Raw genomic sequence first — 115,343 nt, forward strand, 5'->3', positions numbered from 1 at the left:
TGTTCCTGCGGTCGCGCCTTCGCTACGCGCTTCTTTCAGCTTGGCCTCACGGCGTCCACCTTGCGTTTCACTACAGTTATCGTCACTCAGTCTGGCCACCGCTTTCAGGTGACTGATTTTGGCCCATGCCGGGCACACTGGGAGCGGGCGTTGCCCGCGATGGGGCCCTGAAAAGTCTCAGCTACGTTCGAGCGCGCTCACCAGGTCATGGAACGCCTCGCGGTTGGAGTCGTTCAGGCCCATGAGGATCTTGTGCGCCTCCAGCACCTTGGAACGCACCACCTCCTCGTCCTGGTCCTGCGATGGCAGGTCGGTCAGGCACTCGGGGCACGGAATCGGCCGATCGACGATGTTGAACACCTGGTCGAAGCCCATCGACTGCAGCAGACGGGTGATGTCGGCGTGGGTGGTGACCACGGTCGGCAGCAGGCCGACCTTCTGCCGCGACAGGATCGACAGCTTGGCCAGCAGGCCCAGGGTGGTGCTGTCGATGCTCTGGGTTTCCGTCAGGTCGATGACGATCGCCGAGAAATTCAGGGCGGTGAAGATCTTTTCAATAGTTGCATCCAGCGCCGAACACAGGGTCAGGCGCACTTCACCGACAAATTTCAGAACAAAGGTGCCGTTCTGTTCGGCGAACTGGATTCTACCGGTACTCATTGAAGGTTCCTGCTCAACACCAATAGGGCGATATCATCCGGCATCTCCCCAAGCGTAGCCAATTCGAATCGTTGCCGCAGGCCATCCAGGCTGCCGCCCGCGTCCCTGATGATTTCAGGCAGGGCCGCTTCTTTATCTTTGAGTGTCTCGCCGGGCAAAAGGTCAAGGATGCCGTCCGAGAGCAGGGTCAGGCTGAACTGCTCCGGCAGTTCCAGCACATGATCCTGGTAGGTGGCCTCGTCGAACAGGCCGACCGGCAGGCCACGCCCCTCCAGGTAACGACCCTGGCCCGGGGTGAACAGTACCGGCAGCGGCAGGTGGCCGCCGATGGAATAGGTCAGCAGGCCGGTGTCCTCGTCGATGACGCCACCGACCATGGTCACGTGCTTGCCCAGCTTGCAGTTGATCAGGCCGCGGTTGATGTGCCCCAGCACCTCCGACGGCTTGAAGTCGCGCAACGACCCGGCGCGCTTGAATTCGAACAGCAGCCGGGTGGTCATGAACTTCAGCAGCACCGTGACGAACGCCGACGAGGCGCCGTGACCGGAGACATCCGCCAGGTAGAAGGCGATACGCCGCTCGTCGACGCGGAAGTAGTCGGCGAAATCTCCGGACAGGTACAGCGACGGAATGATCTGGTGCTCGAAGGAAAAACCGCCACAGTGCCACGGGCTTTCCGGAAGCATGTTCATCTGCACCTGACGACCGGCGGTCTGGTCCTCCTGCAACAGGTGCAGGCTGGCTTCCAGTTCGCGGTTGGCGGTTTCGAGCTTTTCCCGGTAACGCTGGTTTTCCAGGACCAGGCGCGCACGATCCAGCGCACGGCGCACCGAGTGCTCCAGCACCGCGAGGTCTTCCAGGGGCTTGATCAGGTAATCGGCTGCACCGAGACGCAGGGCTTCGACGGCATCGTTCATCACGCCCGCACCGGAAACCACGATCACCGGCAAGTCGGGAGCGCGCTCGGTAACCTGGCGAATCAGCTCCAGCCCGCCCATTTGCGGCATGCGCAAATCGCAGATCACAAGGTCGGGTCGATCCTGTTCGAACACTTCGAGACCCTGCTGGCCATTGCTTGCCTGCAGGACGCTGAAACCGCTGTCTTCCAGGTAGGCGGCGAGGCTTTCACGCACCACGTCGTCGTCATCGATTATCAGCAGCGTTGCACTGGTTTTCTGCATGTGGGCAAACGGCGCCAGAAATAGGTTGGCGTAAGTGGCTCGACAGGCTAAAGCACACGTACTGGATTCTCTTCTAGCCACTCTGTCTATCTGAGTTGTAGGTCAGAAAAAGCTGACCGACAACCCGCAGAGGTGCCCTGTAAGGCGCAGACGGTACTCCCATCCGTCAGGCGTTTCAAGCATGCGGCAACGCTCACGCGCCGCTCTTTACAGCGCAAATCACCGGGAGTTATAAAAACCCGGTTTGTGGCAACTCAATGTAAGGATGAAGGTATGAGCCAGACGTTCGACGGCTACAGCGAGAAGCGTGATTTCATCCGGATGCGGGTCGACGCCGACGTCACCCTGATCCATGCCGACCAGGTGGTCGCGGCGGTCTGCCTGGACTTGTCCAGCAGTGGCATGCAGATCCAGGCGCCGCGCACCTTCCAGGTGGGTGATCAACTGCAGGTGCGCATCGATTCCGACCACCCGGCGCTCAAGGGCCTGGAGGCCACCACCCAGGTGGTCTGGATCGCCGACCAGGCGGACAACCAGCAGAAACTCGGCCTGCGCATCCTGGCGATGCACTGAACCCCTCCCCCACGAAAAAGGCGACCCGAAGGTCGCCTTTCGCATAGCCCGAAGAACCGATCAGAAATCGTCCTCGACCTGACCGTCCTTGACCTTGAACTCGCGGTTCTGCAGGTAGGCATTGCGGATGAAGATGTACTTGTCGCCCTGGATCATCTTCTCCGCCGACAGCAGGCTGGCACGGGTATCCACTACATCGACGGCGCGCAGGGTGTTGCGGGTCGGTACGTGGTCGATGTACTGGTAGGGCTCGGTGTAGGTGTCCGGGTACTTGCCGATGGCATCGCGCACGGTGCTCGGGCCGAGCAGCGGCAGCATCACGTACGGACCGCTAGCGACACCCCAGTAGCCGAGGGTCTGGCCGAAGTCTTCGTCGTTGCGCTGCAGGCCCATCCTGGTGCCGACGTCGAAGAAGCCGCCGAGACCGAAGGTGGTGTTGACGATCAGCCGCGCGGTATCGACACCCGCCGCGTGCGGCTTGAGCTGGAGGATGTTGTTGGCCAGGTTGGTCACGTCCCCCAGGTTGAGGAACATGTTGTGGATGCCATCCTCGAGGAATTGCGGGGTGATCCACTGGTAGCCCTGGGCGATGGGTTTCAGCGCGTAGGTATCGACCGTGTCGTTGAAGCGGAAGATTGGCCGGTTTACTGCTTCCCAAGGATCCTCCTCGGTGGCCGCCTGGGCCGCGAACGGTGCCAGCAACGCGGTCGCGCAGACACTGGCCCGGAACAAACGATCGAGCACTCCCGTACCGATCCCACGCATAACTTTCTCTCCTGGATGAACACTGAACGGAGCCCAGCTGGCCCCGCGCGAAATTGAACGAGTATAAAGCCTCGCAGCGCCGGCGTCGCAAATAGTTGACGCCCCGGCCTTCACCCAGGCGTCACCAAACCGTCATCGAGGCCCGGTAACGTCTCTGCTATTTCAGGGATGTCTGCCAATGCCAAACGCTCCCGCGTTCACTGCGCTGTTGTTCGGACTCCGGGGCTGCCTGGTCGATTTCGGTGGTCGCAGCCTGGAGGCTGCCCAGGATGTTCCGGTCCACCCTACCCCCGGCGCCCTCGACGTACTCGACTGGCTGCGACACCACGACGTGCCCTGTGCCTGGCTGGACGATGTCGCACCTGAGCACGGCAGACACCTGAGCAGGCCCTTGCCCGACTGGCTGCGGGCGGTCCATCACGGCGCGGCGAAACCCTGGCCGGCACCGGACGCCTGCTGGCAAGCGCTGATGCAGATCGAAGCCGGACGACTCGACGGTTGCGTGCTGATCAGCGGCGAGCCGCGCCTGCTCCAGGCGGGGCTCAACGCCGGCCTGTGGACCATCGGCCTGGCCGCCTGCGGACCGCTGTGCGGTCTGTCGGAAACGCAGTGGCAGGCGCTGGACGACAAGCAGCGCGAACAAAGACGCGGCAAGGCCACCCTGCAACTGTTCGGCCTGGGCGTGCATTCGGTGATCGATCATCTGCAGGAACTGGCGGACTGCCTGGCGGACATCGGCCAGCGCCGGCTCAAGGGCGAAAAGCCCTGACGGCCGCGCTTGATCCGGATCATGCAAAGCGCCAGCGGGTGGATTACTCTGTGAAGCGGGACATGGACCTTTCGCCACCGACCGGGGTCCATGGCTGTGCCTATCGAGATAAGGGAGATCACCATGCCTGCCCGCGAACTGCAACAGCAACTCGACACCCTGCGCGAGCAACTGGAGCAAGACCCGCCGCTGTCCCTGGAGGAACGCGAGCATCTGCAGCAACTGATGCAACAGATCGACGCCCAGATCAAACTGGAGGCCGCGACCCAGGACAACAGCCTGGTGGATGGCGTCAACCTCGCCGTCGAGCGCTTCGAAGTCGATCACCCAGGGCTGACCGCCACCTTGCGCAATATCGTTCAGAGCCTGCAGAGCATGGGGATCTGAGACTCGCCTGAAACGACAAAGCCCGTCGAATGACGGGCTTTGTCGTTCTGCAGCCTTACTGGCGCACCAGACGCCGGTTATCCACATCCACCGGCCCGGTACTGCGGTACGGATTGATGTCCAGCCCACCCCGCCGCACATAGCGCGCATACACCGTCAGATGCTCCGGATCCAGCAGACGCTTGAGATCCAGCCAGATCCGCTCCACGCACTGCTCATGGAAGTCCGCATGCTGGCGGAAGCTGATCAGGTAGGTGAGCAGGCTCGCCGCATCCAGCTCCGGCCCGCGGTACTCCACCACCACGCTGCCCCAGTCCGGCTGGCCGGTGACCGGACAGTTGGACTTGAGCAGATGACTGTGCAGCACCTGGTCAACTTGTTTCTCTTTATTGCAGCGCAGCAGTTCAGGCTGCGGCTGCTCGTAGTTGCTGATGCTGACATCCAGATCGTCGATGCACTGGCCCGGCAGACTGATCACACCCTCGCCCGTCACCTCGTCCAGACCGCGAATGCGCACGCCCACCGGCTTGCCGGCGGCGGCGCTCAGGTCCTTTTCCAGGCACGCCTGCAACGCGGCCGGCGACTCGAACACGGTCTGGTTCAGGGAGTTGAGATAGAGCTTGAACGACTTGGATTCGATGATGTTCGGCGAATCCGCGGGAATGGCGAACTCGCCGATGGCCACCACCGGTTTGCCCGACGACAGCAGCCAGGACAGCTCGAAGCAGTTCCAGAAATCGACGCCATGCCATGGCAGGCTGTCGCCGCTGACGCCCAGCTCGGCCCATTTCGCCAGGCGCGGGATGGGGAACAGCAGGGACGGCGTGTAGGTGGAAACGTATTCGCTGGATTTACCCAGCGGTGAATGTTCTGCAGCAGGGTGCATGGCTCAAACCTGAAGGACGAAATGCCCCTAGTCTATCGGGTTTGCGCCTCGCGTTGGTCACTGGGCGATGTTCAGCTTGCCGACCATTCCCGCCTGGTAATGCCCCGGCACGTTGCAGGCGAACTCGATGGGCGCGGACTTGCTGAAGGTCCAGGTCAGCTCGCCGCGCTGGCCGGGCTGGACCATGACCGTGTTCGGGTCGTCGTGGCTCATGCCGTGGTTCATACCGCCATGCCCCATCTTCGAATGATCCATCTGCGCCATGGCCAGCATTTCCTTCTGGTGCTCGGCATGCATGGCCGCGTCGCCCAGATTGAATTCGTGCGCCACCTGCCCCTTGTTGATCACCACGAAACGCACGGTTTCACCGGCCTTGACGTCGATGTTGCGGGGTTCGAAATACATCTCGCCCAGCGTCACTTCCACAGTGCGCGTGGCCTTGGCCGCCGCGGCCGGCTGGCCGAACGAGAAGCCGTGGTCGGGCGCGGCGATGACCGGCAGGCTGAACAGGGCGAGAGCGGCGGCGGCAAGTGCGGATTTCATGGGGGTACCTCGTTTCGATCGATTCATGACGCCATTGTGCGAGACCCGCGCTGGCGTCGACCTGACGAAAAGATTACAACTTTGTCAGCTTTGCCCTGCCCGCTCGCCGGACAGGTATAACGTCACCGTCGCCAACCTCCGAGAGCCCCATGAAACTGCTGATCGTCGAAGACCAGGCCAAGACCGGCCAGTACCTGCGCCAGGGCCTCAGCGAGGCCGGATTCAGTACCGAGCTGGCCTGCGATGGCGAGACCGGCCAGTTCATGGCCCTGACCGGCGACTACGACCTGCTGATTCTCGATGTGATGCTGCCCGGCCGCGACGGCTGGCAGATTCTCCAGGCGGTGCGCGAAGCCGGGCAGAACGTGCCGGTGCTGTTCCTGACCGCCCGTGACGCCGTCGAGGATCGGGTCCATGGCCTGGAACTGGGCGCCGACGATTATCTGGTGAAACCCTTCGCCTTCTCCGAACTGCTGGCCCGGGTGCGCACCCTGCTGCGCCGCGGTACCGCGCCGACCCAGGAAACCACCCTGGGACTGGCCGACCTGCGCCTCGACCTGATCCGCCGTCGCGTCGAACGCGCCGGCCAGCGCCTCGATCTCACCGCCAAGGAGTTCGCCCTGCTGGAGCTGCTGCTGCGTCGCCAGGGCGAGGTGCTGCCCAAGTCGCTGATCGCCTCGCAGGTCTGGGACATGAATTTCGACAGCGATACCAATGTCATCGAAGTCGCGATCCGCCGCCTGCGCCTGAAGATCGACGACGCCCACGACAACAAACTGATTCATACGGTGCGCGGCATGGGCTACGTGCTCGAAGAGCGGCCGGCCTGATGCCGCGCCTGTCCCTCGGTGCTCGTCTGGCCCTGCTGTTCGCCGCCTGTACCGCCGTGGTTTCGCTGCTGGCGGGGATTCTCTTCAGCCGCGCCAGCGAGAAGCACTTCATCGAACTGGACCAGCAACTGCTCGGCAGTCGCCTGCCAGTGCTGCAGCGCATGCTCACCGGGGTCGACAGCCCGAGCAGCCTGGCGCCACGCCTGGGCGAGCTGAAGGAAGAACTGGCGCATCAGACCGACCTGGCCCTGCGCCTGCGCGGCAATGACGGCCAGATCTGGTTCGACAGCCGCGCGGACCTGCCCGCCAGCGCCAACACGGCGGGGCTGACCACCCTGCACGACGAGCAGGTCGCCTGGCGCGGGCTCACCGTGCAGTTGCCGGCGCTGCAACTGACCCTGTTTCTCGATATCACCCACCACCAGCATTTCCTCCAGCGCATGCAGCACCTGATCTGGCTGACCGTCGGTCTCAGCGCCCTGGCCACCGCGCTGCTCGGCATCTGGGCCGCGCGCAGCGGCTTGCGGCCGCTACGCCAGATGGGCGAGATCGCCGCCAGCGTCTCGGCGCGCTCGCTGACCACGCGCCTGCCCGAGGAACAGATGCCGGTGGAGCTGGCGGAACTGGCCGCCACGGTCAACGCCATGCTCGAACGCCTCGACGATGCCTTCCAGCGCCTCTCGGCGTTTTCCGCGGACATCGCCCATGAATTGCGCACTCCGTTGTCGAACCTGCTGACCCACACCCAGGTCACCCTCACCCGCCCACGCAGTCTCGACGAATACCGCGAGGCCCTGCACGGCAACCTGGAGGAGCTGCAATGGATGGCGCAGATGGTCAACGACATGCTCTATCTGGCCAAGGCCGACCATGGCCTGCTGATGCCCAATCGCGAGCCGCTGGCCCTGGACCAGGAAGTGGATGCCTTGCTGGAGTACTACGCGCCGCTGGCCGAGGACGCCGGGGTCGCGTTGCAGCGCAGCGGCCAGGCCGCACTGGGCGGCGACCGTCACATGCTGCGCCGGGCCCTGTCCAACCTGCTGGACAACGCGCTGCGCTTCACCCCGCAGAACGGGGCAATCAGGGTAGGCATCGAGGAAAGTGGCGGAAAAATCCGCCTGGAAGTGGCCAATCGCGGTGAACCGATCGATGCGGCGCAGCTACCGCGTCTGTTCGACCGCTTCTACCGCGCCGACCCCGCACGCCGGGCCGGCAGCAGCGAACACGCCGGATTGGGCCTGGCGATCACCCAATCCATCGTCCGTGCCCATGGCGGGACCATTCGCGCCGAATCGGCGGCGGGCTGGACACGGTTCATCATCGACCTGCCCAGCCGCGAGGCTCACTCGTAACGCAGGGCCATCGCCGGCTCGACCTGCGAAGCACGCCAGGCCGGGTACAGGGTGGCGAGGAAGCTCATCACCAGGCCGGCCGTGCAGATCAACGCCACATCGCCCCATTGCAGCTCCGACGGCAGCGAGCTGATGAAGTACACGTCGGACGTGAAGATGTGCTGGCCACTGACCCGCTCGATCCAGCTGACCACGTCGCTGACGTTCAGCGCCAGGGCCACGCCGAGCACCCCGCCGATCAGGGTGCCGACCACGCCGATCAGGCTGCCCTGAACCATGAAGGTGCCCATGATCTGCCCAGGCGTCGCACCGATGGTGCGCAGGATGGCGATGTCCGCGCCCTTGTCGTTCACCACCATGATCAGGGTGGCGATGATGTTGAACGCCGCCACCGCGATGATCATCAGCAGCAACAGGCCGATCATGGTCTTTTCCATCTTCATGGCGCTGAACAGGCTGCCCTGGGTGTGGGTCCAGTCATCGGCGCGGTATTGCTCGCCCAGGCTCGAGACGATGGACGCCGACACCGCCGGCGCCGCGTACAGGTCCTTGAGCTTGAGGCGCACGCTCTGTACCTGGTTCGGCGCCCAGCGCTGCATTTCCGCGGCATCGGCAACGTGGATCATGGCCATGGAGCCGTCCAGCTCGGCACCGACCTTGAAGATGCCGACCACGTTCAGGCGCTGCATGCGCGGCGTGATGCCGCCCGGCTCGCTGCTCACCTCCGGGACGATCAGGGTCAGCTTGTCGCCGACGTTGAGACGGAAGCGCCGCGCGGTGATCTCGCCGATCACTACCCCGAACTCGCCGGGCTTGAGGTCTTCCAGACGGCCCTGGACGATATGCTCGGTGACGATGGAAACCTTGCCTTCCTGCGCCGGGTCGATGCCACTGACCTGGATCGGCTGCATCGAACCCTTGTAGGAGAGCATGCCTTCCATCTCGGTGAAGGGCACCGCGGCGATCACCTCGGGATTCTTCAGCGCGGCAGCGGCCACCGGCTGCCAGTCGTCCAGCGGGTTGACCCCGACGATCATGGCGTGGGGCACCATGCCGAGGATCCGCGAACTCATTTCGCGCTGGAAACCGTTCATCACCGACAACACCGTGATCATCGCCAGCACGCCCAGGGACAGGCCGATCATCGAGGTCATGGAAATGAACGAGATGAAATGGTTGCGGCGCTTGGCGCGGGTGTAGCGCGCGCCGATGAAGATTGACAGGGGTCTGAACATGAAGTGATGCACCCAGGCAAAGAAAACGACCAGGGCGCCCGGCGACGGCACGGGCGCCCGCCACGCGTCAGATCGAGACCAGTTGGCCCTCTTCCAGACGCAGCACGCGGTCCATCTGCCGCGCCAGGTTCAGATCGTGGGTCACGACCAGGAAGGCGGTCTGCGACGAGGTGCTCAACTCACGCATCAGATCCTGGATGCCCTGGGCGGTGTGCTGGTCGAGGTTGCCGGTGGGCTCGTCGAGCATCACCAGTCCCGGCCGGTTGACCAGCGCCCGGGCGATCGCCACGCGCTGACGCTCGCCGCCGGAAAGCTCCGCCGGCTTGTGGTTGAGCCGATGGCCGAGACCGACACGCTTGAGCAATGCCTCCGCGCGCTCGCGGGCTTCCGGAATCGCGGTGCGGCCGATCAGCAGCGGCATGCACACGTTCTCCAGGGCGGTGAACTCCGGCAACAGGTGGTGGAACTGGTAGACGAAGCCCAGCGCGCGGTTGCGCAACAGGCCACGGGCGCGCTCGCCGAGGGCCGACAGCTCCTCGCCGGCCAGCCAGACGCTGCCTTCGCTCGGCGTGTCGAGACCGCCCAGCAGGTTGAGCAAGGTACTCTTGCCCGACCCCGAGCTACCGACGATGGCCACCCGCTCTCCGGCGAACAGTTCCAGCTGCAGGTTCGACAGCACCTGCACCTTCTCCGGGCCTTCTTCATAAGACTTGCCCAGGCTGCGGCAACTCAGTACGGCTTTATCACTCATGCCCAACTCACTCATAACGTAGCGCCTCCGCGGGCTGGGTGCGTGCCGCACGCCAGGCCGGATACAGGGTGGCGAGGAAACTCAGGACCAGCGCCGCGCCGCAGACCATCCACACGTCCTCGGCCATGATCCGGGACGGCAGGTAGTCGATGAAATAGACGTCGGCGTTGAGGAATTTGTGGCCGATCAGGCGCTCCACGCCGGCAATGGCGGCGCTGACATTGAGCGCCGCGGCGATCCCGACGGCGGCGCCGATGGCCGTGCCGACCACGCCGATGATGGTGCCCTGGACCATGAAGATCGCCATGATCTGCCCCGGTGTCGAACCCAGGGTACGGAGGATGGCGATGTCGCCGCGCTTGTCGTTGACCACCATGACCAGGGTGGAAATGATGTTGAACGCCGCCACCGCGACGATCAGCAGCAGGAGCAGGCCGATCATCGCCTTCTCCATGCGGATCGCCTGGTACAGGTTGCCGTAGCTGCGGGTCCAGTCGCGCGCGTAGAACTCGCGGTCGCCCAGCTGGCGGGCGATGTTGTAGGCATTGCGCGGGGCCTGGAACAGGTCGTCGAACTTCAGGCGCAGGCCCTGGACCTGGTCGGCCTTCCAGCGATGCAGGCGCGACAGGTCGGAGAGATTGGTCAGGCCGAGGTAGCCGTCGATCTCGCCGGCGCCGACGTGAAAGATGCCGACCACGGTGAAACGCTTCATGCGCGGGAACATCCCGGCCGGAGTCACGGTGACTTCCGGGGCGACGAAGGTCAGCTTGTCGCCGATGCCGACCCCCAGCTTGGCCGCGGCCTTGTCGCCGATGAGGATGCCGAAGCTGCCTGGCGCAAGGTCCTCCAGGCGCCCCTGCTGGATGAAGTTGCCGATGATCGAAACCTTGCGTTCCTGCGCCGGGTCAATGCCGTTGAGCAGGACTTTCTGTACCTTGCCCTCGTGGGTCAGCAAACCCTGCATCTGGGTGAAGGGCGCCACGTCCAGCACCGACGGATTCTGCTTTACTTCAGCAGCGAGGGCCGGCCAGTCGTTGAGCGGCTGCCCGGTCTCCAGCGTGGCATGCGGGACCATGCCGAGGACGCGGGTACGCATCTCGTGGTCGAAGCCATTCATGACCGAAAGCACCACGATCATCACCACCACGCCCAGGGCGAGGCCGATCATCGAGGTCAGGGAAATGAACGAGACGAAGTGATTGCGGCGCTTGGCACGGGTGTAGCGCGTGCCGATGAATACGAAGAGAGGTCTGAACATGTCGGGGCTTGTTCGGATGAAAGAGGAACGTCCTTGTGGCGGGGGCAGGACAGCGGATTTACACTCAGACCACCGCCGTAACCATGGGTTCGCCATGTCGACATTAGATGAAGAAGATCGCCGCGAATACTATCGTATCGAGGACCGGATCGCACTGGAAATTAGCCCGCTGAGCACGGCGGACGCCCTTGGCACGGAGTTGTTGCAGGATGATTCACCGCTGTTCAACCTGCTCAGCGAACTGCACCTGAGCGAGTTCGAATCGCAGCACCTGCTGCGCCAGCTCAGCGAGAAGGATCGCACCCTGGCGGCCTTCCTCAAGGCCCAGAACAAGCGTATCGACCTGCTCAGCGCGGTGCTCGCGCAGACCCTGCTGGGACAGATCGGCGCCCCGCAGGCGGTGATCCTCTCCGAAGGCGGGGTCGAGTTCAGCAATCCCGAGGCCTTCGCCCCCGGTACCCGGGTGGCGGTGAAGATGGTCCTGATGCCCCGCGCCTCCGGCCTCCTGCTGCGCGCCCGCATCACCCACTGCGACAAGCTGGCCGACGGCCAATATGACATCGGCAGCGAATTCGTCGATATCAGCGACGCCCAGCGCCAGTTGCTGGCCCGCTATATCCTGCAACGTCAGCAACAGCAACGCCGCCAGGCCCTGGAACAGAACGACCCGCCAGTTTCCTGAGTTTCAGTTCTCAGTCTTACTTGAAGGAACAAACGTGACGCAGATTTACGGCCATCGTGGCGCCAAGGGCGAAGCCCCGGAAAACACCCTGACCAGCTTCCAGCAGTGCCTGCGACATGGCGTGCGGCGCTGTGAACTCGACCTGCACCTGTCGGCCGACAACGAGCTGATGGTGATCCATGACCCGACACTCAAGCGCACCACCGGCCGGCGCGGCAAGGTGGTGGAGCACAGCGCCGCCGAACTGGTCACCTACGACGCGCGCAAGGGCGGGCCGGGCTGGGTACAACCCTGCCCCGTTCCGCGCCTTGAGGAACTGTTCGAAAAGTGCGACTTCGAGCACTGGCAACTGGAAGTGAAGAGCGCCTCGCGTACCCGCGCAGCCACCACGGTGCTGGCGATCCGCGAGATGGCCCAGCGCTTCGGCCTGCTCGACAAGCTGACCATCACCTCCAGCTCGCGGGAAGTGCTCAGCGCGGCCCAGGAGCTGGTACCGGACATTTCCCGTGGACTGGTGGCGGAATACGCCTGGCTCGACCCGCTGAAGGTCGCGCAGAACTACGGCTGTGAATTGCTGGCGCTGAACTGGACGCACTGCAGTCCCGAGCGCCTGATCAAGGCCCAGCGCCAGGGACTGCATGTGTCGGTGTGGACGGTCAACGAACCGGCGCTGATGCGCCGGCTCGCCGACTTCGGCGTAGACAGCCTGATTACAGACTTTCCCGGTTTGGCCAGCGCCACTCTCGAGAATCGCTGAAATCGGTCTCCCCGGCCGGCTCAGGCCACCGGCCGGAGCGGCTCAAAAAAGCCGGTTGAGGCCATCGTACGCCGCTACCCGATAGGCTTCGGCCATGGTCGGGTAGTTGAAGGTGGTGTTGACGAAATACTTCAGCGTATTGCGCTCACCCGGCTGGTCCATGATGGCCTGGCCGATATGGACGATCTCCGAGGCCTGGTAGCCGAAGCAGTGCACGCCGAGGATTTCCAGGGTCTCGCGGTGGAACAGGATCTTCAGCATGCCTTGCGGCTCGCCGGCGATCTGCGCGCGGGCCATGCTCTTGAAGAAGGCCTTGCCCACTTCGTAGGGCACCTTGGCCTGGGTCAGTTCCTGCTCGTTCTTGCCGATCGAGCTGATCTCCGGAATGGTATAGATGCCGGTCGGCACGTCGTTGACGAAGCGCCAGCTGCCATTGTCGACGATGCTGCCGGCGGCCGAACGGCCCTGGTCGTGGGCGGCACTGGCCAGGCTCGGCCAGCCGATCACGTCACCGGCACCATAGATGTTCGGCACCTGGGTCCGATAGGCTTCGTCGACTTCGATCTGGCCACGGCTGTTGACCTTGATGCCGATGTTCTCCAGACCCAGCCGGTCGGTGTTGCCGGTACGGCCGTTGCACCACAGCAAGGCGTCGGCCTTGATCTTCTTGCCCGACTTCAGGTGCAGGATCACCCCGTTGTCCAGGCCTTCGACGCGCTCGTACTCTTCGTTGTGGCGCACGGTGATGTTGTTGTTGCTGAAGTGGTAGCTCAGGGCCTGGGAGATTTCCGAGTCGAGGAAGCTGAGCAGTTGACCACGGTTGTCCACCAGTTCCACCAGCACGCCGAGGCCGCTGAAGATCGAGGCGTATTCGCAACCGATCACCCCGGCGCCGTAGACGATCAGCTTGCGCGGGGTGTGCCCGAGGCTGAGGATGGTGTCGCTGTCGTAGATGCGCGGGTGATGGAAGTCGATATCGGCCGGGCGATACGGACGCGAACCGGTGGCGATGATGATGTGCTTGGCCACCAGCTTCTCGACCACGCCGTTGGCGCAGACCACTTCCACGGTCTGCTCGTCGGCGAAGCTGCCGGTGCCGAAGAACACGTCGACGCGGTTGCGCGCGTAGTAGCCGGTGCGCGAGGCGACCTGCTTGGAAATGACCTTCTCGGCGCTCTTCAGTACATCGGGGAACGAGAACCAGCGCGGCTCACCAATGGCCCGGAACATCGGGTTGGTGTTGAACTGCATGATCTGGCGCACCGAGTGACGCAGGGCCTTGGACGGGATGGTGCCCAGATGGGTGCAGTTGCCGCCGACCTGACGACGGCTATCGACCATCGCAACCTTGCGTCCTGCTTTGGCGGCATTCATTGCCGCCCCTTCTCCTGCGGGGCCGGAACCCAGCACCACTACGTCGTAGTTGTAGACAGCCATGCGTACTCCTTCAGAACAGGCCCGGGCGCCTGGCCGGCGTCCCGGGGCTACATCATGTGCCCGGCGGGCCCCATGAAAAAATTCGGGTGCAGTCTAATCAAGCTTCAGTGGCGCGCACATTAACCCTTGGTCGCGTCGTAGGCTATTTTTCTCTGCACTACATGCAAGACATCATTGTTTGTTTTCAGCCGCGCCTGTAGCGACGACCCGCGCGAAGGCCGGGGTCACACGGACGCTGAAACCGCTATCGGCACGCAGCACGAAAACCGCGGCCAGGTCCTGCGCCACGGCGAACTCCCAGCCCTGTTCCGGGCCAAGAATCAGCAACAGCGTGGAATACCCGTCGGCCACCAGCGCCGACGGATCGAACACCGTCACCGCCGCCAGGGCATGCGCCACCGGGCGGCCGAGACGGGCATCGAAGGTATGGGAAAAACGCTGGCCATTTTCCTCGAAATAGTTGCGGTAGTCACCTGACGTCGACACGCCGAGGCCATCGATGCCAAGGATCTGCTCGGCGATCTGGCGATCTTCCCTGGGCAGCTCCAGCGCCACGCGCCAGGCGCTGCCGTCGGGCTTGCGGCCAAGCGCCTTGAGCTCACCGGTGACCTCCACCAGCTGGTTGTCGATACCCAGCGCGCGCAGGCGCGCGGCGATCAGGTCGACGCCATGACCGGCGACGATACTGTCGAAGTCCAGCTCCAGGGCGATGTCCTTGCACAACTGGTCGCCGTCGATGCGCAGATACCCCTGACCGACGCGCTGGCGAGTCTCGGCCAGGCGTTGCGGGTCGGGGACCTTCTGTTCACGGGATTGCGGACCGAAGCCCCAGAGGTTCATCAGCGGCTCGACGCTCAGGTCGAAGGCACCACCGCTTTCGCGCCACAGGGTGTCGCCGAAGCGGACCAGGTCGAGCACGTCTTGCGGCATGACCTGGCAACTGCCGGCAGGCAGGTGGTTGAAGGCGCTGACCAGGGAATCGCCGCGGTAGGTGGAGAAGTGCTGGTCGAGGGTGGCGAGGATGTTTTCGATTTCCTGCCTGACCTGGCTGGCATCCGGGCCGTTGGCGGGCGGTACGTATTGCACGGTGTAGGTGCTGCCCATGGTCGGGCCGCTGATGCGCTCGACCGGGTCGGATTCTCCACAACCGGTCAGGGCAAGGGCACAGAAGACGCTCAGGAGTGCTTTCAAATCGGTCCACCTTTTATTCGGAGGCCGCTGCGCGCCCTTTCGCGGGCAAGCCACGCTCCTACGCAGGCTTGCGCGGACGCCCGTAGGAGCGTGGCTTGCCCGCGAAGGACCGCAAAGCGGTCCCGGAATGCAGGGCAAAAAAAACGGGAACCCTGAGGTTCCCGTTCTTTTCAACACACCAGCAAGCTTAGCGTGGGAACGCAGGCGGGTTCACACCAGCCATGTCTTCCATCACGCGCACGACCTGGCAGCTGTAACCGAATTCGTTGTCGTACCAGACGTACAGAACAACACGGTTGTCGTTGCAGATGGTGGCTTCGGCGTCGACCACACCGGCGTGGCGTGAACCGACGAAGTCGGTGGAGACCACTTCCTGGGAGCTCACGTAGTCGATCTGCTTGTGCAGTTCGGAATGCATGGCGGTCTGGCGCAGGTACTCGTTCAGCTCTTCGCGAGTAGTGGCCTTTTCCAGGTTCAGGTTGAGGATCGCCATGGAGACGTTCGGCGTCGGAACGCGGATGGCGTTGCCGGTCAGCTTGCCTTTCAGCACTGGCAGAGCCTTGGCGGCAGCGGTGGCGGCGCCGGTCTCGGTGATGACCATGTTCAGCGGCGCGGCGCGACCGCGACGGCTGCCCTTGTGGAAGTTGTCGATCAGGTTCTGGTCGTTGGTGAACGAGTGAACGGTTTCGACGTGGCCGTTGACGATGCCGTACTGGTCATTCAGCGCCTTCAGCACCGGCACGATGGCGTTGGTGGTGCAGGAAGCGGCGGAGATGATCTTGTCGTCGGCGGTGATGTCGCCGTGGTTGATGCCGTGAACGATGTTCTTCAGCGCGCCCTTGCCAGGTGCGGTGAGGATCACGCGAGCGGCGCCCGGGCAGGCCAGGTGCTGACCCAGACCCTCGGCGTCACGCCATACGCCGGTGTTGTCGACGATCAGGGCGTTGTCGATGCCGTACTGGGTGTAGTCGACTTCGCTCGGCGCCTTGGCGTAGATCACCTGGATCAGGTTGCCGTTGGCGGTGATGGTGTTGTTCTCTTCGTCGACGGTGATGGTGCCGTCGAACGGGCCGTGAACCGAGTCACGACGCAGCAGGCTGGCACGCTTGATCAGGTCGTTGGTCGCGCCCTTGCGCACGACGATGGCACGCAGGCGCAGGCCGTCGCCGCCACCGGTCTTCTCGATCAGGATGCGCGCCAGCAGGCGGCCGATGCGACCAAAGCCGTACAGGACGACGTCGGTGCCTTTGCGTGCGGAAGCGTTCTGCTGACCAACGACGTCAGCCAGCTCTTCACGAACGAACTGCTCGACGCTGCGGCCATTGCCTTCCAGCTTGAACTTGTTGGCCAGCTTGCCCAGGTCGACCGAAGCGGCGCCCAGTTTCAGCTCGCTCATGGCCTTGAGCAGTGGGAATGTCTCGTGGACGGACAGTTCGGTTTCGTCGGTCTGGCGATGGCGAGCAAAGCGGTGGGCCTTGAGGATCGCGATCACCGAACGGTTGATCAGGCTACGGCCATAGATCGAGCTCACCACGTTATTGTTGCGGTAGAGCTGACCGATAAGCGGGATCATCGCTTCGGCAAGTGCTTCACGATCGATCCACTCACCAAGACACTGGTCGGGCTTCTGAGTCACGGGAACCTTCCACATGTAGGGACAGAAAAAAGGGGCTACATTATGACGCCGAGCCGCGCTTCGAGCAATGAGCGCCTGTCGTCACCGTCCCTCCACGCCAATTTGCCCGGCACAAGCCTTACGGCACGGGCCTTCGCCCGGTACAATCGGTGTCTTTGTCGCAACGCTTGGAGCTCGACCTCCCGTGCCTGTTCTGCGTCTACCGCACCTGCCGGCCATCGCCGGCAAACAAACCTGGGGCAACCTGCCCGGCGCCGCCCTGAGCCTGGCCATCGCCGAGGCCGCCAGCGCCGCCAAACGCTTCACCCTGCTGCTCACCGCCGACAGCCAGAGCGCCGACCGGCTGGAGCAGGAGCTGCGCTTCTTCGCGCCGGAGCTGGCGGTACTGCCCTTCCCCGACTGGGAAACCCTGCCCTACGACCTGTTCTCGCCGCACCAGGACATCATCTCGCAGCGCATCGCCAGCCTCTACCGCCTGCCGGAGCTGGACCACGGCATCCTCGTCGTGCCGGTCACCACCGCCCTGCACCGCCTGGCGCCGACCAGTTTCCTGCTCGGCAGCAGCCTGGTCCTCGATGTCGGCCAGAAACTCGATGTCGAACAGATGCGCGCGCGCCTGGAAGCCAGCGGCTACCGCTGCGTCGACACTGTCTACGAACACGGCGAGTTCGCCGTGCGCGGCGCCCTGATCGACCTGTTCCCCATGGGCAGCAAGCTGCCCTACCGCATCGACCTGTTCGACGACGAGATCGAGACGCTGCGCACCTTCGACCCGGAAACCCAGCGCTCGATCGACAAGGTCGACTCGGTGCGCCTGCTGCCGGCACGGGAATTCCCCCTGCAGAAGGAGGCGGTGACCCGCTTCAAGGCGCGTTTCCGCGAGCGTTTCGACGTGGACTTCCGCCGCAGCCCGATCTTCCAGGACCTCACCAGCGGCATCATCCCCGCCGGCATCGAGTACTACCTGCCGCTGTTCTTCGAAGAAACCTCGACCCTGTTCGACTACCTGCCGCAGGACACCCAGGTGTTCTCCCTGCCGGGCGTGGAGCAGGCCGCCGAGCATTTCTGGAACGACGTGCGCGGGCGCTACGAAGAACGCCGCATCGATCCGAACCGGCCACTGCTGCCGCCGGCCGAGCTGTTCCTGCCGGTGGAGGACTGCTTCGCCAGGCTCAAGGGCTGGCCGCGGATCGTGGTCAGCACCGATGACCTCGACGCAGGCGTCGGCCGCGAGCGCTTCCCGGCGCAAAAATTGCCGAACCTGGCGATCGAGGCCAAGGCCAGCCAGCCGCTGGCGGCGCTCGCCGAGTTCCTCGACCAGTTCCCCGGCCGTGTACTGTTCACCGCCGAATCGGCGGGCCGCCGCGAAGTCCTCCTGGAGCTGCTCGAACGCCTGAAGCTGCGCCCGCAGACGGTGGAGAGCTGGCTCGACTTCGTCACCGGCAAGGAGCGCCTGGCGATCACCATCGCACCGCTCGATGACGGCCTGGTGCTGGAAGACCCGGCCCTGGCCCTGGTCGCCGAAAGCCCGCTGTTCGGCCAGCGCGTGATGCAGCGCCGACGCCGGGAGAAACGCAGCGACGCCAGCAACGACGCGGTCATCAAGAACCTCACCGAACTGCGCGAAGGCGCTCCGGTGGTGCATATCGACCACGGTGTCGGCCGCTACCTGGGCCTGGCGACCCTGGAAATCGACAACCAGGCCGCCGAATTCCTCACCCTCGAATACGCCGAGGGCGCCAAGCTCTACGTGCCGGTGGCCAACCTGCACCTGATCGCCCGCTACACCGGCAGCGACGACGCCCTCGCCCCGCTGCACCGGCTCGGCTCCGAGGCCTGGCAGAAGGCCAAGCGCAAGGCCGCCGAGCAGGTCCGCGACGTCGCCGCCGAACTCCTCGACATCTATGCGCGCCGTGCCGCGCGCAAGGGCTACGCCTTCGCCGACCCGGCCAGCGACTATGCCGCCTTCAGCGCCGGCTTCCCCTTCGAGGAAACCCCGGACCAGCAGGCCGCCATCGAGGCGGTGCGCGAGGACATGCTGGCGGCCAAGCCGATGGATCGCCTGGTCTGCGGCGACGTCGGCTTCGGCAAGACCGAAGTGGCCATGCGCGCGGCCTTCATCGCCGTGCACAGCGGCCGCCAGGTGGCGATCCTGGTGCCCACCACCCTGCTTGCCCAGCAGCACTACAACAGCTTCCGCGACCGCTTCGCCGACTGGCCGGTGAGCGTGGAAGTGATGAGCCGTTTCAAGTCGGCCAAGGAAGTCGGCACGGCCATGGCCGAGCTGAGCGAAGGCAAGATCGACATCGTCATCGGCACCCACAAGCTGTTGCAGGACGACGTCAAGTTCAAGGACCTGGGCCTGGTCATCATCGACGAGGAACACCGTTTCGGCGTGCGCCAGAAGGAGCAGTTGAAGGCGCTGCGCAGCGAAGTGGACATCCTCACCCTGACCGCCACGCCGATCCCGCGCACCCTGAACATGGCGGTGTCGGGCATGCGCGACCTGTCGATCATCGCCACCCCGCCGGCGCGGCGCCTGTCGGTGCGCACCTTCGTCATGGAGCAGAACAAGAGCACGATCAAGGAGGCGCTGCTGCGCGAGCTGCTGCGCGGCGGCCAGGTCTACTACCTGCACAACGATGTGAAAAGCATCGAGAAGTGCGCCAGCGACCTCGCCGAACTGGTACCCGAAGCGCGCATCGGCATCGGCCACGGGCAGATGCGCGAACGCGAACTCGAACAGGTGATGAGCGACTTCTACCACAAGCGCTTCAACGTGCTGATCGCCTCGACCATCATCGAGACCGGCATCGACGTGCCGAGCGCCAACACCATCATCATCGAGCGCGCCGACAAGTTCGGCCTGGCCCAGTTGCACCAGTTGCGCGGCCGGGTCGGACGCAGCCACCACCAGGCCTACGCCTACCTGCTGACACCGCCGCGGCAGCAGATCACCGCCGACGCGGAAAAACGCCTGGAAGCCATCGCCAACACCCAGGACCTCGGCGCCGGCTTCGTCCTCGCCACCAACGACCTGGAAATCCGCGGCGCCGGCGAACTGCTCGGCGAAGGCCAGAGCGGGCAGATCCAGGCAGTGGGCTTCACCCTGTACATGGAAATGCTCGAGCGCGCGGTCAAGGCCATTCGCAAGGGCACCCAGCCGAACCTCGACCAGCCGCTGGGCGGCGGCCCGGAAATCAACCTGCGCCTGCCGGCACTGATCCCCGAGGACTACCTGCCCGACGTGCATGCCCGCCTGATCCTGTACAAACGCATCGCCTCGGCGCTCGACGAAGACGGGCTGAACGACCTGCAGGTCGAGATGATCGACCGCTTCGGCCTGCTGCCCGAGCCGACCAAGAACCTGATCCGCCTGACCCTGCTCAAGCTGCAGGCGGAGAAGCTCGGAATCAAGAAGGTCGACGCCGGCCCGCAAGGCGGCAAGATCGAATTCGAAAGCGAGACCCCGGTGGACCCGCTGGTCCTCATCAAGCTGATCCAGGGCCAGCCCAAGCGCTACAAGTTCGAAGGCGCGACGCAATTCAGGTTCATGGTGCCCATGGAGCGCGCCGATGAACGTTTCTCGACACTGGAAGCGCTGCTCGAGCGCCTTACACCGCAAACCGCTTAAGGAAGACCCATGCGTGCCATTCGCAACCTGACCCTGCTGCTGGCGCTGATCGCCCCGGCCGCTTTCGCCGACACCCAGTACCTGGTGGAAATGATCCTGGTACGGCAGAACACCGTACCGGCCATCACCAGCCAGTTCGCCCCGGAAGACTGGAGCGGCGGCGGCGCGCCGATCGCCGAGTACGACGTGCGCCAGCCGATCCTCGACGACGAAGTCGAGCGTCTGTCCGCCGACAGCCAGTACACCGTGCTGCTGCGCAAGGCCTGGCAGCAGAATGTCGGCAGCGAAGCCTCCAGGGTCGTCTTCAGCGATGGCCAGGAGCAGTTCGGCCACTTCCCCATCGAAGGCAACCTGAGCCTGAAAGAGGGGCGTTTCCTCGATGTCGAGGCCAACCTGTGGGTCAACCAGTTCGACGGCAATGGCGCGGTGATGCAGAGCGAGCAGTTCCGCCAGGGCAACAGCAATGTGAAGAATGCCGAGCTGACCTTTCTGGATGGCGGACATCTGGCCCTGCTGCTGAAGATTCGCAAGGCGGGGGCGCCGGCGAGTGCAGCGCCTGATCCTGCATTGATGGAGCAGTAGCGGATGTCTGTCGTAATCGACCTGCTGCTGGACGATAACCGCTGGGAACGTCACTTCAGTCGCATGATTCTTGGCCGAGGTCGCGATTACGCAGCACAGCAGCGAGTCACCATCCAGAACATCGAGGATGCCGACGACATCGACGCCGGTGAGGTCAGCGAAATCGTTCACGCCACCTGCCAGGGCTCGGAAGGCAACCTCTACCGGCAGACCATAACGATCAGCCCGGGCCACCGCTGGATCTCCCTCGATTGCCAGTGCACCTGCCCGGTGCGCTCGGACTGCAAGCATTGCGCCGCCGTGATCTACCACCTGCAAGCCAATCAGGGCGCGGCTGCGAAGCCGACCCCGGAACGAATGCCCACCGACCTGCAGACCTGGCTGGACGGGCTGGAAAAACCGCCTGCCAGCGAAATCAAGCCTGACCGCCAGGGCCGCGGGCTCTACTACTTCATCCATTTCGACGAAGACATTTTCTGCCTCAAGCTCAAGAAAGGCACCCGGCAGGCCGACGACAGAATCCAGTTTGCCAAGCTGCAATCCGTTCCCGAGTTGCTGTACCAACCGCCAAAGTACATCACCGCGGAAGACCGCCAGATCCTCCTGCGCCTCAACCGCAAGCAGAACACCTGGTTGATGACCTTTCCGCTGGATGAGACGCACGACAGTGAAATCTTCCAGCAGGCCCTGGCCACAGGCCGCCTGATGTTCATGGAGGGCATGCCCGCGGTACAACAAGGTCCCGCGCGCCATGCCGATTTCCGCTGGGTCCGCCTCGACAATGGCAACTATCGCGGCGACTGGTACGCCGGCGACGCGCGGCTGGGCATGATCCTGCCGCTGCAACCGCTCTATTACTTCAATGGCGAGACCATGCAGGCCGGCCTGGTCGAGCATGACCTCGATCCCCATGTCGCCCAGCAACTGAGCCGCGCCCCGGATGTCCCGGAGCCGCTGGTGGCGCAGCTCAGCCACCGCCTCAGCGCCCTGGGCAAGCAGGTGCCGACGCCGACCCGGCTGCAGGAAGAAACCCTCGACCACCTGCGCCCGGTCGCCCACCTGATCCTCGCCAGTCACGAATTCAGTGCCTACGCCCCGAAAACCGGGCGCATGCAGCGTCAACTGCAACACCGCGCCGCCCTCTCCTTCAGCTACGAGGGCCTGCGCACCAGCGGCGCGGACAACAAGCCGCTGACCCGCCTCGCCGGCAGCACCCGCCAGACCATTCAGCGCGACAAGGCGGCGGAGCAGGCGCTGCGCAAGCCCCTGCAGCGCTGGGGCTTCAAGGTCGCCACCCGGCAGAGCAAGGCGCTGCCGGAAAGCGCCGGGGAAATGCTCCTGCTGGACACCGACCAGGAATGGCTGGCCTTCGCCCGCGAAGGCATTCCAGCACTGCGCGAGGCGGGCTGGGAAATCGAGATTCGTCCGGACTTCGCCTTCAACCTGCAGAACATCGACGCCTGGTACGCCGATATCGAAGAAGCCCCAGGGCACCAGTGGTTCGACCTGGAACTGGGCATCGAGGTCAATGGCGAGCGCCACAGCCTGCTGCCGATCCTCCTGCAGTTGCTGCGCAGCAATCCCGAACTGCTGCGCGCCAGCGAGCTGGCCAGGCGCGGTGACGACGAGCACCTGCTGATCGACCTCAATCGCCACCGCCATGACGTCGCCGCCGCGCGGGTTGCCCTGCCCTACGCGCGAATCAAACCGCTGATGGCGACACTCGGCGAGCTCTATCTGCACGAAAGCGATGGCCGCTCGCTACGCCTGGCGGCACCCGACGCGGCGCGCCTCAGCCACCTCGACGACATCCCGATGACCTGGCAGGGCGGCGAGCGCCTGCGCAATTTCGCCGCGCGCCTGAACAGTGCCCAGTACAGCGAAGTGCAGCCGCCCGCGGGCCTGAACGCGACGCTGCGCCCCTATCAGCTCGAAGGCCTGAGCTGGCTGCAGACCCTGCGCGACCTCGATGCCGGCGGCCTGCTCGGCGACGACATGGGCCTGGGCAAGACCCTGCAGACCCTCAGCCACCTGCTTACCGAGAAGAACGCCGGACGCCTGAAAACGCCGGCCCTGGCGGTCATGCCCACCAGCCTGATCCCCAACTGGCTGGACGAGGCCGAGCGTTTCACCCCGCAGTTGCGGGTGGTCGCCCTGCATGGCGGCGGACGCAGCAAGCACTTCGCCAACCTGCTCGACTACGACCTGGTGCTGACCACCTACGCCCTGCTGCCCCGCGATCTCGAGCACTTCACCCGGCATGCCTGGCACGTTCTGGTGCTCGACGAAGCGCAGAACATCAAGAACGCCACCAGCAAGGCCGCCCAGGCCGCGCGCGAGATCCAGGCCAACCAGCGCCTGTGCCTCACCGGCACGCCGATGGAAAACAACCTGGGCGAACTGTGGTCGATCTTCCATTTCCTCATGCCCGGCTGGCTTGGCGACAGCAAGAGCTTCAGCCGCGACTACCGCACCCCGATCGAACGCCACGGCGACAGCGAGCGCATGAGCCATCTGGCGGCGCGGATCCGCCCGTTCCTGCTGCGCCGGACCAAGGAGCAGGTGGCCACCGAGCTGCCGGCCAAGAGCGAAATCGTCCACTGGGTCGACCTCAGCGACGCCCAGCGCGACACCTATGAAACCGTGCGGGTAGCCATGGACAGCAAAGTCCGCGCGGAAATCACCCGCAACGGCGCGGCGCGCAGCCAGATCGTCATCCTCGACGCCCTGCTCAAGCTGCGCCAGGTCTGCTGCGACCTGCGCCTGGTGGCCAATGCCAGGGTGAAAGGCTCGCAATCCGACAAGGGCAAGCTCGGCAGCCTGATGGACATGCTCGACGACCTGCTCAGCGAGGGGCGCAAGATCCTGCTGTTTTCCCAGTTCACCTCGATGCTCGCCCTGATCGAGGAAGAGCTGGAGAAACGCAAGATCCGCTATAGCCTGCTGACCGGCGACACCAAGGACCGGCGCACACCGGTACAGGCATTCCAGAACGGCGAAACGCCGCTGTTCCTGATCAGCCTGAAAGCCGGCGGAACCGGCCTGAACCTGACAGCAGCGGACACGGTGATCCACTACGACCCCTGGTGGAACCCGGCAACGGAGAACCAGGCCACCGACCGCGCGTATCGCATCGGCCAGGACAAACCGGTGTTCGTCTACAAGCTGATCACCCGGGGAACGGTGGAAGAGAAGATCCAGCAGTTGCAGAAAGACAAGGCAGCGCTGGCGGCCGGCTTGCTGGCCGGGAATGAAGGTGCGCAGTGGAAGCTGGCATCGGATGATATCGAGGCGTTGTTTGCGCCACTGCCGGAGCAGCAGAAGACACGTTGAGTCGAGTCGCCCTCAATGGCCTCATCGCTGCGATGAGGCCATTGAGGCCAGCCAATCAATCCACCAGTTGCGCCTGCTTCAACGCGCCCAGTGCCTCCAGCCAGCGCGGCTGCTCACGATAATCGGTACGTGCGAAGCCGCGGCCACGCATCGCCGCAATCCTCGGCGAAGGCGCCACCTTCAAGCGCTGCGCCGCGCTCAGGGCCAGCTCCGCCGCCGCCCGGTCGTTGCACACCAGCCCCATATCGCAGCCCGCGCTCAGTGCCGCCTCGATACGACTGGCCGCGTCACCGACCACATGGGCGCCGGCCATGGACAGGTCATCGCTGAAGATCACCCCGGAGAAGCCCAGCTCACCGCGCAGGATGTCCTGCAGCCAGCGCCGCGAGAAACCCGCCGGCTGATCGTCGACCTGGGGATAGATGACGTGCGCCGGCATCACCGCGGCCAGTTGACCGCTCAAACGCGTGAACGGCACCAGGTCGGCAGCGCGAATCTGTTCGAGACTGCGCTCATCGGTGGGAATGGCCACATGGGAATCGGCCTCGGCCCAGCCATGCCCCGGGAAATGCTTGCCGCACGCCGCCATGCCAGCCGCGTTCATGCCGCGGATGAAGGCCCCGGCCAACGCCGTGGCGCGCTGCGGGTCGCCTTCGAAGGCGCGACTGCCGACCACCGCGCTGCGCTGGTGATCGAGGTCAAGCACCGGAGCGAAACTCAGGTCCAGGCCCACCGCAAGCACTTCGCTCGCCATCAGCCAGCCGCACTGCTCGGCAAGGTACTCGGCATTCTCGTTGTCGGCGATGGCGCGCATCGCCGGCAGACGCACGAAACCCTGGCGCAGACGCTGCACGCGCCCGCCTTCCTGGTCGACGGCGAGAATCAGATCCGGGCGAATGGCCCGGATCGACGCGGTCAGCTCGCGCACCTGGCGCGGGCTCTCGATATTGCGGGCAAAGATGATCAGGCCGGCCACTTCGGGCTGGCGCAGGAGATGACGGTCTTCGGCGGTCAGCCAGGTACCGACGATATCCACCATCAGGGAGCCTTGCAGGCTGGAGCTCATAAATGATCCTTCAGTTGAGGGGGGCACCGGCCCACTGTGGACAAGCCGCCTCTTCGATACGTACCGGGCAATGGGGCGGTACCTGGTCGAACAGCCCCGGAAGATCGGCATTGCGCAGGCGGATGCAGCCATGGGACAACGGCACGCCCATGGGTTCGCTATCCGGCGTGCCGTGCAGATAGATATAGCGACGGAAGGTATCTACCCGTCCCAGGCGATTGCGCCCGGGCTCACAACCACTGAGCCAGAGGATACGGGTGAGGATCCAGTCGCGACCGGGGAATTGTTCGTGCAGCTCGGGCGTCCAGGTTTCGCCTGTCCAACGCCTGCCACGCAGAACCGCGCCCACGGGCAGGCCTGCGCCGAGCTTCGCGCGCACCTGATGCAGACCGCGCGGCGTGCAGCCGGAGCCGTTGCGTTCACCTGGACCATTGAGCGCCGTGGAAACCGGCAGACGCACGACCAGACGACCCTGGGAAAACCCGTAGAGGCATTGATCGGCAAGGGAAATGTGCAGCAGATCGAGAGTAGACATGGGGCGCTAGCTTAGCCGAAGCCAGGCGCCGCGCCCAGTCGACAATCAGGCCTTGGCCGGCACCGGCGTGCTGCTCGACTTGCTCCGCGGACGCAACTGCGCGGCCGCCATCGCTTCATCGGTGACACCGCTGTCGGCACGCATGCCCGCGGCAAGGAACGGCACCATCAGGCGCATCACCTGCTCGATCGAGGTATTGATGCCGAAATCAGTCTCGGCGATCGCCCGCAGCGCCTTGATCCCGGACATGCTGAACGCCGCGGCGCCGAGCATGAAGTGCACGCGCCAGAACAGCTCGATGGGTGGAATGCGCGGCGCGGCGTCGTTGACCAGCAGCATGTAGCGACGGAACACCTTGCCGTACATATCTTCCAGATAACGCCGCAGATGCCCCTGGCTCTGGCTGAAGGCCAGGCCCAGCAGACGCATGAAGATGGACAGGTCGTTACCACTGCGCGGCTGTACCACCAGAGCCTGTTCGACCAGCATATCGAGGAGTTCCTCGAGGTTCGGTTTGTGCTCCGGGCGCGCCTGGCGGCGGTCCAGCTCACGCTCGAGACTCTGGCAGAACGGCCCGAGGAAGCGCGAGAAAACTGCCTGGATCAGCGCTTTCTTCGAACCGAAGTGATAATTGACGGCTGCCAGGTTGACCCCAGCCTTGCTGGTGATCAGCCGCAGCGAGGTTTCCGCGAAACCTTTTTCCGCGAACAGCTGCTCGGCAGCATCGAGGATGCGTTCGACGGTTTCCGATTGGGCCATGAGTAACCTACCTGACAAACAGTTGTTTGAAACATACGTTTCATCCTCATGACTGTCAAGTCAGGGCTGCTATTAGATCACAGCTGCAAGCTCCAGGCTGCAGGCGACAAGGCACAGCGCGGTGCTTTTTCATGCCGCCTGGAGCTTGAGGCTTGCAGCTCGCCATGCACTGTATATAATCCCAGTCACTGTATAAAAAGACAGAGCCATCGACATGCTAAAACTGACGCCACGCCAAGCTGAGATTCTGGCTTTTATCAAGCGCTGCCTGGAAGCCAACGGCTTCCCCCCGACCCGGGCCGAGATCGCCCAGGAGCTGGGCTTCAAGTCCCCCAACGCCGCCGAGGAACACCTCAAGGCGCTGGCGCGCAAGGGCGCGATCGAGATGACTCCAGGCGCCTCCCGCGGCATTCGCATTCCCGGCTTCGAAGCCAAGGCCCAGGATGAAAACTCGCTGCCGATCATCGGCCGTGTCGCCGCCGGCGCACCGATTCTCGCCGAGCAGCACATCGAGGAATCCTGTGCCATCAACCCGACCTTCTTCCACCCCCCTGCCGACTATCTGTTGCGCGTGCATGGCATGAGCATGAAGGACGTCGGCATCTTCGACGGTGATCTGCTGGCCGTACACACCTGCCGCGAGGCGCGCAATGGTCAGATCGTCGTAGCCCGACTGGGTGACGAAGTGACGGTCAAGCGCTTCAAACGTGAAGGCAGCAAGGTCTGGCTGATTGCGGAAAACCCCGAATTCGCACCCATCGAGGTCAACCTGAAAGAACAGGATCTGGTGATCGAGGGTTTGAGCGTCGGCGTCATTCGCCGGTAAACCAGGAGGCGTCATGCAGTATTCCCACGCACCACAGCAAGCACAGTTACCCCTGTTCGAGGCTTTTCTGGCCCAGCCGGTTCTGCCCAAGCTGAAAGCCGAAAAGCCCGCGCGCACCGGCAATGAACCGCAGGTGTTCAGCGAATTGTCTTTCCGTGGTGCCCTGGAGCACTGCCACAACCTGCTGGCGCCAGTCCTGCGCGAACTCAGCGAAGAAGAAGACGCTCGCTGGCTGACCCTGATCGCACCACCAGGAACCCTGACCCAGGCCTGGCTGCGCGACGCCGGCCTCAACCGCGAACGCATCCTGATCCTGCAACCGCGAGGCAATCAGAGCGCCCTGCAACTGGCTTGCGAGGCCCTGCGCCTGGGCCGCAGCCATACGGTGGTGAGCTGGTTGAGTCCGGTCAGCAACACCGCGCGGCAGCAACTGACCCGTGCCGCAAGCGCCGGAAGCGCGCAGAGCCTGAATATTCGTCTGGGCTGATACCGCATAACGCCGGAAATCCGGCTTCCTCATTGCGAGGAAGCCCGGCTGCTATCAATGCAGTACGCGTGGTCCTTCGTCTTCCCGCTCGATCTCGCCTTCCACCAGGCGACCCGCCATCTGTACACCAACGCTGAGCATGGCCTTGGCGACTTCGACGTGCTGACCCTGCAGGAACGCCTTGGCGTCTTCGGAGAAGTTCAGGGTCACCAGGGAACCCTCGTCCTCGGCACGGCGCAGCTCGATGCGACCGTCTGGCAATTCGACAATTTCTAGAAAGGACGTGGGCATATCAGGATTGTTCTCCAGGAAAGGCCGGCATTGTAACAGCGCAGGTCATGATCAGCACTCACTCAAGCCTTCACGGAAACGAACGGTCAGTTTCCTCAGGTTCTGCCGCCATTCTTCCAGTTCTTCCCGAGATAGAGGGGCTGCTTCAGGCTCGTCGAGGCTGACAGCGTGGATCAGCGGCTGGGTAACGTCCCCCTTGGGCGCTTTGATGGCGACCGGTGGTTTGAACAAATCGGAATAAGCTTTCAACAGACGCGCCAGCCAGGTTTCCGACTGCTGCGCCAGTTCCACCAGTTCAGCCATTTCCGGAATGGCGATGCTTTCCAGCACCTCAGGGGTCAGCAACAGTTCGGCACGCGATGCCGCGGCCTGCGGTAGACGGTAAAAGCCGGCAATCTCATGACACAGCCCCAGCAATGCCCCATAAAGATGGAACAGTGCCGACTCGCGCTCGGCCTGGATCAGCGCCTGGGCATTCATGGCCCGGCTTTCCTGCGCCTTGCCAAGACTTTCGAGAGCCAGGCCAGCGAAGAAAATTTTCTGATTGGTGCGGGTATAGAGTTCCTGGGCCATGAGGGCGCTCTCCAATAGGGCTGCGGGGCAAGTCTGTCAGTTTCGGGGAAGCATTGCCCGCACGCAAGCCGGAATCAAAAAGGCCGCGCCTGACATCGTCAGGCGCGGCCTTTTTGATTCCGTTCAAGGCTCAGCGCTTGTCTTCGACCTTCCACGCCTTGCCGTCATAGAACGCGCGCCAGCCAGTGGGTTTGCCGTCCACTTCGGTCTGCACGTACTGCTCCTTGGTCTTGCGACTGTAGCGAATCACCGCCGGGCGACCTTCCGGATCCTTCTGCGGCGCTTCACAGAGGAAATGGTACTTCGGATCGATCTCATGCTTGTGCGGGATGATCTCCTGCACCAGCGGCGCGCGGGTCTCACGGTTTTTCGGGAACTGGCTGGCAGCCAGGAACAGACCCGAGGCACCATCACGCAGCACGTAGGTGTCGTTGACCTTCTCGCACTTGAGCTCGGGCATGTCCACCTTGTCCATCTTCGGTGGCGCCGCCTCGCCGCTCTTCAGCAGCTTGCGGGTGTTCTTGCACTCGGCGTTGGTGCAACCGAAGAACTTGCCGAAACGGCCCGTCTTGAGCTGCATCTCGCTGCCGCACTTGTCGCACTCCAGGCTCGGACCTTCGTAACCCTTGATCCGGTAGTTGCCTTCCTCGATCTCGTAGCCCGCGCAATCCGGGTTGTTGCCGCAAATGTGCAGCTTGCGCTTCTCGTCCAGCAGATAGGCATCCATCGCCGTCGCGCAGATCGGGCAGCGGTGCTTGCCACGCAGCACGCGGGACTCGGACTCGCCCTCGTCGTCCGCGGCGATCTCGTCGCCCGGCACCAGGTTCACCGTGGCCTTGCAGCGCTCCTTCGGCGGCAGGCTGTAGCCCGAGCAGCCAAGGAAAACACCGGTGGAGGCGGTACGGATCATCATGGGTCGACCGCATTCCTTGCACGGAATGTCGGTTGGGGTCGGCTGGTTGGCACGCATGCCGTCTTCGCTGGACTCCGCGACCTGCAGCTTCTTGCTGAAATCGCCGTAGAACTCGTCGAGAACGTTCTTCCAGTCGCGCTCGCCCTGGGCCACGTCGTCGAGATTTTCTTCCATGCCGGCGGTGAAGCCGTAGTCCATCAGGTTGGAGAAACTCTCGGACAAGCGCTCGGTGACGATGTCGCCCATTTTCTCGGAATAGAAGCGGCGGTTGTGCAGCGTCACATAGCCGCGGTCCTGGATGGTGGAAATGATCGCCGCGTAGGTCGACGGACGGCCGATCCCGCGCTTCTCCATTTCCTTGACCAGACTGGCTTCGGAGTAGCGCGCCGGCGGCTTGGTGAAGTGCTGGCTCGGATCGAGCTGAATCAGCTTGAGCACTTCGCCCTGGTTCATTTCCGGCAAGACGTCGTCTTCGCCCGGCTTGCTCTGCTGCGGCAGCACTCGAGTGTAACCGTCGAACTTGAGGATGCGGCCCTTGGCGCGCAGTTCGAAAGCGCCGGCAGCGACGCTGACGGTAGTCGACAGGTACTGCGCCGGCGGCATCTGGCAAGCAAGGAACTGGCGCCAGATCAGTTCGTACAGGCGCTCGGCGTCACGTTCCATGCCGCTCAGCTTGCTCGGATGGGTGTTGACGTCGGACGGGCGGATCGCTTCGTGCGCTTCCTGGGCCCCTTCCTTGCTGCCGTAGACGATCGGTGCCTCGGGCAGGTACTTCTTGCCGAACTCGTTCTCGATGTAGCTGCGCGCCATCTCTACAGCGTCGGTCGACAGGTTGGTCGAGTCGGTACGCATGTAGGTGATGTAGCCGGCTTCGTAGAGCCGCTGTGCCATCATCATGGTCTTCTTCACGCCGAAGCCGAGACGATTGCTCGCCGCCTGCTGCAGGGTCGAAGTGATGAAGGGTGCCGACGGCTTGGAACTGGTCGGGCGATCCTCACGCTTGGCCACGCTGTAGCTGGAGGCCTTGAGCTTCTCCAGCGCCGCCATGGCCTGGGCTTCGTTCAGCGGTTTGAAGGCCTCGCCGTTCTCGCGGGCGACCTCGAAACGCACCTTGGCGTCCTTGGCGGTACCCAGGTCGGCGTGGACCTCCCAGTACTCTTCCGGAATGAAGGCGCGGATCTCGCGCTCGCGCTCGACCACCAGCTTGACCGCCACCGACTGCACCCGACCGGCCGACAGGCCACGGGCGATCTTCGACCACAGCAGCGGCGAGACCATGTAGCCAACCACGCGGTCGAGGAAACGCCGGGCCTGCTGCGCATTGACCCGGTCGATATCCAGGTCGCCTGGCTGGGAGAACGCTTCCTGGATGGCCTTCTTGGTGATTTCGTTGAACACCACGCGCTTGTAGCGGCTGTCGTCACCCCCGATGGCTTCCCGCAGGTGCCAGGCGATGGCCTCCCCTTCGCGGTCCAAGTCGGTTGCGAGATAGATGGTGTCGGCATCCTTGGCCAGGCGACGCAGTTCGTCGATGACCTTCTCCTTGCCCGGGAGAATTTCGTACTTGGCTTTCCAGCCGTGATCCGGATCGACCCCCATGCGCGCGACCAGTTGCTTGCGCGCCTTTTCCTTGGGCGACAGCGCTGGCGCTTCGCCGGCAGTCTTGCCGCGCTTGGCAGCGGGTTCCTTGGAGGCACTGGCCGAACCGCTGGTAGGCAGGTCTCGGATATGGCCGATACTCGACTTCACCACGTACTGGTTGCCCAGATACTTGTTGATGGTCTTGGCCTTAGCCGGGGATTCCACAATGACCAGCGATTTGCCCATGGATCGGAAAATTCCTGAATATCGAAAATAAAAACGCGACAGGTACCTGACGCGGCACCGCTATATATAGTGGCTATAGAATGAGGTCAAGCGCGGGAGTTCAGACGCCGTTGCCATCCGGGCGCGAAAACAGCGTTGCCTCGGCCTCGACCAAAGCAAAGCGTGGGACCTGCTCGCCGTCAACTTCCACCGACTCCTGAAACATCGACAGCGGCCGCACCCACAGGCCGTATTCGCCGTACAGCGCCTGGTAGAACACCACCCACTCTTCGCTTTCGGAATGCCGCGCAGTGCCAAATACACGGTACTCAGGCCCTTTGTAGTGCCGATAGACGCCTGGTTGTATCTGCATGTCGCTGGCCCTCTGAAAAAAATCCAAAAAAACAAAAACCGGGGCACCAGGCCCCGGTTTCGTCCACAACGCGATCAGACGCGTTCGAAGACCGTGGTGATCCCTTGGCCGAGGCCGACGCACATGGTCGACACGCCGAAAGTACCACCGTTCTGCTTCATGACGTTGAGCAGCGTGCCGGAGATCCGCGCGCCCGAGCAACCGAACGGGTGACCCAGGGCGATCGCGCCGCCGTGAAGGTTAACCTTCTCGTCCATCTTGTCGAGTACTTTCAGATCCTTCAGCACTGGCAGGGCCTGTGCGGCGAAGGCTTCGTTGAGCTCGATGAAGTCGATGTCGGCGATGCTCAGGCCAGCGCGCTTGAGCGCTTTCTGGGTCGCGGGTACCGGACCGTAGCCCATGATCGCCGGATCGACGCCAGCCACGGCCATGGAGCGGAGAACCGCCAACGGCTGGATGCCCAGGTCCTTGGCGCGCTGCGCCGACATCACGATCATGCACGAGGCACCATCGGTGATCTGCGACGAGGTGCCCGCGGTCACGGTGCCGCCTTTCGGGTTGAACGCGGGTTTCAACGCCGCCAGGCTTTCCAGGGTGGTGTCCGGACGAATGGTTTCATCGTAGTCGAAGACCTTGAGGAAGCCGTTCTCGTCGTATCCCTGCATCGGGATGATCTCGTCCTTGAACTTGCCTTCCACGGTCGCCTTGTGGGCCAGCTGGTGGGAGCGCAGGCCGAACAGGTCCTGCTGCTCGCGGCTGATGCCGTGCATCTTGCCGAGCATTTCCGCGGTCAGGCCCATCATGCCGGAGGCCTTGGCGGCGTGCAGGGACATGTGCGGGTTCGGGTCGACGCCGTGCATCATGCTGACGTGGCCCATGTGCTCGACACCACCGACGACGAAGACGTCGCCGTTGCCGGTCATGATCGCCTGGGCAGCAGTGTGCAGCGCGCTCATCGACGAGCCGCACAGGCGGCTGACGGTCTGGCCGGCGGCGGTGTGCGGGATCTGGGTCATCAGCGACGCCATGCGGGCGATGTTCCAGCCCTGCTCCAGGGTCTGGTTGACGCAGCCCCAGATCACATCCTCGACTTCCGCCGGATCGATCTTGGCGTTGCGCTCCAGGACCTTGCTGATCAGGTGCGCGGACATGTCTTCGGCGCGGGTATTGCGGTGCATGCCACCCTTGGAGCGGCCCATCGGCGTGCGACCGAAGTCGACAATCACCACGTCTCTTGGATTCAGGCTCATATATTTACTCTCGCTCTATACCGTTGGGCGCTTAACCGAAGAAGCGCTGGCCGTTCTTGGCCATCTCACGCAGCTTCGCGGTGGGGTGGTACAGCGGGCCCAGATCGGCGTACTTGTCTGCCAGGGCAACGAACTCGGCCACACCGATCGAGTCGATGTAGCGCAGCGCGCCGCCGCGGAAGGGAGGGAAACCGATGCCGTAGACCAGGCCCATGTCGGCCTCGGCCGCGGTCTCGACGATGCCGTCTTCCAGGCAGCGCACGGTTTCCAGGCACAGCGGCACCATCATCCAGTTGATGATGTCCTCGTCGCTGACCTCGCGTTGTTCGTAGACGACCGGCTTGAGCACTTCCAGGACCGAGGCGTCGGCGACTTTCTTCGGCTTGCCGCGCTTGTCGGTTTCGTAGGCGTAGAAGCCCTTGCCGTTCTTCTGGCCCAGGCGGTTGGCTTCGTAGAGCGCGTCGACGGCGGAACGACGATCGTCCTTCATGCGATCCGGGAAGCCTTCAGCCATCACGTCGCGACCATGGTGGCCAGTGTCGATGCCGACCACGTCCATCAGGTACGCCGGGCCCATCGGCCAGCCGAACTTTTCCATGACCTTGTCGATGCGGACGAAGTCGACACCGGCGCTGACCAGCTTGGCGAAGCCGCCGAAATACGGGAACAGCACGCGGTTGACCAGGAAGCCCGGGCAGTCGTTGACCACGATCGGGTTCTTGCCCATCTTCTTGGCGTAGGCAACGGTGGTGGCGACCGCCACGTCGCTGGACTTCTCGCCACGGATCACTTCCACCAGCGGCATCATGTGCACCGGGTTGAAGAAGTGCATGCCGACGAAGTTTTCCGGACGCTTCAGCGCCTTGGCCAGCAGGTTGATGGAGATGGTCGAGGTGTTGGAGGCGAGAATCGCGTTCTCCTTGACCTGGCCTTCCACTTCGGCCAGTACGGCCTGCTTGACTTTCGGGTTCTCGACCACGGCTTCGACGACGATGTCGACATTGCCGAAATCACCGTAGGACAGGGCCGGACGAATCGCGTTCAGCGCCTCGGCCATCTTCGCCGGGGTCAGACGACCTTTCTCGACACGCTTGCCGAGCAGCTTGGAGGCTTCGTTCAGGCCGAGCTGGATGGCTTCCTCGCGAATATCCTTCATCAGGATCGGAGTGCCCTTGACCGCGGACTGGTAGGCGATGCCGCCGCCCATGATGCCGGCGCCGAGAACGGCGGCCTGCTTCACGTCGTGGGCGATTTCATCATGGGCCTTGGCCTTGCGCTTCAGTTCCTGGTCGTTGAGGAACAGGCCGATGAGGCTTTCGGCAACCGAGGTCTTGGCCAGCTTGGCGAAGCCGGCGGCTTCGACATCCAGGGCCTTGTCACGGGTGAAGTTGGCGGCTTTCTGGATGGTCTTGATTGCTTCCACCGGTGCCGGGTAGTTCGGACCGGCCTGGCCGGCGACGAAGCCCTTGGCGGTTTCGAAAGCCATCATCTGCTCGATGGCGTTCAGCTTGAGCTTTTCCAGCTTCGGCTGACGCTTGGCCTTGTGGTCGAACTCGCCGCTGATGGCGCGTTTGACCAGGTCCAGCGCGGCTGCATGCAGCTTGTCGGGGGCGACCACGGCATCGACAGCGCCGACTTTCAGGGCGTCTTCGGCACGGTTTTCCTTGCCCGAAGCGATCCACTCGATCGCGTTGTCGGCACCGATCAGGCGCGGCAGACGCACGGTACCGCCGAAGCCCGGGTAGATGCCCAGCTTGACTTCCGGCAGACCGATCTTGGCGCTGCTGGACATGACCCGGTAGTCGGCCGCCAGGCACATTTCCAGGCCGCCACCCAGGGCGATGCCGTTGATGGCGACGACGGTCGGCACTTCAAGGTCTTCGAAGGCATTGAAAATGCGGTTGGCTTCCAGGTTGCCGGCGACCAGTTCGGCCTCGGGCAGCTTGAAATTGTCGACGAATTCGGTGATGTCCGCGCCGACGATGAAGACGTCCTTGCCACTGCTGACAATCACGCCCTTGATCGATGCGTCGGCCTTGATGGTGTCCACCGCCTGACGCAGTTCGTTCAGGGTAAGACGGTTGAATTTGTTGACGGACTCACCCTTGAGGTCGAACTGCAGTTCGACGATGCCGCTTTCAAGAGCCTTAACCGTGATGGCTTTACCTTCGTAAATCATCAACTGATCTCCACGATATGGAAGCTGAACTGTACACGCTGATCGCTGTTGCGCTGGCCGGCGCCCGCCGGACCCTCGCTTCAGACATACCCGTCAGCGCGATAGTCGGGGTTATGTACGAGCTTTCTGACAATACAAACGCTCAATTCATACGCCCGTTTGATTGGGGTGTGCACACATTCACTGAAAAGAATGCCTTTGTCAAACCCCCTCAAGCACGGGGAAAATGCGACTTTCCGGTCAGTTCTGTTCGGCTTTTGAGCAACACGGCATGACAGTGATCGACCATCATTCACGTAAGCGATAGACCTCTGCACGGCAAAAGGCGCCGACCGCCTAAACATCGTGGAGGAGAAAAAAGAAGGAAGTTTGACGCGCGGAAAAAACGTTTGCGCTCTACACTTCGAGCGATTGAAGCACTTCCCGGCCTGCCTGGCCTTTTTTCCAGTGTATGCAGTGCATTGCAGCCCAGCGCGTTTGCGCTGGGCTTTTTTCATTCCGCATCCGCCAGCAACCAGCCCACCACGACGGCTGCGCCAAGGGTAACGACGATCAGAAAGCGGATCAGCCAGCGGAAAGCCTCCCCATAGATGCCGAGCAGCGTATCGAGCCCGAGGTGCGAGAGTTGCTGCGCCGCGACCAGATCCCCCACCGCCAGATGTCGAGCCGCCTCGCTGTGACCTGGCAGGTGGAGTTCGATCGACAAGGTCAACAACGCGCCGACAACGGCAATCGCCACGCCCTCGCCCGCCACCCGGGTCGTACTGAAGATCCCCGCCGCCATGCCGGCGCGCTCCTTCGGCACGACGCTGACCGCCAGACCGTCCATGAGCCCCCAGGGCAATCCCGTGCCGATGCCGATGATCAGCAGCGGCCCGAGGAGCGACGCCCGGGAATCCGCCGGCTTGATCTCGCCGAGCCAGTACAGTCCGAACGCGGCGACAAAAAGCCCGAACGCCGAGATTCTGCCGGGCGAAACCCAGCGGGTCAGGCCAGCCGCGAGGCCCGGCACGATCAGCATGGGGATCGACAAGGCGATCATGTGCAAACCAGCGTCGACCTCGTCCAGGCCCTCCAGACCAATAAAGCGCAGCGGCAGCAACACCAGCAGGACCACATAGCAATAACAGGTAGCCACCGGCAGCAGTTGCACGCCCAGAAAGCGCGGATAGCGAAACAGCGACAGGTCCAGCATGGGCCTCGCCGCGCGCCTCTCCACGTGCAGAAACACGGCGCACGACAAGGCACCGCCCAGCAACACAGCCCAGGCCTGCCAGGCGCCCCAGCCACTGACTGGCAAGAGCAGAACGCCCCAGGTGAACAGACCGAGCGTGCTGCTGAACGCCGCGGCCCCGGCCCAGTCGAAGCCTGTCGCGACGGGATCGCGTGACTCGGGCATCCTCGACACCGCCAGGAGCAAGGCCAGCGCCCCCAGTATCGCGCTGGAGAAAAACACCGAGCGCCAGCCCAGATGCGCGATGATCGCCCCCGCGAGCACCGGACCAAAGGCCAATCCCGCGCCGAAGCACGTGCCCAACAGGCTGAACGCACGGGTCCGCGCCACGCCGTCGAAGGCCTGGGCCAGCGCCGCCGAGCCACCCGCCAGAGCCGCTGCCGCCGCGCCACCCTGCACCGCGCGCAACACATCGAGCCAGAGGATGTCCGGCACCCAGGCGATGACGATGGAAGCGAAGGCGAACAGCGACACACCACAGACGAACACACGCTTGCGACCAAAGGTATCCGCTGCCGCCCCGGCGGCCATCAGCAGGCTGCCGAAGCTCAGCATGAACGCGTTGGTGATCCAGCTGGAGGCCAGCGCGCCGGCGCCCAGGTCCCGACCGATCATGGGGGTCGCGACAACCGCGCCGGTAAAACTCAGGGGGAGTATCAGTGCCGCCAGGCACACCGCGGTGAGCAGCGCCAACCAAGGTTGCCGGCGCATGGGCAAGGAAGCAGCGATATTGGTGATTTCCACAGGCATCTCTCGTCCCGTCTGAGTTCATCGACGGCTTGGGGGTGATCGGATGCCGAACATGCTAGAAAATCATCAATCATTGAAAAATACGCATTCAATCCTCTATAAAATGACAAAAACTCACCAATCAAGGCAGCAATGGACAGTCTGAGTGGATTGATGGCGTTCGTCAGCGCCGCGCAGGCGAACAGCTTCGTGGCGGCGAGCGAGCGCCTGGGCGTCTCTCCTTCCGCGATCAGCAAGAGCGTGGCACGCCTGGAAAGCGAACTGGGTGTGCGCCTGTTCAACCGCAGCACGCGACGCCTGAGCCTGACAGAAGAAGGTGCGCTGTTCTTCGAACGCGGCCGGCGCATCGTCGAGGAAATCGCGGAGGCGCAAGCCGAGCTGGCGCGGTTGGCCGGCAGCCCCCGCGGCACGTTGCGCGTCAGCGTTCCTGCGATCGGCTATCGCCTGCTGATGCCCGTACTGGGCGAGTTCACGGCACGCTACCCGGAAATCAGGCTCGATCTCGACTTCAACGACAGGTTGGTGGACGTCATCGCCGATGGCGTGGATGCGGCCATCCGCAGCGGCGACATGGGCAACTCGCAACTCAAGGTGCGCAGCCTGGGCACGTACCGTTTCGCGCTGGTCGGCGCGCCCGCCTACTTCGCCCGCCGGAGCACCCCGCGAACCCCGGCGGACCTGATGGAGCACAGTTGCCTGCGCTACCGATTCCCCACGACGGGCCAGTTGCAGGCGTGGAAACTCGACACCCCGCACGACTTTGCCACCCCCAATGGCCACACGTTCAATAGCGTGGAGGCGCTGATCCAGGCTGCCACGCGCGGACTGGGAATCGCCTGGCTGCCGGACTTCGCTATCCGCGAGGCGCTGCAGACGGGCACGCTGGTGACCGTGCTGGATGATTTCGTGGCCGAAACCGGGCGTTTTTCCATCCTCTGGCCAGAGCATCGCGGCATGCCGCCCAGGCTCAGAGCCTTCATCGATTTCCTGGTGGACAAGCAGGTGCTGGGCAACTGAGCCCGTCAGGCCAGCGCCTTCAACACACCGGCGACATCCTGCAATGCAGCGCTATCCTCACGTTCGCCCCAGCACAGGGCAATCATCTGCGCGCTGGCCTCGACCTTGTACACGCTTTTCGGCAGGCGCTTGAGCTGTTCCAGCACCCGCTCGTCCGTGCATGGCTCGCGCCACTGGTTGAGCCAGACACCCGACTCGGTCTGCCAATAGCACCAGCTGTCCGTGCTGCCCTTGCGCCGCGCCTGGTGATATTGCGCGCAGGTGGCCGGCGGTTCTTCCGGCAGCCAGTGCGGCCAGGTCTGCGGCGCCAGCTGCATCGCCAGGCCCATGCGCCGGGCTTCCAGGCGCAGACTCATGCGCCCGCTCATGCGCCGCGACGGCAGCAGCCAGGCTAGAGGGCTGAGAATCAGCGCGAGGATTGACACTACTACCCAGACCGTCATATCTGTTATTCCTATCAAGACTTTACAAATGAGCTGGTTAGCCGCAACCGGATGCGATCAGCCTGAAACGGACCATACTTCTACTATTGCGATTGTCAGGAGAACCTCTCATGCCCTACGAACACATTCTGGTTGCCGTCGACCTGACCGAAGAATGCGACCCGGTGATCAAACGCGCCCGTGAGCTGGCGGGACCGAGCAACGCCAAGGTATCGCTGGTGCATATCGTCGAGCCGATGGCCATGGCCTTTGGCGGCGACGTGCCGATGGACCTGTCGCAACTGCAGCAGCAGCAGTTCGACCAGGCCAAGGAACGCATGGACCGTCTGTTCAACAAATACCCGGAAATCAACCGCGGCGATTCGCACCTGACCTACGGCCAGCCACGTCAGGAAATCCACCAGCTGGCCAAGGACCAGCAATGCGACCTGATCGTGGTCGGCAGCCATGGCCGTCACGGCCTGGCCCTGCTCCTGGGCTCCACAGCCAACGATGTGCTGCACGGTGCGCCGTGCGATGTGCTGGCGGTACGCCTGCAGAAGAAAGCCGAATAACCATCCGATCGGGGCCGCAAAGCGGCCCCTTTCATTGATCAGCCATCCAGTTCCGCCCAGCGCTCCACCAAGGTGTCCAGCTCGACCTGCATCGCTTCCAGATCGGCCAGGACCTTGCTGGTGTGGGCAGCCGGCTTCTGATAGAAGCCGGAATCGGAAATTTCCTGCTGCACCGCAGTGATCTTCCCTTCCAGTTCCTCGATCTGCCCCGGCAGAGCCTCCAGCTCGCGCTGCAGCTTGTAGCTGAGCTTCTTCTTCGCTTCCGGCGCCGCGGCAACCGGAGCGGCTGCGGGTTCGGCAACTGGCGCGGCAACCACTGCGCTGTTCAGCTCGGACTTGCCCGACTTGCTCTCGCTCACGCCCAGCAGGCGCGGCGAGCCGCCCTGGCGAATCCAGTCCTGATAACCACCGACGTACTCGCGTACCCGCCCCTCGCCTTCGAAGACCAGGGTGCTGGTCACCACGTTGTCGAGGAAGGCCCGGTCGTGGCTGACCATCAGCACGGTGCCCTTGTAGCCGGACAGGACCTCCTCCAGCAGTTCCAGCGTCTCCACGTCGAGGTCGTTGGTCGGTTCGTCGAGCACCAGCAGGTTGGCCGGCTTGCTGAACAGCTTGGCCAGCAGCAGGCGCGCGCGCTCGCCACCGGACAGCGCCTTGACCGGCGTACGCGCACGCTGCGGGCTGAACAGGAAGTCGCCGAGATAGCTCAGGACATGCCGGCTCTGCCCGTCGATGTCGATGAAGTCACGGCCTTCGGCGAGGTTGTCGATCACGGTCTTTTCCAGATCGAGCTGGTTGCGCAACTGGTCGAAATAGGCCACTTCCAGACGGGTGCCGGATTCCACCTTGCCGCTGGACGGCTGCAGATCGCCAAGCATCAGCTTGAGCAGCGTGGTCTTGCCGGTACCGTTGGCACCGAGCAGGCCGATGCGGTCCTCGCGCTGCAGGACCATGGAGAAATCCTTGACCAGGGCCGGACCGCCCGGATGAGCGAAGCTGACATTGTCGAGGACCATGACCTGCTTGCCGGACTTCTCCGCCGCCTCGATCTGGATATTCGCCTTGCCCTGGCGCTCCCGACGCTCACCGCGCTCCACCCGCAGCGCCTTCAGCGCCCGCACACGGCCTTCGTTGCGGGTCCGCCGGGCCTTGATGCCCTGGCGAATCCACACTTCTTCCTGGGCCAGGCGCTTGTCGAACAGCGCGTTGGCGGTTTCCTCGGCAGCCAGTTCCGCTTCCTTGTGCACCAGGAAGCTGGCGTAGTCGCCATTCCAGTCGATCAGGCCGCCGCGATCCAGTTCGAGGATGCGCGTGGCCAGGTTCTGCAGGAAGGACCGGTCGTGGGTGATGAACAGCACCGCACCGTTGAAACCGCTCAAGGCGTCTTCCAGCCAGGCGATGGCACCGATGTCCAGGTGGTTGGTCGGTTCGTCGAGCAGCAGCAGGTCCGGCTCCGACACCAGGGCCTGGGCCAGCAGCACGCGGCGACGCCAGCCACCGGAGAGTTCGGCGAGGGTCTTGTCGGCCGGCAGTTGCAGGCGGCTCAGGGTGCTGTCCACGAGTTGCTGCAGGCGCCAGCCGTCACGGGCTTCGAGGTCGTGCTGGACGTGCATGAGCTTTTCCAGATCGGCATCGCTGTGGATGTTCTGGCTCAGATGGTGGTACTCGGCGAGCAGGCGACCGACGCCCTGCAGGCCTTCGGCGACCACGTCGAACACGGTACGCTCGTCGGCCACCGGCAGTTCCTGCGGAAGCTCGCCGATCTTCAGCCCCGGGGCACGCCAGATCTCGCCGTCGTCGGGTTTCTGGTCGCCCTTGACCAGGCGCAGCATGCTCGACTTGCCGGTACCGTTGCGGCCGATGATGCAGACCCGCTCACCACGGGCGATCTGCCAGGACACCTTGTCCAACAGGGGCATGGCGCCGAAGGCGAGGCAGACATCGCTGAATTTGAGCAGGCTCATGTTCTTCTCCAGAAAGCGGGCGCGCATTCTACCCGACTTGGCTGGACGACACAGCCCGCATCCCATCCGCCCGGCGGCACGGCATTACGTCCGGATGCAAGCACAATGCTTTCATCCACGGCGGGCAAACGGCTAAGCTTAGGTTCGTGAACCCACAGTGCTGGCGACGCCGACACTCGTTTTGGTCAACTGTCTGGAAGTATCATGCGCCGCCTGCTCAACCTCGTTTCCTGCCTGCTGCTCTCGGCCTCCGTGGCCAGTGTCGCGCAGGCCGCCGATCTCGCCCAACAACGCCAGATGTACGACGAAGCCAAGCGCGCGCTGGCCAAGGGCGACAGCGGCCCGTATCGACGTTACGCCGCCGCCCTGCAGGACTACCCGCTGGAGCCGTACCTGGCCTACGACGAACTCACCGCCCGCCTGAAGTCCGCGAGCAATGCCGAGATCGAAGCCTTCCTCGCGAAGAACGGCGATCTGCCCCAGGCCAACTGGATGAAACTGCGCTGGTTGCGCTGGCTGGCCGAACGCGGCGACTGGAAGCCCTTCGTCAAGTACTACGATCCCAAGCTGAATTTCACCGAGCTGGACTGCCTCAATGGCCAGTACCAGCTGGTTCATGGCCTGCGCGCCGAAGGCTATGCCACCGCCGACAAGCTCTGGGCGGTAGGCAAGTCGCAACCGGCCGCCTGCGATGCGCTGTTCGAGCGCTGGGCCGCGGAAGGCCAACTGACCGAGCAGAAGCGCTGGCTGCGCACCAAGCTGGCCGCCCAGGCGCGCAATTACGCACTGGCCAACACGCTGGTGAAGACCCTGCCGACCCTGGGTAACGAAGGCCGCCTGCTGCTGGACGTGGCGCAGAAGCCGGAACTGCTCAACCAGCCGTCGCGCTTCAGCCCGACCAACGAGGCCATGTCCGACGTGGTCAGCCTCGGCCTGCGGCGCCTCGCGCGCCAGGACCCGGAACGGGCCATGGCGCTGCTCGACGACTACGCCAACCGCATGCATTTCTCGGTCGAGGAGAAGGTCGCCATCGCCCGCGAGATCGGCCTGACCCTGGCCCGCCGCTACGACCCGCGGGCGCTGGACCTGATGACCCGCTACGATCCGCAACTGCGCGACAACACCGTCAGCGAATGGCGCATGCGCCTGCTCCTGCGCCTCGGGCGCTGGGAAGAAGCCTACGAGCTGAGCAAGCGCCTGCCGCAGGACCTGGCCAGCACCAACCGCTGGCGCTACTGGCAGGCGCGCAGCCTGGAGCTGGCGCAACCGCAGAACCCGCAGATCCCGCTGCTGTACAAGACCGTCGCCCGCGAGCGTGATTTCTATGGCTTCCTCGCCGCCGACCGGACGCAGACGCCCTACCAGTTGAACAACAAGCCGCTGGTGATCAGCCAGCAACTGATGAACAAGGTCCGCAACGCCCCGGGCGTGCGCCGTGCCCTGGAATTCCATGCCCGCGGGCAGATCGTCGAAGGTCGTCGCGAGTGGTACCACGTCAGCCGTCACTTCACCCGTGACGAGATGGTCGCCCAGGCGCGCATCGCCTACGACCTGCGCTGGTACTTCCCGGCCATCCGCACCATCAGCCAGGCGCAGTACTGGGATGACCTGGACATCCGCTTCCCGATGGCCCACCGCGACACCCTGGTGCGTGAAGCCAAGGTCCGCGGCCTGCATTCGAGCTGGGTGTTCGCCATCACTCGCCAGGAAAGCGCGTTCATGGACGACGCCCGCTCCAGTGTCGGCGCCTCTGGCCTGATGCAGCTGATGCCGGCCACCGCCAAGGAAACCGCGCGCAAGTTCAGCATCCCCCTAGCCTCGCCGGCCCAGGTGCTGAATCCGGACAAGAACATCCAGCTGGGCGCGGCCTACCTGAGCCAGGTGCACGGGCAGTTCAACGGCAACCGCGTGCTCGCCTCGGCGGCCTACAACGCAGGCCCCGGCCGGGTGCGGCAGTGGTTGCGCGGCGCCGACCACCTGAGTTTCGACGTCTGGGTCGAATCGATCCCGTTCGACGAAACCCGCCAGTACGTACAGAACGTGCTGTCGTATGCGGTGATCTACGGGCAGAAGCTCAATTCACCGCAGCCGCTGGTGGATTGGCACGAGCGCTATTTCGACGATCAGTGATGCAGGCCCGGGACCGCTTTGCGGTCCCACCACCCCTTACTCCAGTACTTCCACCGCCATCCCCACCTCCAGCACCCCATCGCCGTCCGCCACCAGGTTCTGCCCGAACATGGCCTCGCCCTCCTTCTGCCGATAGTTCATCAGCGTCGCGAACGGCTCGCGGTCCGGGCTGCGTTCACCGCTGGCCGGGTCGATGGTGGTGAGGATGCAGCGTCCGCACGGCTTGACCACGCGGAAGGTCTGCTGGCCGATGCGGATGCGCTTCCAGCCATCCTCGGCGAAGGGCTCGGCGCCCTCGATCACCAGGTTGGGGCGGAAGCGCATCATCTCCATGGGCCGCCCGACCTTCTGCGTCAGGTCATCCAGCGACGCCTGGCCGATCAGCAGCAGCGGGAATCCATCGGCGAAGGCCACCCGGTCACTGTTCTCGCCATAGCCCGAAGGCAGGTAGCGGGTGCGCGATTGCGGCACATGCACCAGGCGCACGTCGCGCCCCATGAAGGTGCTCAGCCACTGCGCCGCGGCATCGCCGGCGTCCGGCACGCGCAGGGTGTCGCGCCAGATGGTCACGCCACGCAGCGCATCGTCGGGCTCGGGGATCGGCACATGAAAGGTCGACAGGCCCGGCGCATCGAGCTGCAACCCGCCATCGGCGGCGTACAGCGCCGAAAGCTGGCTCATCTGCGGGAATGCGCGCTGGGTGAGAAAACGGTTGTTGCCGGCATCCACCAGCATCCAGCGACGATCGCCTTCCAGCCCCAGCAGGCCCGATGGCGAGCGTTGCAAGGCCTCGCCTTGCGCCGACTTGAGCGGGTAACGATAAAGCGCACTCAGACGCATACGACATGCTCCCTGGGAAAAGCCAGCAGCTTACACCCGTTGCCCGGCAAACGCTGCCGGGCGAGCGACGACGCCTCAGACGGTGGCCTGATCCATCTCCAGGCGCTGGCGCACCACTTCCACCAGGCGATCGGGCTGGAATTTGGAAAGGAAGTTGTCGCAACCGACCTTCTTCACCATGGACTCGTTGAAACTGCCGGAAAGCGAGGTATGCAGCACCACGTACAAGCCACGCAGGCGGGCATCGCTGCGAATCTCGGTGGTCAGGCGGTAACCATCCATTTCCGGCATTTCCGCATCGGTGAAGACCATCAGCAGCTTCTCGCAGACATCTTCGCCGGCATCCGCCCAGCTCTTGAGCAGGCGCAGGGCCTTGAGTCCATCACTGGCCACGTGCAGCTTCATGCCCAGTTGCGAGAGGGTCTCGCGCAACTGCGCCAGGGCCACCGTGGAGTCGTCCACCAGCAGCACTTCACGGCCGTGGGCACGCCGCAGGATCGGATCGTCTAGTTTTTCCCGGGAAACTTTCGCGTTGTAGGGAACGATTTCCGCCAGGACCTTCTCTACATCGATGATCTCCACCAGTTGCTCGTCGACCTTGCTGATGGCGGTCAGGTAGTGCTGGCGGCCGGCGCTGGTCGGCGGCGGCATGATGGCTTCCCAGTTCATGTTGACGATGCGGTCGACCCCGCCGACCAGAAACGCCTGCACGGAGCGGTTGTACTCGGTGACGATGATGGTACTGTTCGGCCCCGGTTCCAGCGGACGCATGCCGATCGCCTGGGACAGGTCGATCACCGGCAGGGTCTGGCCGCGCAGGTTGACCACGCCGCAGACAAAGCTGTGGCGCTGTGGCATCAGGGTCAGTTTCGGCAGTTGCAGGACTTCCTGCACCTTGAAGACGTTGATCGCGAACAACTGGCGGCCCGCGAGGCGGAACATGAGGATTTCCAGGCGGTTCTCACCTACCAGCTGTGTTCTTTGGTCTACCGTGTCGAGAATGCCAGCCATTGAATCCCCCGGGGTTGTTGCAAAAGGTAAAAAGCATCAGCCTTGTATCGGCCGCTTGCGGCTCAGCTTGACCCCCGGAAGAAAAAGCCACCCGGGGGCATTGATGTCACTTTAGCATCATGCTTTACTGCGCTTGCAACCCCTTCCCCCTACCCCGCAACGGGGTGACACCGGAAAAACCTCATCAGGGAAACCCTTATCAACAATCGGGTTGGACCTGATATTCGTGATATCCGTAAGCCATTAATGTGACGCCATTCTCAATGCATGAATGGAGTCAGGCCTTTGTTCGCTATCACTTCGCTGTGGCCAGCCTCCGTTCCTGACCGTTCGTCCGCTTGCGTCCGCGCTTTCCGCTGGTGTTCAGGAGGAACCGACTGATGCCGAAGGACTTGCCGGATATGAGTGCCCTGCAGGATTTTCTGGGTGATGCCCACCAGTTGCTGAACCGGGCGCAGGAATGCCTGCAGCATTTTCGCCTGATTGGCGAGGACGCCGACGCCAGCCATTGCCTGATCCATACCCTCGCCACCCTGAGGGACCGGGCCGGAGCCCAGGAGCAGGTGCAGATCGCCGATTTCTGCCGGCAACTGTGCACCGTGCTCGACACGATCGAGCGACGCAAACATTTGCATGGCCCGGCATTGGCCATTCTGGAGGCAAGCATCTGCCTGCTGGCCTGGCAGCTGGAACTGGTGGACCCGTACGACGGCACGCTCAACCTCGACGCCGAGGAACAGCATGAATTGCTGGGCAGTCTGGAAAGTACCTTGCAAGCCGCCGCGCAAAGCCACCAACAATCGGCCTGACGTCGACACCGCCACTGTCGCCGACACCGTGGCAACCCTTCTGGCAGAGCACTCGCCAGGGTAATCGCCTACAACTAAAGTCAAACTAGAAACTGCCTTGAAAAATACCGGGCTTACATATAGGTGTGTTTTCCCAGCACTCTAAACGACAACTAAGCAGCTTCTTTCCATACAACTCCATCAATACGGAAACAGCACATGCGCCCTTTAAATGAAAGTTCAAGTTCGCCAACCGTAGTGGCATGGTGCTAGAATCCGCGCCCGACGGAACGCGCGTACCACCCCGTAAAACCTGACTCCGCCGACCATCGACAGTCCCGACGACCAATCGGGTCTGAAGTGATACCATGCGCCGCCCGAGCCGGCTGCCGACTGTTTCCATTGTTGGAACATGGCGTTTTCAGCGCACTGAAAAAGTGCCCGGCTGCCCGCTGCGACACGATGACAAAAGTTGTTGAAGGCCTTCCGGAAAAGCCTTTCAATCAACCCCGGACCGGCTTTGAAAAGTGATCTTTCAGTGGCTTCATTTCCCGTGTACTCAAGCCTCAAGACTTTCACGCGATGCCCGCGCGGCCTGGCCCTGCTGCATCGGTCCGTGGTGTTGCTGTGCCTGGCGTCGCTGCTGCTCGCCCTGTTCTGTTATCTGAATGCCCGCCCGCTGCCCGCGCCCCTGCTGCTGCTGCAGGGGTTCACCCTGCTGGGCCTGCTGTGGCTGCCGCAACGACGCAAGGACAACATCCTGATGTCGCCGCAGGAACTCGCCGATCGTCTGCTCAAGGTCCAGGAAGCCGAACGCCAGCGCCTGAGCCGCGAACTGCATGACGACATCGGTCAGTTGCTCACCGCCGCCAAGCTGCAGGGCGAGTGGCTGCAGCGACGTCTCCCGGAAGACCTGCAGGCCCACTGCGATACCCTGCGCGGCACCCTGGACGAAACCCTGTCCCACGTACGCAACCTGGCCAGCAGCCTCGCCCCGCGCCAGCTTGCCAGCCTGGGCCTGGAGGCCAGCCTGCGCACCCACCTGCTGCGCGCCCTGGACAACACCGAGGTGCGCTGGAGCCTGGAATGCAGGAGCCGCCTGGACGGTCTCCCGGAAGACATGGCCATGGCCGCCTTCCGTATCACGCAGGAAGCGGTGACCAACGTGTTGCGCCATGCCCGGGCGCACAACCTGATCGTGCGTTTCCAGCGCCAACCCGAAGGCCTGGCGCTGTCGATCAGCGACGACGGCCAGGGTTTCCTGCCCTCTTCCAACCCTGGCGAGGAAGGCCAGTGCGGCATGGCCGGCATGGCCGAACGCGCGCACCTGCTCAACGGCAGCCTCACGGTCCACAGCGAACCCGGCAAGGGCACGCGGATCGATGCGCTCTTCCCCTGGCCACCCCGTACGCGCGAGCGCGCCAATTCAAGTAAGACTTCATGACCTGTAAATTGCTGCTGGTTGACGACCATTCCCTGATTCGCGCCGGCGTGCGCGCCCTGGTATCCGACATCCCGGGTTATACCGTGGTGGGCGAAGCCTGCGATGGCAGCCAGCTGGTGGAGCTGGTCCGGCAACTCGATCCGGACATCGTCCTGCTCGACCTGTCGATGCGTTCCATGGGCGGCCTGGAAGCCCTGAGCCGCCTGCAGGCCGAAGGCAGCCGTTGCAAAGTGTTGATCCTGTCGATGCACACCGACCCGCAACTGATCATGCAGGCCCTTGAAAGCGGGGCCCACGGCTACCTGCTCAAGGACACCACCGCCACCGAACTGGAGCAGGCCCTGGCCGCACTGAGCGCCGACGAGCGCTACCTGAGCCCGGCCATCGCCCACACGGTGATCAACCAGGCACTGCTGCGCGGGCACAAGGCCGAGCCGGTGGAAACCCACAACCTCACCGCCCGCCAGCTGGAGATCCTGCGCCTGATCGTCCGCGGCAAATCCACCCGGGAGATCGCCAACGGCCTCGGCCTCAGCGTCAAGACCGTGGAGACCCACCGCTCGCAGATCATGAAACGCCTGCAGATCTACGACGTGGCCGGCCTGGTGCTGTTCGCCGTGCGCGAGCAGATCATCAGCCTCGACGACTGAGCAGCGCCGACTGCGCCGGCAGGTGCAGGCGCAAGGCCGCGGGCAGCACGCGAAAGCGCAGGCTGTCGCCCTGCAGCGGCTCGCCATCGAGGTTGATGTCCAGCCCTTGCGAACCCTTGATCTCGACCCACGGCAGGCGCGCGCGCACGAACATGCTGTCCAGGCCCAGGCCATCGCTGAGCAGGTCACGCAGGGTGCCGACCACTTCCTGCGGCGCCGGCAGGATGCTGATGTCGAGCAAGCCATCGTCCACCACCGCCTCCGGGCACAGCACATGGCCGCCGCCGGCCTGACGACCGTTGCCGATCCCCAGCGCCAGCAGCTCGCCCTGCCAGTGGAAATCCGGACCGTGCAGGCTGACCGAGGCCGCGCTCAGCTCGCTGAAACGGGACAGGCCGGTGAACAGATAGGCGGCGGCGCCAAGCACCTTCTTCAGCTCTTCCGAGGTCTGCGCGGTCACCTGGCTGCCGAAGCCACCGGTAGCCATGTTGAGGAACACCTCGCCATCGACCTCGCCCAGGTCGATCGGCCGCGCCTCGCTGTCGAGCAATGCCAGGGCCGCCTCCGGCTCCAGAGGAATACCCGCGGCCCGGGCGAAGTCGTTGGCGGTGCCCAGCGGCAGGAGAGCCAGGCTGGCCTGCGCGCCGGCAAGCACCATGGCATGGGCGACATCGCGCAGGGTGCCATCGCCGCCGCCGGCGATCAGCCGTGGATAACCCGCCGCCAACGCCTCCTCCACCAGACGCTGGGCATCGCCGCCCTCCCAGGTCAGGCGCACGTCCAGTTGCCAGCCACGCTCGCGCAGGCCCCGCACCGCGCCGCGCACCTCCTCGTTCATCGCCTGCTTGCCATGCAGAATCAGCAGCGCTTTGCGTTCGCCCATCGAAGCTCTCCCTCTCGCCTGGTTGCGACCTCCTATCTCGACCACGGACCTGGGCAATTTGCTGCACATCCCACAAGCAAAGTTTGCGCAATCTTACGAATGACATTGAAAGATCCCGCATCCGCGACCATGCTTCGACAAATAATTGGCAAAACCTGAGCAAGCGAAACGCAGAGTCACTTTATTGACGAAACACCCGCGACGGCCTTCTGCCCGGCGCACCGAGGCGGCATGACAATGAGTGTATTGATTCCCTGCATCATCGCGGGCGGCACCGGCACCCGGCTCTGGCCGGTGTCCCGCGAGGCACTGCCCAAGCCGTTCATCTCGCTGCCCGACGGCCAGAGCCTGCTGCACAAGACATTCGTGCGCTTTACCGATCTGTACGGCCGCGCTCGGGAGTCAGCCACCGACTGACGCCGCGGGCGCTTTTCGTTCCACCGCTCACGCCCTACGGCAAGCGAGGAAGTGTCATGCGCGTACTCTGGACACTGCCCTATCTGCCCTGGCCGACCACCAGTGGCAGCAAGACCCGCCAGTTCAACCTGTTGCGCGGCCTGGCGCAGCGAGGTCACCGCATCACCCTGCTGACCCAGTCCAAGGTTCCCCTCTGCGAGGCCGCGCGAGAGGCCCTGGCGCCCCTGGTGGAGCGCCTGATCGTCATCCCCCGCCGTGCCGTGCACAGCCCGCTGAACATGGTCGCTGCGGTGTCCGCCGGCTACCCCATGCGCACCTGCATCAACGGCCTGGCGCCGCATCTGCGTCATCATTTCGAAAACCTGCTGCAAGAGCAGTGGGACGTGATCCAGATCGAACACAGCTACAGCTTCCAGCCCTTCGAACGAGCCCTGCAGGCCAGCGGCCGGCCGTTCATCGTCAGCGAACACCACGTCGAGTGGTGCAAGGGCGCGGTGTGCCAGGACCGCCTGCCGCTGTGGCTGCGCCCGTTCAACAGTTTCGATGGCTGGCGCTATCGGCGTTGGGAAACCCGGGTCCTGAAGCAGGCCAGCGAGGTGGTGGCGGTCAGCCCGTGCGATGCCGAGGAGATCAGCCAACTGACCGGAAAACCGACCCAGGTGGTGGTCAACGGCGTCGATTGCGCGCATTACCAGCACATCGATTTCGCGCCGCACAGCCAGCGCCTGCTGTTCGTCGGCAACTTCGAATACCGCGCCAACCAGGAAGCCCTGGAATGGGCGCTGGAAGACATCCTGCCGCAGGTCTGGCAGCACAACCCGGCCGTGCGCCTGGCCATCGTCGGCCATGCGCTGCCGGAACACTGGAAACTGCACTGGAACGACCCGCGTATCGAATGGGTGGGCTACCTGCCGGACCTGCGTGAGCTGCAGCGTCTGTCGGCGCTGTTCTTCGCCCCATTGCGCCATGGTGGTGGGTGCAAGGTGAAGCTGCTGGAGGCCATGGCCGCGGGATTGCCGGTGGTGACCACGCAGCAGGGGGTTTCAGGGTTGCAGGTGCGCTACGGCGAGCATTATCTCGGTGGCGACGGCGCGGACGAGTTGGCCCTGACCATCACCCGTCTGCTCAGCCAGCCACAGCGCATGCATCAGTTGGCGGACGCCGGACGGGCCTTCGTGCGCGAGCGGCATGACTGGAGCGTGGCGGCGGCGCAGTTGGAAGGGGTGCATCAGCGGCTGGCCAGCCGGCCGCTGGCGATGGGCGATGTGGCGGGTGGGGTGATGCCGCTTTCCTGAAATGTCCTTGTTCGGCTTGAGGGCCTCATCGCTGCATAGGTATCTACACAAGTGGCCGACACGAACCTTGTGGGAGCGAGCTTGCTCGCGAACGGCGGCGCAGCCGTCGCAAAATCTGAGTTCCGGGTCTGTCTGACAAACTCTGCACTCAGGTTTTGCGGCCGCTTCGCGCCCGTTCGCGAGCAAGCTCGCTCCCACAATGACTTCGGCAGCTATCCAGATTGTGTAGATACCCATGCTCATCGCAGGCAAGCCAGCGCCTACGGGTTCCGGGTTGATCACAACCCGTAGGCTGGCTTGCCTGCGATGACACCTTCAAGAACGCCAGGAGACCTCAGCCAAGCAACTCGCTCAGGGGAATGAACTGCACGATATCCCCCTGCCGCGGCGTAGTGCCTTCCAGCACCTCGACCAGGCCCTCGGCCCAGGCCGCGCTGCGCAGCACGCCGGAACTCTGGTTGCGATAGATCTGCGCCCTGCCCTGCTCCAGGCGCGCCCGCAGGTATTCGCGACGGTTGCCCGCCTTCGGCCAGTCGAAACCCGCCGGCACGGCGAACTGCAACGGCTTCACCTCCCGCACGCCCTGGCGGCGCAGCAGATAGGGCCGGGTCAGCAAACCGAAGGTCACCAGGGTCGACGCCGGATTGCCCGGCAGACCGATCACCGGCACACCGTTGTATTGCCCCACGGTCAACGGCTTGCCCGGCTTGATCGCGAGTTTCCACAAAGCCAGTTCGCCGGCCTCGCGCAAGGCGATGCCGAGGTAATCGGCCTCGCCCACCGAAACGCCACCGGTGGACAGGATCAGGTCAACGGAATCGAGGCGCCCCAGGCTCTGCCGGGTCAGTTGCAGATCGTCCGGAAGAATCCCGCCATCCACCACCTCGCAGCCCAGGCGCTGCAACCAGCTGCACAGCAGGCGGCGGTTGCTGTTGTAGATCTGTCCCGGCCCCAGCGGCAGGCCCGGCTCCACCAGTTCGTCGCCGGTGGACAGCACCGCCACCCGCACCCGGCGCACCACCTGGATACGGGCGTAACCCAGGGTCGCGACCAGGCCGAGCTCGATCGGGCCCAGTCGGGTACCGGCGACCAGCACCAACTCGCCAGCCCGGGTTTCCTGGCCTTGCGGGCGAATGTTCTGACCGGCGTGCAGGGCCTCGCTGAAGCGCACCCGCTGGTCAGCCAGCACCTCGGTGTTTTCCTGCATTTCGACGCAGTCGGCGCCCGCGGGGACCGGTGCCCCGGTGAAGATCCGCGCGCAGGTGCCAGGCTGCAGCGGCTCCGGCGCATGCCCGGCAAAGATCCGCTGGCTCACCGGCAGCGGCTCGCCGGTCCAGTCGGCCACGCGCAGGGCGTAACCGTCCATGGCGCTGTTCGGCCATGGCGGCAGATCAAGCGTGGCATGCAGGTCGGTCGCCAGCACCCGGCCCTCGGCATCGGCCACGGCGACGTCCTCGACGTCCTCGATCGGCGCGGCTTCGGCCAAGGCCAGCAGGCGTTCGAGTGCGGCTTCCACCGGCATCAGCGGCCTGGCCGCTGGCGCCTCAGCCACGGCTTTCGCAGGGCGCGGCCTGCTTCAGGTGCGGGACGAAGTTGCACGGGCGATGACGGTTGTCCAGTTGCTCGCCGAGAATGCCGTCCCAGCCGGTGCGCACGGCGTTGGTCGAGCCCGGCAGGCAGCACACCAGGGTGCCGTTGGCCAGGCCGGCCAGGGCGCGGGACTGCACGGTGGACGTGCCGATATCGGCCACGGAAATCTGCCGGAACAGCTCGCCGAAACCATCGACCTGCTTGTCCAGCAGGCAGGCCACCGCTTCCGGGGTGCTGTCGCGCCCGGTGAACCCGGTACCGCCGGTGATCAGCACCACCTGCACCACGTCATCGGCGATCCAGGTCGCAACCTGGGCGCGAATCTTGTACAGGTCGTCCTTGAGCAGCACCCGCGCGGCGAGGTTGTGGCCGGCCGCGCCGAGGCGATCGACGAAGACCTGGCCGGAGGTATCGGTTTCCAGGGTGCGGGTGTCGCTGACCGTCAACACGGCGATATTGAGGGGCACGAAGGGGGCGTCTGCCTTGGCTTTCATGGCATTGGGTCCGTTGAACGAAGGGAATGGCCGGAGTTATATCACAGGGAAGCGTTGCCCGGCGCGGGCAACCCGGGGGAGCATTGCGCCCGATCAATACGCCGATTGAAGGCTACGCTCAACTCGCAAGGAACTTGCTGTAACCGTTTGCGTCTTAACGAACTATACGGCCTCACTCAATTGGAGATTTACCCATGATTCAACGGACCCTTCCCGCATTCCTGCTCGCTCTCGGTATCGGCGCCCTGGCCGGCTGCGCCTCGCCAACCGTGATCACCCTCAATGACGGGCGCGAGATCCAGGCGGTCGACACGCCGTCCTACGACGAAGACTCCGGCTTCTACGAGTTCGAGCAACTGGATGGCAAGCGCACCCGGGTCAACAAGGACCAGATCCGCACCGTGAAAGAGCTGTAAGAAAACTTCGGAAAATGCCCCCGATCGGTCTGAGTTGGGGGCTTGTCGAAGTGAAATTTTTGAGTAGAATTTTCTTCATCGGAGTGTAGCGCAGCCAGGTAGCGCGTCTCGTTCGGGACGAGAAGGCCGCAGGTTCGAATCCTGTCTCTCCGACCAAATCGCTCATCGACAAAGCCCGCCTACCGCGGGCTTTGTCATGTATGTCCCCCGGTATATCCCTGGCGCGATCCGCAACGCGGGCCGCGCCGTTTCGCGTGCCTGAAGGCACGCTCTTTCTCGAGGTCGTTTCACATGCGCAAGACAATTGTCGCCGTCACCCTGGGCCTGCTGTTCGCACAAGGCGCGGTCGCCGGCGATGGCACCGCCGCACTCGGCGGCGGCCTGGGCGGGGCCCTGGGCAACGTGGTGGGTCAGCAGATCGGTGGCAAGACCGGCGCGGCCATCGGTGCCGGTGTCGGCGGTGCGGCAGGCAGTGCCGTGGCGGCGAACAAGGGCAACAAGACCAAGGCGGCGGTCGGTGGCGGCCTGGGTGCCGCGGGGGGTTCGCTGTTGGGTGACAAGCTGGGCGGCAGCACCGGCGCGACGATCGGCGCGGGTGTGGGTGGCGCGGCAGGTGGGGCCTTGGGCAATCACCTGGGCAAGAAGAAGCATTGATAGCGAAGGGGGCCCGTCTTGCTTGAGTTGACGGGTTTGGGGCCGCTTTGCGGCCCTTTCGCGAGCAAGCTCGCTCCTACAGGATTGTCGCGTACACCCGTAGGAGCGAAGCGGTCCCGACAGTCTTACTGAGCAGCCACCGGCTCAGCCACAGCCTGTTCTTCCGGCAACACCGGAACATAGGTCAGACCCAGACGCGAGCTGGTCCACTCGCGAGTCTTGTTGGTCAGTTCCAGGTCGTTGTTCAGCTTCTGACCATAGGTCGGCACGATTTCCTTCAGCCTGGCCTGCCACTCAGGGGTCTTGATGCGATCCTTGAAGGTCTTTTCCAGCACGGTCAGCATGATCGGCGCGGCGGTCGAGGCGCCTGGCGACGCACCCAGCAGCGCGGCGATGGAGCCGTCCTGGGACGCTACCACTTCGGTGCCGAACTGCAGGATGCCGCCATGGACCGCGTCCTTCTTGATGATCTGCACGCGCTGGCCGGCCTGCAGCAGTTTCCAGTCTTCGTTCTTCGCGTTCGGGAAGTACTCGCGCAGCGCCGTCATGCGGTCGTCGAAGCTGAGCATCAGCTGACCCATCAGGTAGGTGCTGAGGTCGATGTTGTCGATGCCGGCATGGGTCATCGGCATGATGTTGTGGCTGTTCAGCGCGGCGAACATGTCCAGCAGCGAACCATTTTTCAGGAACTTGGTGGAGAAGGTCGCGAACGGACCGAACAGCAGCACTTCACGGCCGTCGATGATGCGGGTGTCGAGGTGCGGAACCGACATAGGCGGCGCACCGACCGAGGCCTTGCCGTACAGCTTGGCCTTGTGCCGGGAGACGATGTCCTGGTTGTCGGTCATCAGGAACTGGCCGCCCACCGGGAAGCCGGCATAGCCTTCGGCTTCAGGAATGCCGGACTTCTGCAGCAGCTTCAGCGCGCCGCCACCGGCACCGATGAAGACGAACTTGGCCTTGACGCTGGTTTCCACGCCGTTGTTGCCCAGGTCGGCGACCACCACGGTCCAGCTGTTGTCGGCGTTGCGCTTGATGTCGCGGACTTCGTGACGCAGGTTCAGGCTGACCTTGTCGCTCTTGGTCAGCGAGCCCACCAGCTGACGGGTGATTTCGCCGAAGTTGACGTCGGTGCCGATCGGCATGCGGGTCGCGGCGATCTTCTGGTCCGCGGCGCGGCCTTCCATCACGATCGGTACCCACTGGGCGATCTGCGCGTGGTCCTCGGAGTACTCCATGCCACGGAACAGCGAGCTGTGCTGCAGGGCGGCATGGCGCTTGCGCAGGAACTCGACGTTCTTGTCGCCCCAGACGAAGCTCATGTGCGGCACGTTGTTGATGAACGAACCCGGGTTGTTCAGGACCTGGCGCTCGACCTGGTAGGACCAGAACTGCTTGGATATCTCGAACTGCTCGTTGATGCCCACGGCCTTGCTGATGTCGATGGAGCCGTCGGCGCTCTCGCTGGTGTAGTTCAGCTCGCAGAACGCGGAATGGCCGGTACCGGCGTTGTTCCAGGCGTTGGAGCTTTCCTCGGCGACCTGGTCCATGCGCTCGTAGATGTCGATCGACCAGTTCGGTTCCAGTTCGTGCAGGTAGGTGCCCAGGCTGGCACTCATGATGCCGCCGCCGATCAGCAGGACATCGACGGTCTTTTCCGGTTCACTGGGCTTGGAGCAACCAATGACGCTCAGGCACAGGAGCGCCAAAAGGATTTTTTTCATAATTCAATCCAATTGAAGTGAAGGTATTGGCCTGACCGCCGCACCCGGGTGCACGCCCTGGTTTTATCGTTCTGCTCACACGTGTGCCGAGCATGTGGCTGGACCGGACGGTTGTGCCGGGCCGAACGCTGGCGGGTGGCTGGGGTATCTTCGATGCGGGGAGCGGTCTTTCTGCCGGAGCTGCCGTGGCAACCCATGGTCTTTGAACGGGGCTTGGCCCGCGCGCCGTTAAAGCACGAAGCAGGCCAACTTTGACAAGACCAATGGCCAATAGGCGAGGCGCATGGTCGCACCCTACATTCGGGCGTTTTTTCTGGCGGGATTCCGCCATCAATGCCGGCGATATTCCCGGCGAGTGGCGGATTTCCCCCGGGTCGCAAAGGGCTGCAAAGCAGCCCCAATGCGCTCAGGCACTCAGCCGCGCCGTCACTTCACCCAGCTGACCGGACAGCTCATGGAGACGGTGGCCGGCATGTTCAGTGCGCTGCACCGCGTCCTGGTTGTCGGTGGCGATACGGGTGATCTCGACCAGATTGCGCGAGATATCTTCGGCCACGCTGGTTTGCTCCTCCGCCGCCGTGGCGATCTGCCGGTTCATATCGCGGATCGCCTCCACCGCCAGGGTGATGCGCTGCAGCATCTCGCCGGCGCTCTGCACCTGCTCGGCGCCCTCCCGCGAACGCACCTGGCCGCTCTCGATGGCCTTCACCGCCTCCACCGCGCCGGACTGCACGGCGCTGATGATCTGGTTGATCTCGGCGATCGACGAAGCGGTACGCTGGGCCAGGTTGCGCACTTCATCCGCCACCACGGCGAAACCGCGCCCGGCCTCGCCGGCCCGCGCCGCCTCGATGGCGGCGTTGAGGGCCAGCAGGTTGGTCTGCTCGGCGATGCCCCGGATCACCTCCAGCACCTTGCCGATCCGTGCACTGTCCTGCTCCAGATCGCGGATCACCACGGCGGTGCCGCTGATCTCGGCGTTGACCCGGGAAATGGTATCGATGGTCGCCTGCATCACCTGCTCGCCGGCCTGGGCACTGTGGTCGGCGTCGTCGGCCGCCCTGGCGGCCTCGGCGGCATGCCGGGCAACTTCCTGGGCGGTAGCGGACATCTCGTGCATCGCCGTGGCCACCTGGTCGGTACGCTGGAACTGATCGTCGGTGCCACGGGCCATGCCACCGGCCAGCTTGCGCAGGTCGCCACTGGCGCTTTCCAGCTCGCCGGCATTGTCCTGCAGGCGGCCGACGGTGTCGGCGAGGAAGTCGCGCAAGGTGTTGGCCGCGACGGCCAGGCGCCCCAGTTCATCCTGTCGATCGCTGGCGACACGGGCGTCGAAGCGCCCCTGGCTGAGGTGAGCGACATAGTCGATCAGGCGGCGGATCGGCTCGATCAGGCTGCGGTTGACCAGCCACAGGCTGAGTACACCGATGGCCAGGGCCGACCCCAGCATCACCAGCAGGCCAAGCCACACGGTGCGCTGCGCATCGTCGCTGAGCGCGGCGGCCTGGGCCGAAGCGCTGGCGCGCAACTCGCCGACCAGTGCGCTCATCTGCTCGCTGGCGGCGCGATCGACCCCCTTCACCGCCAGGTCGCCAGCGGTCGGATCGCTGCCGGCGGCGAGGAAGGCTTCACGCCCGCGGGCATAGGCCTCGCCCAATTGGCGGTGGCTCTCCTGCAGGCGGCCGAGACTGGCGCGCAATTGCGCATCGCCGCCGTTCTCCCGCACCAGTTGGCCGAGGATGTCCTGAACCAGTCGTTCCTGGGCCTGGAACTGCTGCCAGTACTTGTCCAGGTCCGCCGGCTGCTTGCCGCGCAGGAGTACGTTCTTCCACTCCTGAACCTGGATCTTGAACTGCAGGTTGGCTTCGTCGATCTGCTGCGAAGCGCGCAGCGGACCGCTGAGCAATTGGCTGTAGCCATCGACACTGGCGGACAGCAGGCGGAAACAGACCAGGGCAATCAGCAGCATCGCCAGCAGGCTGCCGGCGAGCAGCGCGAGGATTTGCAGTCGCAGGGAGGTACGCAAGGACATCGGCGGGATCTCGGAACAAGGGATGGAAAGCGCCGGCAGCAAGCCAGCCAAAGACATCCATGTCGTCGATTCACGGGCACAGAACACTGCCATCTGACCATGACAGCCAACGGCATCAAGCATTTGCACAACAGCCGAGACGGATACTCTCAGGGGATTGCTACAGAAATGTGACAACTCATGTCGAGCTTGTCACATTTCTGTAAACAAGGGCTCCAGCGCTCTATTCCGGGCCGAATTGCAGCGCCGCCAAGCGCGCGTACAACGGGTTTTCCGCGATCAGTTGCCGATGAGTGCCTATCGCCACCATTCGCCCGCCCTCGATGACCGCGATGCGATCGGCATGCTGCACGGTGGCCAGGCGATGCGCGATCACCAGCGTGGTCCGCCCCGCCATCAGGGTGGGCAAGGCCTGCTGGATCAGGTGTTCGCTTTGCGCGTCGAGGGCGCTGGTGGCTTCGTCCAGCAACAGGATCGGCGCGTCCACCAGCAAGGCACGGGCGATGGCCAGGCGTTGGCGCTGACCGCCGGAGAGGCCGAGGCCGGCATCGCCGAGATGGGTCTGGTAACCCTGCGGCAGTTGCAGGATGAACTCATGGGCATGGGCGCTGCGCGCGGCGGCCTCGACCTCGGCGAAACTGGCGTCGGCGCGGCCATAGCGGATGTTGTCCTCGACACTGCCGAAGAACAGCGCCGGGTTCTGTGCCACCAGGGCGAAATGCCGGCGCAAGTCCTGGGGATCGAGGGCGGTCAACGGCTGGCCATCGAGGAGAATGCGCCCCTCCTGCGGGTCGTAGAAACGCAGGAGCAGGTCGAACAAGGTCGACTTCCCCGCCCCCGACGGACCCACCAGGGCCAGGGTCTGGCCCGGCTGCACGCGCAGGTCGAGACCGTCGATGGCCGGACGACCCGGCCGCGACGGATAGGCGAAGCGCACGCCCTGCAGCTCCAGTTCGCCACGGACCCGCGCTGGCAGCCTGGTCGCGCCCTCGGCTGGTGCGACGATTTCACTGCGCGCCGCCAGCAGCTCGGCGATGCGTTCGGCGGCCCCGGCGGCGCGCTGCAGTTCGCCGAGCACCTCGCTGAGGGTGCCGAAGGCGCTGCCGACGATCAGGCTGTAGAAGACGAAAGCGGCCAGATCGCCACCGGAAATGCGTCCGGCGATCACATCCATGCCGCCGACCCAGAGCATCACCCCCACCGCGCCCAGCACCAACACGATCACCAGGGTGATCAGCCAGGCGCGCTGGACGATGCGCTTGCGCGCGGTGGCGAATGCCGCCTCCACCGTTTCACCGAAGCGCTGGCGATCCCGCCCCTGGTGGTTGTAGGCCTGTACCGTCTTGATCTGGCCGAGGGTTTCGGCGACATAGCTGCCGACGTCGGCGATACGATCCTGGCTCTGCCGCGACAGGCTGCGCACGCGCCGCCCGAAGACCAGGATCGGCGCCAGCACCAGCGGCAGCGCCAGGACCACGATGCTGGTCAGCTTGGGATTGGTGACGAACAGCAGGACGATACCGCCGATGACCATCAGCGCATTGCGCAGGAACAACGACAGCGAGGAGCCGATCACCGACTGCAGCAACGTGGTGTCGGCGGTCAGGCGCGACTGGATCTCCGAGCTGCGGTTGTTCTCGAAAAAGCCCGGATGCAGGCTGATCAGGTGGTCGAACACCTGCTGGCGAACATCGGCCACCACCCGCTCGCCGATCCACGACACCAGATAGAAGCGGGTGAAGGTACCGACCGCCAGGGCCAGCACCAGCGCCATGAACAGGGCGATGGACTGCCCCAGCAGTTCCGCCGAGCGGGTGACGAAGCCCTGGTCGACCAGCAGGCGGATGCCCTGGCCCATGGACAGGGTGATGCCGGCGGTGACGATCAGGGCCAGCAAGGCCAGCAGCGACTGCCGGCGATAGGGGCGCACGAAGCGCCACGCCAGGTGCAGTGCCTGGCGCTGGCGGGAGGAAAGCGGATTGAACATGAAGGCTGCCGTCTGGTGCGGACATTAGATCGCATCGGTCTAAAGTACCGCTGGTGATCGAATGAACTTTCTGTTGGACTATCCGCTCGCATGATGAGACAGCCAAGGGAGTTGTCATAGCCTGGTCATCACGCGACGTTATTTTGGGCTAGCCACCTGATGAGGAGACAGGAAATGAGCCTGCAGCATAGCAGCAACCCGCAACAACGCCCGGCCCAGCCTGTGCCGGCGCACGGTTCGATCATCGACGCGCAAGGGCGCGAGATCCCGATCACCGAGCAGATGATCCAGCAGGCGTGCCGCGAGCTGGAAAACAGCCGCAAACCGGTGAAGAAGGGCTGAAACCCCACCGCCTCTTTCGAAACCCGGCGCTTGCGCCGGGTTTTTTATTGACCTCGCCCGTTCCGGCCTCATCACGACATGGACAGCGCCGAAACCCTCAACCCTCGACCACACAGCCCAGCGCCAGCGCGATCCGCCGCAATGCCGGCGCCTCGCCGTCGATCCGTACCGCCAGCCCCTCGATCTCGCGCCGCACCGGATAACGCTTGCGCAGTACATCGAAGGCGACTTTCTGGGCCGCCGGGTCATCGCCCAGGCTGCGGCGGAAATCGGCATCGTCACGCCGCGGGTCGTACACCGCCCGGCACAGCATCGCCAGGGTCCAGGCCGGATCACTGTCGGCCTGCAACTGCAGCCGCGCCAGCCATGGCGCGGGCAGCAGATCCGCCAGCCGCACCTGCTCGGCCTCGCCACGCCAGGCGCAGAACGCCTGGTAGATCTGCGCCGTGCCGCGCTGCTTGCCATCCAGGCTGTAGCCGGCGATGTGCGGTGTGGCGATGACGCAGAGATCAGCCAGCTCCACATCCACCAGCGGTTCCTCCTCCCATACGTCCAGCACCGCCAGCACGTCTTCGCGCGCCAGCAGCAGTTCGCGCAGGGCATCGTTGTCGATCACCGGCCCGCGCGCGGCATTGATCAGCCAGGCACCCGGACGCAACTGCGCCAGGCGCGGGGCATCCAGCAGATGCCAGGTGGCCTGCGCGCCGGAACGGGTCAACGGCGTGTGCAGGCTGATCACGTCGCACTCGGCGAGAATCTGCTCCAGACCGACATAATCGCCCCCCTCCGCCGCCTGCCGTGGCGGATCGCAGACCAGTACCTTCCAGCCCAGCCCGCGCAAGACCTGGACCAGGCGCCCGCCGACTTCGCCGGCGCCGACCACGCCGTAGGTGCGCGCGGCGAGGTCGGCGCCATCCAGTTCGGCCAGGGTCAGCAGGCTGCCCAGCACGTAGTCCACCACGCCCCGGGCGTTGCAGCCCGGCGCGCTGGACCAGTGGATACCCGCCTCGGCGAACCAGCCCAGGTCGAGGTGATCGGTACCGATGGTGCAGGTGCCGACGAAGCGCACCCGGCTGCCTTCGAGCAGTGCGCGATCGACCCTGGTCACCGAGCGCACCAGCAGTACATCGGCGTCACGCACGCAGTCACGGTCGATGGCCCGCCCCGGATAGCGGCGGATTTCACCGAAGCCGGCAAAGAACGCATCGAGCAACGGAATATTTTCGTCGGCGACTATCAGCATGAAGGCTCTCCTGTGGGGGATCGCAGTGTAGGGGGAGAGCAGAAGGCGAGCCATGTCTTTTTCCAGCCTGGCGGCGCCTGTAGGAGCTGGCTTGTCGTGTGACGAACCACTGCGAAAGGACCGCGCAGCGGTCCCGGTTCCTGATCTATAGCCAGCCCAATGGCTTTCTCCCGGCTGCAGATCTGGAACCGGGACCGTTTCACGGTCCTTTCGCAGTGGTTCGTCACACGACAAGCCAGCTCCTACAGATCGGTCAGTGTTTCCTGACCGATACGTCAAGGCGTAGTATTGCCGGTTTTCCGCCACTGCCTCAGACCAGCCAATGACCAGCATCACCCTCTCCCGCCCTGCCCGCGTCGGCACCGAAATGCGCAGCCTGATGCACCTGGCGACGCCGATCATCATCGCGCAGCTGGCGACCACCGCCATGGGCTTCGTCGATGCGGTGATGGCCGGCCGGGTCAGCCCCGCCGACCTGGCGGCGGTGGCCCTGGGCAATTCGATCTGGATTCCGGTGTACCTGCTGATGACCGGCATCCTCCTCGCTACCACACCGAAGGTCGCCCAGCGTTTCGGGGCCGACCAGCACGGCGAGATCGCTCCACTGGTGCGCCAGGCATTGTGGCTGGCGCTGCTGGTGGGCCTGCTGGCCAGTACCCTGCTGCTCGGCGCCGAGCCGATCCTGCACCTGATGAAGGTCGATCCGCAGTTGATCGGCCCCAGCATGGGCTACCTGCAGGGCATCGCCTTCGGCCTCCCCGGCATTGCCCTGTACTACGTGCTGCGCTGCTACAGCGACGGCCTCGGACGCACCCGACCGAGCATGGTCATCGGCCTGTGCGGGCTGCTGCTGAACATTCCCCTGAACTGGGTGCTGATCTACGGCCATTTCGGCCTGCCGGCGCTGGGCGGGGTCGGCTGCGGCTGGGCGACCGGCATCGTCGGCTGGTTCATGGCCCTGAGCATGGCCGCCTGGAGCCGCTGGGCCCCGGCCTATGCCAGCAGCCGCGTGCTGGTGCGCCTGGACCGTCCGCGCTGGGCGGTGATCAAGCGCTTGCTCGGCATCGGTCTGCCGATCGGTATCGCGGTGTTCGCCGAGTCGAGCATTTTCGCGGTGATCGCCCTGCTGATCGGCAGTCTCGGCCCGACCGTGGTAGCCGGACACCAGATCGCCCTGAACATCAGCTCGCTGCTGTTCATGATTCCGTACTCGCTGGGGATGGCGGTCACCGTGCGCGTGGGCCAGGCAGTCGGGGCCGGCGATCCGTACCAGGCGCGCTTCGCCGCACTGGTCGGGCTGGGCACGGCGCTGCTGTTCGCGGCGTTCTCCGCCAGCCTGATCCTGCTGCTGCGCGAACAGATCGCGGCGATCTACACCCCGGACACGGCAGTGATCCAGATCGCCGCGATGCTCATCGTGTTCGCCGCGCTGTATCAGTTCTCCGACGCCATCCAGGTCATCTGCGCCGGCGCCCTGCGCGGCTACCAGGACACCCGGGTGACCATGATCCTGACCCTGTTCGCCTACTGGGGCATCGGTCTGCCGGTGGGCTACCTGCTCGGCCTGAGCGACTTCTTCGGCCCGGCCAGCGGCCCGAGCGGCCTGTGGCAGGGCCTGATCGCCGGCCTGACCTGCGCCGCGCTGATGTTGTCGATCCGCCTGGTGCGCAGTACCCGGCGGCATATCCGCCGGGCGCAACGCGGCTGAGCCCTCAGCCGAGACTGAAACGCGCGGTGTTGTCGTTGAGGGCGCGACTGCCCTGGTGCAGGGTGTCCGCGGCCTGGTGCACCGCGCGGGCACCGTCGAGCAGGCGCCCGGCGGCCTGATCGACCTGCTGGATATTGCCGCTGACTTCGTCGGCGGTACTGGTCTGCTCTTCCACGGCCGTGAGGATCTGCGCCAGGGTATCGGTCACCCCCTGCACCGCACCGGCGATTTCCCCGAGCCGCTCGCCCAGGCCGGTGACCGCCTGCGCGTCGTCGACCGCCTGGCCGCAGGCAACCTCCATCAGGCTGACGGCCTGGGTCACGGTGCCACGCAGGCTGTCGACCGTCTCGGCGATCTGCGCGGTGGATGCCTGGGTGCGCTGGGACAGGCTGCGCACCTCGTCGGCGACCACGGCGAAACCACGCCCCTGCTCCCCCGCCCGTGCGGCTTCGATGGCCGCGTTGAGCGCCAGCAGGTTGGTCTGCTCGGCGATGCCGCGAATGGCGTCGACCACCGACTGGATCTGCTGCCCCTGCTCGCTGACCCGCGCCAGCGCTTCGGCCGTGTCGGTCAGGCGACGGTTGAGCTGCTGGATGCTGGCGGTGGTGCGCTGGCTGTCGCGGTTGCTGTCCTCGGCGATCCTGCGGGTGTGCCGGGCGCTGTCGGCGGCCTGCTCGCAGCTTCGCGCAACCTCCTGGGACGTGGCCGCCAACTGGGTGGCGGCGGCGGCGATCTGGCTGATCTGCAACTGCTGCCGCTCCACATCCTGCAAGGTACCGCTGGACTGGACATTCAGCGTCTGCACGGCCGAGCCCAGTTGCCGGGTCTCGTGATTGACGCCCAGCAGGCTGGCGCGCAACTGCACCACGGCAACGTTCAGCGCCTGGCTGATGACGGCCAGCTCGTCACGCCCCTGGACCGACACCTCGACGCACAGATTGCCGTCGCGCAACGACTCGGCCAGGGTGGTGATGCCACTGGCGCTGCGCCGGATCGAGGCCTGCAGGCAGGCGAACAGGTACAGCGCGACGAGCAGCAGCAGGCCGATGGTCACGCCCACCGGGATGAATTCGCGATTGGACTGGTCGTGATAGTGATCCAGCCGCTGGTCCAGCGAACGCAGCGACTGCTCGCGCAAGCCGGTCATCTCGTCCAGCAGGCGTCCGACACTGCCTTCGAACTCGGCCGGCTTGAGCTTGATGGTGGCGCCGAACACACCCTCGTCGAGCACGTTCAGCTCCGTATCGAGCACCTTCATGCTCGCGGCATAGCGCTGGGCCCAGGCCTGCAACTCCGGCGGCAGGCGGGTCTGCAGCGCGCCGGCGGTCTTGACCATCTGTTCGCGGGCATCGCCGATACGGCCGCGCAGATCGCGCATCTGCAAGCGGCTCTGCAGACTGAACTGGCCGGACACTAGCGACGTCTGGCCGATGCTGGCCATGCGTCCGATGCGCTCGATCAGGTCCGGCGCCTGCTGGGTCGACAGTTGCATCAGCAGGTAGGTTTCCAGCCAGGGGTCGAGAATCAGCCCGCTGTCCATGGCGATCTGCTCGCGCAGTGCCTGCAGGTGGCCAAGGGTCGCGGTGAAGCGGTCGTAGCCGTCTGGCCACCAGCCGACCCCGCGCAGGGACTGGCTGTCCAGACCGACCACGGAGGTACGCAGGGTGTCGTAGCGGGTCAAGCTGTCGGCCCCGGCCTGTTCCTTGTCCAGCGTGGCGCGCAGGTCTTGCAGCGACTGCTCGATACGCGGCAGCGCGGCATCGATCTCGCTCATCAGTTGCCGGGCTTCGGCACCGGGCTCGCGGAGAATGTCGATGGCCTTCCAGCGCGCCGCGCGATAGCGCTGGGCCGACAGCTCGCGCTCCAGCGCGTCGAGAACCAGCAACTGGCGCACCCCCGACTGCTCGCTGGCGATCACCGCCAGCCTGGCGCGGTAATCCAGGCCGATCAGCCCCAGGCTGAACAGCAACGGCAACATGAACAGCAAGAAGAGCAACTGGAACTTGCGAGCGAAGCCGAAACGCCCCAGCAGACGCGCACCCGGTGACAACAGACGGTTCATGACCCACTCCTGCGCAGATGAGGCCCCTTCGCCGATCATGCGTCGCACAAACGTTTCCGCACGGACTCAGGGTGATAGCGTTTCGCTAGCAACCTGTGTGCCGGATACAGGGAAGTCAGGAGGGGGCAGTGCTGGACTCGGGTGCGAGCAGAAGGTTCGCACCCGTTCCTTGCACGCTGTCGGTGCAGGCGTCACCGGAAGAAACAGCGGGAGTAACAGACAGGCGTGTTTCGCTTCAGTCGAGCTTCTTGCGAATCCAGTACAGGTAGGTTCCGCCCTCTTCCTCCTGCCGCACCAGTTCATGCCCGAGAAACACGCAGAACTTGGGAATGTCGCGGCGGGTCGAGGGATCGGTGGCGATCACCTTGAGCAGGCCGCCGCCGGCCAGGTCGCGCACGTATTGATGCAGCATCATCACTGGCTCCGGGCAGTTCAGGCCGGTGGCGTCGAGCACGGCATCGGGGGTGAAATCGGTCATTCGGGTACTCCGCAATTCGTGGGTGATCAGCGTGGCTTGAGGTCGAGGCGGCGCAGATGGCAGGTGACTTCCTCGCGGTCGTGGTAGAGCTGCTTGCAGCCAATGGAAACCTTGACCTTGCGCGCCTTGCAGCCTTCCTCGATACGCTCCAGCAGACGCCGCACCTCGGCATAGCGCTGCTTCATCGGCAGCTTGAGGTTGACCACCGCCTCGCGGCAGTGCCCGCCACCCAGCCATTCCTCGATCATCGCCGCGGTACGCGCCGGCTTCTCGACGATGTCGCAGACCATCCAGTCGACCATCTGCTTCGGCTTCCAGGTAAAACCGTCGACCATCAGGTGCTGGACCAGCCCGGTGTCCATCAGGCTCTCGGCCATCGGCCCGTTGTCGATCGCGGTGACCAGCATGCCACGCCGTACCAGCTGGTAGGTCCAGCCGCCCGGCGCGGCACCGAGGTCGACGCCGGTCATGTCGTCGGACAGGCGCTGCTCCCACTGCTCGCGTGGGATGAAGTGGTGCCAGGCCTCCTCCAGCTTGAGGGTCGACCGGCTCGGCGCCTCGCGAGGGAACTTCAGACGCGGAATGCCCATCGGCCACATCGCCGAGTTGTCCGCGTCGGCAAGGCCGAGAAAGACCCGGCGGCCACTGACGAACGTCAGCAGCAGGCGCGGCCCCGGCGCATCCTTTTCCGTCAGCCGCCCGGCCTTGACCAGCGCCTTGCGCAGCGGCGCTTCGAACTTGCGGCAGAAGGTCGAGAGTTCCTTGCCATCGTTGCTGTCCATCACCTCCAGCCACAGGCTGCCGGCCCGCGGATAGGCGGCCAGGTGTTCCAGCAGCACGCTGATGCGGTCGCTTTCCGGCAGCTCGACGAAGCTGCCGCGGGCCCACTGGCGGGGGAAGATCAACTGCTTGAAACGCAGCGCGCTCATGATCCGCTCGACGCCTTCGGCGTCGTTGCAGATGAATTCGGCGCAGGCGCTCTGCGGCTTGGCCTTGGCATAACCGGGCACGCCGAGCTGCGCGGCATGCTCGCTGATCTCGGAACAGACCTCGCCCTCGAAACCGGGCCGGCAATGCAGGAACAGGGTATTCATCACTCACTCCAGAACGGTCGGCCGGCCATTCGCCGCGACCCTGACCGGAGACAAGTGCCCCGGCGGAAAATCGGCGAATGATAAAGGACTTTCGGAACCGGCGACATGCCCCGCCGGTCCAGTAAAGGGTCGGATCAGCCAAACGGGGCTAATCTGACCGTTCAGCCAGGTCCGTGCCGTGCGGACCGTGAAGGCGGTGCAACGGCGACAACGGGCATGAACGCCGTTCACCGACCCCAGAAGGAGTTGGTCAATGTCCTCGCTCGACAGCCTGAAAACCCTCAAGACCCTGGCCGTGAACGGCCGTGACTATCACTACTACAGCCTCACCGAGGCCGCACGCAGCCTCGGTGATCTGCAAGCCTTGCCGATGTCGCTCAAGGTGCTGCTGGAAAACCTGCTGCGCTGGGAAGACGGCGAGACCGTCACGAGCGCCGACCTCCAGGCCCTCGCCGGCTGGCTGCGCGAACGCCGCTCGGACCGCGAGATCCAGTACCGCCCGGCACGGGTGCTGATGCAGGACTTCACCGGTGTGCCGGCGGTCGTCGACCTCGCCGCCATGCGCGCGGCCATGGCCAGGGCCGGTGGCGACCCGCAGCGGATCAATCCGCTGTCGCCGGTGGACCTGGTGATCGACCACTCGGTGATGGTCGACCGCTACGCCAGCCCCGCGGCCTTCGCCGAAAACGTCGACATCGAGATGCAGCGCAACGGCGAACGCTACGCCTTCCTGCGCTGGGGCCAGAATGCCTTCGCCAACTTCCGCGTGGTGCCACCGGGCACCGGCATCTGCCACCAGGTCAACCTGGAGTACCTCGGGCGCACGGTCTGGACCCGCGAGGAAGACGGCCGCAGCTATGCCTTCCCCGACACCCTGGTCGGCACCGACTCGCACACCACCATGATCAACGGCCTCGGCGTGCTTGGCTGGGGCGTCGGCGGCATCGAGGCGGAGGCGGCCATGCTTGGCCAGCCGGTTTCGATGCTGATTCCCGAGGTGATCGGCTTCAGGCTCGCCGGCAAGCTGCGCGAAGGCATCACCGCCACCGACCTGGTGCTGACGGTCACCCAGATGCTGCGCAAGAAGGGGGTCGTGGGCAAATTCGTCGAGTTCTACGGCGATGGCCTCGCCGACCTGCCCCTGGCCGACCGCGCCACCCTGGCCAACATGGCGCCGGAGTACGGCGCCACCTGCGGTTTCTTCCCGGTGGACGAGGTCACCCTCGACTACCTGCGCCTGTCGGGCCGTCCCAGCGAAACCGTGGCACTGGTCGAGGCCTATTGCAAAGCGCAGGGGCTGTGGCGCGAGCCGGGTCATGAACCGCAGTTCAGCGATACCCTGGCGCTGGACATGAACGACGTCCAGGCCAGCCTGGCCGGACCGAAACGCCCGCAGGACCGGGTCGCCCTGCCGGGGGTGAGCAACGCCTTCGACGATTTCCTCGGCCTCAACGCACGCAAGGCCGGCGCCGAGGGCCAGGGCGAGATCCGCTTCGATTTCGAGGGTCGGCAGCACACCCTCAAGGACGGCGCGGTGGTCATCGCCGCCATCACGTCCTGCACCAACACCTCCAACCCCAGCGTGATGATGGCCGCCGGCCTGCTGGCGAAGAAGGCGGTGGAAAAGGGCCTGCAGCGCAAACCCTGGGTGAAGAGCTCGCTGGCCCCCGGCTCCAAGGTGGTCACCGACTATTACCAGGCCGCCGGCCTGACCCGTTATCTCGATGAACTGGGCTTCGATCTGGTGGGCTACGGCTGCACCACCTGCATCGGCAACTCCGGCCCTCTGGCCGCACCGATCGAAAGCGCCATCGGCAAGGCCGACCTGGTGGTGGCCTCGGTGCTTTCGGGCAACCGCAACTTCGAAGGCCGCGTGCATCCGCTGGTCAAGACCAACTGGCTGGCTTCGCCGCCGCTGGTGGTGGCCTATGCCCTGGCCGGCAGCGTGCGCCTGGACCTGTCCAGCGACCCGCTGGGCAATGACGCCAACGGCCAGCCGGTGTACCTGCGGGACATCTGGCCCAGCCAGCAGGAAATCGCCGCGGCGGTGGCCCAGGTGGACACGCGGATGTTCCACAAGGAATACGCCGAGGTCTTCGCCGGCGACGAACAGTGGCAGGCGATCGCGGTGCCGCAGGCCGCCACCTATGTCTGGCAGGACGATTCCACCTACATCCAGCACCCGCCGTTCTTCGACGGCATTTCCGGTCCGCCGCCGAAGATCGAGGACGTGCACCGCGCGCGGATCCTCGCCCTGCTCGGCGACTCGGTGACCACCGACCATATTTCCCCCGCCGGCAACATCAAGGCCGACAGCCCGGCCGGACGCTACCTGCGCGACAAGGGCGTGGAGCCGCGCGACTTCAACTCCTACGGCTCGCGGCGCGGCAACCATGAAGTGATGATGCGCGGCACCTTCGCCAATATCCGCATCCGCAACGAAATGCTCGGCGGCGAGGAAGGCGGCAATACCCTGCACGTGCCCAGTGGCGAAAAGCTGGCGATCTACGATGCGGCCATGCGTTACCGCGACGAAGGCACGCCGCTGGTGGTGATCGCCGGCCAGGAATACGGCACCGGCTCCAGCCGCGACTGGGCGGCCAAGGGCACCAACCTGCTGGGGGTCAAGGCAGTGCTGGCGGAGAGTTTCGAACGCATCCACCGCTCCAACCTGGTGGGCATGGGCGTGCTGCCGCTGCAGTTCAGCGCCGGGCAGGACCGCCGGCAACTCGGCCTCAACGGCCGCGAGACCCTCGACATCCTCGGCCTGAGCGGGGCCAGGATCGAACCGCGCATGAGCCTGGACCTGCGCATCACCCGCGAGGACGGCAGCACGCAGACCATCGCCGTGCTGTGCCGGATCGATACCTTGAACGAGGTGGAGTACTTCAAGGCGGGGGGCATTCTGCACCATGTGTTGCGGCAGATGATCGCGCGCTGAGCGCTGCATGCACTGGCCTGGTCTCGTCTGGTCTGGCTTGGACCTGGTAGGAGCGTGGCTTGCCCGCGAAGGAGCGCAAAGCGCTCCCAATTGCGGTGATACCCGGGAGCGCTGTGCGCTCCTTCGCGGGCAAGCCACGCTCCTACCGGGTCAAGTCTGCGTGTCCTCGACGCCATTACCGCAGTCGAAGCCTGCATGCCTTATCGCAAAGGACTCGACATGCGCGCTTCCCGCTGGACTCTCCTGGCCCTGCTCGGCGCCGGCTATGCCCTTGCCCTGACGCACGGCCAGCTTGGCCTGCCCACCCTGCCCGTCTTCGCCCTGCTGCTGTTCAGCGGCTGGCTGGTGCAACCCGTCCGCGCCCGACACTGGAGAGTCCTCGGCCACAGCCTGTTCGTCCTCACCGCCGTGGCCCTCGCCCTGCACGGGCTGCCGGGCTTCGACAACGCGCGGGTCATCGACCAGGTCCGCTTCAGCGCCGACGCCGTGCCGTTCTCCATGCACCTCAATCTGGACAAGCCGCTGATCGGCTTGTGGCTACTGCTGGCCTGTCCCTGGATCGTCATGGCACGCCGGCCACGGCCCGGGCTCGCCGCCTTGGCAGTGGTCCTGACCAGCCTGGTTTGCCTGGGTGTCGCGTGGTTGCTGGGCGTCGTCGCCTGGTCAGTGAAATGGCCCGCCCAGGCCTGGCTGTGGCTGGCCAACAACCTGCTGCTGGTCAGCCTGGTCGAGGAAGCGCTGTTTCGCGGCTATCTCCAGGGCAGCCTGCAACGCTGGCTGACCCCGCTGCGCCAGGGCGACAACCTCGCGCTGGGCCTGAGTGCGCTGCTGTTCGGCCTGGCCCATGTCGGTGGCGGCTGGCCCTGGGTCGCCCTGGCAACACTGGCCGGAGCCGGTTACGGGCTAGCCTGGCGCCATGGCGGGCTGCCGGCGGCGCTGCTGGCGCATTTCGGCCTGAACCTGGTGCATTTCGCGCTGTTCACCTACCCGCTCGAAACAACCCCATGAACCATGGGTCATTGACTGACTTATGTTGCGAAAATGTGAAAGAATGCGCGCAAATTTAGCGAACGTGACGACTTCCCATAGCTCATGTAGCCCCGGCGAATATTGAGCAGGATCAACAAAACCCAAATATTCATTCAATAATTTCGTGTCTGTGCCGATAGCTCACGAAAGCCTTGCGGATTGAACAGCTTATGCGTAACAACCAGCCGATTACCCAGCGCGAACGGACTTTCCCTGCCCAACAACGGTTGATCTCGACTACCGATGCCAAGGGTGTCATTACCTACTGCAACGACGCATTCATCGAGATCAGTGGTTTCTCGCGCGACGAGCTGATGCGCGCACCGCATAACCTGGTTCGCCACCCGGACGTGCCCTCGGCGGTGTTCGCCCACATGTGGGCGACCCTCAAGCAGGGCCTGCCGTGGATGGGCATCGTCAAGAACCGCTGCAAGTCCGGCGACCATTACTGGGTCAATGCCTACGTCACGCCGATCTTCGAGAGCAATCAGGTGGTGGGCTACGAGTCGGTGCGGGTCAAACCGACCGCCGAGCAGGTACGCCGCGCCGAAGCCCTGTACAAGCGCATCAACGACGGCAAGTCGGCCATTCCGCGCCGCGACAAGTGGCTGCCGGTGCTGCAGGACTGGCTGCCGTTCATCATGATCAGCCAGATCGGCTTCCTCATCGGCATCTGGCTCGGCCATTCCTGGGGCTTCGCCCTCGCCGCGGCGCTGTCCGTACCGCTCGGCCTGATCGGCCTGAGCTGGCAGCAGCGCGGCCTCAAGCGCCTGCTGCGCCTGGCCGAACAGACCACCTCCGACCCGCTGATCGCACAGATGTACACCGACAGCCGTGGCGTCCAGGCACGCCTGGAAATGGCCATGCTCAGCCAGGACGCCCGCCTGAAGACCTGCCTGACCCGCCTGCAGGACACCGCCGAACACCTCAACGAGCAGGCCCGTCAGTCCGACGCCCTGGCCCACAACAGCTCGTCCGGCCTGGAGCGCCAGCGCGTCGAGACCGAACAGGTCGCCGCCGCGGTCAACCAGATGGCCGCCACCACCCAGGAAGTGGCCAACCACGTGCAGCGCACCGCCGACGCCACCCAGGCGGCCAACCGCCTCACCGATCGCGGCCGCAGCATCGCCGGGGAAACCCGTGACGCCATCCAGCGCCTCTCCACCGCCGTCGGCGAAACCGGCCAGACCGTCACTCAGCTGGCTCGCGACAGCGACGAGATCGGCGGCGTGGTCGATGTGATCAAGGGCATCGCCGACCAGACCAACCTGCTGGCGCTCAACGCCGCCATCGAAGCGGCCCGTGCCGGTGAAATGGGCCGCGGCTTCGCCGTGGTCGCCGACGAGGTCCGCCAACTGGCGCAGCGCACCAGCGAGTCCACCGGACAGATCCATGGCCTGATCGCCAAGCTGCAGCAGACCGCGTCGAATGCCGTGCAGACCATGGAAGCCGGTCATCGCCAGGCCGAGGAAGGCGTACAGCGGGTGATGGAAGCCGACCAGGCGCTGGTGGGCATCAGCGAAGCGGTGGCCAACATCACCGACATGGCCACCCAGATCGCCGCGGCTACCGAGCAACAGACGTCGGTGGCCGAGGAAATCAGCCGCAATATCAGCACCATCGCCGCCCTGGCCGACCAGACCTCGGAGCAGGCGCAGCACTCGGCACTGCTCAGCGAAGAACTGACCCATACCGCGACGACCCAGTACTCGCTGGTCGAGCGCTTCAATCGCTAAGAACGACATCTCCCCCCCGTAGGAGCGTGGCTTGCCCGCGAAAGGACCGCGCCAGCGGTCCCGGAATCGCTGAACAATTCCGGGACCGCTGGCGCGGTCCTTTCGCGGGCAAGCCACGCTCCTACAGGGGAGAACGCGCCTCAAGCAGTTACCAATCGAGGCTCAAGCGACTCTCGAAATACCGCTCTTCCCCGCTCAACGGATCCTTGAAGCGCAGACTCCTGGCCAGCAACTTCAACGGTTTCGCATAGTCGTCCTCGCCTTGCAGCACCTCCGGATAGAACGGATCGTTGCAGATCGGCGCACCCAATGCCGCCATGTGCACCCGCAACTGATGCGTCTTGCCGGTCACCGGTGACAGGCCGTAACGCCACAGCTCGCCATTTTTCTCCAGCACATCGGCCAGCGTCTCGCTGTTGCTCACCCCCGGCACTTCCTGCATGCGGAAGAACGGCTGGCCATTGCTCATCCGGCTTTTATGCACCAGGGGAAATTGCAGGTCCGGCAAGGCAGGCGCGATCGCCTGGTACTGCTTGTCGATCCTGCGCGTCGGGAACAGTTGCTGATAGACCGAGCGGCTCGATGGATTGGCGGAAAACAGCACCAGGCCGGCGGTGTGCCGATCGATGCGGTGCAGCGGGACCAGATGGGGATTGTCGAGACGGCGGATCAAGCGCCGCAGCAAGGTTTCCTCGACATACTCGCCGGTGGGCGTCACCGGCAGGAAATGCGGCTTGTCCGCCACCACCAGGTGCTCGTCGACGTGCAGGATGTTTTCCAGGACGGGAATGGGTTTCTCGTTGGGTACTTCGCGAAAATAATGAACGCGCAACCCCTGGCGATAGGGGTGATCGAGCGCGAGCGGCTGGCCCTGGGCATCCAGCACCCGCCCGCGGGCAAAGCGGTCGAGCCAGACATCACGGCCGATGGCCTTGAAGTGCTCGCACAGACAATCCAGCACGGTGGCCCAGTTGCCCGGCGGCAGGCAGACGGTACTGGCCTGATGCCGGGCCGGATCGAAGGAAACGCTCATGCTGACACTCGCAACGGAAGGGCCGGTCATTATCCGGCATGACCGCCGCCTCAGCCAGCCTGGATGGCGACGCCCTCGCAACTCGCCTTCAAGCGGCGCAAAACGTCCACCGCCTCCCAGCGACTGGCGTCGTACAGTGCATAGGCCTGTCCGTCGTAACCCACCACATCCAGCGGACGGTGGAAGCCGGCACGCTGGAACAGCGCCTCGATCTCGGCGAAGCAGGTATTGAAGTGGACTTTGCCGAACGGCGTGCGGTCATCGGTGACCAGACCGTCGAGCCGCAACTCGCGCACGACCTCACCCACTTCTTCGACAGACATGCGATTGACGCTGGATTTCAATTGTTCGACGTTGACCATGGTTTTTCTCCGGGCAAGAAGCCGCCCGCCTCACATACTGTATCTATATACAGCATATGAGCCGGACGCCTTGGACGTCAATCGAAGTAACGATTCATTGCAGGCCCGGCAGGTAGCCGGTGCCCTTGCGGATGGTCAGCACCTGCCGCCGCTGCTGGCGCTGGCCGAGGCCCAGGTGGACCCAGGCGTCGAACTCGAGAATCAACTGGTCGAAGACCAGGTCGCTGTCGGCGATGCATTGCGCCAACTGGCGCGGCGTCAGGCGGCTGGCCATGATGTCGGCGGCCAGCCCGAGGACATGGGCACTGGACGACGAACCGCCCACCCGGCGGTTCACCGCGGCGCTGCGATAGCCACTGCTGATCAGCAGCGGCTGGTCGACCAGGCTGCGCACCTGTTCGAGGGTCTTGCACAGCTCGACGAGGTTGGCGATGGTCTTGCTGTCGGGATTGTTGTCGATGCCTTCGCGGTGGGCGATCTGCGAGGCGGTCATTTCGGCGAGGGTGAAATGCGGGGTCAGAAACATCTTTGCCACTCCGTTGGCTTGGTGATCCGGGTTCGCTGACGCGTGGACAGCGACCCTGGATTCTCCAACCGTCATCGTGACGATGCATGTGCCCTTGTGCATCAAAATGTGAACCGGCGCCTCAGCCGAGGAAAGCCACCACCTGGTCGGCATCGAACGGCCAGTTCAGCTCCGCCCCGCTGTCACAGCGACGCAGGACCGGAATCCGCAGACCATAGCGCTCGACCATGGCCTGGTCCTCGGCGATGTCCACCAGTTCCACCAGCAGGCCATGCTCGACCAGCGGCATCAGCAGTGCCTCGGCGACCTCGCACAGATGGCAACCCAGGGTGCCGAACAATTGGCATTCAGGAAGCATGAAAAATACCGATACAAAATGAACGAAAGGCCCATTCTAGGTCTGCGCGAAAACCGCGTCGAGGTACGTCGTCCCCGTAGCGCAATGATTGATCCAGATCAGGCGACGAGATTTCCGCCTGCTGTACTCTAGGCGTTTTTTTGCTGTTTTTTACAGGGAGTGTGTGGTGTGTTCGCAAACCTGCTGATCATCCTGGCGTCGTCGCTGGTCGTCATTGCGGTATTCCGGCGTCTGCAGTTGCCGCCGGTACTGGGTTACCTGTGTGTCGGACTGTTCGTCGGACCTACGGCGCTGGACTGGGTCAACGAGAGCGAGGAATTGCCGGACCTGGCGGAAATGGGCGTGGTGTTCCTGCTGTTTTCCCTGGGCCTGGAGTTCTCCCTGTCGAAGATGCTCGCCCTGCGCAGGGTGGTGTTCGGCCTGGGCAGCCTGCAGGTGGTGTGCACCGGCCTGGCACTGGCCGGCGCGCTGGCACTGCTGGGCATGCCGAGCACCGCGGCGTTGTTGCTGGGTAGCGGCCTGGCGCTGTCCTCCACCGCCATCGTGTCCAAGGAGCTGACCAGCCTCGGCGAGATCTTCAGCAGCCACGGCCAGAATGCCATCGGCGTGTTGCTGTTCCAGGACGTGGTAGCGGTCCTGTTGCTGACGCTGGTTCCGGTATTCGCCGGTGAAAGCAGCCAGGCCTGGTACTGGGCGCTGCCGCTGACCCTGGGCAAGACCGTGATCCTCTTCGTCGGCCTGCTGCTGGCCAGTCGCTGGCTGCTGCCGCGCCTGTTCCATGAAGTCGCCAGTTCCCATTCGGCGGAGCTGTTCGTCCTGCTGGCGCTGGTGATCGTCCTGCTCACCGCCTGGTTGACTCACCTGCTCGGCCTGTCGCCGGCGCTGGGGGCGTTTCTCGCCGGCATGCTGCTCGGCGAAAGCAACTACCGGCACCAGATCGAAGCGGATATCCGCCCGTTTCGCGACATCCTGCTGGGGCTGTTCTTCGTCAGCATCGGCATGCTCATCGACCTGCATCTGTTCGCCAGCCATGGCCTGGAAATTCTCGGTCTGACCCTCGGCCTGCTGCTGCTCAAGGGCTGCGTGGTGGCGGCGCTGGTGCGGGTGCGCGGCAGCGATGCGGAAACCGCCTGGCGCAGCGGCCTGGCCCTGGCCCAGGGCGGCGAGTTCTGCTTCGCGCTGATGGCGCAGATGCAGCAGAGCAATCTGCTGCCGGCGCAACTCGGGCAACTGCTGCTGGCGGCGACCTTCTGCTCGATGCTGGTCACCCCCCTGCTCCTGCGTGCCGCGCCCGCCGTAGCCCTGCGCCTGCACCGCAAGCCCAACGAGGAAGTCCACCTGGAGGAAATCGAAGCGCAGAGCGCGGACGTGAGCGGTCACGTGATCATCTGCGGCTATGGCCGCGTCGGTCAGTCCATCGGCCGCTTCCTGCGCCGCGAACACCTGCCCTTCATCGCCCTGGATGACGACCCGGTGCGGGTTCAGGAAGCCGCCGCGGGCGAAAACTGCGTGCACTACGGCGACTCGCGGCGCGGCGAACTGCTCGAAGCCATCGGCCTCGAACGCTCGCGTCTGCTGGTGATCGCGGTGGACAACACGGAAGTGGCGATGAGCGTGCTGAAGGCAGCGCGCCACCGCAACAGCCAGATCCCGATCCTGGTGCGCACCCGCGACGACAGCCTGCGCGACGAACTGCGCGCCGCCGGTGCCAGCGCCGTGGTACCGGAGGTGCTGGAGTCGAGCGTGATGCTCGCGTCCCATGCCCTGGTGATGCTCGGCGTGCCCGAAGAGCGGGTGCGCCAGACCGTCGAGGAGGTGCGCAAGAGCCGCTATCGCTTGCTCCATGGTTTCTACCAGGGCACCCAGACCGAACTGGTCGACAGCGAAGGCCAGCCCAAGGTGTTGATGCACGCGGTCAACCTGGCCGCCGATGCCTTCGCCTGCGGACGCCGGTTGCAGGACATGCAACTGGAAACCCTCGGCGTGGAACTGCGCGCGGTACAGCGCAACGGCAACGAACTGGCACTGAATGGCGGGACCTGCCTGCACGCCGGCGATTCGGTGCTGCTGTGCGGCCCGCTGCCGGCGATCAAGGCGTGCGAGGCACGCCTGATGGCCGGGCGCGGCATTCAGTCCTGACTGGTGGCGCCGATCTTGTGAATCGACAGGTCGGCGCCGTAGTACTCCTGCTCCTGGCTCAAACGCAGGCCGTGGACGCACTTGATCAGGCCATACACCACGAAGCCGCCGGCCAGGGCCACGACCACCCCGGCCAGGGTGCCGATCAACTGGCTGACGAAACTCACCCCGCCAAGACCGCCGAACAATTGCTGGCCGAAGATCCCGCAGGCAATTCCGCCCCAGACCCCGCACAGGCCATGCAGCGGCCAGACGCCGAGGACGTCGTCGATCTTCCAGCGATTCTGCGTCGCCGTGAAGCACCAGACGAACAGCGCTCCAGCCACCGCGCCGGTGACCAGCGCACCGACCGGGTGCATCAGGTCGGAGCCGGCGCAAATCGCCACCAGCCCGGCCAGCGGGCCGTTGTGCAGGAAGCCCGGGTCATTGCGCCCGACCAGCAGCGCGGCGACGGTACCACCGACCATGGCCATCAGCGAGTTGACCGCCACCAGGCCGCTGACCGCCGGCAAGGTCTGCGCGCTCATCACGTTGAAGCCGAACCAGCCGACGATGAGGATCCACGAGCCGAGGGCCAGGAAGGGAATGTTCGACGGTGCAAACGCCACCAGCCGGCCATCGCGGTAGCGGCCGTTGCGCGGACCGAGCAGCAGCACCGCCGCCAGCGCCAGCCAGCCGCCCATGGCGTGCACCACCACGGAGCCGGCGAAGTCGTGGAAGCCGGCACCGAAGCGCGCCGTGAGCCAGGCCTGCACCCCGAAATTGCCATTCCAGACGATGCCTTCGAAGAACGGATAGACGAAGGCGACGATCAGCAGGGTCGCGCACAGTTGCGGGGCGAAGCGTGCCCGCTCGGCGATCCCGCCGGAAATGATCGCCGGGATCGCCGCGGCGAAGGTGAGCAGGAAGAAGAACTTCACCAGGCCATAGCCGTGCTCGGCGCCAAGCGTCGCCGCCGGATGCAGGAAGTGGGTGCCGTAGGACACCCAGTAGCCGATGAAGAAATAGGCCAGGGTCGAGACGGCGAAGTCACTGAGGATCTTCGACAGCGCGTTGACCTGGTTCTTGTGGCGAACCGTGCCCACTTCGAGGAAGGCGAACCCGGCGTGCATGGCCAGGACCATGACCGCACCGAGAAGGATGAACAGGGTATTGGAGCCCTGGATCAGGGAGTCCACGGCGCTTTGCAAATTTTCCATGAAGTCGGCAGACCTGCAGATCGAAAAAAGCACCAAAGCGGTTCGAAGACCTTCCTGGTCGCACCAGACTGGATCAATCCAGTGCCTTTCCTTGTGTGAGGCAATCGATGCGAGGGTGATTTTTCCTGGGTTCGTGTTGATTTGGGTTATGGTTTAACGGCCGGCCAGACGGCTCAGCGCCCGGAAACGGCGCAGGCGCCCGGCCAGGCGCACCACAGCGAAGCAATTGCTGTACCAGCGCCATCGCACTGAACCTTCGGCGACACCCGGCACTCGAAATTCAATTGCCAACCCTTCATGGAGAACCGTATGGCCAGCAAACCGACCCAGACCGCCCAGGAAATCCTCATGGCCGATTTCCAGACCCTGGTCCGCGACACCGAGAAGCTCCTCGAACACACCGCCACCCTCGCCGGCGACCAGGCCGACGAACTCCGCGCGCAGATTCACGACAGCCTGCTGCGCGCCCGGGAAACCCTGCAGCAGACCAACGACGATCTGCGCCAGCGCGGCCAGGCGGCGCTGAGCACCACCGAGGACTACGTGCAGAACAATCCCTGGCAATCCATCGGCATCGCCGCCGGCGTGGGCTTTCTGATCGGCCTCCTGGCCAGCCGCCGCTGAGGTTCGGGTAATGGAAAACCAAACCCCCGGCTCGTCCTCCCGGCGTCTCGGCGCCGCGATCCTCGGGCTGCTCCACGGCCATGTCGAACTGTTCGGCATCGAACTGCAGGAACAGAAGGCCCGCACCCTCAGCCTGCTGCTCTTCGCCGGGCTGGCACTGGTCTTCGCCCTGCTCCTGCTGACCGCGTTGTCGGCGTTGCTGCTGGTCCTGCTGTGGGATACCTATCGCCTGGCCGGAATCATCGGCCTCTGCGTGTTCTACGGTGTCGCCGCGCTGTTCTGCGGCCTGCGCCTGAAAGCCGCGGTGCATGAAGAACGCTCGCCGTTCAGCGCCACCCTCGAAGAACTCGCCAAGGACCGGGAGCGCCTGTTGCCATGAGCCTGCCTGAACTGCCCAAGACCAACGACCGCCGCGAACTGCGCAAGGCCCTGGTGCGCCTGCGCCTGGAGATGCATCGCCAGGAAATCCGCAACGAAGCGGGCAACGCCCTGCAACCGCTGACCCGCCTGCGCGGCATGGGCGACAGCCTGCAGGGCGGCCTGGGGATCAAGCATGCGCCGTTGTGGGGCATCGGCGCGGTGGTCCTGCTCGGCTTCCTTACCGGCAAGGGCGCGCGCAGCGGCAACCTTGGCCGGCTGACCCAACTGACCAGCAGCCTCTTGCCACTGGTCCGCCTGTTCATGCAGCAGCCGCCGAATCGTCCCTGACGGAACTGGCGGCATTCTTGCAGAACGTCGACCGGGCGGTCGCCAGTCCGCCCGTCAGTGTTCAGAACAACAAGGAGTCGCCGTGTCCGTCGAGCAACCGCTCGCCTGTTTCCAGCCTTTCATCGACACCGCCACCGGCCGCATCGCTGGCGTCGAAGCCCTCGGGCGTCTGCGCCGCGACGACGGCCAGCTACGCTCGGTGGGACCGCTGTTCAATGATCCCCGCATACCTTCCGCCGAGTTGTTGCAACTGGATCGGAGCCTGCGGGAACAGGCCTTCAAGCATTTCCACAAGGCCCCGGAAGACTGGTTTCTGAGCCTCAACATCTCGCCGCGCTGGGTCAGCGAGCTGCCTGTCGGCGAACCGCCGCCCAGCCTGACGCAACTGCGCCAGCAAGGCATCGATCCACGCCGCGTAGTCTTCGAAATCACCGAGACCGGCGGCGACCGCGAGCGCCTGGCCATGGTGGTGCAGCAATACCGGGAAGCCGGGGCGCGGGTCGCCATCGATGACTTCGGCGCCGGCTACTCGCAACTGGACCGGGTCCTGTCGTTGCAACCAGACATCCTCAAGCTGGACATGCGCCTGTTCCAGAGCGCCGCCCGCGGCGGACCGAGCAGCGAGGTGGTCAAGGCCCTGGCGCAGATGGCCGAGAAGACCGGTTGCTGGATCATCGCCGAAGGTGTCGAGACCGAGGCCGAGCTGAATTTCGCCCTGGAGTGCGGGGCGCGCTATCTGCAAGGTTTTCTCTTCGCCGGCGCCGAGCCCGGTTTTTTCCCGGCGCAGACCTTCGCCGGACGCTTCGCCCGACTGCGCGAACAATACGTACAGGGCAAGCTGGTGGAACGCGCCCGCCTGATGCAGCGACGCCAGCAACTGGTGGAGCTGATGCCGCAGTTGCAGCAGTGGGTGCTGAGCAACGCGCCAATCGAGAAGCTGCCTGACCTGAATGCCTACCCCTGGCTGCTGCGCTTTTTTCTCTGCGACCCCCACGGCACCCAACTGACGCCCAACCTGGAATGGCGCGCGCCACGCTGGCACCTCGACTCCAGCTACCTGGGCCACAACTGGTCGTGGCGCCCGTACTTCCATCACCTGCTCGCCGAGGGCTGGACCGAACGCCGACTGATCCTTTCCAGCACCTACCGCGACGCCACGACCAACCAGTACTGTCTCACCGCCGGACAGTTCTTCGACGGCGGACGCCGCCTGTTGCTGATCGATGTCGATGCCGCCGGACTTTGAGCTTGCGGCGCGGACCACGACACGGGAAGCTAGTCGCCTGCACTCTAGAAAGGGAGAACCGGCCTTGGACTGGCACACACTGCTCACCCGCGAACGCCTCGGCAAGACCCTGCACAGTTCCGAAGAACTCGGTCGCAGTCCGTTCCACAAGGATCACGACCGCATCATCTTTTCCGGCGCCTTTCGCCGCCTGGGGCGCAAGACCCAGGTCCACCCGGTCACCAGCAACGACCATATCCACACCCGCCTGACCCATTCGCTGGAAGTCAGTTGCGTCGGTCGCTCGCTGGGCATGCGCGTCGGCGAAACCCTGCGCGAATCCCTGCCGGCCTGGTGCGAACCGAGCGACCTGGGCATGGTCGTGCAATCGGCCTGCCTGGCCCATGACATCGGCAACCCGCCCTTCGGCCATTCCGGCGAGGACGCCATCCGCCACTGGTTCCAGCAGGCCGCCGGGCGTGGCTGGCTGGATGCCATGAGCGATGCCGAGCGCGCCGACTTCCTCAACTTCGAAGGCAACGCCCAGGGTTTTCGCGTCCTCACCCAACTGGAATATCACCAGTTCGATGGCGGCACACGGCTGACCTACGCAACCCTCGGCACTTACCTGAAGTACCCCTGGACCGCGCGGCACGCCGACTCGCTGGGCTACAAGAAACACAAGTTCGGCTGCTACCAGAGTGAACTGCCGCTGCTCGAACAGATCGCCCACAAGCTCGACCTGCCGCTGCTCGACAACCAGCGCTGGGCACGCCACCCGCTGGTCTATCTGATGGAGGCGGCGGACGACATCTGCTATGCCCTGATCGATCTGGAAGACGGCCTGGAAATGGACCTGCTGGACTACACCGAAGTGGAATCCCTGCTCCTCGGCCTGGTCGGCGACGATCTGCCGGAAACCTATCGCCAGCTGGGTCCCGACGATTCGCGGCGGCGCAAACTGGCGATTCTGCGCGGCAAGGCCATCGAGCACCTGACCAATGCCGCCGCGCGCGCCTTCGTCGAACAGCAGCCGGCGCTGCTGGCGGGGACCCTGCGGGACGACCTGGTGGAGCATATGGATGGCCCGGCCAAACGTTGCGTACTCCAGGCCAAGGACATCGCCCGCAGGAAGATTTTTCAGGACAAGCGCAAGACCCTGCACGAAATAGGCGCGTACACCACGCTGGAGATTCTCCTCAACTCGTTCTGCGGCGCCGCGCTCGAACAGCACGGCGGACGCACACCGTCGTTCAAGCACCGGCGCATCCTCGACCTGCTCGGCAACAACGCGCCCGACCCGAAGGGCTCGTTGCACACCGCCTTCCTGCGCATGATCGACTTCATTGCCGGGATGACCGACAGCTACGCCAGCGAAATGGCCCGGGAAATGACCGGACGCTCCAGTCCGGTATGAGACCGCGCCGACCCGGTCCGTGACGCAGGCCGGGTCGGCGGAGATGGCTGTTTGCCGGTATCTTCCGACAATAAAACTCGAAACTTCATAAGGAATTTTGTAGTCAATAAGTAAATACAAAGTAGGAAAATTCCTATATTAAAGCTCAAGCTCACTCTATTTATGTGCACGCTTCCTATCTGGGCTATGGTGCGGCTTTACCTGAGTTCCTTTGGAAGATTGAGCATGCACTCTGTTTTTATTGTCGATGATCATCCGGTCATACGCCTGGCGCTGCGAATGATGCTGGAAAACGAAGGCTATCGAATCGCCGGCGAATCCGATAACGGCGTCGACGCCATGCAGATGGTCCGCGAAAGCCCACCGGACCTGGTCATTCTCGATATCGGCATTCCCCGTCTGGACGGCCTGGAGGTACTCTCGCGCTTCAACACCATGTCGCTGTCACTGAAGATCCTGGTACTCACTGCCCAATCGCCCGCGCTGTTCGCCATTCGCTGCATGCTTTCCGGTGCCTGTGGCTATGTGTGCAAACAGGAAGACCTGAGCGAACTGCTCAGTGCCATCAAAGCGGTACTTTCCGGATATAACTATTTCCCCAGCCAGGCCATCAGTCCCTCCCGGCAACATATTGCCACCGCGCAGGAAATAGAACTGTTCAAATCGGTCAATGATCGCGAGTTGATGGTTCTGCAACTTTTCGCCCAAGGCAGAAGCAACAAGGAAATCGCCGAAGGCATGTTTCTCAGCAACAAGACCGTGAGCACTTACAAGAAACGCCTGATGCAGAAACTCAAGGCGCGTTCGCTGGTGGAACTGATCGAAATGGCCAAGCGCAACGAACTGGTATGAGGGCCGCCATGCTCAAGTCGGTGGCATTGTTCGTCCTGCTGGTGGTGGCCTGGCCTGGCAGCGTCCTGGCGGACGAAGGCGGAGACGATCAGTACAGCCTGTTCAGCCGCGGCGCGCAGATCCCCCTGCGGATTTCCCTGACGCCAGCCCAGCAAGCCTGGATCCAGACCCATCGGGAACTGGTCCTGGGTACCTCGGCACCGGATTATCCACCGTTCGACATGACCGCCAGCGGTGATTACGAAGGGGTAACCGCCGACTACGCCGGCCTCCTCGGCGCCACCCTCGGCCTGCCCGTGAAGATCCGGCGCTTCGCCAGTCGCGACCTGGCCCTGCAGGCACTGGTGAACGGCCAGATCGACCTGCTCGGCAGCGCCAACAGCTACGACATCGCCGTCCCCGGCGTCGTGCTGTCGCAACCTTATGCCGAAGACCAGCCCGTGCTGGTGACCCGGGAAAACGAAACCCGACCGCTGGATACCGGGCTCAGCGGTCTGCGCCTGAGCATGATCGAGCACTACCTGCCCCTGGCGGAAGTCCGCGCCACCTATCCCTATGCCAGCATCCGCACCTACAGCTCGTACCACAACGCACTCAATGCCGTGGCATTCGATCAGGCCGACGTGTTCCTCGGCGATACCCTGTCGACCCACTACCTGCTCAACCAGAGCCACCTGCAGAACCTGAAGATGGCCAATTTCGCCAAGCATGAAGCCATGGGTTTCGGCTTCGCCGTCCATCAGAGCAATCCGGTCTTGCTGACCCTGGTCAACAAGACCCTGGAAGCGGTGACCACTACCACCCGCGCCAGCATTTTCCAGCGCTGGAGCGCCGGCAGCAGCATCCTCCTGACCGACCGCAAGCTGCAGCTGTCGCCACGCGAGGAGGCCTGGCTGGCGAAGAATCCGGTGGTGCGGGTCACGGTCGACGAACACGCAGCGCCACTGACGTTCTTCGACAAGTCCGGCAACCTGCGGGGTATCGCCGCCGACCTGCTGGAACTGATCCGCCTGCGCACCGGCCTGCATTTCGAGATCAAGCGCAGCAGCGGCATCAGCGACATGATTGATCAGCTGGAACATGACCACGCGGACCTGATCGCAGCCATTTCCTCCAGCCCGGAACGGGAAAACGCGCTGAACATCAGCCGCCCGTACCTGGAAAACTCCTACGTACTGGTGACCCGCGACAACAAGGACGCTCCACGCACCCTCGAACAGATGCAGGGCCGCCGCCTCGCGGTGACCCGCGGCAACCTGCTCAACGACGGCATTCGCCAGCGCTATCCGAACATCCAGCTGGTGTCCACCGAAGACACCGCGGCGGCGGCATCGCTATTGGCTCATCGCCAGGTAGATGGCATGGTCATGGCCCTGATCAATGCCAATTTCAACCTCACCACCCAGCGCGACCTGGTGATCCGCTCCACCGTCAGCGACATTCCCGCCACCTTCTCCCTGGCCAGCACGCGTCACGACCCGGAACTCGCCTCGATTCTCGACAAGGCCTTGATCAGCATCGTCCCCGAGGAAATGGGCATCATCAACAGCCGCTGGCGCGGCTACACCGGCGGTTCCTATTCCTACTGGCAGACCCACCAGAACACCATCCTCAAGATCATTCTCAGCACCCTGGTGCTGTTGCTCCTGTCGCTGACCTGGAACGCCTGGATGCGCCGCCAGATCAAACAGCGCGAGGCCGTCGAGCGCGCACTCAACGACCAGCTGGAATTCATGGGCGCGATGGTCAACGGCACTCCCCACCCCATCTACGTACGCGACCGCCATGGCCTGCTGCAGACCTGCAACGAGAGCTACCTGCAGGCGCTGGGAGTGGATCTGCAGGCCGTGCTGGGCAAGTCGATCCATGACGCCCCGCTGGGGGGCAAGGACGATACCTGCACCATCCAGACCGACTACCTGCGCGTGATGAACGAAGGCCGACCGATGATCCTCGACCGCCCCATCACCCTGAAAGGCGCCGAGCAGACCATCTACCACTGGATCCTCCCCTATCGCGACTCCCTCGGCGAGGTGAAGGGCATCATCGGCGGCTGGCTGGACATCAGCGAACGCCGCCAGCTGATCCAGGACCTGCGCCTGGCCAAGGAACAGGCCGACGCCGCCAGTCGCGCCAAGAGCACCTTCCTGGCCACCATGAGCCATGAGATCCGCACACCGATGAACGCGCTGATCGGCATGCTCGAACTGGCCCTGAAGCGCTCCGACAAGCCCGGCATGGACCGCCCGGCCCTGGAAGTCGCCTACCACTCGGCCCGCGATCTGCTGGCGCTGATCGGCGACATCCTGGATATCGCCCGGATCGAATCGGGTCACCTGAACCTCAGCCCGGAACGGGTCAATCCGGCGGAGCTGGTGGAGTGTGTGTTCCAGGTGTTCGACGGGCTGGCCCGGCAAAAGGGCCTGGAGCTGATCCTGACGGTCTCGCGCAGCGCCCACCGCGACGTCCTGCTCGATCCACTGCGGGTCAAGCAGATTCTTTCCAACCTGGTGAGCAACGCGATCAAGTTCACCAGTTGGGGCCAGGTCAAGATCGACCTGGCCATCTCCAGCCTGCCCACCACCGGCGACGGCAACCGCGACGACCTGCAGCTGGAGCTGTCGGTCAGCGATACCGGGATCGGTATCGCCGCCGAGGACCAGCAGCGCCTGTTCCAGCCTTTCGCCCAGATCCACCCGAACAGCTCCCAGGCGCGCAGCGGCACCGGCCTGGGCCTGGTGATCAGCCGCAACCTGTGCGAAATGATGGGGGGCAAGCTGAGCCTGTTCAGCAAGCCCGGCGAAGGCACGGAAATCCGCGTCAGCCTGCCGCTGCGCGGCCTGTCGGGCGGCTGCGAACCCAAGCCGTGCGAACCCGCCCTGCTCATGCCCAGCGCCGAACTGCGGGTGCTGGTGGTGGACGACCATCCGGCCAACCTGCTGCTGGTCGCGCAGCAGCTGGAGTTCCTCGGCGTGCGCTACCACTGCGTGGACAATGGCCACCAAGGCCTGGAGCTGTGGCAGAACAGTCGCTTCGATGTGCTGATCGTCGACTGCAACATGCCCTGGATGGATGGCTATCAGTTCAGCCGCGCGGTACGCGAACAGGAACAGCGCGATGAGCGCCCGCCCTGCACCATCCTCGGCTATACCGCCAATGCCCAGCCGGAAGTCCGGGAACGCTGCCAGCAGGCCGGCATGGATGACTGCCTGCTCAAACCCATCGGACTGCATACCCTCGGCCTGCACCTGGCCGGGGTTCCCGCCAGTACCCGGCAAACCTGCGCGAGCCGCCCGGCACTGCTCGATCTCAATGGCCTGGAACCGATCATCGGCGACTGCCCACTGGAACTGCGCCGCCTGCTCGAGACCTTGTTGCGCAGCAGCCCGGAAGACCAGCAGCGCCTGCGGGCGACCGATACCCATGGCAATCCGTCGTCACTGCAGAGCATTGCCCACCAGATTCTCGGGGTCGCCCGCATCGTCCAGGCCGAGGAGTTGATGCTCGCCTGTGAACGCCTTGAAGAGGTGTGCGCACGCTTCGCCCCCGAGCCATTGCTCAGACGCCGCAAACGACAAGTGCTGTATCAGATGAGACGGGTCGACGAGACCCTGCGGCAAACCCTGGCGAAGCTGCCGGAACCGACGGACGCCGGCGAGGAAGGGAAAGACTGAAAACCAGCGCGGCAGCCCCGAGGCTGCCGCGCTGTTCACATCAGGCCTTGTTGACCGGAATGTCCGGGTACCAGGCATCCAGCAGCGGGCTGATGTCGATCTTGGTCAGTTCGCTGCGGCCCTTGAGCCAGGCATCGACGGTGGCGCGCTGCTCTTCGCTGACCGAGCCACGCTTGGCCAGGCAGACCAGACCGAAGTCTTCGCCGCCGACGTAGTCCAGACCGTTGGCGTCCATGGCTTGCGCCAGGAAGTCGTCGAGGAAGGCGTCGATGGCGTCATCGCTCAGGTCTTCCTTGAACTCCAGGTTCAGCTCGAAGCCCAGTTCCTGAAATTCGTCTACACAGAGCTTTTTGCGCAGACGGCGGGAACGGTTGGTAGCCATGAAACAATCCTCTTGAGTATTAACGCGGCGCACTTTACCAGCTTCGCCGCCCGTCTGCCCGGGAAAACCCGACAAAACCGCCACGCGGACGCGCAATCACGAAGCACGCCGGCACGGGCTTGGGGCATAATGCGCGCTATCATTTTTTCAGCCGGGGCCATCATCCTGTAAAGCCCCGTTTCATCTCACCCTTCCTGCGCAGGGTTCTCAGTACTCATGACCCCATCCCTCCGTTCGCTGTTGTTCGCCGGCCTGCTGCTCCCCGTTGCACTGCCGATCCAGGCCGCTCCCGTCAACAACAGCCTGCCGCCCAAGGTGCAACAGGCGCTCAAGAGCAACAAACTGGACGACTCGGCACTGTCGCTGGTGATGATTCCGCTCAACGGCCCCGGCACCCCGACGATTTTCAATGCCGACGTCTCGGTCAACCCGGCCTCGACCATGAAGCTGGTGACCACCTACGCGGCCCTGGAGATGCTCGGCCCCACCTACCAGTGGAAAACCGAGTTCTACACCGATGGCCCGCTGAGCAACGGTGTGCTCAACGGCAACCTGTACCTCAAGGGCGGTGGCGATCCCAAGCTGAACATGGAGAAACTCTGGCTGCTGATGCGCGACCTGCGCGCCAATGGCGTAAAGACCGTCACCGGCGACCTGATCCTCGACCGCAGTCACTTCATCCAGCCACAACTGCCGCAGTTCAACGATGACGGCGGCGACGAGAACAAACCGTTCCTGGTCAAGCCCGACTCGTTGCTGGTCAACCTCAAGGCCCTGCGCTTCGTCGCCCGCAATGACGGCGGGCGGGTGCTGGTGTCGGTGGAACCGCCGATCGCCAGCATTCGCATCGACAACCAGGTCAAGGCCATGCCAGGCAAACAATGCAACGGCGAGGTGCGCTACAACCCGGTGGTGCAGGCCGATGGCGTCAGCGTCACGGTCACCGGACAACTCGGCGAAGGCTGCAACTCGCAGACCTATCTGTCGCTGCTCGACCACCCGACCTATGCCGCCGGTGCGGTCCGGGCGATCTGGAACGAACTGGGCGGCACCATCCAGGGCCGCGATCGCGTCGAGGAGGTGCCGAAGAGCGCCCGCCTGCTGGCGCGCGCCTTCTCCCCGGACCTGGTGGAGATCATCCGCGACATCAACAAGTACAGTAACAACACCATGGCCCAGCAATTGTTCCTCAGCCTCGGCGCGCGTTTCCGCACCGACGCCGACGGCGACGATGCCCGTGCCGCGCAGCGCGTGGTGCGCCAGTGGCTGGCGAAGAAAGGCATCACCGCCTCGCATCTGGTCATGGAGAACGGCTCCGGCCTGTCCCGCGCCGAACGGGTCAGCGCACGCGAGATGGCGACCTTGCTGCAGGCCGCCTGGAAGAGCCCCTACGCCGCCGAATTCATCAGCTCGATGCCGCTGACCGGCATGGACGGCACCATGCGCAAACGTCTCAAGCGCACTGCCATGGCCGGCGAAGCCCATATCAAGACCGGCACCCTGAACACCGTGCGCGCCATCGCCGGCTTCAGCCGCGACAGCAACGGCACCACCTGGGCAGTCACCGCGATCCTCAACGATCCACGGCCGTGGGGCGCTTCAGCGGTGCTCGACCAGGTGCTGCTGGACCTGTACAAGCAGCCGAAAGCGGCCATCGCCAGCCAGTGATTCAGAGCTGTTCGGCCTCGACCCGGTCGCGGCCACCCTGCTTGGCCGCGTAGACCCCGGAGTCGGCACGCAGCAACAAGGCATCGGCGCCCTCCCCGGGGCGCCAGCCGGCCACGCCGAAACTGGCGGTGACCCTGCCCACGCCCTCCACCGGGACGCTGCGCACGCCCTGCCACAACTCCAGCGCCAGCGAATGGGCCTGGGCGGCATTGCTGCCCGGACACAGCACCATGAATTCCTCGCCGCCCAGACGACAGAACACATCGGTACGCCGCAGACGGTGACCGATACGCTGGCACAGGCTCTGCAGCACGTGGTCGCCCACGGCATGCCCGAACTGGTCGTTGATCAGCTTGAAATGGTCGATGTCGAGCATGATCACCGCCAGGTCCTGGCCATCGCGCTGCGCGCGCTCCAGCTCGGCCTTGAGCCGTTCCTGGAAATAGCGGCGGTTGTGGATGCCGGTCAGCGAGTCGGTCACCGACAGCGCGCGCAGTTCCTCCTCGACCCGCTTCATGTCGGAAATATCCGTCAGATAGCCATGCCACAGCGTGCCACCATCGGCCAACGGCTCCGGCGTTGCCTCGCCACGCACCCAGCGCAGTCCGGCCCTGGGCAACTGCACACGGTACTCCTCACGCCAGGGCGTCAGTTGATCGGCGGACTCGCGAATGGAAAAACGCACGCGGGCCAGGTCATCGGGGTGAATGCGCTCGAACACGATGGTCGCGTCCTGGCGCAACAGCACCGGGTCAACCTCATAGATGTCGCGCAGGCCTTCGCTGGAATAACTGAAGCAGGAACTGCCGTCGGGGTTGAGACGGAACTGGTAGATGCCGCCCGGTACCTGGGCAGTGAGCTTTTCCAGGAGACGGTCGCGGGCTTCCAGGGCTTCGTGGACGCGCTTGCGCTCGGTGATGTCGATGCAGATCGCCAGATGCCCGACCCACAGGCCGAACTCGTCGAGTACCGCGGTGACCAGCATGTTGGCCGGCAGCAGGCTGCCGTCCTTGCGGCGCAGCGTCCACTCGCTCGGTTCCTGGTCGGCGTTGGGCACGCTGTCGGCCAGCAACGCCTGGCTAGGACTGATTTCGCGCCCGAAACGCAGGCTAAGCAGACGTGCCCGCTCCTGGACCTCACCGGGCAGCAGCAGGCGTTCGAGGGTCAACGTGCCCAGCACCTCGTCGCTGCGATAGCCCAGCATGCGCTCGGCACCGGCGTTGAAGGTGCTGATCACACCATGCAGGTCGGTGGCGATGATTCCTACCTGGGTCGCGGCATCCAGCACGCTGCGCAACTGATTGTGGGTGTCGCGCAGGGTTTCTTCGCTGATGCGCAATTCGCCGGTGCGTTGCTCGACCAGGGTCAGGGCCCGCTGGCGTTGGTTGAACAGACTGAACAACAAGGCACTGAGCAGCAGACTGAGCAGGCCGCCGACCACGACCACGGCGCTGGTCGAGGAACTGTTGTCCTGGAGAAACTCCTGGCTGGGAAGCAGGCTCAACTGGTAGGAACGGTCGGCCAGGTGCAGCACCTTGCGCACCGCCAACGGCGAGCCGGGCACTTCCTCCCCGGACTGGAACAGTGCCTCCGGCGCCTCCGCGGAAGACAGGTCGAGAATGCGCACCACCAGATTGTCGGCCTCGGCGCTGGGCAGACCGTCCGCCATCAACTGGCGCATGCTCAGCGCCGTCATGACATAACCCTTGGGCTCGCCGCCCGTCGTCTGCGGGGCGAATACCGGTGCCACCATCAACATGCCGCGGGAATAGGCCGGGTCCACGTCAAGCAAGTCCAGCGGCGCGGAAACCGCCATCGCCCCCAACGTCGCGGCACGCAGCAGCACATCGCGGCGCAGGGCCTGGGAAAGCAGGTCGAACCCCAGCGGTGGCGGCAAGTTGTTGAGGGTCTGGCTGAACAGCACCGGGTAGTACAGCGGGCGTGACCGCGACGGCTGCAGAACGCCGCCATCACTCAACTCGCGGATAACGTATGCGCTGCCCACGACCGCCCGCGCACGCTGCTCGAACTCGGCCCGCTGCGCATCACTGACCCGGGGCGCCCAGGAATAAGCCTGGGAACGATGCAGCAAGGGGCGCACGTAGCCGTCGAACTCGTCGCGGGTAATTTCCTGGGCATACACGAAAAAGCGCCGCAGACCGTCCAGCCGTTGCATCTGGTCCTGCAGGCGCTCTTCGATGCGGCTGTAGCGTTCCTCGGCGAGCAGTTCGAAACGCTGGGTCAGTTGCTGCCGGTACAGCTCACGGGCCGCCACCGCCAGCAAGGTGGTCAGCAGCCCGCCGATCAGCAGGGCGACGAATGCCACCAGCCAGGGAGATACCTCCTCGCTGATGAGACCGAGCATCTTCGGGCGCAGGACAGGCTTCGACATGGAACAGCACTCACAACGCCGGCCGGTGACGGCACTCAGGGCTCTCTTCTTCAATAATAGCCAGTAGCCACGTCCGTGAGAGCCATGAATGCGTCATTTACTTCACCGCGCCTGGATGCGCCAGGCCCGGTGAATCTTGCCATTGCGGGCGAAGTCGGGGTCCAGGGTGCTGGCACTGATTTCCTCGATGGCATAGCGCTCCTGCAGATGCTCGTCGAGCTGGAACTTGCGGAAGTTGTTGGAGAAATACAGCACACCGCCCGGCGCCAGGCGTGCAACCGCCAGGTCGAGGAGTTGCACATGGTCGCGCTGCACATCGAAGACCCCTTCCATGCGCTTGGAGTTGGAGAAGGTCGGTGGATCGATGAAGATCAGCTCGAACTGCTCGCGGTTGCTTTCCAGCCAGGCCATCACGTCGCCCTGCTCCAGGCGGTTCTTGTCGGAATAACCGTTGAGCGAGAGGTTGCGCCGCGCCCAGTCCAGGTAGGTCTTCGACAGGTCGACGCTGGTGGTGCTGCGCGCGCCGCCCTTGGCCGCGTGCACGGTGGCCGTGGCGGTGTAGCAGAACAGGTTGAGGAAGCGCTTGCCCGCGGCCTCGCGCTGGATACGCAGGCGCATCGGGCGATGGTCGAGGAACAGTCCGGTGTCCAGGTAATCGGTGAGGTTGACCAGCAGCTTGACCCCGCCTTCGCTGACCTCCATGAACTGCCCCTGGCTGTTCTGCCGCTCGTACTGGCGGGTGCCGCTCTGCCGCTCGCGGCGCTTGACCACCACCTTGCTCTGGTCGACGCCGAGCGCCTGCGGGATTGCCGCCAGAGCGTCGAACAGGCGAGCCTGGGCCTTTTCCGGATCGATGGAGCGCGGCGCGGCGTATTCCTGCACGTGCACCCAGCCCTGGTAGAGATCGACCGCCACGGCGTACTCCGGCATGTCGGCATCGTAGAGGCGATAGCAGGTGATGTGCTCGCGGCTGGCCCACTTGCCCAGCTGCTTGAGGTTCTTCTGCAGGCGGTTGGCGAACATCTGCCCGCCTTCGCTCAGGCGCGCAGGCTCGGCAGCTGCCGCTGGCCGGGCTTCGTCCGGGTTGCGCTCGCTGGAGCGACGCTCGCCGGTGACGAACTGGTCCGGTTGCACTTTGATCAGCAGCAGCTTGCACGGCAACGCACCGTTCCAGAAGGCGTACTGCTTGTGGCTGCGGATGCCCATGCGCTTGCCCAGGTCAGGCGCCCCGGTGAACACCGCCGCCTCCCAGCCGAGACAGGCCTGGCGCAGGCGCTCGCCGAGGTTCTGGTAGAGATAGAGCAGGCTGGCTTCGTCGCCGAGGCGCTCGCCGTAGGGCGGGTTGCTGATCACCAGGCCTTTCTGGTTCTGGTCCGGGCGCGGCTCGAAAGTGCCGACCTCGCCCTGGTAGATCTTCACCCAGTCGCTCAGACCGGCGCGCTCGACGTTGTTGCGTCCCGGCTGGATCAGCCGCGGGTCGGCCTCGTAGCCGCGAATCCACAGCGGTGGACGAGCCAGCCCGGCTTCGGCGCGGGCCCGGGCTTCATCGTGGACCTTGCGCCACAGCGCCGGCACATGGCCGAGCCAGGAGCTGAAGCCCCAGCGTTCGCGCTTGAGGTTCGGCGCGATGTCCGCGGCGATCATCGCCGCTTCCACGAGGAAGGTACCGACACCGCACATCGGGTCGGCCAGGGCCCCGCCTTCGGCGGCGATGCGCGGCCAGCCGGCGCGGATCAGCACGGCGGCGGCGAGGTTTTCCTTGAGTGGCGCGGCGCCCTGCTGCAGGCGGTAACCACGCTGGTGCAGGCTGTGCCCGGACAGATCCAGGGACAGGATCGCCTCGCCGCGCTCCAGGCGCAGATGCACGCGCAGGTCGGGATTCAGCTTGTCCACCGACGGCCGCTCGCCGCGGGCGGTGCGCAGCTTGTCGACGATGGCGTCCTTGACCTTGAGCGCACCGAAGTGCGTGTTGTCGATGCCCGAGCCATGGCCGCTGAACTCCACCGCCAGGGTGCCGGCGGCATCCAGGTGCTCCTGCCAGTCGACGTCGTGGACACCGTCGTACAAGTCGTCGGCGTTCTTCATGTCGAAGCGCTTGAGCACCAGCAGTACGCGGTTGGCCAGGCGCGACCAGAGGCACAGGCGATAGGCGGTTTCCATGTCGGCCGAGCCGCGCAGCGCCGAGGTGTGCTCGCGCACATCCTCCAGGCCAAGGCCACGGGCCTCGTCGGCAAGCAGGCCTTCCAGGCCTTTGGGACAGGTAAGGTAGAGTTCGAAACGGTCCGACATGGGTCAATCCAGCCTTGTAGTGAAGGTGCGAACGCATCGCCCTTCGAAGTTTGATCGGGTGCCTTCGGCAAGCACCCGAATGGCACGACGCTGCGTGCCGGGCCGCCCGGAGCGTCCTTTTCGCGGGAGGCAAAAAGGCTTTGATCGCCGGGCAGAACGAAAAATTCTGTTGCTGAAGGTGACAAAAACGACCCTTCGTCGATTTATCCGCCAGCGCCGGAAAACCAGCTATGCGATGGCGTTTTGCTGCATAGGCGGGGCAAATCCTGATGATAGCTGGCTTTAACCGGCGTCCCCTTGTGAAGCATTTTTTTACTTATCCTCTCACCCATGGAAAGGTTACGTGCTTATGACAAAACGTTCGTTCACACGTCCATCCCCATTGGTTAGAAATCAACTCAGGTCGTGACCGCAACGGTACGACACTTCAGCTCGCCACGCCGGCAGCGAGCGCAACACCGGCAGAAAGAATCTGCCCGGCCTCAAACGAGGCCGACGGGACATTACAGTCAACAAATGAGGGCAGTACCCTATGAGAAGACTTAAGCGTGATCCGTTGGAAAGAGCATTTTCACGTGGCTACCAATACGGAGTCACCGGCAAATCCCGCGAGCTTTGCCCCTTCACCCTGCCGTCCGTACGCCAGGCATGGATCAATGGCTGGCGTGAAGGACGAGGCGACAACTGGGATGGTATGACCGGCACCGCAGGTATCCATAGACTCAACGAAGTTCACGCCGTTGGCTGATCGAGGAGCTTGACCGAATCACCGTTTCACATGCGCGCCCTATCCGGGCGGCGGGCTTCGGCCCAGGGGGCCCCTTGATGGGGCCCTTTTTTATGCCCGTGTCCTTATGAGCGTGAGTCAGCGCCCCGGCATCGCGGCGATGGCATCGACCGCTTCGCGGATCAGCGCCGGGCCCTTGTAGATGAAACCGGAATAGATCTGCACCAGGCTCGCACCCGCGGCGATCTTCTCGGCGGCATGGCGACCCTCGGTGATTCCGCCGGCGGCGATGATCGGCATGCGACCCGCCAGTTCCCCGGCCAGTACCTTCACCGTGTGGGTGCTCTTGTCACGCACCGGAGCACCGGACAGGCCACCGGCCTCGTCGGCATGATGCAGACCCTCGACGCCTTCGCGGCTGAGGGTGGTGTTGGTCGCGATCACCGCGTCCATTCCCGACTCCAGCAGGGCCGCGGCCACCAGCGCGGTTTCCTCGTCGGTCATGTCCGGAGCGATCTTGATCGCCAGCGGTACGCGCTTGCCATGCGCCAGGGCCAGTTCCTCGCGGCGCACGGCCAGTTCCTCGAGCAGTTGCTTGAGCGAATCGCCGAACTGCAGGCTGCGCAGGCCCGGCGTGTTGGGCGAGCTGACGTTGACGGTGATGTAGCTGGCCTGGGCATAGACCTTGTTCAGGCAGATCAGGTAGTCGTCCACCGCGCGCTCGACGGGAGTGTCGAAGTTCTTGCCGATGTTGATGCCCAGCACGCCCTTGTAGCGGGAGGCCCGTACCCGCTCGAGCAGGTTGTCCACACCCAGGTTGTTGAAGCCCATGCGGTTGATGATCGCCTCGGCCTCCGGCAGACGGAACAGCCGCGGCTTCGGATTGCCTGGCTGCGGACGCGGCGTCACGGTGCCGATCTCGACGAAACCGAAGCCCAGCTGGCCGAAACCGTCGATGGCCGCGCCGTTCTTGTCCAGGCCGGCGGCCAGCCCCACCGGATTGGCGAACTCCAGGCCCATGACCGTCACCGGCAAACGCGCCGGCGCCTTGGTCAACAGCCCGTTGAGGCCCAGACGGCCGCCGGCGCCGATCAGGTCGAGCGACAGGTCGTGGGAAGTTTCCGGGGACAGTTTGAACAACAGCTGGCGGGCCAGGTTATACATGGGCGGGCTTGGCTCAAGATTTGGAGAGGTGGCGATTATAGCCACGCCGAGGTTTCGGCGACAGGGCCTTGGCATATGGGTTGCTTGGATCGTTGCCACGGGGCCGGCGTGTTCAGCGCGCCCGCCAACGCTTTATCTGCCGGGCGACTGTATTGCGATGACTGATATTTCTCCATCCCCACTGGCCTGGCTGCATGGCAGCGACGCGCCGGAAAAGACCAGCCTGAACATCGGCTTCATGGCACTGAGCGACTGCGCCCCGCTGGTGGTCGCGGCAACCCAGGGCTTTGCCCAGCCCCACGGCCTGAGCCTGAACCTCAAGCGCCAGAGCTCCTGGGCCGGCCTGCGCGACGGCCTGCTCAGCGGTGAACTGGATGCCGCGCACTGCCTGTATGGCCTGACCTACGCCGTACACCTGGGCATCGGCGGCGTCGCGGCGACCCCGATGGCGGTACTGATGGGCCTGAACCACAACGGTCAGGGCATCAACCTCTCCCCCACGCTCCAGGCCCAGGGCGTGACCAATCCGGAAGCACTGCAGCGTCACGTGCACCAAAGTCGGACAAAACTTACATTCGCCCAGACCTTTCCCACAGGCACACACGCCATGTGGCTGTATTACTGGCTCGCCAGCCAGGGCATTCACCCCCTGCGCGATGTCAACAGCGTGGTGGTCCCGCCGGCGCAGATGCTCGCCCACCTGCGCGCCGGGCGCATTGACGGTTTCTGCGTCGGCGAACCCTGGTCGGCGGATGCGGTGAACCAGGGCATGGGCTTTACCCTGGCGACCAGCCAGTCGATCTGGCCGGAGCATCCGGAAAAGGTCCTCGGTGCCACTCGGACCTTCGTCGAGCAGTACCCGAACACCGCGCGGGCGCTGGTGGCCTCGGTACTCGCGGCGAGCCGCTTCATCGAGGCCAGCCAGGAGAATCGGCGCGCCACCGCGCAATTGCTCAGCGCACCGCCCTATCTCGATGCACCGCTGACGACCATCGAGCCGCGCATGCTCGGCGACTACGAGGACGGTCTCGGCAACCGCTGGCACGATCCTCACGCTCTCAGCCTGCACAACCATGGTAGGAGCAACGTGCCGTACCTGTCCGACGGCATGTGGTTCATGACCCAGTTCCGCCGCTGGGGCCTGCTGCGCGACGATCCGGACTACCTCGAGGTAGCGCGTCAGGTCCAGCAACTGAGCCTGTACCGCGACGCCGCCATCGGCCTGGGCATCGACTGTCCGGTGGAATCCATGCGCAGCAGCCGGCTGATCGACGGAACGGTCTGGGATGGCTCGGATCCCCGCGGCTATGCCCATGGCTTCAGCCTGCATGCCTTGAGCGACGTCTGACCGGAGCTGCCCACATGTTGCGAATCCTGTTGATCGACGACACCGAGAAAAAGGTCGGCCGCCTTCGCGCGGCGCTGGTGGAGGCCGGTTTCGAGGTGATCGAGGAGTCCGGCCTGACCATCGACCTGCCGGCGCGCGTCGAAACGGTGCGTCCGGATGTGATTCTGATCGATACCGAGTCACCCGGCCGGGATGTCATGGACCAGGTCGTGCTGGTCAGCCGCGATCTGCCCAGGCCGATCGTGATGTTCACCGACGAGCACGACCCCGGCGTCATGCGTCGGGCGATCCAGGCCGGGGTCAGCGCCTACATCGTCGAGGGCATCCATGCCCGACGCCTGCAGCCGATTCTCGACGTGGCCATGGCCCGCTTCGAGAGCGACCAGGCGCTCAAGGCCCAGCTCCACGCCCGCGACCAGCAGTTGGCGGAGCGCAAGCGCATCGAACTGGCCAAGGGCATGCTGATGAAGATGAGGCAGTGCGACGAGGAACAGGCCTACACCCTGATGCGCCGCCAGGCCATGAGCAAACAGCAGAAACTGATCCAGGTGGCGGAACAGATCATCGCCATGAGCGAGATGCTGGGCTGAGGCGATATCTGGCCCGCCTCTTGCTTTGACTCATCCCGGTAGCCAACGGCGGTTGCCCACATTCCTCGACAAAGACGTCGCTCTCCCCCTCGCGCCACGCGGGCCGGGAAGCGACGTCTTTTTGTTTCAACCCCCGTGAGGTGTCCAATGAATACGAGCTTCTGGAAATCCGGGCATGTCCCGACCCTGTTCGCCGCGTTCCTGTACTTCGATCTGAGCTTCATGGTCTGGTACCTGCTCGGCCCGCTGGCGGTGCAGATCGCCGCCGACCTGCAACTGACCACGCAACAACGCGGGCTGATGGTGGCCACGCCGATCCTGGCCGGCGCGGTGCTGCGCTTCGTCATGGGCATCCTGGTGGATCGCCTGTCGCCGAAGACCGCCGGGCTGATCGGCCAGGTGATCGTCATCGTCGCGCTGTTCTGCGCCTGGAAGCTGGGTATCGACAGTTATTCACAGGCCCTGCTGCTGGGCGTGTTCCTCGGTGTGGCCGGCGCGTCCTTCGCCGTCTCCCTGCCGCTGGCCTCGCAGTGGTATCCGCCGCAGCACCAGGGCAAGGCCATGGGCATCGCCGGCGCGGGCAACTCCGGCACGGTGTTCGCCGCGCTGCTGGCCCCGGTGCTGGCCGCGGCCTACGGCTGGAACAACGTGTTCGGCTTCGCCGTGCTGCCACTGCTGCTGACCCTGGTGCTGTTCGCCCTGTTCGCGCGCAATGCCCCGCAGCGGCCGAAAGCCAAGGCCATGGCCGACTACCTCAAGGCCCTGGGCGACCGCGACAGCTGGTGGTTCATGTTCTTCTACAGCGTCACCTTCGGCGGCTTCATCGGCCTGGCCAGCGCCCTGCCCGGCTATTTCAACGACCAGTACGGCCTCGATCCGGTCAAGGCCGGCTACTACACCGCCGCCTGCGTCTTCGCCGGCAGCCTGATGCGTCCGCTGGGCGGCGCCCTGGCCGACCGCTTCGGCGGCATCCGCACCCTGCTGGCGATGTACAGCGTGGCGGCGGTCTGCATCGCCGCGGTGGGCTTCAACCTGCCCAGTTCGGTGGCCGCGCTGGGACTCTTCGTCAGCGCCATGCTCGGCCTCGGCGCGGGTAACGGCGCGGTGTTCCAGTTGGTCCCGCAACGCTTCCGCCAGGAGATCGGAGTGATGACCGGCCTGATCGGCATGGCCGGCGGTATCGGCGGCTTCTTCCTCGCCGCCGGCCTGGGCACCATCAAGCAGTACAGCGGTGACTACCAACTGGGCCTGTGGCTGTTCGCCAGCCTCGGTGTTCTGGCCTGGTTCGGCCTGCACGGGGTCAAACGCCGCTGGCGCACCACCTGGGGCTCGGCGGCCGTGACCGCGGCGCGCGTCTGATGAGCCTGCGCCTGAGCTTTGCCCAGGCCAGCGCCAGCGGGCCGCGGGAGGAAAACCAGGACGCCACGCGCCTGGTCACCCCCGCGGCGGAACTGGCCGCGAGCAAGGGTTACCTGTTCGCTCTCGCCGACGGCGTCAGCCAGTGCGCCGATGGCGGCCTGGCCGCGCGGGCCAGCCTGCAGGCGCTGGCCATGGATTACTACGCCACGCCGCCGACCTGGGGCGTGGCCCAGGCCCTGGACCGTCTGTTGCTGGCCCAGAACCGCTGGCTGCGCGCCAATGGCGGCGGCCAGCCGCTGCTCACCACCCTCAGCGCCCTGGTGCTGCGCGGCCTGCGCTTCACCCTGGCGCATGTCGGTGATTGCCGGGCCTATCGCTGGCATGACGGACAGCTGCAACGGCTCAGCCAGGACCACGTCTGGGACCAGCCGGGCATGCAGCATGTGCTCAAGCGCGCCCTCGGCCTGGATGAGCACCTGCTGGTGGACTATCTGGAAGGCGAATTGCGCCGCGGGGAAAGCTTCGTGCTGCTCAGCGACGGGGTCTGGAGCGTGCTGGATGATCGGCAGATCGCCAGCGTGCTGCGGGAAACCCCGGACCTCGACGAGGCCAGCGATACCCTGGTGCGCATGGCCCACATGGCCGGCAGCCAGGACAACGCCAGCGCGGTACTGGTGCGGGTCGAAGAGCCTGGCGCCGCCAGTCTCGGCGATACCCTCGCGCAGTTGCAGCAATGGCCGCTGCCCCCCGCACTGCGTCCCGGCCAGGCGTTCGAAGGCTGGCAGGTGGAGGCGCTGCTGAGACGAAGCCGGCAATCCCTGCTCTACCGCGTGCGCGACCGCCAGCAGCAAGCCTGGCTGTTGAAGACCCTCCCCGCGCAGCGCGACCAGGACAACCTGGCGCAACAAAGCCTGCTGATGGAGGAATGGTTTCTGCGCCGGGTCGCCGGGCGCTGCTTTCCCGAGGTCCACCCCGGCAACCAGCGTCAGCACCTGTACTACCTGATGCGCGAGCATTCGGGACTGACCCTGGGCCAACGCTTCGCCCAACAAGGCCCGCTGTCGCTGCCGGAATGGCTGGATATCGCCCAGCAGAGCCTGCGCGCGATCGGCATCCTGCACCGGCGCAACATCCTTCATCGCGACATCAAACCGGACAACCTGCACCTTGGCGACGACGGCCAGGTGCGCCTGCTGGACTTCGGCCTGGCGTACTGCCCCGGCCTCTCCCAGGACAGCGCCCACGACCTGCCCGGCACGCCCTCCTTCATCGCTCCGGAAGCGTTCGAGGGCGAGGCACCGACAGCGCAACAGGATCTGTATGCCCTGGGCGTCACCCTGTTCTGGCTGCTTACCGGGCAGTACCCCTACGGCGAGATCGAAGCCTTCCAGCATCCGCGTTTCGGCACGCCCACGAGTGCGGCGAGGCTGCGTCCCGACCTGCCGGAATGGCTGGAGCGCAACCTCGCCCAGGCGCTGGCGCGCGACCCGCGGCAACGCTTCGAAACCGCCGAGCAATGGCTGCTGCAGCTGGAACAGGGCGAACACCAGCCCATGCCCCTGCGGCCGCGCCCCTTGCTGGAGCGCGAACCCTTGAAGGTCTGGCGCACCCTGGCCCTGCTGTCCCTGCTGCTCAACCTGATTCTGCTGATCAGCCTGCTGAAAGGCTGACAGTCCCTGACCTGACGAGGAATGCCCCGATGAATGCAAAAGTCTGGCTGGTAGGTGCCGGCCCCGGCGATCCCGAACTGCTCACCCTGAAAGCGGTACGCGCCATCGCCCAGGCCGATGTGGTGATGCTGGATGACCTGGTCAATCCGGCAGTCCTCGAACACTGCCCGCGGGCACGGGTGATCCGTGTCGGCAAGCGCGGTGGCTGCCGCTCGACGCCACAGTCGTTCATTCAGCGCCTGATGCTGCGTCACGCACGCCAGGGCCGCTGCGTGGTTCGCCTGAAGGGCGGCGACCCGTGCATCTTCGGCCGGGGCGGCGAGGAAGCCGAGTGGCTTGAGGCCCGGGGTGTGGAAGTGGAACTGGTGAACGGCATCACCGCCGGGCTCGCCGGCGCGACACGCTGCGGCATTCCGCTCACCTTGCGCGGCGTGAGTCGCGGCGTGACGCTGGTCACCGCGCACACCCAGGACGACAGCCCGCTCAACTGGCACGGCCTGGCGCAAAGCGGCATGACCCTGGTGGTGTACATGGGTGTGGCCCGGCTGCGGGAGATCCAGCAAGGCTTGCTGGCGGCCGGCATGACGCCGCAGATGCCCGTGGCGATGATCGAGAACGCATCCCTGCCCGGGCAACGGGAATGCCGCAGCCAGTTGCAGCACATGGATCATGACGCCGCGGCGTTCGCCCTGCAGAGCCCGGCCATTCTGGTCATCGGGGAGGTGGCGGGAGCAGCCTCGGCCCTGCTGGAACTGCGCCAGGCAGCGATCTGAAAGGGTAAATCGCAGGCAAAGAAAAGCCCGGCCGAAGCCGGGCTTTTCAGTAGTGCGTCAGACCAATTACTTGGCTTGAGCTTCTACTTGAGCTTCAACGCGACGGTTGACAGCGCGACCAGCTTCGGTGGCGTTGTCGGCAACCGGACGGGACTCACCGTAGCCAACCGACTGAACGCGGTTCGACTCAACACCGTACTGGTTGGTCAGCACTTCCTTGACTGCCTTGGCGCGACGGTCGGACAGCTTCTGGTTGTAAGCGTCGGTACCAACGGAGTCGGTGTGACCTTCAACGGTGGTGGTGGTTTGTGGGTACTGCTTCATGAAGTCAGCCAGGTTCTTGATATCGCCGTAGCTGTTTGGCTTCACGACCGACTTGTCGAAGTCGAACTTGACGTCCAGCTCAACGCGAACGACTTCGGCAACAGCCGGGCAGCCGTCGGCGTCAACGGTGACGTTGGCCGGAGTGTCAGGGCACTTGTCGACGTTGTCGCAGACGCCGTCGTTGTCGCTGTCGGAGCAGACTTCAGCTACTGGAGCAGGAGCTGGAGCAGCGGCAGGCTTGGTGCTGCCACCGAAGTTCAGGCCGACACCGACGGTAGGCGCCCACTCGGTGTTGCCGTTGTCGATGTTGTATTGAGCTTGAACGCCAGCACGGGCGAAGAAGTATTCGGTGATGTACCACTTGGCACCGGCGCCCAGGTTGGCGAAGGTGGAGTGGTCACGGCCACCGCGAGTGGCCTGGCCCAGGCTTTCGTGGGCGAAACCAGCGGAAACGTATGGACGCAGACCAACGTCGGCAGCGCCGAAGTGGTAAGTCGCGTCGAGACCGGTTTTCGAGCCTTTGATGTCCTTGTTGAACACATCACCACGAGCGTTGTGAGTCTCGTTGTAGTTCAGGTCCAGGGACACATCGTCGGTCAGGAAGTAGCCGAGACGAACACCAGGATTGGTGCCATCATTCTTGAAGTTACGTTCGCTATCGTAGTACTGCTTAGTGACGTTACCTTCAATCTCGACTGCGCCTTGGCCTTGTGCCAGTGCGCCGAAGGAAGTTGCGGCAACAAGAGAACCAATGGCCAAGCCCAAGGTGTTTTTCAATTTCATCCGTTAAATCCCCATTTGGTGATTGTTAAGCAGTCCCCACCAATTCCGGGGGACAACTCGACGGCAAGTTTAGCAGAACTCACCGGGTCGTTAGAGAAAATTCCGTAGGACTAAGTTTCAATCTGTCCGGAAAATTTCTCGCGAAGCTTGTCCAGCGCACGCTTGTAACGCATTTTCGTTGCGCTCAAGCCCATATGCATGATGTCGGCGATTTCCTGGAATTCCAGCTCTGCGACAAATCGTAGCACCAGGATTTCCCGATCAATGGGGTTCACATGAACCAACCAGCGATCCAGCCCGCCCTTCTCTTCCGGCTTCGGCGATTTCTCTTCTGAAGCTTCTTCCACCGGATCGAGACTCAGGGCATCCATCAACCGCCGCTTGCGCCGCTCCTTGCGGTACTGGGTGATGCACTCGTTGTAGGTGATGCTGTAGAGCCAGGTCTTGAACTTGGATTTGCCCTCGAAGTTCTTCAGACCGTACAGGACCTTCAGCATCACCTCCTGACAGACATCGTCGGCATCCCGATCGTTCCCGAGATAGCGCGCGCAAACGTTAAAAAGTGTGCGCTGGTAGCGCCGCATGAGCTCTTCATAGGCGCGGGTGACGTGAAATAGCTCCTCATGCGAACGCGCCACCAACTCCTCATCGGTGAGTTCGCGGGGGTCGTAACGCATGGGCAGCGAGGTGACTTTATTCAAAACAAATCAGGCCGACAGTCAGGTATTCGTCGCCGCTCGCCCGGGAGGGGCGATTTCGCGGCGGCATACATTAACAGGATTTGTCCGGTTAGCGGCTACTGACACGCTGCTCCAGCAGGGTCCGATTGGACAGCGACACCAAATCGCCATCATCGGTCAGCACCACCGTCTTGACCGTGCCGATCTCTTCGATCTGGCCTTCGACGTCGCCAATCCGTACATCCTGACCGACTTGGTAGAGCTCGCGGACATAGATACCGGCAATGATCTGCCCGGCGATTTCCCGACTGCCGAGGCCCATGGCCAGGGCCACGGCCAGACCAACGGTAATCAGGCCGATGACGATCACGTGGTTGAGGAGGTCGGTTTTCACCTCCAGCTGGCTGATCGCCACCGAGATGCTGATGATGATCACCAGGCCCTGGGCGATGCGTCCGATACCTGCCGCGTATTCCAGGCCGATACCCTCGGCGGCGCCGCGTACCAGGCCATTGGCGAACTGCGCCAGGAGCAGACCGCAGAGCAGCACCAACGCGCCACCGAAGACTTTCGGCAGGTACAGGGCGAGCATGTCGAGCGTCGCGGAAACCCGCTCCAGGCCGAGGGACTCGGCGGCGGACACGAGGAATACCAGGAGCACGAACCAGTAGACGATCTTGCCGATCAGGGTCGAGATCGGCACCTGGATACCGACACGGCTGAGCATCTTGGTCAGGCCGGTACCCGCCATCAGGCGATCGAGGCCGAGCTTGGCCAGCAGTTTGGACAGCAGGGTGTCGAGCAGCTTGGCCACGACGAAGCCGAGCAGCACGACCACCAGGGCGCCAAACAGGTTGGGGATGAAGTTCGCGACTTTGGTCCACAACGCGGTCATCGCAGCGACCAGGCTCTGGGTCCAGAGATCAAGTTCCATATTCAATCGGCCTTATCAGCTTTGGAAGCGGTGCGGCGAACCGGCGCGACATGCGCCGAGCCATTGTTGATGGCGATCATCAGCGCCTGGCTCCAGCGGCCAAGCAGACTGAACAGATCGCCGGCGCCGACCTGGCGGTTGGCGGTTTTCAGGACACGCCCGAGGCAGGCATCGTCATCCCGGTCCTGGCCGGAAGGCGACGCCTTGAGCATGTCTCGCAGGGATTGTTCAAACGGATCGTGCATGGGCACCTCGCGCAATGTCTGTCAAAGACGAGACGCCCGTGCCACGGGTCACATGAACAATTCGCACGGGGGTCGGGAATGAATTCGTCAAAATCGCTTCTCACACCCAGCGCAGGCGGCGGAACAGCCACCACTGCCCGAGGGCCAGGCCCAGCACCAACAGGCTGGCATAGAGGAAGCCCAATGGACTGTCGGAGCCGGGAATGCCGCCGACATTGATGCCGAGCAGGCCGGTGACGAAGCTCATCGGCAGGAAAATGCAGGTGATGATGCCGAAGCGGTACATGGTCCGGTTCATCCGTTCGTTGAGGCGACGGTCCTCGCTTTCCAGGACCATCGCCACCCGCTCACGGGTAAGTTCCAGCTCTTCCAGGTACCGGATCAGGCTGTTGTTCAGCTCGTTCCAGTAGTCCGCGTCGTCCTCGACGAACCACGGCCACTTGTTGCGCGCCAACTGCGCGTAGATTTCCCGCTGTGGCGCAAGGAACCGGCGCAGCCCGGCAGCGCGCCGGCGCATCTGCTGCAAGACGCCATGTTCCGGGGTGTAGCGCTCGTCGGCTTCGAGTTTTTCTTCCTCGTCGTCGACCAGTTCCGAGAGATCGGAAACCACCGCCTGGATCTTGTCCGTCAGCAACTGCGCCAGGCTCAGCAGCAACTCCGACGCGGTGCGCGGACCCCGTCCTTCGTCCAGTTGCTGCAACAGCTCGTCGGTGGCGCGCAGGGGCCGCAGACGCAGGGAAATCACACGCTGGGCCTGGGCAAAGATGCGCACCGAGACCATGTCCTCGGGTTCCGCGCCTGGATTGAGGTTGACTCCGCGCAGAAACAGAAGCATCTGCGCATCGGGCTGCGGCAGCATGCGCGGGCGGGTGTTCTCCTCCAGCAGCAGGTCGCAGGCGAATTCGTTGAGGCCGCTGTCCTGGCGCAGCCAGGTCTGGGTCTGCGGGTGACCGCGGTCCCAGTGCAGCCAGAGGCTTTCCTCCGGCTGCAGGACCAGGGCGTCGAGTTCAGTCCGAGCGATAGGACGCGCACCGCCCCTGCCATCGAGAACCAGGGCATGAACCAGCCCCCACTGCGCGTTGTCTTCCTCGAACATCCTTACTCCATCGTCCTGTCTATTGGCTCACTCGGGCATGCTCAGCGGGCTAGGCGAGATGATCACGCCGTTGTTGTCCGCGTAGATGTACTGGCCCGGGTGGAAAGTGACGCCAGCGAAGGTCACCGCGACGTTGAGGTCGCCGATGCCGCGCTTGTCGGTCTTCATCGGGTGGCTGGCCAGGGCCTGCACGCCGACGTCGGTCTGCGCCAGGACGTCGACGTCACGCACGCAACCATAGATCACCAGGCCTTCCCAGCCATTCTTCGCCGCCTTCTCGGCAAGCATGTCGCCCAGCAGCGCGCGGCGCAGCGAACCGCCACCGTCGACCACCAGGACCTTGCCCTTGCCGTCGAGATCGACCTGCTCCTTGACCAGCGAGTTGTCCTCGAAGCACTTGATGGTGACGATCTCGCCGCCGAACGAGTCGCGACCGCCGAAGTTGCTGAACATCGGCTCCAGCACCTGCACCAGTTCAGGGTAGGCGTCGCACAAATCGGGCGTAACGTAATGCATGGGAAACTCCTGTCAGACAGAGAAAATGGATGTCGGATTCACAATCACTGAAATGGACGAAACCTGGCAATACGGCTTTAGACCAGACTCAGGCTACACGTCGATGCCAATGCGGTCACCCTCATACGCCACCTTGTACAGGCTGAGCCCCGCGCAGCCCGGCTGCAGCGCCCTCCCGGACGACAGGCTGAAGGCCAGGCCATGCCGCGGACAACGCAGCACGTCACCCTCCACGGTGGCCGCGGCCAACGACGCGCCCTGATGCGGGCAGCGCTCATCGATCAGCACCGGGCGATTATCCACCACCAGCAACAGCAACGCCTGGCCGTTGACCCGGAAAGCCTTGCGATAGCCATCGTGCAGATTGATCAGCCGCTCAAGGGCAACGAACATGACAAGGACCCAAAAACAGAAAGTGACCAGATAGCCGACAAACGTCACATCTTAGCCGTTAACGGGCTCCGGCGAAACGTCCGACACCACCTGCCGCTCAATCATCGCCAACGGATCGCGCAACCAGCGCTCCACCAACGGCCAGACCTGAGTTTGCGCAGGCTTGCTGACCAGCATATCCACATGGCCGAAGTTGTCGAATCCCTCTTCCTTGCCCAGGCGCAGAAAACGCTTGTCGTCGCTGCCGATCTGCTCGAACAGCTTGCGACAGGCCCACACCGGGTCCTGGAAATCACCGGCGCCAGCAACCGTCAGCACCGGCACACGCACCTCTGCCAGGCCAGCCCACCAGTCGCGCTCCTTGTCGCCGAAACGGCCGAACAGACCGAACCAGCGCATGCTTTCGATGGCCAGGCCGATCGGCTCGTCTTCCGGGCCGCGCTTGAACCGCGAACCGGAAATATGCGGGAAGCGCTTGAGCAGCAGACGACTGCCCCATTCCAGCGGCGGAATCTTCAGTGGCCAGTAGGTGCGACTGACCTGAGTGCCAAAGAACGCGGCGCTGGCGATCCGCGTCTCGTCCAGGTAACGCCCACCCAGGGCCGCCGCCAGGGTCGTGCCGCCCAGGGAATGGCCGAGCCAGTGCGCAGGCTGGGCGGTCTGCTCGTGAACGAAGGCGGCGATGGCCGGCAGATCATAGGCGGCATAGTCCGCGACACGATTGGCGTTGTAGTCGCGATTGCGCGGCGACAGGCCGTGGCCGCGCATTTCCGCGATCCACACATCGAATCCGGCGCGCGCCAGATGGGCGCCGAGCCCGATACCCCTGGGCGAAAACCAGAAGCGGCGATTGGAGAAACTGCCGTGCAGAAGGATCACCGGCACGCCCCGGACCGCATCCTGGTCGGCCATGCCAAGGCGGGTCAGCGCCAGCTCGACACTCGGGTCGGGGCTGTTGCCGGCCTTCAGGCGGTAGACGTCCTCGCTCAGGTCACCACAACGTTCGGCCCTGAGCAGGGCGACGGGAAAAAGGCTGCTGCTGCTTTGCATAGGCTTCTTGCACGAAAAAGGGCGCGTCCACTCATTGGACACGCCCTGGATAAAAGCGTCGCGGCGCTCGCCGCCCGGGGACGAGGAGCGCCGCGTGTCTAGCGGATCAGACCGCGCCCTGACCTTCGGCCAGGAAGAACCAGGTCTCCAGTACGGAGTCGGGGTTCAGCGAAACGCTTTCGATGCCCTGCTCCATCAGCCACTTGGCCAGGTCCGGGTGGTCCGAAGGACCCTGACCGCAGATACCGATGTACTTGCCCGCCTTGTTGCACGCCTGGATGGCGTTGGCCAGCAGCTTCTTCACCGCGGGATTCCGCTCGTCGAACAGGTGCGCGATGATCCCGGAGTCGCGGTCCAGGCCCAGGGTCAGCTGGGTCAGGTCGTTGGAACCGATGGAGAAGCCGTCGAAGTACTCGAGGAACTCGTCGGCGAGGATGGCGTTGGATGGCAGTTCGCACATCATGATCACGCGCAGGCCGTTGACACCACGACCCAGGCCGTTCTCGGCGAGCAGGTCGACGACCTGGCTGGCTTCGCCCAAGGTGCGCACGAACGGCACCATGATCTCGACGTTGGTCAGGCCCATTTCGTTGCGCACACGCTTCAGCGCACGGCATTCCAGCTCGAAGCAGTCACGGAACGACTCGCTGATGTAGCGCGACGCACCACGGAAGCCGAGCATCGGGTTCTCTTCTTCCGGCTCGTAGAGCTTGCCGCCGATCAGGTTGGCGTATTCGTTGGACTTGAAGTCCGACAGACGCACGATGACCTTCTTCGGCCAGAACGCCGCGGCCAGGGTGCTGATGCCCTCGACCAGCTTCTCGACGTAGAAGCCGACCGGATCGTTGTAGCCGGCGATGCGCTTGTCGACGCTTTCCTTCAGCTCTTGCGGCAGGCCCGCGTAGTTCAGCAGCGCTTTCGGGTGCACGCCGATCATGCGGTTGATGATGAACTCCAGGCGCGCCAGGCCGACACCGGCATTGGGCAGCTGGGCGAAGTCGAAAGCGCGGTCCGGGTTGCCGACGTTCATCATGATCTTGAACGGCAGGTCGGGCATGGCGTCGACCGAGTTCTGACGCACGTCGAAGCCCAGTTCGCCTTCGAAGATGAAACCGGTGTCGCCTTCGGCGCAGGAAACGGTCACACCCTGGCCATCCTTCAGCACCTGAGTGGCGTTGCCGCAACCGACCACGGCCGGAATACCCAGCTCACGGGCGATGATCGCCGCGTGACAGGTACGCCCGCCGCGGTTGGTGACGATGGCGCTGGCGCGCTTCATCACCGGTTCCCAGTCCGGGTCGGTCATGTCGGAGACCAGCACGTCGCCCGGCTGGACCTTGTCCATTTCCGATACGTCATGGATCACGCGGACCTTGCCGGCGCCGATGCGCTGGCCGATGGCGCGGCCTTCGACGAGGACGGTGCCCTTCTCTTTCAACAGGTAGCGTTCCATGACGTTGGCGCTGGAACGGCTCTTCACGGTTTCCGGACGGGCCTGGACGATGTACAGCTTGCCGTCGTCGCCGTCTTTGGCCCATTCGATGTCCATCGGACGCTGGTAGTGCTTCTCGATGATCATCGCCTGCTTGGCCAGCTCGCTGACCTCGGCATCGCTCAGGCAGAAGCGTGCGCGATCGGCGCGGTCGACATCGACGGTCTTGACCGAACGACCGGCCTTGGCTTCCTCGCCGTAGACCATCTTGATCGCCTTGCTGCCCAGGTTGCGGCGCAGGATGGCCGGGCGGCCGGCTTCGAGGGTGTTCTTGTGGACGTAGAACTCGTCCGGGTTGACCGCGCCCTGCACGACGGTTTCACCCAGGCCGTAGGCGCCGGTGATGAAGACCACGTCGCGGAAGCCCGATTCGGTGTCGAGGGTGAACATCACGCCCGCCGTTCCGGTTTCCGAACGGACCATGCGCTGCACGCCGGCGGACAGGGCCACCAGCTTGTGGTCGAAGCCCTGGTGGACGCGGTAGGAAATGGCGCGGTCGTTGAACAGCGAGGCGAACACTTCCTTGGCCGCGCGGATCACGTTGTCCACGCCGCGGATGTTCAGGAAGGTCTCCTGCTGGCCGGCGAAGGAAGCGTCCGGCAGGTCTTCGGCGGTGGCCGAGGAACGTACCGCGACGGCCATGTTGTCGTTGCCCTGGGCCATTTCGGCGAAGGCGGTGCGGATTTCCGCGTCGAGACGAGCCGGGAACTCGGCTTCCATCACCCACTGACGAATCTGCGCACCGGTCTTGGCCAGAGCGTTGACGTCGTCGACATCCAGCGCGTCGAGGGCGGCGTGGATCTTGTCGTTCAGCCCGCTCTGCTCGAGGAAGTCACGGTACGCCTGAGCCGTAGTGGCAAAGCCGCCGGGAACCGATACACCGGCACCCGCGAGGTTACTGATCATCTCGCCCAGGGATGCGTTCTTGCCCCCCACATGCTCCACATCATGGACGCCGAGCTTATCGAGGGAAACTACGTACTCTACCAAGGTGATCTCTCCACTAACTGTATTGGAAAAGCTCAGGACGCCGGTGAATCCCCCGCGGGACCGACCGGGCGCTTGTGGCCTGGACCTGGAAAATAAGTGAGAATGCCGACGATGTCGTTACGATGGCGTTCGGCAAACCGAACCTATCATATCCAAGATTCGTCACCAGCTTAAGGCCCATGGCGCAAATGAAACGATCTGCTTTCTTCATTTCCGACGGTACCGGCATCACTGCGGAGACCCTCGGGCAGAGTCTTCTAGCCCAATTCGAGAATATTCCGTTCAACAAGTTCACCCGTCCCTACATCGACAGCGTGGACAAAGCACGGGTCATGGTGCAGCAGATCAACGCCGCCGCAGAGCGCGACGGCGTGCGCCCGATCATCTTCGACACCATCGTCAATCAGGACATTCGCGAGATCCTGGCGACCTCCAATGGCTTCATGATCGACATCTTTTCCACCTTCCTCGCCCCGCTGGAGCAGGAACTGACCGCCCATTCGTCGTATTCCGTGGGCAAATCCCACTCGATCGGCGGCAACTCCAACTACATGGAGCGGATCGAGGCGGTGAACTTCGCCCTGGACAACGACGACGGGGCACGGACGCACTACTACGACAAGGCCGACCTGATCCTGGTGGGGGTATCGCGCTGCGGCAAGACGCCGACCTGTCTGTACATGGCCATGCAATTCGGCATCCGGGCGGCGAACTACCCGCTGACCGAGGACGACATGGAGCGCCTGCAGTTGCCAGCGGCACTGAAGAATCACCAGCACAAGCTGTTCGGGCTGACCATCGACCCGGACCGCCTGACCGCCATTCGTCATGAACGCAAGCCCAACAGCCGCTACGCCAGCTTCGCCCAGTGCGAGTTCGAAGTGCGCGAGGTGGAAAACCTGTTCCGCCGGGAGAATATTCCCCACATCAATTCCACGCATTTCTCGGTGGAGGAGATCTCCGCGAAGATTCTGGTGGAGAAAGGCGTGGAACGGCGGTTCAAGTAAAACAGACCGGCTTGCCGTGGAAGGACTGCGCAGCGGTCCTTCACATGCGCTGCACCTGCCAGCAGAAGACCGACCTTTGTTAGCGATATAGCATTACGCCAAAAAAATCTAAGCCCATCCTGTTGTTTCCATGAGGTTTACGCCCTCATGGCCGGAGGTCGCCATGCTGCCGGCACAGGCATCGCTGCCAGTGAACTAGACTGGATCTGCCTCTGGAGCAGATGCCTCCAGAGCGGCAGGAGGTGTCACATGGCTATTAACGATACCTATCGAGAAATCGAACAGACCCTGGGTCAGATGCCGGAGTGGATCCGGCAGATGCCGGAAGGCGGCGCGAACGGATTCTGGGGCATGGCCCGCGACTTCTGGCTGGCGGATACCCGGATTCCCAACAAGTACAAGGAACTGATCGGTGTGGCGGTGTCCGGGGCAACCCGCTGCAAATACTGCACCTTGTTCCATACCGAAGCCGCGCGCCTGTTTGGCGCAAGCGACGAGGAAATCTCCGAAGCCAGCTTCATGGGCTCGCTGACCATGATGGGCAGCACCTTCATCAACGCGCAGCAGATCGACTACGAGCAGTTCCGCCAGGAAACGCTGAGTATCGTCCGGTATGTCAAAGATCACTCGCACGCCCAAGCCGCCTGAGCCGTTGCGGGAACCCGCCCTTCGCCAGCTGACGATGGACAAGTTGATTGCAATCACCAGCGGTGGTCCGAGGACCACCGCTCGGTGGCAAGCGGCGGTGCTGCGGGCCATCAGCGAACTGATGCGCTACAGCGATACCGCCCGGGAAGAAAGCCAGGACCTGCGCATCCCCTTTGCCAAAGCACTCAATGACCTCTACGCCGGACAGAAGTCCGACGCCGAGTTGACCGAGATGGTGTTACTGATGCTGGAACTGGAGACCGCCCCCTTGCCCGGCAACGAGCCCCAGGCGGGCGCGGCATCCGGGAAGCATGACCGCTGAGACCAGGAAGAAACGGTGTCGCTCCGTGCAACGCCCCAAATAAAAGAGGCCCCGGCATCACTGCCGGGGCCTCTTCATTTCACCTCACGGGATCAGGACGGCAACACCGCCGACTGCCCGCTCAACGCCAGATCCACCAGCTCGCGGTTGGCCACCGCGTACATGGCGTAATCGGTGCCGGTAGCGGCCCGCAGGTCGTCGAGCATGGCGCGCCAGCGCTCGACCATCACGCGGTGCTGCTCCACCCACAAGGCTACCCGCGCGTCCATGTCCTCCGGCGCATCGGCCATCTGCAGCACGGAAATGGTGATCGCGCGCTGCTGCAGGTCGATATCGTCGCGGAAGGCCTCGCGGGCCAGGGCCTGCCAGTTGTTTTCCACGGTCAGGTTGCTGATTTCCTGCAGGTACCAGGTCAGGTCCAGCGCGCTGCCCACGGCGAAGAACGCCTTGGCTACCTGCGCCGGGTCCTGGCCGGTGACATCGGAAGCCTCGATGATCGGCAGCAGGGTGTACAGGTGCGTGGTACCCGCCACCATCCGCGCCAGCAGTTCCGGTACGCCGGCCTCGACGAAGCTCTGGTAGCGGGTCTGCCAGCGTTCGCGGGTCGGGCCTTCCAGCAGTTCGTCGAGTTTCAGACCCAACGCGGCGATCTGCGGACCGAAGTGAGCGACGTCACGGCCGGCATCCTGCTCGTTGCGGCGGCTGCGCAGGAACCAGCGGGTCGCGCGACGACCCAGACGCATCAGTTCGTCCATCAGGGTCAGCTGGACTTCCGCCGGCACCTGGTAATCCAGCGCCTCGATCTGACGGAACCAGTGCGGCAGGTGGAAGATGTCACGCACGATCACATAGGCCCCGGCCACGTTCGCCGGGCTCATGCCGGTGGACTCCTTCAGGCGCTGGACGAACGTGATGCCCATGTTGTTGACCAGGTCGTTGGCGATCTGGGTGCTGACGATCTCGCGTTTCAGGCGGTGGCGACGCATGGCATCGGCAAACTTGTGCACCAGCGACGGCGGGAACGCGGTCTCCATGTCGCGGGTCAGGTAGTCGTCGTCCGGTACCAGCGACTTGAGCAGGGCTTCCTTGAGGTCGATCTTGCTGTAGGAGATCAGCACCGACAGCTCGGCACGGCTCAGACCCTGGTTGGCGGCGATGCGCTCGGCCAGTTGCTCTTCCGAAGGCAGGAACTCGATCGCCCGGTCCAGCTTGCCGCGACCTTCCAGGTCGGCCATCAGGCGCTTGTACTCGGCGATGCGCTCCTTGGCACGGCGCGCCGCCAGGGACAGGGCCTGGGTCTGCTTGTAGTTGTTGCCCAGGACCAGCGCGGCCACTTCGTCGGTCATGCTGCCGAGCAGCTGGTTGCGCTGCTTCTCGGTCATGTCGCCGGCCTGCACGACTTCGTTGAGCAGGATCTTGATGTTGACCTCGTGGTCGGAGCAGTCCACACCACCGGCGTTGTCGATGAAGTCGGTGTTGGTCGCGCCGCCGTTGAGGCCGAACTCGACCCGGCCGAGCTGGGTCATGCCCAGGTTGCCGCCCTCGCCCACCACCTTGCAGCGCAGCTCGTCACCGTTGACCCGCAGGGCGTCGTTGGCCTTGTCGCCGACGTCGGCGTGGCTTTCTTCGCTGGACTTGACGTAGGTGCCGATGCCGCCGTTCCACAGCAGGTCGACCGGCGCCTTGAGCAGGGCGTTGAGCAGCTCGGTCGGGGTCAGTTTGTCCGCCTCGATGGCGAAGCGTTCCTTCATCTGCGGGGTGATGGTGATGCTCTTCGCGCTGCGCGGGAAGATACCGCCACCCTCGGACATGATGCTGGTGTCGTAGTCGCTCCAGGCCGACCGCGGCAGGTCGAACAGGCGCTTGCGCTCGGCGAAACTGCTGGCCGCGTCCGGGTTCGGGTCGATGAAGATGTGCAGGTGGTTGAAGGCCGCGACCAGTTGCAGGGTCTCGGACATCAGCAGGCCGTTGCCGAACACGTCACCGGCCATGTCGCCGATGCCCACCACGGTGATGTTGTCCTTCTGCACGTTGATGCCGCGCTCGCGGAAGTGGCGCTGCACGCCAACCCAGGCGCCACGGGCGGTGATGCCCATCTTCTTGTGGTCGTAGCCGGCCGAGCCGCCGGAGGCGAAGGCGTCGCCGAGCCAGAAACCGTAGTCGATGGCGATGCCGTTGGCGATGTCGGAGAAGGTCGCGGTGCCCTTGTCCGCCGCCACCACCAGGTACGGATCGTCATCGTCGTGACGCACCACGTTGGCCGGTGGCACCACGCCGCCGTCCTTGAGGTTGTCGGTGATGTCGAGCAGGCCGGAGATGAAGATGCGGTAGCAGGCGATGCCTTCGGCGGCGATGTCGTCACGGCTGCCGCCCAGCGGCAGACGACGCGGCAGGAAGCCGCCCTTGGCGCCGACCGGCACGATCACCGAGTTCTTCACCTGCTGGGCTTTCACCAGGCCCAGCACTTCGGTACGGAAGTCTTCCTCGCGGTCCGACCAGCGCAGGCCGCCGCGGGCGACGTTGCCGAAGCGCAGGTGCACGCCCTCGACCCGTGGCGAATAGACGAAGATCTCGAAGCGCGGCACCGGCTTGGGCAGCTCGGGGATCAGCTTCGGATTGAACTTGAAGCTGAAGTAGGACTTGTTCTGGCCCTTGGCGTCCGGCTGGTAGAAGTTGGTGCGCAGGGTGGCCTTGATCAGGTCCAGGTAGCGCCGCAGGATGCGGTCTTCGTTGAGCACCTGGACGTCGTCCAGGGCGCTGAGGATCGCCTGTTCCAGACGCTGCTGCTTGTCTTCCAGGTCTTCGCTGGCGAGCTTGCGCGCCAGGTAGAAGCGGGTCTTGAACAACCGGGTCAGCTCGCGGGCGATGTCGGTGTGGTTGTTCAGGGTGCTGGCGATGTAGCCGAGGTCGAAGCCCAGGCGGATCTGCTTCATGTAGCGCGCATAGGCGCGCAGCAGGGCGACGTCGCGCCACGGCAGACCGGCGGTCAGCACCAGGCGGTTGAAGGCATCGTTTTCCGCATCGCCGTTGACGATGTGGACGAAGGCGTCCTGCAGGGTGTCGTTGAGCTGCTGGATATCCAGGTCCAGGCCTTCGCTGTAGGTGAAGGCGAAGTCATGGATCCAGAACTCGCGGCCATTGTTGTGACGCAGGCGGTACGGGAACTCGCCGAGTACGCGCAGTCCGAGGTTTTCCAGGATCGGCAGGACGTCGGACAGGGCCAGCGGGGTATCGGCGTGGTACAGCTTGCAGTGCAGGGTCTGTTTGCCGGCCTGGGTCAGCGGCTGGTAGAAGCTCATCACCAGCGGCTTTTTCTCCGACAGGTTGAGCAGGTGCTGCATGTCGACCACCGCGGAGTGCGCGGCGAAACGCTCGCGGTAGCCGGCCGGGAAGCCTTTCGGGAAGTCGGCCAGGACGTTGGTGCCCTGGGCTTCGCCGAAGCTCTCGACGGTCAGGCTGGCGTAGTCGTCCTGCCACGAGCGGCAGGCCTGGATCACTTCGTTTTCCAGCTGCTTGGGATCGATATCGATGCGGTTCTTCGGATCGACCCGCAGGATCAGTTGCACCCGCGCCAGCACCGACTCGGAGAAGAAGGTCCAGAATTCGCAGTCGCTGGCCTTCAGGCGCTCCATCAGCACCTGCTGGATCTTCTGCCGCACTTCGGTGGAATAGATGTCGCGCGGCACGTAGGCCAGGCAGTAGCAGAAGCGGCCGTACGGGTCCTTGCGCAGGAACACGCGGATCTTGTTGCGCTCCTGGATCTGCACGATGGACATGACGGTGGTGAACAGCTCGTCCACCGGGGTCTGGAACAGGTCGTCACGCGGCAGCACTTCGAGGACCTGGGCCAGTTCCTTGCCCAGGTGGGCCTTGGCATCGAAGCCGGAACGGCGCTCGACTTCGGCGACCTTGTCGCGGATGTATGGAATCTGGC

At 64.3% G+C, this 115,343-nt stretch carries 99 protein-coding genes, 1 tRNA gene and 1 pseudogene (1 of these 101 running past the window's edge); 47 read left to right on the plus strand and 54 right to left on the minus strand.

Features of this window, described 5'->3' with window-relative positions; genetic code table 11:
• Positions 1–177 precede the first annotated feature (177 nt).
• Both rssC and rssB read right to left on the minus strand, forming a co-directional pair.
• Positions 178–660 (minus strand): anti-sigma factor antagonist RssC, encoded by a 483-nt coding sequence (gene rssC / locus CHB99_RS20175; protein ID WP_009394781.1) that lies wholly within the window; start codon positions 658–660, stop codon positions 178–180.
• On the minus strand, positions 657–1,841 hold the full coding sequence (gene rssB, locus CHB99_RS20180; protein WP_042124388.1) for a two-component system response regulator RssB: 1,185 nt from the start codon (positions 1,839–1,841) through the stop codon (positions 657–659). The genes rssC and rssB overlap by 4 nt, the downstream gene beginning before the upstream one ends.
• 273 nt (positions 1,842–2,114) lie before the next feature.
• On the opposite strand from rssB, the gene CHB99_RS20185 reads away from it, so the two are divergent.
• Positions 2,115–2,414, plus strand: a complete 300-nt coding sequence (locus tag CHB99_RS20185) for a PilZ domain-containing protein (protein ID WP_042124386.1) — start codon at positions 2,115–2,117, stop codon at positions 2,412–2,414.
• A 60-nt stretch (positions 2,415–2,474) separates the two neighbouring features.
• Here the strand turns inward: CHB99_RS20185 and CHB99_RS20190 are convergent, their stop codons facing one another.
• Positions 2,475–3,179 carry an MlaA family lipoprotein gene (locus CHB99_RS20190; protein WP_042124384.1) on the minus strand — a complete coding sequence of 235 codons (705 nt, stop codon included), beginning with the start codon at positions 3,177–3,179 and terminating at the stop codon, positions 2,475–2,477.
• Between the two features lie 178 nt (positions 3,180–3,357).
• Between CHB99_RS20190 and pcrP the strand changes: the two genes are divergently transcribed.
• A complete protein-coding gene (gene pcrP, locus CHB99_RS20195) occupies positions 3,358–3,948 on the plus strand; it encodes an HAD superfamily inactivated hydrolase PcrP (RefSeq protein ID WP_042124382.1) in 591 nt (196 codons plus the stop codon).
• Between the two features lie 123 nt (positions 3,949–4,071).
• On the plus strand, positions 4,072–4,335 hold the full coding sequence (locus tag CHB99_RS20200; RefSeq protein ID WP_042124379.1) for a DUF4404 family protein: 264 nt from the start codon (positions 4,072–4,074) through the stop codon (positions 4,333–4,335).
• Positions 4,336–4,390: 55 nt separating this feature from the next.
• On the opposite strand, the gene queF is transcribed toward CHB99_RS20200, so the two are convergent.
• Together queF and CHB99_RS20210 are read right to left on the minus strand one after the other, a co-directional pair.
• The gene (queF, locus tag CHB99_RS20205; protein WP_042124377.1) at positions 4,391–5,221 is read right to left on the minus strand and encodes an NADPH-dependent 7-cyano-7-deazaguanine reductase QueF; all 831 of its coding nucleotides are present in this window, start codon (positions 5,219–5,221) and stop codon (positions 4,391–4,393) included.
• Positions 5,222–5,278: 57 nt separating this feature from the next.
• Positions 5,279–5,764: a cupredoxin domain-containing protein gene (locus CHB99_RS20210; protein ID WP_042124375.1), complete on the minus strand. Its 486-nt coding sequence runs from the start codon at positions 5,762–5,764 to the stop codon at positions 5,279–5,281.
• 149 nt (positions 5,765–5,913) lie between these two features.
• Between CHB99_RS20210 and CHB99_RS20215 the strand changes: the two genes are divergently transcribed.
• On the plus strand, positions 5,914–6,594 hold the full coding sequence (locus tag CHB99_RS20215; RefSeq protein ID WP_042124374.1) for a heavy metal response regulator transcription factor: 681 nt from the start codon (positions 5,914–5,916) through the stop codon (positions 6,592–6,594).
• Entirely contained in the window at positions 6,591–7,946 is a 1,356-nt protein-coding gene (locus CHB99_RS20220; protein WP_042124371.1) for a heavy metal sensor histidine kinase, read from the plus strand. The genes CHB99_RS20215 and CHB99_RS20220 overlap by 4 nt, the downstream gene beginning before the upstream one ends.
• Here CHB99_RS20220 and CHB99_RS20225 read toward each other — a convergent pair.
• From CHB99_RS20225 to CHB99_RS20235, 3 genes are all read right to left on the minus strand, one after another.
• Positions 7,937–9,181: a lipoprotein-releasing ABC transporter permease subunit gene (locus CHB99_RS20225; RefSeq protein ID WP_042124398.1), complete on the minus strand. Its 1,245-nt coding sequence runs from the start codon at positions 9,179–9,181 to the stop codon at positions 7,937–7,939. The two genes, CHB99_RS20220 and CHB99_RS20225, sit on opposite strands and share 10 nt — an antisense overlap.
• Before the next feature lie 67 nt (positions 9,182–9,248).
• Positions 9,249–9,932, minus strand: coding sequence for a lipoprotein-releasing ABC transporter ATP-binding protein LolD (gene lolD, locus CHB99_RS20230; protein ID WP_170946399.1), 684 nt, complete (start codon positions 9,930–9,932; stop codon positions 9,249–9,251).
• Between the two features lie 7 nt (positions 9,933–9,939).
• Complete coding sequence (locus CHB99_RS20235) at positions 9,940–11,190, minus strand: lipoprotein-releasing ABC transporter permease subunit (RefSeq protein ID WP_042124367.1); 1,251 nt, start codon at positions 11,188–11,190, stop codon at positions 9,940–9,942.
• A gap of 94 nt (positions 11,191–11,284) precedes the next feature.
• Here CHB99_RS20235 and CHB99_RS20240 point away from each other — a divergent pair, with 94 nt between their 5' ends.
• The gene (locus CHB99_RS20240) at positions 11,285–11,872 is read left to right on the plus strand and encodes a PilZ domain-containing protein (protein ID WP_042124366.1); all 588 of its coding nucleotides are present in this window, start codon (positions 11,285–11,287) and stop codon (positions 11,870–11,872) included.
• A 34-nt stretch (positions 11,873–11,906) separates the two neighbouring features.
• Positions 11,907–12,629, plus strand: coding sequence for a glycerophosphodiester phosphodiesterase (locus tag CHB99_RS20245; protein WP_042124363.1), 723 nt, complete (start codon positions 11,907–11,909; stop codon positions 12,627–12,629).
• 42 nt (positions 12,630–12,671) lie between these two features.
• Here CHB99_RS20245 and sthA read toward each other — a convergent pair whose 3' ends face one another.
• The 3 genes from sthA to CHB99_RS20260 all read right to left on the minus strand — a co-directional run bounded on the left by sthA (position 12,672) and on the right by CHB99_RS20260 (position 16,908).
• Positions 12,672–14,066: a Si-specific NAD(P)(+) transhydrogenase gene (sthA, locus tag CHB99_RS20250; protein WP_042124361.1), complete on the minus strand. Its 1,395-nt coding sequence runs from the start codon at positions 14,064–14,066 to the stop codon at positions 12,672–12,674.
• Positions 14,067–14,237: 171 nt separating this feature from the next.
• A complete protein-coding gene (locus CHB99_RS20255; RefSeq protein WP_042124359.1) occupies positions 14,238–15,257 on the minus strand; it encodes an FAD:protein FMN transferase in 1,020 nt (339 codons plus the stop codon).
• 187 nt (positions 15,258–15,444) lie between these two features.
• A complete protein-coding gene (locus tag CHB99_RS20260) occupies positions 15,445–16,908 on the minus strand; it encodes a glyceraldehyde-3-phosphate dehydrogenase (RefSeq protein ID WP_042124357.1) in 1,464 nt (487 codons plus the stop codon).
• Positions 16,909–17,077: 169 nt separating this feature from the next.
• Between CHB99_RS20260 and mfd the strand changes: the two genes are divergently transcribed.
• Genes mfd through CHB99_RS20275 form a run of 3 tightly spaced genes read left to right on the plus strand, consistent with a single transcriptional unit; the run spans position 17,078 to position 24,442 of the window.
• Complete coding sequence (mfd, locus tag CHB99_RS20265) at positions 17,078–20,527, plus strand: transcription-repair coupling factor (protein ID WP_042124355.1); 3,450 nt, start codon at positions 17,078–17,080, stop codon at positions 20,525–20,527.
• 9 nt (positions 20,528–20,536) lie between these two features.
• A complete protein-coding gene (locus CHB99_RS20270) occupies positions 20,537–21,109 on the plus strand; it encodes a CsiV family protein (protein WP_042124353.1) in 573 nt (190 codons plus the stop codon).
• Between the two features lie 3 nt (positions 21,110–21,112).
• Positions 21,113–24,442, plus strand: a complete 3,330-nt coding sequence (locus tag CHB99_RS20275; RefSeq protein WP_084702688.1) for a DEAD/DEAH box helicase — start codon at positions 21,113–21,115, stop codon at positions 24,440–24,442.
• Between the two features lie 55 nt (positions 24,443–24,497).
• On the opposite strand, the gene nagZ is transcribed toward CHB99_RS20275, so the two are convergent.
• Genes nagZ through CHB99_RS20290 form a run of 3 tightly spaced genes read right to left on the minus strand, consistent with a single transcriptional unit; the run spans position 24,498 to position 26,802 of the window.
• Entirely contained in the window at positions 24,498–25,496 is a 999-nt protein-coding gene (gene nagZ / locus CHB99_RS20280; protein ID WP_170946402.1) for a beta-N-acetylhexosaminidase, read from the minus strand.
• A gap of 22 nt (positions 25,497–25,518) precedes the next feature.
• Positions 25,519–26,043: a L,D-transpeptidase gene (locus tag CHB99_RS20285; protein ID WP_084702686.1), complete on the minus strand. Its 525-nt coding sequence runs from the start codon at positions 26,041–26,043 to the stop codon at positions 25,519–25,521.
• A 45-nt stretch (positions 26,044–26,088) separates the two neighbouring features.
• Positions 26,089–26,802, minus strand: a complete 714-nt coding sequence (locus tag CHB99_RS20290) for a TetR/AcrR family transcriptional regulator (RefSeq protein WP_042124347.1) — start codon at positions 26,800–26,802, stop codon at positions 26,089–26,091.
• Positions 26,803–27,016: 214 nt separating this feature from the next.
• Here CHB99_RS20290 and lexA point away from each other — a divergent pair, with 214 nt between their 5' ends.
• Both lexA and sulA read left to right on the plus strand, forming a co-directional pair.
• Positions 27,017–27,628: a transcriptional repressor LexA gene (gene lexA, locus CHB99_RS20295; protein WP_042124345.1), complete on the plus strand. Its 612-nt coding sequence runs from the start codon at positions 27,017–27,019 to the stop codon at positions 27,626–27,628.
• Positions 27,629–27,641: 13 nt separating this feature from the next.
• Positions 27,642–28,115, plus strand: coding sequence for an SOS-induced cell division inhibitor SulA (gene sulA / locus CHB99_RS20300; protein WP_042124342.1), 474 nt, complete (start codon positions 27,642–27,644; stop codon positions 28,113–28,115).
• 54 nt (positions 28,116–28,169) lie between these two features.
• Here sulA and CHB99_RS20305 read toward each other — a convergent pair whose 3' ends face one another.
• From CHB99_RS20305 to fadB, 6 genes are all read right to left on the minus strand, one after another.
• A complete protein-coding gene (locus tag CHB99_RS20305; protein WP_042124341.1) occupies positions 28,170–28,406 on the minus strand; it encodes a hypothetical protein in 237 nt (78 codons plus the stop codon).
• A 51-nt stretch (positions 28,407–28,457) separates the two neighbouring features.
• Positions 28,458–28,979: a DUF6586 family protein gene (locus CHB99_RS20310; protein ID WP_042124338.1), complete on the minus strand. Its 522-nt coding sequence runs from the start codon at positions 28,977–28,979 to the stop codon at positions 28,458–28,460.
• Between the two features lie 130 nt (positions 28,980–29,109).
• Positions 29,110–31,719, minus strand: a complete 2,610-nt coding sequence (gene topA / locus CHB99_RS20315; RefSeq protein ID WP_042124336.1) for a type I DNA topoisomerase — start codon at positions 31,717–31,719, stop codon at positions 29,110–29,112.
• Between the two features lie 100 nt (positions 31,720–31,819).
• On the minus strand, positions 31,820–32,071 hold the full coding sequence (locus CHB99_RS20320) for a DUF1653 domain-containing protein (protein WP_042124334.1): 252 nt from the start codon (positions 32,069–32,071) through the stop codon (positions 31,820–31,822).
• Between the two features lie 74 nt (positions 32,072–32,145).
• Positions 32,146–33,321: an acetyl-CoA C-acyltransferase FadA gene (fadA, locus tag CHB99_RS20325; RefSeq protein ID WP_042124332.1), complete on the minus strand. Its 1,176-nt coding sequence runs from the start codon at positions 33,319–33,321 to the stop codon at positions 32,146–32,148.
• Between the two features lie 31 nt (positions 33,322–33,352).
• Positions 33,353–35,500: a fatty acid oxidation complex subunit alpha FadB gene (gene fadB / locus CHB99_RS20330; RefSeq protein WP_042124330.1), complete on the minus strand. Its 2,148-nt coding sequence runs from the start codon at positions 35,498–35,500 to the stop codon at positions 33,353–33,355.
• A 17-nt stretch (positions 35,501–35,517) separates the two neighbouring features.
• Here fadB and CHB99_RS29615 point away from each other — a divergent pair, with 17 nt between their 5' ends.
• Entirely contained in the window at positions 35,518–35,775 is a 258-nt protein-coding gene (locus CHB99_RS29615; RefSeq protein WP_141137319.1) for a hypothetical protein, read from the plus strand.
• A 218-nt stretch (positions 35,776–35,993) separates the two neighbouring features.
• Here the strand turns inward: CHB99_RS29615 and CHB99_RS20335 are convergent, their stop codons facing one another.
• Positions 35,994–37,445 carry an MFS transporter gene (locus tag CHB99_RS20335; protein WP_245655601.1) on the minus strand — a complete coding sequence of 484 codons (1,452 nt, stop codon included), beginning with the start codon at positions 37,443–37,445 and terminating at the stop codon, positions 35,994–35,996.
• A 171-nt stretch (positions 37,446–37,616) separates the two neighbouring features.
• On the opposite strand from CHB99_RS20335, the gene CHB99_RS20340 reads away from it, so the two are divergent.
• On the plus strand, positions 37,617–38,501 hold the full coding sequence (locus tag CHB99_RS20340) for a LysR family transcriptional regulator (protein WP_042124326.1): 885 nt from the start codon (positions 37,617–37,619) through the stop codon (positions 38,499–38,501).
• A gap of 5 nt (positions 38,502–38,506) precedes the next feature.
• Here the strand turns inward: CHB99_RS20340 and CHB99_RS20345 are convergent, their stop codons facing one another.
• Positions 38,507–38,944, minus strand: a complete 438-nt coding sequence (locus CHB99_RS20345; protein ID WP_042124323.1) for a hypothetical protein — start codon at positions 38,942–38,944, stop codon at positions 38,507–38,509.
• 110 nt (positions 38,945–39,054) lie between these two features.
• On the opposite strand from CHB99_RS20345, the gene CHB99_RS20350 reads away from it, so the two are divergent.
• On the plus strand, positions 39,055–39,498 hold the full coding sequence (locus CHB99_RS20350) for a universal stress protein (protein ID WP_042124321.1): 444 nt from the start codon (positions 39,055–39,057) through the stop codon (positions 39,496–39,498).
• Positions 39,499–39,536: 38 nt separating this feature from the next.
• Here the strand turns inward: CHB99_RS20350 and CHB99_RS20355 are convergent, their stop codons facing one another.
• The gene (locus CHB99_RS20355) at positions 39,537–41,462 is read right to left on the minus strand and encodes an ATP-binding cassette domain-containing protein (protein ID WP_042124319.1); all 1,926 of its coding nucleotides are present in this window, start codon (positions 41,460–41,462) and stop codon (positions 39,537–39,539) included.
• 204 nt (positions 41,463–41,666) lie between these two features.
• Between CHB99_RS20355 and CHB99_RS20360 the strand changes: the two genes are divergently transcribed.
• A complete protein-coding gene (locus CHB99_RS20360; RefSeq protein WP_042124317.1) occupies positions 41,667–43,592 on the plus strand; it encodes a transglycosylase SLT domain-containing protein in 1,926 nt (641 codons plus the stop codon).
• Positions 43,593–43,628: 36 nt separating this feature from the next.
• Here CHB99_RS20360 and CHB99_RS20365 read toward each other — a convergent pair whose 3' ends face one another.
• On the minus strand, positions 43,629–44,432 hold the full coding sequence (locus tag CHB99_RS20365; RefSeq protein WP_042124315.1) for an MOSC domain-containing protein: 804 nt from the start codon (positions 44,430–44,432) through the stop codon (positions 43,629–43,631).
• Positions 44,433–44,507: 75 nt separating this feature from the next.
• On the minus strand, positions 44,508–45,443 hold the full coding sequence (locus CHB99_RS20370) for a chemotaxis protein (RefSeq protein ID WP_042124313.1): 936 nt from the start codon (positions 45,441–45,443) through the stop codon (positions 44,508–44,510).
• 401 nt (positions 45,444–45,844) lie between these two features.
• On the opposite strand from CHB99_RS20370, the gene CHB99_RS20375 reads away from it, so the two are divergent.
• The 3 genes from CHB99_RS20375 to CHB99_RS20385 all read left to right on the plus strand — a co-directional run bounded on the left by CHB99_RS20375 (position 45,845) and on the right by CHB99_RS20385 (position 48,325).
• Positions 45,845–46,252: a histidine kinase gene (locus tag CHB99_RS20375; protein ID WP_141137320.1), complete on the plus strand. Its 408-nt coding sequence runs from the start codon at positions 45,845–45,847 to the stop codon at positions 46,250–46,252.
• A 517-nt stretch (positions 46,253–46,769) separates the two neighbouring features.
• Positions 46,770–47,675, plus strand: a complete 906-nt coding sequence (locus CHB99_RS20380; RefSeq protein ID WP_377698380.1) for a sensor histidine kinase — start codon at positions 46,770–46,772, stop codon at positions 47,673–47,675.
• Positions 47,672–48,325, plus strand: a complete 654-nt coding sequence (locus CHB99_RS20385) for a response regulator (protein WP_042124307.1) — start codon at positions 47,672–47,674, stop codon at positions 48,323–48,325. Before CHB99_RS20380 ends, CHB99_RS20385 begins: the two co-directional genes overlap by 4 nt.
• Here the strand turns inward: CHB99_RS20385 and yegS are convergent.
• Complete coding sequence (yegS, locus tag CHB99_RS20390) at positions 48,309–49,208, minus strand: lipid kinase YegS (RefSeq protein ID WP_042124305.1); 900 nt, start codon at positions 49,206–49,208, stop codon at positions 48,309–48,311. The genes CHB99_RS20385 and yegS overlap by 17 nt on opposite strands.
• Before the next feature lie 237 nt (positions 49,209–49,445).
• Here yegS and CHB99_RS20395 point away from each other — a divergent pair.
• A pseudogene (locus tag CHB99_RS20395) lies at positions 49,446–49,584 on the plus strand (sugar phosphate nucleotidyltransferase); the annotation flags it as partial.
• A gap of 97 nt (positions 49,585–49,681) precedes the next feature.
• Positions 49,682–50,920: a glycosyltransferase family 4 protein gene (locus CHB99_RS20400; RefSeq protein WP_042124303.1), complete on the plus strand. Its 1,239-nt coding sequence runs from the start codon at positions 49,682–49,684 to the stop codon at positions 50,918–50,920.
• 334 nt (positions 50,921–51,254) lie between these two features.
• Here CHB99_RS20400 and CHB99_RS20405 read toward each other — a convergent pair whose 3' ends face one another.
• Both CHB99_RS20405 and moaB read right to left on the minus strand, forming a co-directional pair.
• Positions 51,255–52,442 (minus strand): molybdopterin molybdotransferase MoeA, encoded by a 1,188-nt coding sequence (locus tag CHB99_RS20405; protein ID WP_042124301.1) that lies wholly within the window; start codon positions 52,440–52,442, stop codon positions 51,255–51,257.
• A gap of 22 nt (positions 52,443–52,464) precedes the next feature.
• Positions 52,465–53,004: a molybdenum cofactor biosynthesis protein B gene (moaB, locus tag CHB99_RS20410; protein WP_042124300.1), complete on the minus strand. Its 540-nt coding sequence runs from the start codon at positions 53,002–53,004 to the stop codon at positions 52,465–52,467.
• 194 nt (positions 53,005–53,198) lie between these two features.
• On the opposite strand from moaB, the gene CHB99_RS20415 reads away from it, so the two are divergent.
• The 3 genes from CHB99_RS20415 (at position 53,199) to CHB99_RS20425 (ending at position 54,074) form a co-directional block, all read left to right on the plus strand.
• Complete coding sequence (locus CHB99_RS20415) at positions 53,199–53,420, plus strand: YgdI/YgdR family lipoprotein (protein WP_042124298.1); 222 nt, start codon at positions 53,199–53,201, stop codon at positions 53,418–53,420.
• Between the two features lie 79 nt (positions 53,421–53,499).
• Positions 53,500–53,576, plus strand: a tRNA-Pro gene (locus CHB99_RS20420).
• A 135-nt stretch (positions 53,577–53,711) separates the two neighbouring features.
• Positions 53,712–54,074, plus strand: a complete 363-nt coding sequence (locus tag CHB99_RS20425; protein WP_042124296.1) for a glycine zipper domain-containing protein — start codon at positions 53,712–53,714, stop codon at positions 54,072–54,074.
• Positions 54,075–54,199: 125 nt separating this feature from the next.
• On the opposite strand, the gene mqo is transcribed toward CHB99_RS20425, so the two are convergent.
• The 3 genes from mqo to CHB99_RS20440 form a co-directional block, all read right to left on the minus strand.
• Positions 54,200–55,798, minus strand: coding sequence for a malate dehydrogenase (quinone) (gene mqo, locus CHB99_RS20430; protein ID WP_042124294.1), 1,599 nt, complete (start codon positions 55,796–55,798; stop codon positions 54,200–54,202).
• 406 nt (positions 55,799–56,204) lie between these two features.
• Positions 56,205–57,830, minus strand: a complete 1,626-nt coding sequence (locus CHB99_RS20435) for a methyl-accepting chemotaxis protein (RefSeq protein ID WP_042124292.1) — start codon at positions 57,828–57,830, stop codon at positions 56,205–56,207.
• A 223-nt stretch (positions 57,831–58,053) separates the two neighbouring features.
• Positions 58,054–59,817, minus strand: a complete 1,764-nt coding sequence (locus CHB99_RS20440; protein WP_042124290.1) for an ABC transporter transmembrane domain-containing protein — start codon at positions 59,815–59,817, stop codon at positions 58,054–58,056.
• Positions 59,818–59,991: 174 nt separating this feature from the next.
• Between CHB99_RS20440 and CHB99_RS29855 the strand changes: the two genes are divergently transcribed.
• On the plus strand, positions 59,992–60,159 hold the full coding sequence (locus CHB99_RS29855) for a PA1571 family protein (RefSeq protein WP_167335855.1): 168 nt from the start codon (positions 59,992–59,994) through the stop codon (positions 60,157–60,159).
• Between the two features lie 97 nt (positions 60,160–60,256).
• Here the strand turns inward: CHB99_RS29855 and pdxB are convergent, their stop codons facing one another.
• Positions 60,257–61,402, minus strand: coding sequence for a 4-phosphoerythronate dehydrogenase PdxB (pdxB, locus tag CHB99_RS20445; RefSeq protein ID WP_042124288.1), 1,146 nt, complete (start codon positions 61,400–61,402; stop codon positions 60,257–60,259).
• A gap of 322 nt (positions 61,403–61,724) precedes the next feature.
• On the opposite strand from pdxB, the gene CHB99_RS20450 reads away from it, so the two are divergent.
• Positions 61,725–63,110: an MATE family efflux transporter gene (locus CHB99_RS20450; RefSeq protein WP_042124286.1), complete on the plus strand. Its 1,386-nt coding sequence runs from the start codon at positions 61,725–61,727 to the stop codon at positions 63,108–63,110.
• Between the two features lie 4 nt (positions 63,111–63,114).
• On the opposite strand, the gene CHB99_RS20455 is transcribed toward CHB99_RS20450, so the two are convergent.
• The 3 genes from CHB99_RS20455 to rlmM form a co-directional block, all read right to left on the minus strand.
• Positions 63,115–65,211 carry a methyl-accepting chemotaxis protein gene (locus CHB99_RS20455; protein WP_377698388.1) on the minus strand — a complete coding sequence of 699 codons (2,097 nt, stop codon included), beginning with the start codon at positions 65,209–65,211 and terminating at the stop codon, positions 63,115–63,117.
• Between the two features lie 196 nt (positions 65,212–65,407).
• Positions 65,408–65,650 carry a sulfurtransferase TusA gene (gene tusA, locus CHB99_RS20460; RefSeq protein ID WP_042124282.1) on the minus strand — a complete coding sequence of 81 codons (243 nt, stop codon included), beginning with the start codon at positions 65,648–65,650 and terminating at the stop codon, positions 65,408–65,410.
• A 26-nt stretch (positions 65,651–65,676) separates the two neighbouring features.
• On the minus strand, positions 65,677–66,744 hold the full coding sequence (gene rlmM, locus CHB99_RS20465) for a 23S rRNA (cytidine(2498)-2'-O)-methyltransferase RlmM (protein WP_042124280.1): 1,068 nt from the start codon (positions 66,742–66,744) through the stop codon (positions 65,677–65,679).
• A 253-nt stretch (positions 66,745–66,997) separates the two neighbouring features.
• Here rlmM and acnA point away from each other — a divergent pair, with 253 nt between their 5' ends.
• The 3 genes from acnA to CHB99_RS20480 all read left to right on the plus strand — a co-directional run bounded on the left by acnA (position 66,998) and on the right by CHB99_RS20480 (position 72,450).
• Complete coding sequence (acnA, locus tag CHB99_RS20470) at positions 66,998–69,685, plus strand: aconitate hydratase AcnA (RefSeq protein ID WP_042124277.1); 2,688 nt, start codon at positions 66,998–67,000, stop codon at positions 69,683–69,685.
• Between the two features lie 219 nt (positions 69,686–69,904).
• On the plus strand, positions 69,905–70,693 hold the full coding sequence (locus tag CHB99_RS20475) for a CPBP family intramembrane glutamic endopeptidase (RefSeq protein ID WP_042124275.1): 789 nt from the start codon (positions 69,905–69,907) through the stop codon (positions 70,691–70,693).
• Positions 70,694–70,884: 191 nt separating this feature from the next.
• Entirely contained in the window at positions 70,885–72,450 is a 1,566-nt protein-coding gene (locus tag CHB99_RS20480) for a methyl-accepting chemotaxis protein (RefSeq protein ID WP_042124273.1), read from the plus strand.
• Between the two features lie 148 nt (positions 72,451–72,598).
• On the opposite strand, the gene CHB99_RS20485 is transcribed toward CHB99_RS20480, so the two are convergent.
• The 4 genes from CHB99_RS20485 to CHB99_RS20500 all read right to left on the minus strand — a co-directional run bounded on the left by CHB99_RS20485 (position 72,599) and on the right by CHB99_RS20500 (position 74,729).
• Entirely contained in the window at positions 72,599–73,483 is an 885-nt protein-coding gene (locus tag CHB99_RS20485; RefSeq protein ID WP_042124271.1) for a pseudouridine synthase, read from the minus strand.
• A gap of 50 nt (positions 73,484–73,533) precedes the next feature.
• Positions 73,534–73,845: a hypothetical protein gene (locus CHB99_RS20490; RefSeq protein WP_042124269.1), complete on the minus strand. Its 312-nt coding sequence runs from the start codon at positions 73,843–73,845 to the stop codon at positions 73,534–73,536.
• Between the two features lie 94 nt (positions 73,846–73,939).
• A complete protein-coding gene (locus CHB99_RS20495) occupies positions 73,940–74,371 on the minus strand; it encodes a D-Ala-D-Ala carboxypeptidase family metallohydrolase (protein ID WP_042124267.1) in 432 nt (143 codons plus the stop codon).
• A 121-nt stretch (positions 74,372–74,492) separates the two neighbouring features.
• Entirely contained in the window at positions 74,493–74,729 is a 237-nt protein-coding gene (locus CHB99_RS20500; protein ID WP_042124265.1) for a glutaredoxin family protein, read from the minus strand.
• A 168-nt stretch (positions 74,730–74,897) separates the two neighbouring features.
• On the opposite strand from CHB99_RS20500, the gene CHB99_RS20505 reads away from it, so the two are divergent.
• A complete protein-coding gene (locus CHB99_RS20505; RefSeq protein ID WP_042124263.1) occupies positions 74,898–76,868 on the plus strand; it encodes a monovalent cation:proton antiporter family protein in 1,971 nt (656 codons plus the stop codon).
• Here the strand turns inward: CHB99_RS20505 and CHB99_RS20510 are convergent.
• Positions 76,859–78,067, minus strand: a complete 1,209-nt coding sequence (locus tag CHB99_RS20510; RefSeq protein WP_042124394.1) for an ammonium transporter — start codon at positions 78,065–78,067, stop codon at positions 76,859–76,861. The genes CHB99_RS20505 and CHB99_RS20510 overlap by 10 nt on opposite strands.
• Positions 78,068–78,376: 309 nt before the next feature.
• Here CHB99_RS20510 and CHB99_RS20515 point away from each other — a divergent pair, with 309 nt between their 5' ends.
• From CHB99_RS20515 to CHB99_RS20545, 7 genes are all read left to right on the plus strand, one after another.
• Positions 78,377–78,691 carry an ElaB/YgaM/YqjD family protein gene (locus tag CHB99_RS20515; RefSeq protein ID WP_042124261.1) on the plus strand — a complete coding sequence of 105 codons (315 nt, stop codon included), beginning with the start codon at positions 78,377–78,379 and terminating at the stop codon, positions 78,689–78,691.
• 10 nt (positions 78,692–78,701) lie between these two features.
• Complete coding sequence (locus CHB99_RS20520) at positions 78,702–79,070, plus strand: phage holin family protein (protein WP_042124259.1); 369 nt, start codon at positions 78,702–78,704, stop codon at positions 79,068–79,070.
• Positions 79,067–79,399, plus strand: coding sequence for a hypothetical protein (locus CHB99_RS20525; RefSeq protein WP_042124257.1), 333 nt, complete (start codon positions 79,067–79,069; stop codon positions 79,397–79,399). Before CHB99_RS20520 ends, CHB99_RS20525 begins: the two co-directional genes overlap by 4 nt.
• Before the next feature lie 82 nt (positions 79,400–79,481).
• On the plus strand, positions 79,482–80,645 hold the full coding sequence (locus tag CHB99_RS20530) for an EAL domain-containing protein (protein ID WP_042124256.1): 1,164 nt from the start codon (positions 79,482–79,484) through the stop codon (positions 80,643–80,645).
• Positions 80,646–80,709: 64 nt separating this feature from the next.
• Positions 80,710–82,041, plus strand: coding sequence for a deoxyguanosinetriphosphate triphosphohydrolase (locus CHB99_RS20535; protein ID WP_042124254.1), 1,332 nt, complete (start codon positions 80,710–80,712; stop codon positions 82,039–82,041).
• Positions 82,042–82,266: 225 nt separating this feature from the next.
• The gene (locus tag CHB99_RS20540; protein WP_042124252.1) at positions 82,267–82,893 is read left to right on the plus strand and encodes a response regulator transcription factor; all 627 of its coding nucleotides are present in this window, start codon (positions 82,267–82,269) and stop codon (positions 82,891–82,893) included.
• Positions 82,890–86,567 (plus strand): transporter substrate-binding domain-containing protein, encoded by a 3,678-nt coding sequence (locus CHB99_RS20545; protein ID WP_052419423.1) that lies wholly within the window; start codon positions 82,890–82,892, stop codon positions 86,565–86,567. Before CHB99_RS20540 ends, CHB99_RS20545 begins: the two co-directional genes overlap by 4 nt.
• A 40-nt stretch (positions 86,568–86,607) precedes the next feature.
• On the opposite strand, the gene CHB99_RS20550 is transcribed toward CHB99_RS20545, so the two are convergent.
• The gene (locus CHB99_RS20550; protein WP_042124250.1) at positions 86,608–86,949 is read right to left on the minus strand and encodes a YggL family protein; all 342 of its coding nucleotides are present in this window, start codon (positions 86,947–86,949) and stop codon (positions 86,608–86,610) included.
• Between the two features lie 216 nt (positions 86,950–87,165).
• Between CHB99_RS20550 and dacB the strand changes: the two genes are divergently transcribed.
• Entirely contained in the window at positions 87,166–88,617 is a 1,452-nt protein-coding gene (gene dacB, locus CHB99_RS20555) for a D-alanyl-D-alanine carboxypeptidase/D-alanyl-D-alanine endopeptidase (protein ID WP_042124248.1), read from the plus strand.
• Between the two features lies 1 nt (position 88,618).
• On the opposite strand, the gene CHB99_RS20560 is transcribed toward dacB, so the two are convergent.
• Together CHB99_RS20560 and rlmKL are read right to left on the minus strand one after the other, a co-directional pair.
• Entirely contained in the window at positions 88,619–91,009 is a 2,391-nt protein-coding gene (locus CHB99_RS20560; protein ID WP_042124245.1) for a sensor domain-containing diguanylate cyclase, read from the minus strand.
• A 102-nt stretch (positions 91,010–91,111) separates the two neighbouring features.
• Complete coding sequence (rlmKL, locus tag CHB99_RS20565; RefSeq protein WP_042124244.1) at positions 91,112–93,298, minus strand: bifunctional 23S rRNA (guanine(2069)-N(7))-methyltransferase RlmK/23S rRNA (guanine(2445)-N(2))-methyltransferase RlmL; 2,187 nt, start codon at positions 93,296–93,298, stop codon at positions 91,112–91,114.
• Between the two features lie 532 nt (positions 93,299–93,830).
• Here rlmKL and rmf point away from each other — a divergent pair.
• Positions 93,831–94,046, plus strand: a complete 216-nt coding sequence (gene rmf / locus CHB99_RS20570; protein WP_009404525.1) for a ribosome modulation factor — start codon at positions 93,831–93,833, stop codon at positions 94,044–94,046.
• A 117-nt stretch (positions 94,047–94,163) separates the two neighbouring features.
• On the opposite strand, the gene CHB99_RS20575 is transcribed toward rmf, so the two are convergent.
• Entirely contained in the window at positions 94,164–95,189 is a 1,026-nt protein-coding gene (locus CHB99_RS20575; RefSeq protein ID WP_042124242.1) for a quinone-dependent dihydroorotate dehydrogenase, read from the minus strand.
• Between the two features lie 157 nt (positions 95,190–95,346).
• Here CHB99_RS20575 and CHB99_RS20580 point away from each other — a divergent pair, with 157 nt between their 5' ends.
• The 5 genes from CHB99_RS20580 (at position 95,347) to cobA (ending at position 100,929) form a co-directional block, all read left to right on the plus strand.
• Complete coding sequence (locus tag CHB99_RS20580; RefSeq protein ID WP_042124240.1) at positions 95,347–96,537, plus strand: CmpA/NrtA family ABC transporter substrate-binding protein; 1,191 nt, start codon at positions 95,347–95,349, stop codon at positions 96,535–96,537.
• A gap of 14 nt (positions 96,538–96,551) precedes the next feature.
• A complete protein-coding gene (locus CHB99_RS20585) occupies positions 96,552–97,127 on the plus strand; it encodes an ANTAR domain-containing response regulator (protein ID WP_042124239.1) in 576 nt (191 codons plus the stop codon).
• 147 nt (positions 97,128–97,274) lie between these two features.
• Positions 97,275–98,486, plus strand: a complete 1,212-nt coding sequence (locus CHB99_RS20590; RefSeq protein ID WP_042124237.1) for a nitrate/nitrite transporter — start codon at positions 97,275–97,277, stop codon at positions 98,484–98,486.
• Positions 98,486–100,156, plus strand: a complete 1,671-nt coding sequence (locus CHB99_RS20595) for a bifunctional protein-serine/threonine kinase/phosphatase (protein WP_042124235.1) — start codon at positions 98,486–98,488, stop codon at positions 100,154–100,156. Before CHB99_RS20590 ends, CHB99_RS20595 begins: the two co-directional genes overlap by 1 nt.
• Positions 100,157–100,185: 29 nt before the next feature.
• On the plus strand, positions 100,186–100,929 hold the full coding sequence (gene cobA, locus CHB99_RS20600; RefSeq protein WP_042124233.1) for a uroporphyrinogen-III C-methyltransferase: 744 nt from the start codon (positions 100,186–100,188) through the stop codon (positions 100,927–100,929).
• 66 nt (positions 100,930–100,995) lie between these two features.
• Here cobA and CHB99_RS20605 read toward each other — a convergent pair whose 3' ends face one another.
• From CHB99_RS20605 to ppsA, 9 genes are all read right to left on the minus strand, one after another.
• Positions 100,996–102,036, minus strand: a complete 1,041-nt coding sequence (locus tag CHB99_RS20605; RefSeq protein WP_042124231.1) for an OmpA family protein — start codon at positions 102,034–102,036, stop codon at positions 100,996–100,998.
• A gap of 110 nt (positions 102,037–102,146) precedes the next feature.
• Positions 102,147–102,713 carry an RNA polymerase sigma factor SigX gene (gene sigX / locus CHB99_RS20610; RefSeq protein WP_042124229.1) on the minus strand — a complete coding sequence of 189 codons (567 nt, stop codon included), beginning with the start codon at positions 102,711–102,713 and terminating at the stop codon, positions 102,147–102,149.
• 112 nt (positions 102,714–102,825) lie between these two features.
• On the minus strand, positions 102,826–103,650 hold the full coding sequence (locus CHB99_RS20615) for a mechanosensitive ion channel family protein (RefSeq protein ID WP_042124227.1): 825 nt from the start codon (positions 103,648–103,650) through the stop codon (positions 102,826–102,828).
• Between the two features lie 2 nt (positions 103,651–103,652).
• Positions 103,653–103,901: a CrfX protein gene (locus tag CHB99_RS20620; protein ID WP_170946401.1), complete on the minus strand. Its 249-nt coding sequence runs from the start codon at positions 103,899–103,901 to the stop codon at positions 103,653–103,655.
• A gap of 94 nt (positions 103,902–103,995) precedes the next feature.
• A complete protein-coding gene (locus CHB99_RS20625) occupies positions 103,996–104,991 on the minus strand; it encodes a zinc transporter ZntB (protein ID WP_042124223.1) in 996 nt (331 codons plus the stop codon).
• Positions 104,992–105,018: 27 nt separating this feature from the next.
• Entirely contained in the window at positions 105,019–105,507 is a 489-nt protein-coding gene (rraA, locus tag CHB99_RS20630; RefSeq protein WP_042124221.1) for a ribonuclease E activity regulator RraA, read from the minus strand.
• 93 nt (positions 105,508–105,600) lie between these two features.
• On the minus strand, positions 105,601–105,900 hold the full coding sequence (locus CHB99_RS20635; RefSeq protein ID WP_042124219.1) for a Rieske (2Fe-2S) protein: 300 nt from the start codon (positions 105,898–105,900) through the stop codon (positions 105,601–105,603).
• Positions 105,901–105,951: 51 nt separating this feature from the next.
• Positions 105,952–106,950 carry an alpha/beta fold hydrolase gene (locus tag CHB99_RS20640; RefSeq protein WP_042124217.1) on the minus strand — a complete coding sequence of 333 codons (999 nt, stop codon included), beginning with the start codon at positions 106,948–106,950 and terminating at the stop codon, positions 105,952–105,954.
• Between the two features lie 106 nt (positions 106,951–107,056).
• Positions 107,057–109,432 (minus strand): phosphoenolpyruvate synthase, encoded by a 2,376-nt coding sequence (ppsA, locus tag CHB99_RS20645; RefSeq protein WP_042124215.1) that lies wholly within the window; start codon positions 109,430–109,432, stop codon positions 107,057–107,059.
• 188 nt (positions 109,433–109,620) lie between these two features.
• Between ppsA and ppsR the strand changes: the two genes are divergently transcribed.
• The 3 genes from ppsR (at position 109,621) to CHB99_RS20665 (ending at position 111,409) form a co-directional block, all read left to right on the plus strand.
• Entirely contained in the window at positions 109,621–110,439 is an 819-nt protein-coding gene (ppsR, locus tag CHB99_RS20655; RefSeq protein ID WP_042124213.1) for a posphoenolpyruvate synthetase regulatory kinase/phosphorylase PpsR, read from the plus strand.
• Between the two features lie 249 nt (positions 110,440–110,688).
• Positions 110,689–111,087 carry a carboxymuconolactone decarboxylase family protein gene (locus CHB99_RS20660; RefSeq protein ID WP_042124211.1) on the plus strand — a complete coding sequence of 133 codons (399 nt, stop codon included), beginning with the start codon at positions 110,689–110,691 and terminating at the stop codon, positions 111,085–111,087.
• A gap of 34 nt (positions 111,088–111,121) precedes the next feature.
• Positions 111,122–111,409 (plus strand): hypothetical protein, encoded by a 288-nt coding sequence (locus CHB99_RS20665; RefSeq protein ID WP_042124209.1) that lies wholly within the window; start codon positions 111,122–111,124, stop codon positions 111,407–111,409.
• 92 nt (positions 111,410–111,501) lie between these two features.
• Here the strand turns inward: CHB99_RS20665 and CHB99_RS20670 are convergent, their stop codons facing one another.
• A protein-coding gene (locus CHB99_RS20670; RefSeq protein WP_042124207.1) for an NAD-glutamate dehydrogenase crosses the window boundary here: on the minus strand, positions 111,502–115,343 show its 3' portion. The gene runs 1,024 nt beyond the window's last position; the window shows 3,842 of its 4,866 coding nt (coding positions 1,025–4,866); the start codon falls outside the window, past its right edge — the gene reads right to left on this strand; the stop codon is at positions 111,502–111,504.

Source organism: Pseudomonas japonica (assembly GCF_900188455.1).
GTDB lineage: Bacteria > Pseudomonadota > Gammaproteobacteria > Pseudomonadales > Pseudomonadaceae > Aquipseudomonas > Aquipseudomonas japonica.

Coding starts and splice junctions, on each gene's coding strand:
- topA (WP_042124336.1), bottom strand. CDS start 31,719: ATGGGCAAATCGCTGGTCATTGTGGAATCCCCGGCTAAGGCCAAGACC.
- CHB99_RS20635 (WP_042124219.1), bottom strand. CDS start 105,900: ATGTTCGTTGCCCTTGAGCGGCTGATCAATCTGCACGATGGCTATCGC.
- rssB (WP_042124388.1), bottom strand. CDS start 1,841: ATGCAGAAAACCAGTGCAACGCTGCTGATAATCGATGACGACGACGTG.
- acnA (WP_042124277.1), top strand. CDS start 66,998: ATGTCCTCGCTCGACAGCCTGAAAACCCTCAAGACCCTGGCCGTGAAC.
- CHB99_RS20425 (WP_042124296.1), top strand. CDS start 53,712: ATGCGCAAGACAATTGTCGCCGTCACCCTGGGCCTGCTGTTCGCACAA.
- CHB99_RS20550 (WP_042124250.1), bottom strand. CDS start 86,949: ATGGCTACCAACCGTTCCCGCCGTCTGCGCAAAAAGCTCTGTGTAGAC.
- CHB99_RS20285 (WP_084702686.1), bottom strand. CDS start 26,043: ATGTCTACTCTCGATCTGCTGCACATTTCCCTTGCCGATCAATGCCTC.
- rmf (WP_009404525.1), top strand. CDS start 93,831: ATGAGAAGACTTAAGCGTGATCCGTTGGAAAGAGCATTTTCACGTGGC.
- sthA (WP_042124361.1), bottom strand. CDS start 14,066: ATGGCTGTCTACAACTACGACGTAGTGGTGCTGGGTTCCGGCCCCGCA.
- fadB (WP_042124330.1), bottom strand. CDS start 35,500: ATGATTTACGAAGGTAAAGCCATCACGGTTAAGGCTCTTGAAAGCGGC.
- CHB99_RS20225 (WP_042124398.1), bottom strand. CDS start 9,181: ATGTTCAGACCCCTGTCAATCTTCATCGGCGCGCGCTACACCCGCGCC.
- CHB99_RS20615 (WP_042124227.1), bottom strand. CDS start 103,650: ATGGAACTTGATCTCTGGACCCAGAGCCTGGTCGCTGCGATGACCGCG.
- CHB99_RS20310 (WP_042124338.1), bottom strand. CDS start 28,979: ATGGCCCAGGAACTCTATACCCGCACCAATCAGAAAATTTTCTTCGCT.
- CHB99_RS20275 (WP_084702688.1), top strand. CDS start 21,113: ATGTCTGTCGTAATCGACCTGCTGCTGGACGATAACCGCTGGGAACGT.
- CHB99_RS20580 (WP_042124240.1), top strand. CDS start 95,347: ATGACTGATATTTCTCCATCCCCACTGGCCTGGCTGCATGGCAGCGAC.
- yegS (WP_042124305.1), bottom strand. CDS start 49,208: ATGGGCGAACGCAAAGCGCTGCTGATTCTGCATGGCAAGCAGGCGATG.
- CHB99_RS20480 (WP_042124273.1), top strand. CDS start 70,885: ATGCGTAACAACCAGCCGATTACCCAGCGCGAACGGACTTTCCCTGCC.
- CHB99_RS20320 (WP_042124334.1), bottom strand. CDS start 32,071: ATGCAGATACAACCAGGCGTCTATCGGCACTACAAAGGGCCTGAGTAC.
- CHB99_RS20370 (WP_042124313.1), bottom strand. CDS start 45,443: ATGGCTGGCATTCTCGACACGGTAGACCAAAGAACACAGCTGGTAGGT.
- CHB99_RS20215 (WP_042124374.1), top strand. CDS start 5,914: ATGAAACTGCTGATCGTCGAAGACCAGGCCAAGACCGGCCAGTACCTG.
- CHB99_RS20400 (WP_042124303.1), top strand. CDS start 49,682: ATGCGCGTACTCTGGACACTGCCCTATCTGCCCTGGCCGACCACCAGT.
- sulA (WP_042124342.1), top strand. CDS start 27,642: ATGCAGTATTCCCACGCACCACAGCAAGCACAGTTACCCCTGTTCGAG.
- ppsR (WP_042124213.1), top strand. CDS start 109,621: ATGAAACGATCTGCTTTCTTCATTTCCGACGGTACCGGCATCACTGCG.
- CHB99_RS20345 (WP_042124323.1), bottom strand. CDS start 38,944: ATGACGGTCTGGGTAGTAGTGTCAATCCTCGCGCTGATTCTCAGCCCT.
- CHB99_RS20185 (WP_042124386.1), top strand. CDS start 2,115: ATGAGCCAGACGTTCGACGGCTACAGCGAGAAGCGTGATTTCATCCGG.
- mqo (WP_042124294.1), bottom strand. CDS start 55,798: ATGAAAAAAATCCTTTTGGCGCTCCTGTGCCTGAGCGTCATTGGTTGC.
- CHB99_RS20385 (WP_042124307.1), top strand. CDS start 47,672: ATGACCTGTAAATTGCTGCTGGTTGACGACCATTCCCTGATTCGCGCC.
- cobA (WP_042124233.1), top strand. CDS start 100,186: ATGAATGCAAAAGTCTGGCTGGTAGGTGCCGGCCCCGGCGATCCCGAA.
- CHB99_RS20475 (WP_042124275.1), top strand. CDS start 69,905: ATGCGCGCTTCCCGCTGGACTCTCCTGGCCCTGCTCGGCGCCGGCTAT.
- CHB99_RS20485 (WP_042124271.1), bottom strand. CDS start 73,483: ATGAGCGTTTCCTTCGATCCGGCCCGGCATCAGGCCAGTACCGTCTGC.
- CHB99_RS20365 (WP_042124315.1), bottom strand. CDS start 44,432: ATGCGTCTGAGTGCGCTTTATCGTTACCCGCTCAAGTCGGCGCAAGGC.
- CHB99_RS20435 (WP_042124292.1), bottom strand. CDS start 57,830: ATGTCCTTGCGTACCTCCCTGCGACTGCAAATCCTCGCGCTGCTCGCC.
- CHB99_RS20640 (WP_042124217.1), bottom strand. CDS start 106,950: ATGCAAAGCAGCAGCAGCCTTTTTCCCGTCGCCCTGCTCAGGGCCGAA.
- CHB99_RS20340 (WP_042124326.1), top strand. CDS start 37,617: ATGGACAGTCTGAGTGGATTGATGGCGTTCGTCAGCGCCGCGCAGGCG.
- CHB99_RS20660 (WP_042124211.1), top strand. CDS start 110,689: ATGGCTATTAACGATACCTATCGAGAAATCGAACAGACCCTGGGTCAG.
- CHB99_RS20405 (WP_042124301.1), bottom strand. CDS start 52,442: ATGCCGGTGGAAGCCGCACTCGAACGCCTGCTGGCCTTGGCCGAAGCC.
- CHB99_RS20335 (WP_245655601.1), bottom strand. CDS start 37,445: ATGCGCCGGCAACCTTGGTTGGCGCTGCTCACCGCGGTGTGCCTGGCG.
- CHB99_RS20540 (WP_042124252.1), top strand. CDS start 82,267: ATGCACTCTGTTTTTATTGTCGATGATCATCCGGTCATACGCCTGGCG.
- tusA (WP_042124282.1), bottom strand. CDS start 65,650: ATGACCGATTTCACCCCCGATGCCGTGCTCGACGCCACCGGCCTGAAC.
- rraA (WP_042124221.1), bottom strand. CDS start 105,507: ATGCATTACGTTACGCCCGATTTGTGCGACGCCTACCCTGAACTGGTG.
- CHB99_RS20595 (WP_042124235.1), top strand. CDS start 98,486: ATGAGCCTGCGCCTGAGCTTTGCCCAGGCCAGCGCCAGCGGGCCGCGG.
- dacB (WP_042124248.1), top strand. CDS start 87,166: ATGACCCCATCCCTCCGTTCGCTGTTGTTCGCCGGCCTGCTGCTCCCC.
- CHB99_RS20360 (WP_042124317.1), top strand. CDS start 41,667: ATGCGCCGCCTGCTCAACCTCGTTTCCTGCCTGCTGCTCTCGGCCTCC.
- rlmKL (WP_042124244.1), bottom strand. CDS start 93,298: ATGTCGGACCGTTTCGAACTCTACCTTACCTGTCCCAAAGGCCTGGAA.
- CHB99_RS20440 (WP_042124290.1), bottom strand. CDS start 59,817: ATGTTCAATCCGCTTTCCTCCCGCCAGCGCCAGGCACTGCACCTGGCG.
- lexA (WP_042124345.1), top strand. CDS start 27,017: ATGCTAAAACTGACGCCACGCCAAGCTGAGATTCTGGCTTTTATCAAG.
- CHB99_RS20575 (WP_042124242.1), bottom strand. CDS start 95,189: ATGTATAACCTGGCCCGCCAGCTGTTGTTCAAACTGTCCCCGGAAACT.
- CHB99_RS20350 (WP_042124321.1), top strand. CDS start 39,055: ATGCCCTACGAACACATTCTGGTTGCCGTCGACCTGACCGAAGAATGC.
- CHB99_RS20305 (WP_042124341.1), bottom strand. CDS start 28,406: ATGCCCACGTCCTTTCTAGAAATTGTCGAATTGCCAGACGGTCGCATC.
- CHB99_RS20590 (WP_042124237.1), top strand. CDS start 97,275: ATGAATACGAGCTTCTGGAAATCCGGGCATGTCCCGACCCTGTTCGCC.
- CHB99_RS20665 (WP_042124209.1), top strand. CDS start 111,122: ATGGACAAGTTGATTGCAATCACCAGCGGTGGTCCGAGGACCACCGCT.
- CHB99_RS20235 (WP_042124367.1), bottom strand. CDS start 11,190: ATGTTCAGACCTCTCTTCGTATTCATCGGCACGCGCTACACCCGTGCC.
- CHB99_RS20455 (WP_377698388.1), bottom strand. CDS start 65,211: ATGATCGGCGAAGGGGCCTCATCTGCGCAGGAGTGGGTCATGAACCGT.
- CHB99_RS20375 (WP_141137320.1), top strand. CDS start 45,845: ATGAGTGCCCTGCAGGATTTTCTGGGTGATGCCCACCAGTTGCTGAAC.
- CHB99_RS20605 (WP_042124231.1), bottom strand. CDS start 102,036: ATGAAATTGAAAAACACCTTGGGCTTGGCCATTGGTTCTCTTGTTGCC.
- CHB99_RS20500 (WP_042124265.1), bottom strand. CDS start 74,729: ATGCTTCCTGAATGCCAATTGTTCGGCACCCTGGGTTGCCATCTGTGC.
- CHB99_RS20290 (WP_042124347.1), bottom strand. CDS start 26,802: ATGGCCCAATCGGAAACCGTCGAACGCATCCTCGATGCTGCCGAGCAG.
- CHB99_RS20515 (WP_042124261.1), top strand. CDS start 78,377: ATGGCCAGCAAACCGACCCAGACCGCCCAGGAAATCCTCATGGCCGAT.
- rssC (WP_009394781.1), bottom strand. CDS start 660: ATGAGTACCGGTAGAATCCAGTTCGCCGAACAGAACGGCACCTTTGTT.
- CHB99_RS20260 (WP_042124357.1), bottom strand. CDS start 16,908: ATGTGGAAGGTTCCCGTGACTCAGAAGCCCGACCAGTGTCTTGGTGAG.
- fadA (WP_042124332.1), bottom strand. CDS start 33,321: ATGAGCCTGAATCCAAGAGACGTGGTGATTGTCGACTTCGGTCGCACG.
- CHB99_RS29615 (WP_141137319.1), top strand. CDS start 35,518: ATGGAAGCTGAACTGTACACGCTGATCGCTGTTGCGCTGGCCGGCGCC.
- rlmM (WP_042124280.1), bottom strand. CDS start 66,744: ATGAATACCCTGTTCCTGCATTGCCGGCCCGGTTTCGAGGGCGAGGTC.
- CHB99_RS20240 (WP_042124366.1), top strand. CDS start 11,285: ATGTCGACATTAGATGAAGAAGATCGCCGCGAATACTATCGTATCGAG.
- CHB99_RS20210 (WP_042124375.1), bottom strand. CDS start 5,764: ATGAAATCCGCACTTGCCGCCGCCGCTCTCGCCCTGTTCAGCCTGCCG.
- moaB (WP_042124300.1), bottom strand. CDS start 53,004: ATGAAAGCCAAGGCAGACGCCCCCTTCGTGCCCCTCAATATCGCCGTG.
- CHB99_RS20545 (WP_052419423.1), top strand. CDS start 82,890: ATGAGGGCCGCCATGCTCAAGTCGGTGGCATTGTTCGTCCTGCTGGTG.
- sigX (WP_042124229.1), bottom strand. CDS start 102,713: ATGCGTTACGACCCCCGCGAACTCACCGATGAGGAGTTGGTGGCGCGT.
- CHB99_RS20355 (WP_042124319.1), bottom strand. CDS start 41,462: ATGAGCCTGCTCAAATTCAGCGATGTCTGCCTCGCCTTCGGCGCCATG.
- CHB99_RS20495 (WP_042124267.1), bottom strand. CDS start 74,371: ATGTTTCTGACCCCGCATTTCACCCTCGCCGAAATGACCGCCTCGCAG.
- CHB99_RS20625 (WP_042124223.1), bottom strand. CDS start 104,991: ATGTTCGAGGAAGACAACGCGCAGTGGGGGCTGGTTCATGCCCTGGTT.
- CHB99_RS20560 (WP_042124245.1), bottom strand. CDS start 91,009: ATGTCGAAGCCTGTCCTGCGCCCGAAGATGCTCGGTCTCATCAGCGAG.
- CHB99_RS20415 (WP_042124298.1), top strand. CDS start 53,199: ATGATTCAACGGACCCTTCCCGCATTCCTGCTCGCTCTCGGTATCGGC.
- pdxB (WP_042124288.1), bottom strand. CDS start 61,402: ATGCTGATAGTCGCCGACGAAAATATTCCGTTGCTCGATGCGTTCTTT.
- CHB99_RS20520 (WP_042124259.1), top strand. CDS start 78,702: ATGGAAAACCAAACCCCCGGCTCGTCCTCCCGGCGTCTCGGCGCCGCG.
- CHB99_RS20200 (WP_042124379.1), top strand. CDS start 4,072: ATGCCTGCCCGCGAACTGCAACAGCAACTCGACACCCTGCGCGAGCAA.
- CHB99_RS20450 (WP_042124286.1), top strand. CDS start 61,725: ATGACCAGCATCACCCTCTCCCGCCCTGCCCGCGTCGGCACCGAAATG.
- CHB99_RS20510 (WP_042124394.1), bottom strand. CDS start 78,067: ATGGAAAATTTGCAAAGCGCCGTGGACTCCCTGATCCAGGGCTCCAAT.
- CHB99_RS20190 (WP_042124384.1), bottom strand. CDS start 3,179: ATGCGTGGGATCGGTACGGGAGTGCTCGATCGTTTGTTCCGGGCCAGT.
- CHB99_RS20490 (WP_042124269.1), bottom strand. CDS start 73,845: ATGGTCAACGTCGAACAATTGAAATCCAGCGTCAATCGCATGTCTGTC.
- CHB99_RS20585 (WP_042124239.1), top strand. CDS start 96,552: ATGTTGCGAATCCTGTTGATCGACGACACCGAGAAAAAGGTCGGCCGC.
- CHB99_RS29855 (WP_167335855.1), top strand. CDS start 59,992: ATGAGCCTGCAGCATAGCAGCAACCCGCAACAACGCCCGGCCCAGCCT.
- CHB99_RS20525 (WP_042124257.1), top strand. CDS start 79,067: ATGAGCCTGCCTGAACTGCCCAAGACCAACGACCGCCGCGAACTGCGC.
- CHB99_RS20270 (WP_042124353.1), top strand. CDS start 20,537: ATGCGTGCCATTCGCAACCTGACCCTGCTGCTGGCGCTGATCGCCCCG.
- lolD (WP_170946399.1), bottom strand. CDS start 9,932: ATGAGTGATAAAGCCGTACTGAGTTGCCGCAGCCTGGGCAAGTCTTAT.
- queF (WP_042124377.1), bottom strand. CDS start 5,221: ATGCACCCTGCTGCAGAACATTCACCGCTGGGTAAATCCAGCGAATAC.
- pcrP (WP_042124382.1), top strand. CDS start 3,358: ATGCCAAACGCTCCCGCGTTCACTGCGCTGTTGTTCGGACTCCGGGGC.